The 115,343-nt window shown below is 50.6% G+C and carries 87 protein-coding genes, 1 tRNA gene and 1 pseudogene (2 of these 89 cut by a window edge); 52 read left to right on the top strand and 37 right to left on the bottom strand.

What is annotated here, in order from left to right:
* From BOC67_RS05145 to BOC67_RS05095, 11 genes are all read left to right on the top strand, one after another.
* On the top strand, window positions 1-176 hold the final stretch of the coding sequence (locus tag BOC67_RS05145) for an APC family permease (RefSeq protein ID WP_291908028.1). 1,264 nt of this gene lie to the left of the window's left edge; the window shows 176 of its 1,440 coding nt (coding positions 1,265-1,440); its start codon lies off the left edge, out of view; the stop codon is at window positions 174-176.
* Between the two features lie 17 nt (window positions 177-193).
* Window positions 194-1,483 carry a DcaP family trimeric outer membrane transporter gene (locus BOC67_RS05140; RefSeq protein WP_291908027.1) on the top strand — a complete coding sequence of 430 codons (1,290 nt, stop codon included), beginning with the start codon at window positions 194-196 and terminating at the stop codon, window positions 1,481-1,483.
* 10 nt (window positions 1,484-1,493) lie between these two features.
* Window positions 1,494-2,516 carry a glutaminase A gene (gene glsA / locus BOC67_RS05135; RefSeq protein WP_291908024.1) on the top strand — a complete coding sequence of 341 codons (1,023 nt, stop codon included), beginning with the start codon at window positions 1,494-1,496 and terminating at the stop codon, window positions 2,514-2,516.
* A gap of 100 nt (window positions 2,517-2,616) precedes the next feature.
* Window positions 2,617-3,564: a DnaJ C-terminal domain-containing protein gene (locus BOC67_RS05130; RefSeq protein WP_291908022.1), complete on the top strand. Its 948-nt coding sequence runs from the start codon at window positions 2,617-2,619 to the stop codon at window positions 3,562-3,564.
* Entirely contained in the window at window positions 3,557-3,904 is a 348-nt protein-coding gene (locus BOC67_RS05125) for a hypothetical protein (protein WP_291908020.1), read from the top strand. The genes BOC67_RS05130 and BOC67_RS05125 overlap by 8 nt, the downstream gene beginning before the upstream one ends.
* Entirely contained in the window at window positions 3,901-5,325 is a 1,425-nt protein-coding gene (locus BOC67_RS05120) for a DHA2 family efflux MFS transporter permease subunit (RefSeq protein WP_291908019.1), read from the top strand. Before BOC67_RS05125 ends, BOC67_RS05120 begins: the two co-directional genes overlap by 4 nt.
* A gap of 42 nt (window positions 5,326-5,367) precedes the next feature.
* Window positions 5,368-6,810, top strand: coding sequence for a hybrid sensor histidine kinase/response regulator (locus BOC67_RS05115; protein WP_291908017.1), 1,443 nt, complete (start codon window positions 5,368-5,370; stop codon window positions 6,808-6,810).
* Window positions 6,811-7,137: 327 nt separating this feature from the next.
* Window positions 7,138-12,792 (top strand): cadherin domain-containing protein, encoded by a 5,655-nt coding sequence (locus BOC67_RS05110; RefSeq protein WP_291908015.1) that lies wholly within the window; start codon window positions 7,138-7,140, stop codon window positions 12,790-12,792.
* Between the two features lie 13 nt (window positions 12,793-12,805).
* Entirely contained in the window at window positions 12,806-13,720 is a 915-nt protein-coding gene (locus BOC67_RS05105) for a PorP/SprF family type IX secretion system membrane protein (RefSeq protein ID WP_291908014.1), read from the top strand.
* 256 nt (window positions 13,721-13,976) lie between these two features.
* The gene (locus tag BOC67_RS05100; protein WP_291908013.1) at window positions 13,977-14,207 is read left to right on the top strand and encodes a helix-turn-helix transcriptional regulator; all 231 of its coding nucleotides are present in this window, start codon (window positions 13,977-13,979) and stop codon (window positions 14,205-14,207) included.
* Between the two features lie 221 nt (window positions 14,208-14,428).
* Window positions 14,429-14,785 carry a helix-turn-helix transcriptional regulator gene (locus tag BOC67_RS05095; protein WP_291908011.1) on the top strand — a complete coding sequence of 119 codons (357 nt, stop codon included), beginning with the start codon at window positions 14,429-14,431 and terminating at the stop codon, window positions 14,783-14,785.
* A 3-nt stretch (window positions 14,786-14,788) separates the two neighbouring features.
* Here BOC67_RS05095 and BOC67_RS05090 read toward each other — a convergent pair whose 3' ends face one another.
* Window positions 14,789-15,019 (bottom strand): hypothetical protein, encoded by a 231-nt coding sequence (locus tag BOC67_RS05090; protein WP_291908010.1) that lies wholly within the window; start codon window positions 15,017-15,019, stop codon window positions 14,789-14,791.
* 99 nt (window positions 15,020-15,118) lie between these two features.
* Here BOC67_RS05090 and BOC67_RS25375 point away from each other — a divergent pair.
* Window positions 15,119-15,328 (top strand): annotated as a pseudogene (locus tag BOC67_RS25375) (helix-turn-helix domain-containing protein); the annotation flags it as partial.
* A gap of 24 nt (window positions 15,329-15,352) precedes the next feature.
* On the opposite strand, the gene BOC67_RS05085 reads toward BOC67_RS25375, so the two are convergent.
* Together BOC67_RS05085 and BOC67_RS05080 are read right to left on the bottom strand one after the other, a co-directional pair.
* A complete protein-coding gene (locus tag BOC67_RS05085; protein WP_291908008.1) occupies window positions 15,353-15,568 on the bottom strand; it encodes a hypothetical protein in 216 nt (71 codons plus the stop codon).
* An 82-nt stretch (window positions 15,569-15,650) separates the two neighbouring features.
* Window positions 15,651-16,481, bottom strand: a complete 831-nt coding sequence (locus BOC67_RS05080) for a S1-like domain-containing RNA-binding protein (RefSeq protein WP_291908006.1) — start codon at window positions 16,479-16,481, stop codon at window positions 15,651-15,653.
* Window positions 16,482-16,623: 142 nt separating this feature from the next.
* On the opposite strand from BOC67_RS05080, the gene BOC67_RS05075 reads away from it, so the two are divergent.
* Both BOC67_RS05075 and BOC67_RS05070 read left to right on the top strand, forming a co-directional pair.
* A complete protein-coding gene (locus BOC67_RS05075; protein ID WP_291908005.1) occupies window positions 16,624-17,460 on the top strand; it encodes a sulfite exporter TauE/SafE family protein in 837 nt (278 codons plus the stop codon).
* Between the two features lie 4 nt (window positions 17,461-17,464).
* Window positions 17,465-17,863, top strand: a complete 399-nt coding sequence (locus tag BOC67_RS05070; protein WP_291908004.1) for a DUF1634 domain-containing protein — start codon at window positions 17,465-17,467, stop codon at window positions 17,861-17,863.
* Between the two features lie 218 nt (window positions 17,864-18,081).
* On the opposite strand, the gene BOC67_RS05065 is transcribed toward BOC67_RS05070, so the two are convergent.
* The 5 genes from BOC67_RS05065 to BOC67_RS05045 all read right to left on the bottom strand — a co-directional run bounded on the left by BOC67_RS05065 (window position 18,082) and on the right by BOC67_RS05045 (window position 27,937).
* The gene (locus BOC67_RS05065) at window positions 18,082-19,797 is read right to left on the bottom strand and encodes a RagB/SusD family nutrient uptake outer membrane protein (protein ID WP_291908003.1); all 1,716 of its coding nucleotides are present in this window, start codon (window positions 19,795-19,797) and stop codon (window positions 18,082-18,084) included.
* Between the two features lie 17 nt (window positions 19,798-19,814).
* Window positions 19,815-22,913 (bottom strand): TonB-dependent receptor, encoded by a 3,099-nt coding sequence (locus tag BOC67_RS05060; RefSeq protein ID WP_291908001.1) that lies wholly within the window; start codon window positions 22,911-22,913, stop codon window positions 19,815-19,817.
* A 123-nt stretch (window positions 22,914-23,036) separates the two neighbouring features.
* Window positions 23,037-24,560, bottom strand: a complete 1,524-nt coding sequence (locus tag BOC67_RS05055) for a glycosyl hydrolase family 28 protein (protein WP_291907999.1) — start codon at window positions 24,558-24,560, stop codon at window positions 23,037-23,039.
* 203 nt (window positions 24,561-24,763) lie between these two features.
* Complete coding sequence (locus BOC67_RS05050) at window positions 24,764-26,158, bottom strand: alpha-L-fucosidase (RefSeq protein WP_291907998.1); 1,395 nt, start codon at window positions 26,156-26,158, stop codon at window positions 24,764-24,766.
* Between the two features lie 264 nt (window positions 26,159-26,422).
* Window positions 26,423-27,937: a malate:quinone oxidoreductase gene (locus BOC67_RS05045; protein ID WP_291907996.1), complete on the bottom strand. Its 1,515-nt coding sequence runs from the start codon at window positions 27,935-27,937 to the stop codon at window positions 26,423-26,425.
* Window positions 27,938-28,268: 331 nt separating this feature from the next.
* Between BOC67_RS05045 and BOC67_RS05040 the strand changes: the two genes are divergently transcribed.
* Window positions 28,269-29,099 carry a metallophosphoesterase gene (locus BOC67_RS05040; RefSeq protein ID WP_291907994.1) on the top strand — a complete coding sequence of 277 codons (831 nt, stop codon included), beginning with the start codon at window positions 28,269-28,271 and terminating at the stop codon, window positions 29,097-29,099.
* A gap of 53 nt (window positions 29,100-29,152) precedes the next feature.
* On the top strand, window positions 29,153-29,806 hold the full coding sequence (locus BOC67_RS05035; RefSeq protein WP_291907992.1) for an SMI1/KNR4 family protein: 654 nt from the start codon (window positions 29,153-29,155) through the stop codon (window positions 29,804-29,806).
* A gap of 81 nt (window positions 29,807-29,887) precedes the next feature.
* Here BOC67_RS05035 and BOC67_RS05030 read toward each other — a convergent pair whose 3' ends face one another.
* The gene (locus BOC67_RS05030) at window positions 29,888-30,274 is read right to left on the bottom strand and encodes an SRPBCC domain-containing protein (protein WP_291907991.1); all 387 of its coding nucleotides are present in this window, start codon (window positions 30,272-30,274) and stop codon (window positions 29,888-29,890) included.
* A 101-nt stretch (window positions 30,275-30,375) separates the two neighbouring features.
* Here BOC67_RS05030 and BOC67_RS05025 point away from each other — a divergent pair, with 101 nt between their 5' ends.
* From BOC67_RS05025 to BOC67_RS05005, 5 genes are all read left to right on the top strand, one after another.
* Window positions 30,376-31,521 (top strand): FAD-dependent monooxygenase, encoded by a 1,146-nt coding sequence (locus tag BOC67_RS05025; protein ID WP_291907989.1) that lies wholly within the window; start codon window positions 30,376-30,378, stop codon window positions 31,519-31,521.
* Between the two features lie 84 nt (window positions 31,522-31,605).
* Complete coding sequence (locus tag BOC67_RS05020) at window positions 31,606-34,077, top strand: glycoside hydrolase family 9 protein (RefSeq protein ID WP_291907987.1); 2,472 nt, start codon at window positions 31,606-31,608, stop codon at window positions 34,075-34,077.
* 45 nt (window positions 34,078-34,122) lie between these two features.
* Window positions 34,123-34,908, top strand: a complete 786-nt coding sequence (locus BOC67_RS05015; RefSeq protein WP_367115522.1) for a DeoR/GlpR family DNA-binding transcription regulator — start codon at window positions 34,123-34,125, stop codon at window positions 34,906-34,908.
* A gap of 101 nt (window positions 34,909-35,009) precedes the next feature.
* Complete coding sequence (locus BOC67_RS05010) at window positions 35,010-38,123, top strand: SusC/RagA family TonB-linked outer membrane protein (protein ID WP_291907985.1); 3,114 nt, start codon at window positions 35,010-35,012, stop codon at window positions 38,121-38,123.
* A gap of 20 nt (window positions 38,124-38,143) precedes the next feature.
* The gene (locus BOC67_RS05005) at window positions 38,144-39,451 is read left to right on the top strand and encodes a RagB/SusD family nutrient uptake outer membrane protein (protein WP_291907983.1); all 1,308 of its coding nucleotides are present in this window, start codon (window positions 38,144-38,146) and stop codon (window positions 39,449-39,451) included.
* A gap of 322 nt (window positions 39,452-39,773) precedes the next feature.
* Here BOC67_RS05005 and BOC67_RS05000 read toward each other — a convergent pair whose 3' ends face one another.
* The 4 genes from BOC67_RS05000 to BOC67_RS04985 all read right to left on the bottom strand — a co-directional run bounded on the left by BOC67_RS05000 (window position 39,774) and on the right by BOC67_RS04985 (window position 44,201).
* On the bottom strand, window positions 39,774-40,370 hold the full coding sequence (locus tag BOC67_RS05000) for a hypothetical protein (protein ID WP_291907981.1): 597 nt from the start codon (window positions 40,368-40,370) through the stop codon (window positions 39,774-39,776).
* Window positions 40,360-40,881 (bottom strand): sigma-70 family RNA polymerase sigma factor, encoded by a 522-nt coding sequence (locus BOC67_RS04995; protein WP_291907979.1) that lies wholly within the window; start codon window positions 40,879-40,881, stop codon window positions 40,360-40,362. Before BOC67_RS04995 ends, BOC67_RS05000 begins: the two co-directional genes overlap by 11 nt.
* On the bottom strand, window positions 40,832-41,677 hold the full coding sequence (locus BOC67_RS04990) for an alpha/beta hydrolase (protein ID WP_291907977.1): 846 nt from the start codon (window positions 41,675-41,677) through the stop codon (window positions 40,832-40,834). The genes BOC67_RS04995 and BOC67_RS04990 overlap by 50 nt, the downstream gene beginning before the upstream one ends.
* Before the next feature lie 100 nt (window positions 41,678-41,777).
* The gene (locus BOC67_RS04985) at window positions 41,778-44,201 is read right to left on the bottom strand and encodes an ABC transporter permease (RefSeq protein WP_291907959.1); all 2,424 of its coding nucleotides are present in this window, start codon (window positions 44,199-44,201) and stop codon (window positions 41,778-41,780) included.
* Window positions 44,202-44,374: 173 nt separating this feature from the next.
* Here BOC67_RS04985 and BOC67_RS04980 point away from each other — a divergent pair, with 173 nt between their 5' ends.
* A complete protein-coding gene (locus tag BOC67_RS04980) occupies window positions 44,375-44,794 on the top strand; it encodes a secondary thiamine-phosphate synthase enzyme YjbQ (protein ID WP_367115525.1) in 420 nt (139 codons plus the stop codon).
* Window positions 44,795-44,798: 4 nt separating this feature from the next.
* On the opposite strand, the gene BOC67_RS04975 is transcribed toward BOC67_RS04980, so the two are convergent.
* Window positions 44,799-45,419: a sigma-70 family RNA polymerase sigma factor gene (locus BOC67_RS04975; RefSeq protein WP_291907955.1), complete on the bottom strand. Its 621-nt coding sequence runs from the start codon at window positions 45,417-45,419 to the stop codon at window positions 44,799-44,801.
* Window positions 45,420-45,680: 261 nt separating this feature from the next.
* On the opposite strand from BOC67_RS04975, the gene BOC67_RS04970 reads away from it, so the two are divergent.
* The 5 genes from BOC67_RS04970 to BOC67_RS04950 all read left to right on the top strand — a co-directional run bounded on the left by BOC67_RS04970 (window position 45,681) and on the right by BOC67_RS04950 (window position 54,149).
* The gene (locus BOC67_RS04970; protein ID WP_291907953.1) at window positions 45,681-46,700 is read left to right on the top strand and encodes a FecR family protein; all 1,020 of its coding nucleotides are present in this window, start codon (window positions 45,681-45,683) and stop codon (window positions 46,698-46,700) included.
* Window positions 46,701-46,764: 64 nt separating this feature from the next.
* Window positions 46,765-50,301 (top strand): SusC/RagA family TonB-linked outer membrane protein, encoded by a 3,537-nt coding sequence (locus tag BOC67_RS04965; protein WP_291907951.1) that lies wholly within the window; start codon window positions 46,765-46,767, stop codon window positions 50,299-50,301.
* 5 nt (window positions 50,302-50,306) lie between these two features.
* Window positions 50,307-51,704 carry a RagB/SusD family nutrient uptake outer membrane protein gene (locus BOC67_RS04960; protein ID WP_291907949.1) on the top strand — a complete coding sequence of 466 codons (1,398 nt, stop codon included), beginning with the start codon at window positions 50,307-50,309 and terminating at the stop codon, window positions 51,702-51,704.
* A 161-nt stretch (window positions 51,705-51,865) separates the two neighbouring features.
* A complete protein-coding gene (locus BOC67_RS04955) occupies window positions 51,866-52,411 on the top strand; it encodes an RNA polymerase sigma factor (RefSeq protein ID WP_291907948.1) in 546 nt (181 codons plus the stop codon).
* 868 nt (window positions 52,412-53,279) lie between these two features.
* The gene (locus BOC67_RS04950) at window positions 53,280-54,149 is read left to right on the top strand and encodes a DUF808 family protein (protein WP_291907947.1); all 870 of its coding nucleotides are present in this window, start codon (window positions 53,280-53,282) and stop codon (window positions 54,147-54,149) included.
* A gap of 53 nt (window positions 54,150-54,202) precedes the next feature.
* Here BOC67_RS04950 and BOC67_RS04945 read toward each other — a convergent pair whose 3' ends face one another.
* Window positions 54,203-54,982 carry a hypothetical protein gene (locus BOC67_RS04945; RefSeq protein WP_291907944.1) on the bottom strand — a complete coding sequence of 260 codons (780 nt, stop codon included), beginning with the start codon at window positions 54,980-54,982 and terminating at the stop codon, window positions 54,203-54,205.
* Window positions 54,983-55,630: 648 nt separating this feature from the next.
* Between BOC67_RS04945 and BOC67_RS04940 the strand changes: the two genes are divergently transcribed.
* Entirely contained in the window at window positions 55,631-56,209 is a 579-nt protein-coding gene (locus tag BOC67_RS04940) for a hypothetical protein (RefSeq protein ID WP_291907942.1), read from the top strand.
* Between the two features lie 352 nt (window positions 56,210-56,561).
* Here the strand turns inward: BOC67_RS04940 and BOC67_RS04935 are convergent.
* Window positions 56,562-56,634 (bottom strand) — tRNA-Lys (locus tag BOC67_RS04935).
* 120 nt (window positions 56,635-56,754) lie between these two features.
* Here BOC67_RS04935 and BOC67_RS04930 point away from each other — a divergent pair.
* From BOC67_RS04930 to BOC67_RS04900, 7 genes are all read left to right on the top strand, one after another.
* A complete protein-coding gene (locus BOC67_RS04930; protein WP_291907940.1) occupies window positions 56,755-57,933 on the top strand; it encodes an acetyl-CoA C-acyltransferase in 1,179 nt (392 codons plus the stop codon).
* Window positions 57,934-58,142: 209 nt separating this feature from the next.
* A complete protein-coding gene (locus BOC67_RS04925; RefSeq protein ID WP_291907939.1) occupies window positions 58,143-59,768 on the top strand; it encodes a DUF1800 domain-containing protein in 1,626 nt (541 codons plus the stop codon).
* 17 nt (window positions 59,769-59,785) lie between these two features.
* Window positions 59,786-61,369, top strand: a complete 1,584-nt coding sequence (locus tag BOC67_RS04920; protein ID WP_291907938.1) for a DUF1501 domain-containing protein — start codon at window positions 59,786-59,788, stop codon at window positions 61,367-61,369.
* A gap of 136 nt (window positions 61,370-61,505) precedes the next feature.
* A complete protein-coding gene (locus BOC67_RS04915; RefSeq protein WP_291907937.1) occupies window positions 61,506-61,802 on the top strand; it encodes a hypothetical protein in 297 nt (98 codons plus the stop codon).
* A 110-nt stretch (window positions 61,803-61,912) separates the two neighbouring features.
* Window positions 61,913-64,372: a TonB-dependent receptor gene (locus tag BOC67_RS04910; protein WP_291907935.1), complete on the top strand. Its 2,460-nt coding sequence runs from the start codon at window positions 61,913-61,915 to the stop codon at window positions 64,370-64,372.
* Window positions 64,373-64,943: 571 nt separating this feature from the next.
* Complete coding sequence (locus tag BOC67_RS04905; protein WP_291907934.1) at window positions 64,944-68,021, top strand: SusC/RagA family TonB-linked outer membrane protein; 3,078 nt, start codon at window positions 64,944-64,946, stop codon at window positions 68,019-68,021.
* Between the two features lie 39 nt (window positions 68,022-68,060).
* Window positions 68,061-69,503: a RagB/SusD family nutrient uptake outer membrane protein gene (locus BOC67_RS04900; RefSeq protein WP_291907933.1), complete on the top strand. Its 1,443-nt coding sequence runs from the start codon at window positions 68,061-68,063 to the stop codon at window positions 69,501-69,503.
* Between the two features lie 49 nt (window positions 69,504-69,552).
* Here the strand turns inward: BOC67_RS04900 and BOC67_RS04895 are convergent, their stop codons facing one another.
* From BOC67_RS04895 to BOC67_RS04885, 3 genes are all read right to left on the bottom strand, one after another.
* Window positions 69,553-70,017, bottom strand: coding sequence for a hypothetical protein (locus BOC67_RS04895; RefSeq protein WP_291907931.1), 465 nt, complete (start codon window positions 70,015-70,017; stop codon window positions 69,553-69,555).
* Between the two features lie 283 nt (window positions 70,018-70,300).
* On the bottom strand, window positions 70,301-70,741 hold the full coding sequence (locus BOC67_RS04890) for a DUF983 domain-containing protein (RefSeq protein ID WP_291907930.1): 441 nt from the start codon (window positions 70,739-70,741) through the stop codon (window positions 70,301-70,303).
* Window positions 70,742-70,750: 9 nt separating this feature from the next.
* Entirely contained in the window at window positions 70,751-72,538 is a 1,788-nt protein-coding gene (locus BOC67_RS04885; RefSeq protein ID WP_291907929.1) for an ABC transporter ATP-binding protein, read from the bottom strand.
* 140 nt (window positions 72,539-72,678) lie between these two features.
* Here BOC67_RS04885 and BOC67_RS04880 point away from each other — a divergent pair, with 140 nt between their 5' ends.
* Complete coding sequence (locus BOC67_RS04880; RefSeq protein WP_291907928.1) at window positions 72,679-74,808, top strand: translation factor GTPase family protein; 2,130 nt, start codon at window positions 72,679-72,681, stop codon at window positions 74,806-74,808.
* Window positions 74,809-74,847: 39 nt separating this feature from the next.
* Here the strand turns inward: BOC67_RS04880 and BOC67_RS04875 are convergent, their stop codons facing one another.
* The 5 genes from BOC67_RS04875 to ubiE form a co-directional block, all read right to left on the bottom strand.
* The gene (locus BOC67_RS04875; protein ID WP_291907927.1) at window positions 74,848-76,386 is read right to left on the bottom strand and encodes a YifB family Mg chelatase-like AAA ATPase; all 1,539 of its coding nucleotides are present in this window, start codon (window positions 76,384-76,386) and stop codon (window positions 74,848-74,850) included.
* Between the two features lie 84 nt (window positions 76,387-76,470).
* Window positions 76,471-77,799 carry a DNA mismatch repair protein MutS gene (locus BOC67_RS04870; protein WP_291907926.1) on the bottom strand — a complete coding sequence of 443 codons (1,329 nt, stop codon included), beginning with the start codon at window positions 77,797-77,799 and terminating at the stop codon, window positions 76,471-76,473.
* A 156-nt stretch (window positions 77,800-77,955) separates the two neighbouring features.
* Window positions 77,956-79,299 carry a dihydroorotase gene (locus tag BOC67_RS04865; protein ID WP_291907925.1) on the bottom strand — a complete coding sequence of 448 codons (1,344 nt, stop codon included), beginning with the start codon at window positions 79,297-79,299 and terminating at the stop codon, window positions 77,956-77,958.
* 17 nt (window positions 79,300-79,316) lie between these two features.
* Complete coding sequence (locus tag BOC67_RS04860) at window positions 79,317-80,018, bottom strand: porin family protein (protein ID WP_291907924.1); 702 nt, start codon at window positions 80,016-80,018, stop codon at window positions 79,317-79,319.
* Window positions 79,991-80,737, bottom strand: a complete 747-nt coding sequence (ubiE, locus tag BOC67_RS04855; RefSeq protein WP_291907922.1) for a bifunctional demethylmenaquinone methyltransferase/2-methoxy-6-polyprenyl-1,4-benzoquinol methylase UbiE — start codon at window positions 80,735-80,737, stop codon at window positions 79,991-79,993. Before ubiE ends, BOC67_RS04860 begins: the two co-directional genes overlap by 28 nt.
* A gap of 56 nt (window positions 80,738-80,793) precedes the next feature.
* Between ubiE and yihA the strand changes: the two genes are divergently transcribed.
* Window positions 80,794-81,402 (top strand): ribosome biogenesis GTP-binding protein YihA/YsxC, encoded by a 609-nt coding sequence (gene yihA, locus BOC67_RS04850; RefSeq protein ID WP_291907920.1) that lies wholly within the window; start codon window positions 80,794-80,796, stop codon window positions 81,400-81,402.
* Window positions 81,403-81,572: 170 nt separating this feature from the next.
* On the opposite strand, the gene BOC67_RS04845 is transcribed toward yihA, so the two are convergent.
* The 8 genes from BOC67_RS04845 to BOC67_RS04810 form a co-directional block, all read right to left on the bottom strand.
* Window positions 81,573-82,046 carry a ribonuclease H-like YkuK family protein gene (locus tag BOC67_RS04845; protein ID WP_291907918.1) on the bottom strand — a complete coding sequence of 158 codons (474 nt, stop codon included), beginning with the start codon at window positions 82,044-82,046 and terminating at the stop codon, window positions 81,573-81,575.
* 164 nt (window positions 82,047-82,210) lie between these two features.
* Window positions 82,211-82,585: a CoA-binding protein gene (locus tag BOC67_RS04840; RefSeq protein WP_291907916.1), complete on the bottom strand. Its 375-nt coding sequence runs from the start codon at window positions 82,583-82,585 to the stop codon at window positions 82,211-82,213.
* Window positions 82,586-82,603: 18 nt separating this feature from the next.
* Window positions 82,604-83,548: a TIGR01777 family oxidoreductase gene (locus BOC67_RS04835; protein WP_291907915.1), complete on the bottom strand. Its 945-nt coding sequence runs from the start codon at window positions 83,546-83,548 to the stop codon at window positions 82,604-82,606.
* 57 nt (window positions 83,549-83,605) lie between these two features.
* A complete protein-coding gene (locus BOC67_RS04830) occupies window positions 83,606-84,112 on the bottom strand; it encodes a GbsR/MarR family transcriptional regulator (RefSeq protein WP_367115521.1) in 507 nt (168 codons plus the stop codon).
* Window positions 84,113-84,445: 333 nt separating this feature from the next.
* Window positions 84,446-86,080 carry a pyruvate dehydrogenase complex dihydrolipoamide acetyltransferase gene (locus tag BOC67_RS04825; RefSeq protein ID WP_291907911.1) on the bottom strand — a complete coding sequence of 545 codons (1,635 nt, stop codon included), beginning with the start codon at window positions 86,078-86,080 and terminating at the stop codon, window positions 84,446-84,448.
* A 114-nt stretch (window positions 86,081-86,194) separates the two neighbouring features.
* Window positions 86,195-88,156: a DNA polymerase III subunit gamma/tau gene (locus BOC67_RS04820; protein ID WP_291907910.1), complete on the bottom strand. Its 1,962-nt coding sequence runs from the start codon at window positions 88,154-88,156 to the stop codon at window positions 86,195-86,197.
* 117 nt (window positions 88,157-88,273) lie between these two features.
* On the bottom strand, window positions 88,274-90,397 hold the full coding sequence (locus BOC67_RS04815) for a hypothetical protein (protein WP_291907908.1): 2,124 nt from the start codon (window positions 90,395-90,397) through the stop codon (window positions 88,274-88,276).
* Window positions 90,398-90,663: 266 nt separating this feature from the next.
* Window positions 90,664-91,827 carry a hypothetical protein gene (locus BOC67_RS04810; protein WP_291907907.1) on the bottom strand — a complete coding sequence of 388 codons (1,164 nt, stop codon included), beginning with the start codon at window positions 91,825-91,827 and terminating at the stop codon, window positions 90,664-90,666.
* An 83-nt stretch (window positions 91,828-91,910) separates the two neighbouring features.
* Here BOC67_RS04810 and BOC67_RS04805 point away from each other — a divergent pair, with 83 nt between their 5' ends.
* Complete coding sequence (locus tag BOC67_RS04805; RefSeq protein WP_291907906.1) at window positions 91,911-92,531, top strand: hypothetical protein; 621 nt, start codon at window positions 91,911-91,913, stop codon at window positions 92,529-92,531.
* A gap of 63 nt (window positions 92,532-92,594) precedes the next feature.
* The gene (locus tag BOC67_RS04800) at window positions 92,595-93,104 is read left to right on the top strand and encodes a GNAT family N-acetyltransferase (protein ID WP_291907903.1); all 510 of its coding nucleotides are present in this window, start codon (window positions 92,595-92,597) and stop codon (window positions 93,102-93,104) included.
* A 56-nt stretch (window positions 93,105-93,160) separates the two neighbouring features.
* Here the strand turns inward: BOC67_RS04800 and BOC67_RS04795 are convergent, their stop codons facing one another.
* Window positions 93,161-94,723, bottom strand: a complete 1,563-nt coding sequence (locus BOC67_RS04795; protein WP_291907901.1) for a DUF6600 domain-containing protein — start codon at window positions 94,721-94,723, stop codon at window positions 93,161-93,163.
* Between the two features lie 329 nt (window positions 94,724-95,052).
* Between BOC67_RS04795 and pnuC the strand changes: the two genes are divergently transcribed.
* Window positions 95,053-95,694 carry a nicotinamide riboside transporter PnuC gene (pnuC, locus tag BOC67_RS04790; protein WP_291907900.1) on the top strand — a complete coding sequence of 214 codons (642 nt, stop codon included), beginning with the start codon at window positions 95,053-95,055 and terminating at the stop codon, window positions 95,692-95,694.
* Window positions 95,695-95,753: 59 nt separating this feature from the next.
* Here the strand turns inward: pnuC and BOC67_RS04785 are convergent, their stop codons facing one another.
* Window positions 95,754-96,971 (bottom strand): metallophosphoesterase family protein, encoded by a 1,218-nt coding sequence (locus tag BOC67_RS04785; protein ID WP_291907899.1) that lies wholly within the window; start codon window positions 96,969-96,971, stop codon window positions 95,754-95,756.
* Between the two features lie 340 nt (window positions 96,972-97,311).
* On the opposite strand from BOC67_RS04785, the gene atpD reads away from it, so the two are divergent.
* Both atpD and atpC read left to right on the top strand, forming a co-directional pair.
* Window positions 97,312-98,814 carry a F0F1 ATP synthase subunit beta gene (gene atpD / locus BOC67_RS04780; RefSeq protein ID WP_291907897.1) on the top strand — a complete coding sequence of 501 codons (1,503 nt, stop codon included), beginning with the start codon at window positions 97,312-97,314 and terminating at the stop codon, window positions 98,812-98,814.
* Window positions 98,815-98,879: 65 nt separating this feature from the next.
* A complete protein-coding gene (atpC, locus tag BOC67_RS04775) occupies window positions 98,880-99,140 on the top strand; it encodes an ATP synthase F1 subunit epsilon (RefSeq protein ID WP_291907896.1) in 261 nt (86 codons plus the stop codon).
* 531 nt (window positions 99,141-99,671) lie between these two features.
* Here the strand turns inward: atpC and BOC67_RS04770 are convergent.
* Entirely contained in the window at window positions 99,672-100,223 is a 552-nt protein-coding gene (locus BOC67_RS04770; protein ID WP_291907894.1) for a YqgE/AlgH family protein, read from the bottom strand.
* A gap of 522 nt (window positions 100,224-100,745) precedes the next feature.
* Here BOC67_RS04770 and BOC67_RS04765 point away from each other — a divergent pair.
* Both BOC67_RS04765 and BOC67_RS04760 read left to right on the top strand, forming a co-directional pair.
* Window positions 100,746-102,092 (top strand): HAMP domain-containing sensor histidine kinase, encoded by a 1,347-nt coding sequence (locus BOC67_RS04765; protein WP_291907892.1) that lies wholly within the window; start codon window positions 100,746-100,748, stop codon window positions 102,090-102,092.
* A gap of 15 nt (window positions 102,093-102,107) precedes the next feature.
* Window positions 102,108-102,920: a ThiF family adenylyltransferase gene (locus tag BOC67_RS04760; RefSeq protein WP_291907891.1), complete on the top strand. Its 813-nt coding sequence runs from the start codon at window positions 102,108-102,110 to the stop codon at window positions 102,918-102,920.
* 50 nt (window positions 102,921-102,970) lie between these two features.
* Here BOC67_RS04760 and BOC67_RS04755 read toward each other — a convergent pair whose 3' ends face one another.
* Window positions 102,971-103,885 carry an LD-carboxypeptidase gene (locus BOC67_RS04755; protein ID WP_291907890.1) on the bottom strand — a complete coding sequence of 305 codons (915 nt, stop codon included), beginning with the start codon at window positions 103,883-103,885 and terminating at the stop codon, window positions 102,971-102,973.
* Window positions 103,886-104,006: 121 nt separating this feature from the next.
* On the opposite strand from BOC67_RS04755, the gene metG reads away from it, so the two are divergent.
* The 7 genes from metG to lpxB all read left to right on the top strand — a co-directional run bounded on the left by metG (window position 104,007) and on the right by lpxB (window position 112,778).
* Window positions 104,007-106,139: a methionine--tRNA ligase gene (gene metG / locus BOC67_RS04750; protein ID WP_291907888.1), complete on the top strand. Its 2,133-nt coding sequence runs from the start codon at window positions 104,007-104,009 to the stop codon at window positions 106,137-106,139.
* Between the two features lie 233 nt (window positions 106,140-106,372).
* Window positions 106,373-108,772, top strand: coding sequence for a 3-hydroxyacyl-CoA dehydrogenase/enoyl-CoA hydratase family protein (locus BOC67_RS04745; protein WP_291907886.1), 2,400 nt, complete (start codon window positions 106,373-106,375; stop codon window positions 108,770-108,772).
* Window positions 108,773-108,779: 7 nt separating this feature from the next.
* Complete coding sequence (locus tag BOC67_RS04740; protein WP_291907884.1) at window positions 108,780-109,676, top strand: ABC transporter ATP-binding protein; 897 nt, start codon at window positions 108,780-108,782, stop codon at window positions 109,674-109,676.
* Window positions 109,673-110,449 (top strand): ABC transporter permease, encoded by a 777-nt coding sequence (locus BOC67_RS04735; RefSeq protein ID WP_291907882.1) that lies wholly within the window; start codon window positions 109,673-109,675, stop codon window positions 110,447-110,449. Before BOC67_RS04740 ends, BOC67_RS04735 begins: the two co-directional genes overlap by 4 nt.
* Before the next feature lie 83 nt (window positions 110,450-110,532).
* Window positions 110,533-111,312, top strand: a complete 780-nt coding sequence (gene surE / locus BOC67_RS04730; RefSeq protein ID WP_291907880.1) for a 5'/3'-nucleotidase SurE — start codon at window positions 110,533-110,535, stop codon at window positions 111,310-111,312.
* Between the two features lie 43 nt (window positions 111,313-111,355).
* The gene (locus BOC67_RS04725; protein WP_291907879.1) at window positions 111,356-111,655 is read left to right on the top strand and encodes a hypothetical protein; all 300 of its coding nucleotides are present in this window, start codon (window positions 111,356-111,358) and stop codon (window positions 111,653-111,655) included.
* Window positions 111,656-111,674: 19 nt separating this feature from the next.
* Window positions 111,675-112,778 (top strand): lipid-A-disaccharide synthase, encoded by a 1,104-nt coding sequence (gene lpxB, locus BOC67_RS04720; RefSeq protein WP_291907877.1) that lies wholly within the window; start codon window positions 111,675-111,677, stop codon window positions 112,776-112,778.
* Window positions 112,779-112,900: 122 nt separating this feature from the next.
* Here lpxB and BOC67_RS04715 read toward each other — a convergent pair whose 3' ends face one another.
* Complete coding sequence (locus tag BOC67_RS04715) at window positions 112,901-113,071, bottom strand: DUF6728 family protein (protein WP_291907875.1); 171 nt, start codon at window positions 113,069-113,071, stop codon at window positions 112,901-112,903.
* A gap of 79 nt (window positions 113,072-113,150) precedes the next feature.
* Here BOC67_RS04715 and BOC67_RS04710 point away from each other — a divergent pair, with 79 nt between their 5' ends.
* A protein-coding gene (locus tag BOC67_RS04710; protein ID WP_291907874.1) for a glycoside hydrolase family 2 protein crosses the window boundary here: on the top strand, window positions 113,151-115,343 show its 5' portion. It continues 399 nt past the right edge of the window; the window shows 2,193 of its 2,592 coding nt (coding positions 1-2,193); its start codon is at window positions 113,151-113,153; its stop codon lies beyond the right edge, outside the window.

Below are 115,343 nucleotides of genomic sequence, written 5' to 3'. Positions count from 1 at the left end.
TCTTTGCGGGAATAGGTTTCGTCGCAACGCTGTTTTCTTTTGTCGTGGCATTTTTCCCCCCAACCCAATTGCCGGTGGGTAGCCCGGCCTCGTATGTGGCGATGGTGGCAGGAGGCACCGTGATATTTGTCGCGATTCCGCTGCTCATAGCCAAAACGCCTCACACTCATCTCTAAAAAAATAAAACAGCATTATGGGTAAATACCTTCGGTTAACGGGGAGTATTTTTTTCCTCAGCATAATCGGGTTGCTGGCGGCCGGCCCCCTGTGGGCGCAGGTAGATACGGACAGCCTCCTGCGCAGGATAGACAGCCTGGAAGCCAAAGTGGACCGGATACAAAACAGGAACATCCGCCTGCTGCCGCAGAACCGCTCCCAGACGAGAAGCGCGCTGGAATCCGGCAGGTACGGCGGTTTTGTGGTGGCGGACCTGAATAACACCAAACTCACGATCGGCGGTTTTATACAAGCTGATTTTATTTACGATTTCAAACAGCCGGGGAATACCCAGGCATTTGTACCCGCCAGCATCCCCGTCAACAACGCCGCCAGGGGCAACACCGCCTTTTCGCCCAGGCAAACCAGGCTCACCATCGGTTCGGAATCGGATACTAAGCTGGGCAAGCTGAAAACGATCCTGGAATTCGACCTCTTTAACCCCGATGGTACTTCCGTACCACGGCTCCGCCACGCCTGGGGAGAGGTGGGCAGATGGGGCGCAGGCCAGTACTGGTCCGGCTTTATGGATATCGACGTGTTCCCCAATACGCTGGACTACGAAGGCCCCAACGCCATGGTGTTTGTAAGGCAAATACAGGTCAGGTACACACAGCCGCTCTCCCGCAAATCCTCCCTGGCGTTTTCCCTGGAAAACCCCGGCAGCGATGTGAAATACCCGGTGGACTCCGGCCTGTCATCCCGCACCCTGTACCCCGATTTCGTTACGCAGTTCCGCTGCAATTTCACCGAAGGCAGTCATATCCAGTTGGCAGGGCTGCTGCATCCCATCTCCAGCCAGACGGCCGCAGACGTTACTTCCACTGAGATCGGCTGGGGCGTAAACCTCACAGGTACGGTGGAGGTGAGCAAACGCAGCAAGGATAATTTCGTTTACCAGGCCACGTATGGCGAAGGCATTGCCCGCTACTTCAACGACCTCGGCGGCGGTGGTTACGATGCGGTCGTTAAAAGTAAAACGGCGCTCCAAACCATTCCGGTAATGGCGGTGATGGGCTTTTACGACCACTGGTGGAGCGATAAGCTCAGCACGTCCCTGGGGTATGGTTACCTGAAGCTGGATAACCGGCCATGGCAGCCGGTTACCGACTTTAAATCCTCTCAGTATGGCGTGGTGAACCTCCTGTATTACCCTTCCTCGTTTGTGAAATTCGGCCTGGAATATCTCTATGGCAAACATATCACGATCGATAACCAGAGCGGCGATAACAGCCGGCTCCAGCTATCAATGATGTACAAATTTTAAAACACTCCTTATGAAAAGCATGTACACCCTCGCCTGCGCATGGATATGTTTACTGCTGCACACCGGCAGTTTGATGGCGCAGAAAGATAAGCCCGGACTAACGGAAGCGAATATCCGTGCAGCCATGAACGAGGCTTATGAAAAATTCAAAAATGCTCCCGGCGGCGCCAACGCCAACTACATACCCTTCCTCGCGGATGTGGACCCCAACCTGTACGGCATCGCCGTATGCACGGCCGACGGGAAAATTTACGAAGTGGGAGATACGAAGTATGAGTTTGGTATTGAATCTATTTCAAAAGTTTTCGTACTGGCGCTGGCCATGCAGGACAACGGCCAGCAAGCCATTGAGGACAGCATTGGCGTTAATGCTACCGGCATGCCTTTCAACTCCGTACTGGCGGTAGAGTTAGAGCCCGCCCGCGCCGTAAACCCGCTCGTCAACGCCGGCGCCATGGCTACCAACAGCTTTGTAAAAGCGCCGGATAAGGCTGCAAAATGGGCAAAAATTGATGCGATTTTTGCCAAATTTGCAGGCCGCCGACTACCTGTCATAGAAAAGCTCTATCAGTCGGAAACCGCTACCAACCAGCATAACCGGGCAATCGCCTGGTTGTTGTATTCATATGGCAGGTTTTATGATGATGTAGATATGTCCGTGGACCTTTACACGAAAGCATGTTCCTATGGCACCAGCGCCAAAGACCTGGCCGTGATGGCAGGCACCCTTGCCAACAACGGCGTCAACCCGGTAACAAAGGAAAAAGTCATCCACCCCGATTTCTGTCCGAAAATACTGGCCAATATGATTACGGAGGGTTTGTATGACGCTACCGGCGACTGGGTGTACCATACCGGCGTGCCCGGTAAAAGCGGCGTTGGCGGCGGCTTAATCGCCGTTGTTCCCGGTAAGCTCGCAATAGCCGTATTTGCCCCGCCGCTGGACAAAGCAGGCAACAGCGTGAAAGGTCAACTCACGGTGAAATATATGGTTGATAAATTAGGTCTGAACTTGTTGGATGGAAGGAATTGAGATTTTATGACCGTGTGTACAGCACTGCCGGGTAAAACATCCCGCCATAAAAATCCGTAATTTCATAGAACAAGTTCATACCATAACAAGTTTTATAATTATGGATGTAAAAGACTACTATAAAATCCTGGGCGTAGACAAAAATGCAACAGCAGACCAGATCAAGAAAGCCTACAGAAAACTGGCGGTGAAATATCACCCCGATAAGAATCCCGACAACAAAGCCGCTGAGGATAAGTTTAAAGAAATCAATGAAGCCTATGAAGTGTTGAGCGATAGTGAAAAGCGCAAAAAGTATGACCAGTTCGGTGAAAACTACAAGTATTATGAACAGCACGGCGGCCGTCCGGAAGACTTTGACTGGTCCCAGTTTGGCGGTGGCGGCGGAGGTGGTCATACCTACACTTACCAGGGCAATATGGACGATATGTTTGGCGGCGGAAGCGGACAGTTTTCCGACTTCTTCGAACAGTTGTTCGGTAGCCGCTTTTCCGGCGGTGGCCGCCGGCAGCAGCAACGCACAAGCCGCGGCCGGGATGTACAGGCCACTATGGAGGTGAGCCTCGCCGATGCCTACAACGGCGCTACCCGCCAGGTGGAAGTAAATGGCAGCAGATTGAATATAAAGCTCAAACCGGGCCTTTATGAAGGCCAGGTGATACGGTTGAAGGGGAAAGGCTCCCCGGGCCGCCAGGGAGGCGAAAACGGGGATTTGCTGATCACCATACAGCTGGCACCTCATCCGGGATATGAACTGAAAGGACAGGACCTGTATGCCGACGTGGCCATCCCCCTCTACACCGCCGTGCTGGGCGGCAAAATTACCGTGCCTACACCGGGGACTGCCTTAAGCATGAATATCCCGGCCGGTACGGATAGTGGCAAGGTTTTTCGGCTGAAAGGAAAAGGGATGCCGGCATACGACAACAAAGGCAACGCCGGCGATCTCTACATTAAAGCGGTGGTACATATCCCCACCAACCTGTCGCAAAAAGAAAAAGAACTGTTTCAGCAACTTTCACAACTAAATGAGAATGGTAATGCTTAAACTATTTGATTATCTCGAAGATATTGCCGCTACGGAAAGGATTTCGCAACTGCGGAATCCGCCGTTGCTGTACACCGCCAGCGAAATCCTCAAAGAGCTGGGCTATGAAGAGCCGGCCATGGCGCAGGAACCGCTGGACCGCGCCATGCACGCCTGCGCAGCGCTGAACATACCGGTAAACTTCAACTTCCGGAAAATATACTGCTTTAAAGACGGGGAGATGGTCACCGACTGGCAACTCTCCGAGCTGGCATCGTATCTGTTTATGATCAACTGCAATCCACTGAACCCGGTGGTTGCAAAAGCGCAACTGATTTTCATGATGAAAGATAAAGTATGAGAGATGTAAACCGGACGGGAATATTGATTGTGATCATTATGGGAACTATCATGGCCGGGATAGATTCCAGTATTGTCAATATATCCCTTCCCGTTATGAGCCGGCAGTTCAACTGTACGCTCGATGAAATCGAATGGGTCATCACCGTGTACATGCTCAGCTTCTCCGTACTGATGCCGCTCACCAACTGGCTCAAAAACCGGATCGGCTTCTTTAACCTCTACCTCGGCGCCATTTCCCTGTTTACCATAGGCTCGCTGTTCTGCGCGCTCTCCAACGACCTGCCCAGTTTATTGGTCGCCCGTGTGGTGCAGGCCCTCGGCGGCGGCGCCATGGCGCCTACCAGCATGGCCATTATTTCCTACGTGTTTCCCGCCCGGGTACGCGGTACCATATTGGGCTGGTGGGGGCTCGGCAACCTCGTAGGCCCGGCCATAGGCCCAACGCTGGGTGGTATCCTCACAGAACATTTCGGCTGGCCTTCCATTTTTTATATCAATCTGCCCATCGGCGTACTCACCGTGGTGATGGCGTTTAAATACCTCGGCATCTTGAAGAAGCAGGCTAAAATCAAACTGCCCTTCGATCTCGCGGGATTTACCACGCTGACCATCTTCCTCGTGGGTTTGCAGTATGGTATCGCCAAAGCCGAAAGAGTGGGCTTATCATCTCCCCAAATCATCATTACCCTCGTAATCGCTTTCATTTCCCTTATCGCGTTCATCATTATAGACCGCCGGGTGAAAGCGCCCATTATAGATTTGAAGCTGTTAAAAAATTACGCATTCGTCAGTTGCATCCTGGTCACCATCTCCCGCGCAGCGGCCTTGTTTGGAGGCTTGTTCCTGATGCCGTTTTTACTGCAGGAGCAAATGGGATTTTCCGAAGGCATGTCCGGCCTGCTCATACTGCCCAACTCTGTGTTTATGGCGGCGCTGATGCCTTTTGCCGGCAAGTGGTCCGACAGGCATGGCAGCCGGGAAATTTCCATGGCCGGCCTGGTGCTGCTGGCCGCCTCCATGTTCCTCTTTGCCCGCCTCGATGCCGGCAGCTCAGTGCGGAGCGTAATCATCACCATGACGATCCGCGGCCTCGGGATGGGGTTGCTCCTCGCGCCCCTGAACTCCGCCACCATCAGCGCCGTACGCCCGCCGGAAGTAACCATGGCATCCAGTATCAGCACCCTGATGCAGCAGGTAGGCGGCGCCCTCGGCATCGCCATGCTGGCCATTATTACGCAGGGCGCTTATAACGGCCATGTACTCAACGGCGTATCCAATATGCAGGCCCACCACCTCGCCTTAAAACAAGGCTTCCATATTTCCATGATCATCCTGCTCGTAACCCTGGTACCTGCCTGGTTCATGCCCCGCAGAAACATCGTCCGTAAGGACGATGAGGCAGCGCACATCGATACTTAGGAACAATATTTGACTGCATGTCAGAAAAAACTACCTTTAAGAATGGCCAACACAGGAATGAAGCGCATTTTAATGATCGATGATGACGAAGATGATTTCTTTCTCGTAAATGCACTGCTGCAGGATATTTCGCCTGACCAGTACCTGTTGGAATGGGCATCCTCCTACCAAAAAGGCATTATCGCCATTGAATCCATGCAGCATGATTTATACCTGGTTGACTACCGCCTGGGTGGTTACACCGGTATCGATGTGTTGAAGCATTTTCGCCAATTGGGGATTAATGCCCCCGTTATTTTGTTTACCGGCAAAGGAGATTACCGTATAGATAAAGAGGCCATGGAAGCCGGCGCCTCCGACTATCTCGTGAAGTCGGAAATCAACGCCGCCCTGTTGGAAAGAGCCATCCGGTACACGCTTGATAAGTATGCGCACCTCAGCGCCATCGCCAACAGTGAAAAACGTTACTTCAGTATTTTCGAAAAATCCAATGACCTGATCGTGCTGGTGGATAAAGACCAGCGCATCATCGCTGCTAATCCCGCCGCATTGCGGCTGCTCGGCTACGATGATGTTGACCTCTACAGCTTTCACCTCAAAGACCTGTTTGCGGACGAAAATGAAGGCCGCAATTTTGCAGCGCAGCCCCTGTCCGAATTCAACACCCAGCATAAGGAATACCTTTTCCGCAGCAGGCAAAACCAGCTGCTGGAAGTAACCATGAGCGTATCCCTCCTCGATGAAAAGAAGGACTTATACCTCTGCCTGATACAGGATGTGACCGCGCAAAAACAAAAAGCCAGGGAAAAACAACAACATGAAAAGTTTGCGATCACAGGCCGCATCGCGCGGGTAGTAGCCCACGAAGTACGGAACCCGCTGACAAATATCCTGCTGGCTACCAGCCAGTTGAAGATGGAACCGGTAGCCGAAACGGAAGAAGCGCAGCTGTACCTGGATATCATGGAGCGCAACTGCACGCGCATCAACCAGCTCGTAACGGAGCTGCTGCAATCCACTAAAATGGTGGAACTGAATATGCAGGAGCAAAACCTCCATAGCATGATAGACAAAGCGGTGCAGATGGCTGCGGATAGAATGCAGTTGCACAACGTGCGCCTGGTGTATAAGCCGGGAGCTGTATCGCCGCTGATCCTGGCGGACGAAGAGAAGTTACTCATCGCACTGCTGAATATTATCATCAACGGTATCGAAGCCATGGAGCCGGGCAAAGGCGTCCTGGAAATAGAAACATCCTCGGATAACAATAAAGTCGTACTTCGTATAACCGACAACGGTAGTGGTATTTCTGCCGAAAACCTGGGTAAATTATTCGAACCATTTTTCACCAGCAAAACGAAAGGCACCGGCTTGGGCCTTACCGCCACCCAAAATATTATCCTGAACCACAAGGGGACAATTAACGTGGAATCCACGCCAGGAGAGGGAACCAGCTTCTTTGTAACCTTCCCTTTGCGATCCTGACCCGAAAAAAAAATTAAATTTGCGAAAATAAACTGCTATCTTTCCGCCCGGATTATACCTACTTCATTTTAGCCACCCTACCGAAAAGCTGCGAATCGCATTGCCTGCAGCAGATAATCGATCGCTTTACTACATCAAAATCAATTATTTAAGTACTACCAATACATACAGCTTATCCCTGTATCTATATTGGCTATTCATCCGACTATGCACCACTTTAACGTACATCGTCAGAGAAACAGCTTTTTGATTTCTCTTGTTTTACTCCTACTAACCTTTTTTGCAGCATCGGCCAACGCGCGTACTGCGCCCCTCAAAGCGGCTTCAGTGCCGGTTATTAGCAGTGTGCAGGTACCTGCATCCGGCTCTTACAAAAAAAATGATAAGCTCACCTTTACGGTGACGTTTAACAGCGTCGTGCGCATCACGGCCGTGTCGCGCATTGCGCTGACGATCAACGGGCAAACGCATTACGCCGTCAACGAATCCGCCGCAGATGCCGCCGTACAGAAATTCAGCTATGTAATCAGCAATGGAGATGACCTCAGCAACGGTACCATCTATTTTGATAACAAGCTGGAAATCGCATCCGGCCTGATACGCGACGTAGCCTCGGGCGATTACCTGGACCAGGGATTTGTACCCCTGCCCGCCGGTACGCCTGCCAGCGCTGCCAATATGAATGTGGACGGAACGCCGCCCGTGCCGGACGTTTTCCGGCTCACCGGCCCTAAGGACGTTGCGGTAAGCGTGCCTTCCCTGTCGTTCACCATCCGCTTCTCTGAAAAGGTAACCAACGTTACCAAAGCGGGATGGGTAGCTACCGGCACCACGAAAGTGACCTACAGCGATTATAATGTAGTTATGAATCCTGACCAGCAAACAGGATTGATCACTTTTCTGAATGTTACCAACCTGGATCACCGCGATTCCGGGATGCTTGGCGTAACGCTGCTCCCCGGCCCCAGCGGCATTAAGGACCTGGCCGGCAACCCGCTGGAAGTAAGCGGGGTAAGCGATTCCTATTATATGGAGAAGGCTACGCTCACCGCGCCTGTTCCCACTATTGCGGTAGTTGGCGGCAAAACCAGGGTGAATGGGCCTTTTACGGTGAATGTAGTGTTTGATAAAACAGTGCTGCCGGCCACATTCGATCCGTCTAAACTGGCGGTGACCAATGCTACTGCAGTGTTCACCGGTAATCCGTCCGTGGGCGTATATAAATACGAAATTACGCCTGCCGCTACGCCCGCATCCGGCGCGATTTCCGTACAGCTGCTGGCGGGTGCAATAAAAGGTGAAACGAACCTGGATAACCTTGCATCGAATGAGCTGATCGTAAGCTATGACCTGATCCGGCCCACCGTGTTGAGTATTGCGCCGTCTGCCAATAGCACGCTGCAACAGTTTGAAGCGGTGGTGACTTTCAGCGAACCCGTGTCCGGACTGAGTCCTACAGGCCTCCTGGGTACCAATGGCACGGTCAGCATTACCGAACTGGCGCCTAATAATGGTACGGTATATAAAATTTCTTTTGTTCCTGTGGGGCCTACGGCCGAGATTAACCTCAGCGTTATGGAAAATGCCGCGTTCGATGAATACGGAAACGGTAACATTGGTCGATCCGCCCCGCCGTTCCTTTATGATGTCGAAGCTCCTAAACCCATTGCCCTGGCGCCGCTGACCACTTCGCCGACCAACCTGAATACAGGCGCGTTCCTGCTGACTTTCAGCGAGGAAGTAACCGCGCCGGCGCCAACAGATTTTGCGACTTACGTAACCGGTACAGTAAACAGTGCAACGGTTTCAAATATAGTACGGCTTTCTCCTTCCTCCTTCCGCCTGGAGTTGAATGGTATCACCGGCGATGGCAACTTGTCCCTCGCCCTGCTGTCCACTGCTGATGTACGCGACAATGCCGGTAACAAAATCAGCATGGGCATCAGCAGTACCGCCATCACCTATGATCATACGCCGCCGGTGCTTACATTGCCCGCCGGTGGCGGGGCATATGGCGCGCCGTTTACCATCACTTATACGTTCAATGAGGCAGTAGTCCCTGGCGACCCTGCCGCGTTCAGCTTTACGAACGCTTCACAGGGCGCGCTCGCCAAAGTGGATGATCAGCATTATACAGCGCTGGTGACGCCCGGCGCAACCGGTAACTTCAGTGTAACGGTGAACCCCGCTGCGTTTTATGACAAGGCCGGAAATCCGCTCTCCGCCGCGGCTACATTCACCGCGGTATTCAACAATGAAGTGCCGCAACCGGAGCTGACGAAAGTGGACGGGTACACATCGCCGTTTACAATCAACATACACTTCTCCACACCAATATACGGCGCCATTTCAGCAGCGAGCTTTGTTACCACCAATGTACAGGGCATTACATTGACGCAATTGAGTAACCAGGATTACCAGTTGAAGGTGAACCCTGCCACGCCCGGCGTGGTGAGCGTGTACCTTAAAGGAAATATAGTACAGAGCATCACCGGCATCCCCAATGCCGTTTCCAATACAGTTACCTGGACCTATGATCCGGCGCCTTTTAATATCGTGCTCTCCGGACCGTCCGTTGCATTGAACAGCTTTGATGTGGACGTAGTAGGCAGTAAAGCCATGGACCCTGTAACAGCTGGTATATTCACCGTTTCAAACGGCACGGTAACCGGCGTGCAGAAATTATCCGATACGCATTATAAGCTCACCATAGCTCCTGCTGCCAGTGGCTCCGTAACGGTTCAATTACCCGCCGGACAATTATCCGATGCGGTAGGCCGCCCTAACAGCGCCAGTAACGTGCTGACGGTAATGGCTACTATCAACAGCGCTCCGACCGATATTACGCTGACCCCTTCCGCCGTGGATGAAAATGCCCCGGCAGGTACCGTGGTAGGCGTACTGGGCGCTACTGACCCGGACGCTGGTAATACCTTTACTTTTGAAATCACCGGCGGGCCGGATATGGGCAGCTTTGAAATCAACACGGCAGGGCAGCTGCTCACCAAAGCGGTGTTTGATTATGAAACCAAAAATCAATATCGTATAACCGTTAAGGTTACTGATAATAACGGCGCTACCTTTAGCAGGGACCTTGTTATCAACGTAAATAACGTAAATGAAGCGCCAACGGACATCCTGCTGAATAATACCAGCATTGATGAAAACAAGCCCACAGGTACGCCTGTGGCCAATGTAACGGGAGCGGACCCTGACAATGATGTACTCAGCTTTTCATTGGTAAATACCCTTGATGCAGCCAGCTTTACACTCGGAACGGACAACATCCTGAGAACAGCGGCCGTATTCGACTACGAATCAAAACAGACGTACACGATCCGTATCCGCGCACAGGATGCCCATGGCCTTTACATAGAGAAGGACTTTACCATCCACGTGCAAAACGTGAATGAAAGTCCGGCTGATATCTCCCTGGATAATAATACCGTAGATGAAAATAAACCTGCCGGTACCCTGGTAGGAACATTTACCGTACAGGATCCGGACAATTTCACGTTTGTCCTGCAACTCGTACCCGGCGCGGATGCCAGCCTGTTTACCATTGACGGGTACCAGCTGAAGACCGCAGCCGCTTTTGACTACGAAACAAAAAATACCTACACGATCCGTGTCCGCGCAGTGGATGGCGAAGGACTTGATGTGGAGAAAGATTTCACCATCCACGTGAAGAACGTCAACGAGGCGCCATCCGATCTCTCCCTATCCAATAACACTATTGGGGAAAACGCGGCGGTAAACACAGTCGTAGGCACGTTATCCACCACGGATGTGGACGGGGGCGATACCTTTACCTATACGCTGGCCGCCGGCGGCGATAACGATGCCTTCCAGGTAACAGGCAACCAGCTGGTAACAAAACAGACATTTGACAGAACGGTAAAATCCACCTACACGATCAGTGTAACAACAACAGATGCCGGTGGATTGAGCTTTACCAAACAACTGACGATACAGGTGGTACATGTGCCGCTTGCCCCAACAGATGTGGCATTGTCCGCCAACAGCATAGAGGAGAACAAGCCGGTGAATACGCTGATCGGCGCCTTTAGCGCTACAGATGCCAATGCAAATGAAACCTTTACCTATACGCTGCTGCCTGGCCTGGATGCGGACAGCTTCCTGATCGTGAACGATAAGCTGTACAATAAAGTAGTGTTCGATTACGAAAAAGGACATACCTACTCCATTAAGGTACAGGTGAAGGATGCGGACGGACTGACAAATGAGAAAGTATTTACCATCACGGTAACAAATGTTAATGAAGCGCCGGTAGACGTTGCCCTGAGTAATAACAAGGTGGCGGAAAACGAAGCGGTTGGTACAACGGTAGGCGCCTTATCCGGAGCAGACCCGGATGCAGGCGATGTGCTGACCTTCAGTTTTGGCGGTGGCGCAGATGATGCTGCTTTTGATATCAACGGTACTACGCTGGTTACCAAAGCTGTATTTGACTACGAAACCAAACAGCAATACCACATTAAAATTAAAGTGACCGATGCCGCAGGCCTGAGTTATACCAAGGACTTCGTGATCCAGGTGACCAATGTAAACGAGGCGCCGGTGGACTTTTCGCTGGACAATACCAGCATCGCTGAAATGAAACCTGTAGGCACAGTAGTAGGCAACCTGACGGCAACGGATCCGGATGCAAATGACAGCTTTACCTGGACCATTACAGGCGGGGCCGACCAGGCGAAATTCAGCATCTCCGGTAACCAGGTGTTGGTAAATGCGCAACTGGATTATACGCAACAGCAAAATTACACGATTCGTGTACGCGTCACCGATGCCGGCGGCTTATGGATAGAGAAAGAGGTGACTATCACCGTTACCGCTGTCAATGCAGCGCCTACTAACATCTCCCTGGATAAAAATACTATCCTGGAAAATGCGCCCGCAGGCACGGTAATAGGTACCCTGAGCGCTACTGACCCGGATGCGGGAGATGTATTGACTTTCGCTTTTGCAGGCGGAGCGGACGACGCTAAGTTCAGGATCAATGCAGCTAACCAGCTCCTGTCCGATGCGGTATTTGATTATGAACAGAAAAACAGTTATACCGTTCGTGTACGCGTCACCGATAAACGCGGATTAACGTTGGAGAAAGACCTGACGGTTTCCGTGGTGGATGTAAACGAGGCGCCTACCATTGATGCGGTGACCAAACAAATAGTGTGCGATGGCCATCAGGCGCAGGAAATACGTATTACAGGCCTGAGCGCGGGGCCGGAAAAAGGACAGGCGATTACCATTGTGGCTACCAGCTCGCAAGACTTCTTTACCGACCTGACAACCCGCGATAATAAGGATGGTACCGGCGCAGTACGATTTACCTTAAAGGATAAAACCAAAGGCAGCACCACCATTACAGTATTGGTGCGGGATGATGGCGGCGTAGCTAACGGCGGTGTGGACCAGGTGGCTATTACGTTTGAGCTGCTGGTAAATGAATTGCCGGATGTGCAGGTGGTGAGCGACAAACCCAACCCGGTACCCGCGGGCAGTGTGGTGAAGCTGACCGCAAGCGGCGGCGTGAGCTACGAATGGGGCGACGGCGCATACATCATCGACGGCAGGAACACCCCGGTGCTGACGCTGAAGCCGGAGGCCACCAGTGTGTACCTCGTTACGGTTACTAACGCTAACGGCTGTACGGTAACTACCGATTACAAAGTAGAAGTGCGCGGCGAGGTGCAGGTGGAAGCAGCCAACCTGCTGACGCCAAACGGGGACGGCATTAACGACCGCTGGGTGGTGAAAAACATTGGCAGGTACCTGAATAATGAGGTGAAAATCTTTGACCGTGCCGGCAGAATGGTGTACGCCCGTAAAGGATACAATAACGAGTGGGATGGTAAGGTGAACGGGCAGCGGCTGGCGGAAGGAACCTACTATTATATCCTTGACCTGGGCAACGGCAGCCGCCTGAAAGGCTTTATTACCATTATTCACGAACACTAAACAGATTGATCAGATGTTACATAAATTTCTCAGCGTTGTTGCAATCCTGGTATTGTTAGCCTATGCGCCGCTGGTGCAGGGGCAGGGATGGTCCAAAGGAACGGCGCCGCTGCAACCCCTGGGCAGCCAGTATTTTCAGAACCAATACCTCGCCAATCCTGCGATGGCAGGTATTGATACAGGGCTGCATGTAAATCTTTCCTACAGGGGCCAGTGGAACGATGTACCCGGCTCCCCGGTAACGAAAGCCGGCACGGCGGATTATTATGTAGGCAACAGGGTGGGCGCAGGTTTAAATATTTTCAACGACAAAGCGGGGTTAATCAACCGTACTAAAATCGCGATGACCTATGCCTACCACCTGCCTTTAAACGCAACGGGGAAAGACCAGCTGCACTTCGGTTTATCCCTCGGGATCAACAGCGAGCGGCTGGATAAATCAGCCATTGTAGGGGAAGTGACAGATCCGGGCATCGGTGCATTTAACCGCCGCGACAATTACTTCGAGGTGGATTACGGTATGGCTTACACCAATGGGAGCCTTACCCTGCAGGCGGCTATGCCTAACATCATGAATAACCTCCGCAAACAGGAAGATCAAACGATTGACGCCACCACCTTTTTTGCCGCTGCTGCCTATAGGATACGGCTGAGCGATGCAGTGCCTTATGTAGAGCCAAAAGTATGCTACAGGGGCGTCCGCGGCTATGACGACCTGGTGGACATCGGGGCAAACCTGGTGCTGGCGAATGAGTACCTGAATGTATTCGGAATGTATCATACGAGCAGGAACTGTACCATCGGCGCAGGATTTAATTATCGTTCCATTGCGGGATTCCAGGTAATGTACACGACACAAACGTCAGGACTGAAAAACTATTCCAGCGGAGTGCTGGAAGTAGGCCTGGTCCTACATGTTTTAAAATAACTCTATTTGTGAAAACCCACTATTTTCAGGCAGTCGCGCCCTCCGCGACTGCCTCTTTTTTTTATCATGATTCCATACTATTTTGCTAACTTCGAATCTCGAAATGTTACCCAACTTTAGATTTTGAGAATATTTCTTGCATATTAATTCTCCCATGTAGCTTACTGAGATATAACCATTTACGCATATAGTTTTAACGAACTAGTGCTGTTGTGCCCGTCTAATCGTGCGTATTCAAGGTATATTTCGAGTTTTAATGCCGGAGAAGAACCCACATATCATCAAAGCTTTTGGCGCCAACCTCAAAAAACTGAGATTGGCGCGCAAACTCACGCAGGTAGAAGTGGCTTTTGAAGCGGATATGGAACCCAGTTATATGACCCGCCTGGAAAATGGCAAAACGGATCCCAGTTTAAGTACCGTGTACGCCCTGGCGGATGCATTACGCGTATCGCCGAAGGAGCTGTTGCCGGACCTGCCGGAGTAGTAGTTGTTTTTGGATGGACATCCATTGTTGTAGTTACAATCAGGATTGCATTTTGATCATGCATGGTTAACCGTGAAAAATTTTTTCTAATCCTTGCAATTTAAATTTTCCATTTTTTCATATTATAAATCGATGTTAATTAATGAATTATATATATAGTACGATAGTGCTAGCAATATAGTACATGAACTACAAAACAACACGGCTTTATATTGCCGGCCATGTCAAAATACCAGGAAGAACTACTCAATTTCGCTTATAATGTGGAAGCAGCCCGCAATAAAATGGGCTGGACGCAGGCAGATCTTGCCGGTGAAATGGAGGCAGTGGAGTCGTATTTGAACAAAATCCTGAATGCCCGCCGTTACCCCGGGTTTAACATGATACACCGGATTGCAGAGGCATTGAAGATGCCCGCCAGCGATTTATTAAAACGTGTCGCCAGCGAAGAAGAATTGCGCCTTTTCAGGGAGCAACTGGAGGAAAAACACCGCAGGAACCTGGAAAGGAAAAAGCAGGAAAAGGCTGCTGCCCGCCGTGAGAAGCCTGCACCTCCAAGAAATAAAAAACAATTGTAGTTATTACTGTTCGTAGCACGTAACGTAGTACGGCATTGGTTGCGTACCTTGTTGCTCGTGAATGGATTTAATGGTTCCGTCTATTTCCAACTGTTGCCTGTAACCGGTTTTAGGGAAGTATTCGGGTTTAACTGTGAGTGTCACGGTGACAAGGGATATCGCATTTTGATCCAATGCTGCTAATTCTGAGAGGAATTTTCCAATTATTACATTTAACATCTCGTCTTTTTCCATGCTTTTTTGATATGAATATAAGCTTTTTACATATAAAGTACAAAAGTGCTAGTACTATTGTGCTTGAACTATAATCCAGTGCGGGTCTATCTTGCCTGCATGTTTAAATACACAGAGGAACTGATAATCTTTGCATATAATGCTGACGCCGCGCGAATAGCCAAGGGGTGGACGCAGGCCGTATTTGCATATGAGGTGGGAGTAGAACCTGCGTATCTGAACAAAATTCTCAATGCACGCCGGCAACCGGGGTTTGATATGATCCACCGCATTGCGGAAGCGCTGGGAGTACGGGCAGGAGATTTGTTGAATGACGTCCCGCCCGAAAAAGATTTACTCCATTTCAAGGAGCTTCTGTCGGAGAAGCATCTGCGAAACCAGGAACGAAGAAACAAGGAAGTAGGCACTGGCAAGCATCATCAGCCCAAGTCCGCCAAGACCAAGCCTAAAGAAGGTCTTAATGCCAATAAGTGAGTTTGTACTGGCTACAAATGCGCTCAGCGCGATGAGGATGCCGAGGGCTGCGGCAACGATAGCGATTTTTTTCATAAATCTATGGTTAGGATAGTAATACGCTAATATAACACATATGTGTTATCGATGCAAGCGCAGCCTCATAATATTTTAACCGTTATTCCTCCACCGACTTAATTCCGGTTTGCGTAAATACAATTTTTTGCTGCTTGTAAAGGTTGCCGGTTGTCATCTTAAACGTTTTTTTGCTCATCCCGAAAAAAGCCTGGATCTCTTCCGGGGTGGACTTATCATGATACGGCAGGTAACCGTTATTTTCCTGCAGGAGGCGTAAAATTTTCGCGCCTTCATCTTCCACTTTCTTAAAGCCGGGTTGGCCCAACGCCACGTCGATTTTGTTATCCTTTACCTGGCGCACGAAACCTTTCAGCTTTTCCCCAATGTCTACCGGCCTGAAAATATCGCTGTGGTGCAGCATGCCCAGGTGCGTGTTATTCACTATCACCACGTACCCGATCTGGGTCCTGCGGTAAATAATAATATCTACAGGGTCTTTTTCAGCGAGCGCTATATTTTCGTTGCTGAGCGTACTTTCGATCCGCTCGGTAGCAGCCACACGGCCCGTTAGCTCATCCAAATAGATTTTTACCAGGTACTCCTGCCCGGGGACCATCTTCGAAAGTTGCTGCGAAGTGGGTACAAAAATATCTTTCATCAGGCCCCAGTCCAGAAACGCGCCCTGGTGGGTAGTGCTTACGGCTTTGAGGCTGACAATATCCCCCACTACGCCGTAAGGCTTTTGCGTGGTGGCAATTAACCGGTTTTCTGAATCGTGGTAAACAAAGACTTTCAATTCATCGCCCACCTTTGTACCGGCTGGTACAAAGCGTGTAGGCAGCAGTATTTCCTGGTCCACGCCTTCGAGATATACCCCAAATTCAGCCTTCTTTTTCACCCGCAGGTAGTTGTATTCACCAACTCGTATCATAATAATCAGTTAATTAACAGCCTGCAAGTTACTTATAGATTGTGGGATTGCCAGAATCATATTCTGCTTACTTTTGCAACAATCATATAAATCCCGGGGTTTTTATACCCGGGATTGCATCAAAACACCAACCAACCATCTTATGACGATTTTAGCTTTCACGCTGATCCTGCTGCTGGGCGCATTCACGGCCGGCATGCTGGGGTCCCTCACCGGCCTGGGAGGCGGTGTGGTCATTATTCCCTTACTCACCCTCGTTTTTCATGTAGACATCCGCTATGCCATCGGTACCGCACTCATCGCTTCCATCGCCACTTCCTCCGGCTCGGCCGCTGCCTATGTGAAAGAAGGCATCACCAACATCCGGATCGGCATGTTCCTGGAAATAGCCACCACTACCGGCGCCGTAATTGGCGCGCTGGTAGCGGTTTTCATGCCTACCAATATCGTTGCCATCATTTTCGGCTGCGTTCTTATTTTTTCCGCCATCCTGTCGTTCAAGCCCAAAGCCAATACGGTAGTGAATAACGATACCAGTGAACTCGCAAGAAAACTGCATTTAAACGGCAGCTATCCCACCCCTGACGGGAAAGTGACCTACACCGTGCACCGCGTAGCCGGCGGCTATTTTATGATGATGTTTGCCGGCATCATGTCCGGCTTGCTCGGTATTGGCAGCGGCGCGCTGAAAGTGCTCGCCATGGATAATATCATGCGCATCCCGTTTAAGGTATCCACGACCACCAGCAACTTCATGATCGGCGTAACGGCAGCCGCCAGCGCAGTGGTGTACCTGCAGCGAGGCTACATCTCCCCCGGCCTCTGCCTGCCCGTAGTGCTGGGTGTACTCGCCGGCGCACTGGGCGGCTCCAAACTACTGGTGCGCGCCAACGTTACAAAACTGCGTATAGTCTTTAGCGTTGTTATCGCCTTCCTCGCCATCCAGATGATTTACAATGGTTACACCGGAAAACTCTAAGATCATGAAACACTTTTTTTCGAAAGGATATTGGGCAGATAAAGATATACAGCAACTCATCGGTAAACAGCTGCGACTGGGCGTGATCACCGCCAGCGTATTGGTATTCACCGGAGGGATAATTTACCTCTACCGCCATGGGACGGAACTGCCCGGCTACCGGGAATTTACCGGCGTGCGTGCCGGACTGGACAGCATTTCCGGGATCATCCACGGCGTACGGGGGATTCACGGCATGGAGATAATCCAGCTGGGCGTGGTATGCCTGATTGCTACGCCGATTATTCGGGTAGCGTTGTCCGCTTTTGCATTTTTGCTGGAACGGGATTTCCTGTATGTGTTTATCACGCTGATTGTGCTGGGCGTGATATGTTTCAGCATGGTGGGGGAATTGGCGGGATAGGCGCGGGTAATTTCTCGCAAAGATACATAAGGGGCAAAGCACGCAAAGGGGCCTGCGGGCTGGGGCGGCTTTTTGCTGCAATTCAGGAGAGGGCAAAGCACGCAAAGAATTCCAGTTGGTAAAACAATTGCAACCCGCGCCTTAAAAAAAACAAACCTGCCTTGCGTGCTTTGCTCCTTATGCATCTTTGCGAGAAAAAAAACTCCACAGGAAACCAACTACAACCAATCCTTATTCTGACCGTAGGCCGGGCCCGTGGTCACCGCATTGATCTGATCCAGCGGGATGGGCCGCAGCAGGTGTTTCGGGCTTTGGAAGTTAGCCCTGCACTCCGTGTTATGCTTCTTAATACGGGCTTCCAGCTGCCCGGTACGCGCCAGGTCCAGCCAGCGCACATTTTCGCCCGCCAGCTCACGGGAACGTTCGTCCAAAATGAAATCCAGGTTCAAATCCGCCGCGGTAATATCCATAGCGGCCTTGTTGCCCGTAGGGTACGCTGCGCGCTCCCGCACTGCATTGATATACGGTACGGCATCAGCTGTACGCCCTGCCATCATCAGCGCTTCCGCGGCAATCAGGTAGGTTTCCGCCAGCCGGTAGGCAATCACCGGACGGATGGAGGGCGCGTTCATGTCGCTGCGCTTGGTATCGATATACTTCATCAAAGCAGGACTCATGCGGGAATTATACTGGTCGGACGGGATCATCGTGTACGGCGCCGCTGCAATCTGCTGCGCAGTTTTAGGCCCCATCGGCAGGTATATGGCCGTATCTCCCAGTTTGAATTTAGGACCGCCCGCTACTGCGCCGGCAGGAGCGCCCGAAGGCAAAGGAGTAGGCCATTTAGGGATGCTGTTCGCATTGTTGCAATACCAAACCGTCTGGAAGGTTTTAGCAAAGCGGGTATCGTTCTTCCTTTCTGCAAACACCGTGTCCGTCAGCCAGCGGGAAGGCACCGTACGAATGTAAGGCCGCCCGCCGAGGATATCCCTTTGCATTCCATCCACCTTTTCGTACTGGGGCACAAACAAATGCACGAGCATATTATCCGGCGTACGGTTATCCTGGTTGGGAGAACCGTTGTAAGCCAGGCTGCTGGTGTGTTGTACCGCCCACAATACTTCCCCGCTGTTTTCATTGCCTTCCGCAAATACATTGGCGAAATCAGGCAATAAGGCTACGCCCAATGCGCCTGCATTATTGATGATATCTATCGCATTCGTATAGGCGTTCTGGTAATCATCCGGCTGTTTGGCGCTGCTGCCCGCACGGGTCAGGTACACCTTCGCCAGCACATGCTGGGCGGCTACCAGGGTAGCCCTGCCAGGGTCCACGCCTTTCGTGGAGGGACTTTTTGGCAATACGGCCATTGCGTCTTTGAGGTCCTGGATAATATTTGCATACACCGCCGCCATGGGATCCCGCTTAGCGGAAGTAAGCGGTTCCGTGTTAAATTTCGTTGAAAGGGTTACATCTCCCCACAACTGCACCAAAACAAAATAATAATTCGCACGGAGAAACTTGGCTTCCGCTACCATCCTGGCTTTCAGGTCGTCTTTAATGCCGGTAACATTAGGCGCGTTTTCAATAACGGCGTTGCAGGAATTGATGTAGGTATAACAGTTGTTCCATAGGGCGGTTACCTTACCGTCGGTGGACTGGTAGGCGGTGGACAGCAGGAAGAGGTCCTTGTTGCCGTCGTTGCCACGCAGCCATTCGTCCGTGGCGGGCGTCGTGAGCGAAAAGTAATCCTCGTTGCCCCAGATGGTGCGGGTGCCGGCGTAAGCGGCATCCAGTCCGGCTTTCAGGCCCTGGCTTGTTTTATAGAATTCAGGTGTCAGTACCCCATGCGGTTTTTCTACCAGCATTTTTTTACATCCGCCTATCAGCAGGGCAGCGGTGGCGATGCAGCCTATATAAAGTATCTTTTTCATTACGGAATGCTTTAACGTTATAAAGTCAGGTTAATCCCAAAAATCATAGACCAGGTGCCGGGCGTATCCGCGTTGATGTTGCCGGCGGATTCAGGGTCTACCCCGTGGTATTTGTTGCGGTATTCTGAAAACAGGATGAACGGATCCTGGGCGGTGGCATATACCCGCAGGGACCGGGCTTTCAGCCGCTGCACGAAGGACTGTGGCAGGTTGTAGCCCAGGCTCAGGCTCCTGATTTTCAGGAAGCTGCCATCCAGGTAACCAAGCGTGGTATTGTATTGCGTTTGGGTAGATGAATTGTTGGGTTTGGGGTAATAGGTTTCGCCATTGGTGGGCGTCCAGTAATGCACGTTCAGGTTGTTATAATTTCCCTGGAAGGTATTGGCAAAACCGCCCCCGTACAGCTTACTGTTCAGCATGCCGCCAATACGCGCAAAAACCACGATGGTAAAGTCCAGGCCCTTGTAGCTGAAGCGGTTCGTCATACCACCCTCCCACTTAGGTTGCGGGCTGCCGATGAGGGTTTTGTCCGCAGCGCTGAAAGTACTGTCTTTATTCACATCTACAACACGGATGTTCCCGATGACGGAGGTAGGCCCGCTCACGCTTTGCTTATATGCTTTGGCCGTGAGGGAATCCGCTTTGGTATTCTGCCAGAGGTCGATGCGCTGGTAATCGTAATATTCCCCGATGGGGTAACCTACAAACCAGTTGTTGGCGAGGTCTTGCTGGATGTTGTTGTACAGCTGCGTGATCTTGCCGCGGTTGAGGTACCAGTTCAGGTCCGTCGTCCAGTTGAAGCCATTAGCCTTATTGGACTGGATGTTGACGGTGGCGAGGTGTACTTCCACGCCCTTGTTTTCCGTTTTACCCACGTTTACCAGTACGTTGCCGGGAATACCGGTGGTACCGGGCAGCTTTTGCGGCAGCAGGAGGTTGCTGGTCTGCTGCGTATAGGCTTCCACGTTACCACTGATGCGGTTGTTGAACAGGGCAAAATCTATCCCGAAGTTAGCGGAGGTAGTGTACTCCCACTGCAGGTTCATGTTGGGCGCTGCGTTGAGATAGGCGCCGGTAACATTGGTGCTGCCGTAGTTGTAGTTCAGCGCATTGAGTGCGCCTTTAGTCTGGTAGGGATCGATGGCGGTATTGCCTACCCGGCCGTAACTGGCGCGGAGCTTCATGTTGGAGATGACTTTTGAATCGCGTGCCCACTTTTCGTTGCTGAGGTTCCAGCTGAGCACCGCGGATGGAAATCCTTTGAACTGGTTGCCTGGCGCGAGCCTGGAGCTGCCGTCGGAGCGCATGACGAGCGTAAGGAGGTAACGGTCGTCATAGCTGTAGAAAAGGCGGCCCATGTAGGAAATAATGTCCCATTTAGGGTCGGAGCCGCTGCCGGCCAGGTTGGAAGCATACTGCGGGTTGGCGTATTCCAGGTTGTCGGACAGGAGGGTGTTGTTGGTATATTTCGTAGTCCGGCTGTCGGACTCCTGGATACTGTATAAGCCCGTAAAGCTGAACCGGTGCTTGCGGATGGACTTGTCGTAATACAACAGGTTTTCCACCGTGAAGCTGGTGTTTTGCCCGTAGTTGGTTTCGCTGGTATTCAGGTTGCCGAGGTTGTTCGTGGTTTTGCTGGCGTAGAAGTTACCGTAGTTATCGCTTTTGATTTCCGCGCCTGCGTTCAGGCGATACCGTAGTCCCGGCAGGATGTTCACATCCAGGTAGCCCGTGGTGAAGGTACCGGTGCGTTTACGCCTTTCTATCACGGCGCCCGGCAGGAAGTTGGCCAGCGGGTTCCATATCTGCGCGGCGCTGCCGGCTACATAGTCGTTCAGCACATTGCCCGCGCTGTCAAACGCCGGGGCCATAGGGCTGGCGCGCAGCACCTGCCCCATGGGGTTTGCGCTTTCCCCGATGGTGGTGGAGTAGTTGTTCAGGGAGCTGATACCTAATTTAAACGTTTTGTTGATCTGGTGATCCACGCCAATTTTTACGCTGAAGCGTTCAAATGATTGGCCGGGGTACACGCCGGTTTCCTTGTAATAGCCGCCGCTGATATTGTATTGCGTTTTTTCCGTACCGCCGGAAACGCCTACCTGGTGGTTGGTTTGCAGGCCGGTGCGGTACACGAGGTCCTGCCAGTCGGTATTGCGCCCTTTGGCCAGCCCGTCGCGCTCTACTGCATCAAAAGCATCCAGCATGATTTTGGGATCTTCCGGGCTGCTGTATTTCACCGGGTCAGCGTTGTAGAAGGCCCATTTTTTCAAGCCTGCATATTGTTCGGAATTCATGAGATCGTACCGGCCGGAAGGCTTTACGAAACCGGCATATCCGCTGTAGGTGACTACGGTGCCGCCGGCAATGCCGCGTTTGGTGGTGACGAGTATGACGCCGTTAGCGCCGCGGGAGCCATAGATGGCCGTGGCGGAAGCGTCTTTCAGGACCTGTATGGAGCTGATGTCATCCGGGTTGATATCGTTGATATCGCCGTTGAAGGGGATACCGTCCACTACAAACAGGGGGGAGTTCGTGGCTTTCAGGGAGCGGCTGCCGCGGATGAGGATCGTTGGCTTTGCCCCGGGTTTACTGTTACCGCCGCTCTTTTGCACATCGATGCCGGCGCCCTGGCCTTTCAGGGCCTGGCTGAGGTTGGCGGAAGGCACATCCCGCAGGGCCTGGGAGCTGATGCTGGTGATGGAGCCGGTAAGGTCCGACCGTTTTTGGGTACCATACCCTACCACGACTACTTCGTTCAGTTCTCCTTTATTAACGTTTAGCTGGATGTTGAGGTGCGGCATGTCGCTGTTGCCAAGCGTAATTTCCTTCGGGAGGAAACCAGTGTAGGTAATTCGCAGGACCGCGCCGGCGGGAGCGCTGAGGCTAAAGCTGCCGTCTACGCCGGTGGCGGCGCCTTTGGTAGTGCCTTTTACCTGTACATTGGCGCCAGGGAGGGGTTCCCCGCTTTGCGAAGTAACGGCGCCGTGGATCTGGATGTTTTGTTGCGCGTATAACGCGGACGAATATACGCAGAGAAGGAGCGCCAGGAATATTTTCCATGAAAGGAAATTACCTGGCGGAAGGGCGATTGATTTACAACCGTACGTGTTTTTCATAACGTTGTTTTTTGGATGAGTAAAGGGTGTAGATTGCCAGGCCGGCAACAGCGTTGGCTGCCGGCAATAGGGCGCCGGAACCGCTTTTGGCAGTCCGCGCGGAATTGATGTTTTAGATAGTTGTTACTTCTGTTTTACGGTATTATCCGCCACGTCTTTGTCGAGCGTAACCTTCAGTTTTTTAGCTACGGTAATAGCGGCGTTATTGGCGCCGCTAACATGCAGGAAGGTGAGGTGGGCGGGAGCCGTAATGTTGGTAAAGTCGATGTTTTTTGCGTCAGAAATTTTTGCCAGTGGTTCTTGCCCGCTGTTAGCAGGGATTTTCCATTTGCTGATAGTAATGTTTGCCAGGTCGTACCCAATAATTGCCTGTCTAGCGTCTGTATTGTCAGATGTGATGGTGACGTTGTTGAAGCGGATGTTGGCTGCATGCCGGATGTAGAGGGCGGATGCAGGAATTTTTTTGCCGAACATTTTGATTTCGGGGTAGTCTGCCGGCCTTTCTTCCAGGGCTATTTGCGCATCTTCCGCCGTGCCTGTTCCGGGAATGTTGATGCGGATATTTTCCAGGCTTACGTTTTGGATCTTATGCTCCGGGATGCCGCTGATGAGCATGCCCGTCCAGGTGCCATGCTTTACGGTGACGTTGCGGATATCGATGTTGCTGATGGCGCCGGGAGGTTGCTTAGCATCCACTTCCCGGAAGGTCTTGAGCCTTGCGCCTAGCCGCATGATGATGGGCAGGTGTACGGTATCCATGTCCACATCGGAGATACGGATATTACGGATATGCGAGCCATCCACGGAGAATATTTTAATGCCGCCTTCCCTTGCAAAGTCTACTTTAATATGCTTTACGGTGATGTCTTCAAAATTACCGGCGGATTCCGTGCCGAATTTGATAGCGCCCTCGCCGGTGTTGATACGTATATTCGATACCGTTACATTGCGGCAGGGGTAGGGGCTGGTGGTTTTGAAGCAGATGGCATCGTCGCCGCTGTTGATGTTGCAGTCGCTGATCTGTACGTTTTCGCAGCAGTCGATGTCGATACCGTCGTTGTTACCGAGGCCGCGGCTGAAGATCGTTACATTTTTTGCGATGATATCCCGGCAGTGGAAGAAGTGCATGGTCCATGCCGTGGGGCCGGTGAGGTGGACGTCTGTTACGCGGATGTTGCCCGACCTTACAAAGCGTACGAGGAAGGGCCGGCGTTGATGGCCGCCGGAGGCGTACACCAGTTTACCCTGCCCGTTGATGGTTCCTTTGCCGGTGATGGCGGTGTTGTGTACCTCTACGGCGCCGATGAGCGCATAGCCCATTTGCTGGCCCAGGCCATCTTTAAAGCCATCTACCACCTGGTAGTCTTTAATATCAGGGCTGCCGAGCAGGGTGGCATTTTCGTCTACCTGGAGGGTAACGTCATTTTTCAGCAGCAGGGTGCCGGTGAGCCAGTTGCCTGGCGGAATGCGGACGATGCCGCCACCGGAGCGGGAGCAGCTGTCGATAGCGGATTGAATATAGGCGGTATTTAACGTTTTGCCGTCTCCGTTAGCTCCAAACGCAACAATGTCGAACAAGGCTTTTTGTGCCTGTGATTTCACTGCAAACAGGACCAGTAAAACAGAGAGCAAATAATTCTGTTTCATAGACCAGTTGATGAAAGTAATTCGTTTTGGTTGATCTGCCGCCGGTTCCGCGGGGCGGCCTTTTACGCAAAGCAGCAAGGTTTAAGCAGCATGAAATTATTTGTCGGTCATCATTTCATCCATTAGCTAAGGCTGCCGGCCGTTACTGCTTTGTATAAAATAAGCAATTCCAACCGCGCGTTGCACGGTTGGAGGATGCTTCATTATAAGGTGGTTTCTACTTTAATCACGGAGGCGATGTTATCCGGCGCCTGCGCAGGCAGGGATACCACCAGCGCGTCTGCTTCGGCGGTAGTTTTCAGCTTGCTGCCGTTGGCGAGTAAAGTAGTTTTGATGACTTTATTTTTCAGTCCGGGTACTACCAGTTTACCATCTGCAGGCCAGTTGAAAACGTGCAGGTAGTAAGTGGTTTTGTTGCCGGTAGTTTTTTGCGTGCAGCGGCCCCATGGCAGGGTAGGCAGCTGGCTGCCGTTGGTGGCGTAGATGGATTCGCCGTTTACCTTCATCCATTTACCGATGCCGGCCAGGCCTTCAATACTTTGCTGCGGGAAGACGCCTTCCGCGGTAGGGCCTACGTTGAGCAGGTAGTTACCGTTTTTGGAAGCGATGTCGATCAGGTTGCGGATCAGCGTTTCGGTGCTTTTCCATTTGTTATCCCATTCCTTGTACCCCCAGGTGCCGTTCATGGTCATACAGGTTTCCCAATCTCTTCCATCCAGTTCTTCTTTGGTAGGGATTTTTTGTTCCGGCGTTTTATAGTCGCCGGGGAAGTTAGGGCGTTTCAGCCTGTCGTTCGTAATGATAGCCGGTTGGAGGGCCAGTACCTGCTGGAGTTTTTGCGCGTATTCATCAGTCATATTCGTAGGCGTATCCCACCAGAGTACGGCCACTTCTCCATAATTGGTTAATAACTCTTTCACCTGCGGTACTGCTACTTTATCGATGTAGTCGGACATGGAGGCAGTTGTCTGCAGCGGGTCCCAGTGGCCGGAGTGCGCCGCCGTATAGGCGTCGATCTGTGCGCTGTCAGGGTTAGGCCAGCCTTCGGAGGCTACCTTGCGGGCAGCAGCGCCGCCTGGGTTGTTCCAGTCCTGCGCCTGGGAGTAGTAGAAGCCTAATTTAATACCATGTTTTTTACAGGCAGCCGCCAGGTCCTTCAGCACATCCTTGCCGTAGGGCGTAGCGTCTACGATATTGAATTTGCTGGCGTTGGATTTAAACATGGCAAAGCCGTCGTGGTGTTTGGCGGTGATCACGATGTATTTCATACCTGCGTCCTTGGCCATTTTCACCCATGCGTCCGCATCATATTTAACGGGGTTGAATTTTTTCGCATATTCCTGGTATTCCTTTACGCCGATCTTAGCGCGGTTCATGATCCATTCGCCGCCCCGTTGTACCTGGTGCCCTTTGTACCAGCCGGCAGGCACGGCATAGTCGCCCCAGTGTATGAACATGCCGAATCTGGCTTCTCTCCACCATTTCATGCGTTGGTCACGGGATAGTTCGGTAGTAACAGCGGCTGTCGTTTTTGTTTGAGCCGGCAGGCATTGACTAATGGCCAGCAATGCCACGAGGCAGCAGGTCAGTTTTTTCATAATGGAATCTTTTTAATGTTCTTATGCAAACGATTGCAATTTTACCTCAAAAAATAAGCGCGTTTGCGCCTTAGTTTGTTGATTATCAACATAGAATGAGTGTCGTTGGTACGCTTGCAAATGCTAATACTAAAATCTGGAAAAAACTGATACGATTATGATTTCATTTTGTCTATTGCAGGTATTTTTTTCTCCAAAAAAGAAAAACCGCCGCAGCGATAAGCCGGGCGGTTTTATAAGTATCAAAATTATGACAGACCTATATTATGCGGTTTCCATCTGTTGGAGTTCCAGCACCTCGGTAGTCCATTTCCGCAGTTTGGCGGTTAATTCAGGATTGTTGAGGAGGGATTGGCCGTAGGACGGAATCATTTGTTTGAGTTTCTGTTGCCATGCTTCGGTGTCAACATCTTCCTTGAAGCAGCGTTTGAGCAGGTTAAGCATGATGGACACTGCGGTGGAAGCGCCCGGGGAAGCGCCCAGCAGCGCGGCGATGGAACCGTCGGCAGCGCTAACTACTTCCGTACCGAATTCCAGGATACCGCCGTGTTCAGGATCTTTTTTAATTACCTGTACGCGTTGGCCGGCAATTTCCAGTTCCCAGTCTTTCATTTCTGCATCCGGGAAGTATTCGCGCAGCGCTTCGAGCCTGTCTTCCGGCTTCTGGCGTACCTGTGCGATGAGGTATTTGGTCAGCGGGATGTTATCCAGGCCGGCAGATACCATCGGGTAGATGTTATTGGCTTTGATAGAGAGGGGCAGGTCCAGGTAGGAGCCATTTTTCAGGAACTTGGTAGAGAACCCGGCATATGGTCCGAAGAGGAGGGCTTTTTTACCGTCGATCATGCGGGTATCCAGGTGCGGAACGGACATAGGAGGCGCGCCTACAGAGGCTTTCCCATATACTTTCGCCTGGTGTTTGGCAATGATTTCCGGGTTATTGCAACGCAGCCACTGGCCGCTTACAGGGAAACCGCCGAAGCCTTTACCTTCAGGGATGCCTGATTTTTCCAGCAACGGTAAGGAACCGCCGCCGGCGCCAATGAATACGAATTTAGCGTGGAGTTGATTTTTTTCGCGGGTTTCGCGGTTTTTCACTTTTACCAGCCAGCCGCCGTCATCCGCTCTTTTGAGGTCGCGTACGTCGTGGTTGAAGTGCATGGTTACGCCATCTAGTTGCTCCAGGTAGCGGAACAGCTGGCGGGTAAGTGCGCCAAAGTTCACGTCAGTACCCATTTCGGTGTAGGTGGCGGCCACTTTTTGCGCGGGGTCACGGTGCTGCATCACCAGCGGCATCCATTCGCGGAGCTGCGCGTGATCTTCAGAGTACACCATGCTGTCGAACAGGTGGCATTGTTGCAGGGCTTTGTAACGCTTTCGCAGGTAATCCACATTCTCTTCACCCCAAACAAAGCTCATATGAGGAATACTTTGTATAAATTCCTGGGGATGGGAAATGATGTTCTTTTCTACCAGATAGGACCAGAATTGGCGGGAAACTTCAAACTGCTCTGCAATGTTCACAGCTTTCTTAATGTCCACGGAACCGTCCGGTTTCTGCGGTGTGTAGTTCAACTCGCAGAAAGCAGAGTGCCCCGTACCGGCGTTGTTCCATGCATCGGAACTTTCCGCGGCGGCAACATCCAATCTTTCGTAAATGGCGATGGTAAGTTCCGGTTGCAACTCCTTCAGGAGCATTCCAAGGGTGGCGCTCATAATACCGGCGCCTATTAAAACCACATCCGGACCTGTTTCAGACGTACTCTTGCTTCTAAACATAACCCCTATTTAATTCGAGGTGCAAAGTTACAATACAATCAGTTAAGCAGGGTGAATTAAATGCGGCTTTTGGAGCAAATTAACAAACTGATTACAATTCTTTCTGAATAAATTGAAAGTTTAATATCAATCGTACCGGACAATCCGTTATATTAAATAAAATCAAATGTGGGCAAAAAATTCTTAGAAAATATTTTTTAATAAACTTATCTAGTTAGTTTTTATTCAATTCCGGTGGTTTTTTACCCCCATGGGGCCGCTTTGTTTTATATTTATGTTAACCCTGTCTGAACGCAGTTTTCCGACGTTTAAATCGCTCTACTTTTATCGTATGAACAGAAGAGAATTCCTGGGCGGCCTCTCTGCCGCCGTCATCATTTCCGCCTGCGGCGCCGTTGCCCGGGCAGCTACTGCCGAACACTTTGCCCGCAAAACCCGCCTGCGGTTTGCCATCGGGTCCGACTGGCATTATGGGGAGCCCAACACGCCCTACGAGCAGTATTTCAATGACCTGAAGGCAGCCTTCAGCAAAGTGCAGGCGCAAACGCCCTGCGAGTTCTTTGTGCTGAACGGGGATGTGATCCACAACGATCCCGCCTTCCTGCAGCCGGCGGCGCAGCTGTTTCAAACCATCCACCCTAAAGTATTTGCCACCAGGGGCAATCACGACCGCGTAACGCCGGAAGCCTGGCAACAGGCCTGGGGCAATCCCCTGCAACATGAGCAGGTGATCAACGGTACCGTGCTGCTCTTTGGGGATACCTCCAATATTAAAGGGGACTTCCTGGCGCCGGACCTGCAATGGTTTGAGGAGCGGCTGGAAGCGAATAAAAAAGCGAAAGCCATTTTTATATTTATACACATCACCCCGGTGAAATGGACGGAATTTGCGGCGGACTCCCCTGCGTTTGCGGCACTGCTGCGTAAATATCCGAATGTAAAAGCGGTGTTTAACGGGCACGACCACGACCAGGACAACGTAAAGCTGCTGGACAATAAACTGCCATTCCTGTTCGACAGCCACATCGGCGGCAGCTGGGGAACAAAGTACCACGGCTTCCGCATCGTGGAGTTAAAAGATGACGGTTCGCTGCTTACATATATGATGAATCCGGATACAAGGATCAATGAGTTCGACAGTAAAAAAAGTCTGGCCGGATAATCCCTTTTCCACGTGAAAGTGAGTATCTTGCCAGCACCTGAAAAACCGTTGAATTGCCTGATACTATGCAGCTGGAAGAAATAGAAAACTTATACAACTTTAGATACCCTGCGCTTTACAAACAATTATATGCAGACGGTATGCTCAACTGGGGCGCCTTTGGTCCGGATTGGCACCAGCGCGTGTTCCCGCAGTTGCAGGAAAACCCGCCTTTCCTGTTGTATGCAAACGACCTGGAAGTGATCAACACCGCATCCGTGGCCGATTACCTGGAAGAAGGCATTTTGTTTGCCGATCCCGTACACCGTTTTGTACCGATTGCCACCACGGGAGCGGGCGACTGGTTTGCGTTCTATTACAATTTACAGGATGGGGAAGATGTGCCGGTAGTACTGGTATGGCACGATTCAAATGAGGCCTGTATATTGGCCAAAAACCTGCAGGATTTTATTTTCCTTCAGATGCTGGAAGCGGTAACGGATATAGATCCGCATTATCCGGGTTTGTTGTCAGTGGGAGATATGAAAGCCAACTGTAAACGATGGCTCGAAACGCACAAGCCTTACCTGACAGCCAGCCAGATTACCATATTGGAGCAGGTATATGAAAAAGGCAGCCTGACGAATGCAGCACTGAAAGATATCCTCGATAAAGAAATCAACTTCGAGTGGATGGATAGCAGCTTTCCTTACCAGGAAGCGTTTTAGCGTAAAATATTACACCAGGGGCAAAGGGTTTTGTTGGATGACAAAACCTTTTGCCTTTTTTATAAGTTCCCCGGATAACGCTTAATCCTCGTAAAACTCGATGATAGCGCCGAAGTACTGGGTAGTCCAGCCCTCTGTGATATCTTCAAACGCCTCGTCCGGAATGTTGGTATGCCGCAGCTCCACGTCCGTTCCCTTTTTGGAAGGGTGCAATATGATCGTGACGATAGACGGCGCTTCCGCTTCCTCCTCCCCGAAATACCATTCCTGCACAATCTTACGGCCTGCTTCGAATTCGAGATTACGGCCCACAATACTGTCTTCCCAGAGCGAAAATTCAGAACCGGGCTCGGTGCTCATCACGGCCTTTTCGCCGCTCCAAAGCTGAATGGTTGCCGGGTTGGTAAGCGCTGCATATACCTCTTCCGGCTCAGCGCGTACAATGAAATGCTTTTTGAAATCTTTCATGCGCCAAAGCTATGGATTTGTTAAAAATAAAAATAAATTAGGTCAAATGTACTAATTTGAAAACCGGGGCTTACCTTTGCGGCGGAATAATGCACCCACCCATGAAAGCGATCATCATCGGCGCCGGTATCGGCGGACTCACTACCGCCATTGCGCTGCAACAGCAGGGAATTGATTACGATATTTATGAGGCGGCCCCGGAATGCCGGGCCGTAGGCGCCGGCATCATGCTGGGAGGCAACGCCATGACGGTATATGAGCGGCTGGGAGTAGGCGAAGCCATCCGCCGGGTGTCCATCTTCCCGGAAAATATTTTCGTAAGCAATTACAAAGGGAAAGTACTGCAACAAGTAAGCAATGCGTATATCCGTCAGCGTTATGGGCAGGGCGCGCACCTGCTGCACCGGGCAACCCTGCAGCAAGAACTCCTGCAGGCAGCGCAGCAGCCCGTACGCTGGGGCAAAAGGTTTGAGCGGCTGGAACATCATCCGCATGGCGTAGTGGCCTATTTTGAAGATGGCAGCACCGCCACGGCGGACCTTCTCATCGGTGCGGACGGCATCCGCTCCACCGTGCGGGAAAAATACGTGGCGCCGGCCACTTACCGCTACTCCGGCCAAACCTGCTGGCGCGCTATCATTCCCATGACGTTAACCCCGGAAGAACAAAAGAACGCCACCGAAGTATGGGGCAACGGCAACGGGCTCCGCGCCTCTTACATGCAGGTGGACGGAGATCGCGTGTATTTCTGGTTTACCAAAAAAATGCCGGCAGGGCAGGCGTTTACCGGCGAGGCCGCCATCGCTTTCATGAAAAAGGAATTAGCTCACTTCAGCGAGCGGACGCAGGAGGTAGTAGCGGCCATCACGCCGGATATGCTGCTGCATGCGGATTTGTACGATTTTAAACCCATTGACGCCTGGTATAAAGATAAAGTGGTGCTGCTCGGCGACGCCTGCCACGCTACCACCCCCAACCTGGGCCAGGGCGCCAGCCAGGCCATAGAGGACGCGCTGATGCTGGCCCGCTGCCTGAAGCAGGAGAAAACCATTACGGACGCATTTAAAAAATACCAGGATAGTCGCATGGCGCGCGTGCATAAAGTAGTAGGCATGTCCTGGCGGCTGGCGCAGGTCACCAACTGGAAAGGCGCGCTGGCAACAGGCCTGCGGGATATGATCGTGCGCATGATCCCCCACCGCATAACCCAGCAACAAATGGAATTCCTCTACCACCTGAAGTGGTAAAGGCTGCCAGCCGTGTAATTCGTTTTGTGCAAAGTGCAAGTGAATAAGTTTTTATAGCTTTATTCACCCAACCCACGCACGCTTATGAAGAAACTATTAATTACATGGATAGGTGTATGGCTGTCTTATTTTGTTACAGCACAGGCTCCGGCTACGCAATGGATACGCATCAACCAGCTGGGGTATTTACCCGGCGGTATCAAAGTAGCGGTATTTGGCACGAAGGAGCACATGCTGCCAGGGGTTTTCCAGTTGATTGACTCCCTATCAGGGAAGGCGGTGTTTACGGCACATGCCGGGAAAGATTATGGCGCTTACGGGCCATTTACTCATACCGCGCGACTAAATTTTTCTCCCTATAAAAAAAACGGCACTTACCGACTCAAAGCAGGGAACGCCTACTCGCCCTATTTTCGTATAGCCGACGACGTTTATAACGGCGCGGCCGATTTTTGTTTGCGTTATATGCGCCAGCAGCGGAGCTGGTTTAACCCGGTGCTGCGGGACAGCTGCCATACCCATGACGGCTATACGATGTACGGCCCCATGCCGGACAGTACCCGCATTGATGTTGCCGGCGGCTGGCACGATGCTACCGATTACCTGCAATACGTCACTACATCCGCCAATGCAACCTGGCATCTGCTGGTGGCCTGGCGCGACTTCCCGCAGGTTTTTTCCGACCATTACGCCGCCAACGGCCTGCCCGGCGCCAACCAGGTGAGCGACGTGCTGGACGAAGCCCGCTGGGGCCTGCAATGGCTGCTGAAAATGCATCCGGCGGAGAATATCATGTTTAACCAGATTGCGGACGACCGCGACCACAAAGGGTTACGGCTGCCTAAGGAAGACCCTTTCTACGGGAAAGGTTTTGAACGGCCCGTGTACTTCTGCACCGGCGAGCCGCAGGGACTGGGAAAGTATAAGAACAAGTCCACCGGCGTGGCCTCTACGGCCGGTAAATTTTCCAGCGCATTTTCCCTCGCTGCCGGCATTTATAAAGATACCGACCCCGCTTTTGCCGCACTGCTGCGGGAGCGGGCCTTATCCAGCTACCGGATGGGCGTGCGGCAACCGGGCGTATGCCAAACGGCCTCCGTTTTATCCCCCTACATCTATGCGGAAGACAACTGGACGGACGATATGGAGCTGGCAGCCGCCGGCCTGTACCGCCAAACCCGGGAGCAGCAATACCTGCAGGCCGCATTGCAATATAGCAGCCAGGAAAAGGTGACGCCCTGGCTGGGAAAAGATACAGCCAACCATTACCAGTGGTACCCGTTTATTAACCTCGGGCATTACGAACTGGCGAAGTCGTTGCCGGCGGCGGAACGCAAGACCGTGACCGGCTATTACCGGGAAGGTATTGACCGCGTGTGGAAAAAGGCCGCCGGCAATGCGTTTTACCGCGCCATCCCTTTCATCTGGTGCAGCAACAACCTGACGGTTTCCTTTGCGATGCAATGCTACTGGTACCGGCAGCTGACAAACGACCAGGCTTTCCGCGAACTGGAACAGGCGAATGTGGACTGGCTGTTTGGCTGCAACCCCTGGGGCACGAGCATGGTGTACGGTTTGCCGGGCAATGGCGATTATCCGGCGGACCCGCATGCGGCCTTCAGTTTCGTAGGGAAGTTACCGGTAGACGGCGGATTGGTGGACGGGCCGGTGTACACGGCGATTTATCAAAACCTGATCGGCATTAAATTATCGGAGCCGGATGAATATGCCGCATTCCAGAGCGGCCTGGCCGTGTATCATGACGATGTGGGCGATTACAGCACCAATGAACCCACGATGGACGGAACGGCCTCCCTGGTGTACCTGCTGGCAGCCATGGCCGGGGAAGCGCCGCAGGAGCGCACCGTGAGTGCCGGCGCAGTTATCCGGGGGAACAGCGGGGAGAAAAAACTGGCCCTGGTGTTTACCGGCGATGAGTTTGCGGACGGCGCTGCCGCTATCATAAAAAGCCTTAAAGCAGCCGGCGTGCATGCTTCCTTTTTCCTGACGGGAAATTTTTACCGCCAATTTCCGCAGGTGATTCAACAATTAAAGCGGGATGGGCATTATTTAGGTACGCACTCCGATAAGCATTTGCTGTATTGCGACTGGGCAAACCGGGATAGCATGCTGGTAACCCGGGATTCGTTCGGGGTGGATCTGCAAAACGCTTACCGGGAGCTGGAAAAGGCGGGCATCTCCCGGGCGCAGGCGCCGTATTTCCTGCCTCCGTATGAGTGGTACAACCAGCGCGTGGCCGATTGGGCGAAGGCCGAAGGGCTGCAGCTCGTGTCGTTCACCCCGGGTACCCGTTCCAATGCGGATTATACCTATCCGGGTTTAAAAAATTATATCGGCAGCGGGGAGATATTCAATTCCGTGCTGGCATATGAAAACGGACAGGAACAAGGGCTCAACGGCTTTATGCTCTTATTACATATTGGTACGGATCCGCGGCGTACGGATAAGTTTTACCCCAAAATTCCTGCATTAATCGGCAGGTTAAAAGCAAAAGGTTACCGTTTTGTGCGGGTAGACGAATTGCTGCAACCCTAATTCCGGCACGAACCCGCAAAAATTTGCGGTTTTATATTTGGATTCATGCATTTTTTTGCCGAATTTGACGGAAGATTCGTATCCATGTTAAAAGAAGAACGCCAGGCCATCATACTCCATCAGGTAAACCTGCATAACAAGGTTTTATCCTCCCATCTGAGCGAGCAGCTGCAGGTATCGGAGGACACTATCCGCAGGGATCTTACCGAACTGGCCCGGGAAGGAAAAATTCTGAAAGTACATGGTGGGGCATTATCGAAGTCGTACCGCGATGGCATCGCCTCCCACGACGTATATGCGGCCGCAGAAAAACGCATCATCGCGATGAAAGCCGTGCAGCTGATACAGGACGGGATGTTTGTACTGACCACCGGAGGCACTACCATCATGGAAATGGCGAGAATGTTGCCGGAAGACTTGCGCGCTACGTTTATAACGGTGAGTTTGCCGGCGGCCTTTGAATATGCCAACCATCCAAACATTGAAGTAATTGTAATAGGAGATAAGCTGGCAAAGGACAGTAAGATCACCGTGGGCGGGGAAGCCATCACCAAAATCATGAATATCCGTGCGGACCTCTGTTTCCTCGGGGTGAATGCGATAGATGCGGAAGCGGGGCTGACGGATAACGACTGGGAGGTAGTGCAGGTAAAGAAGGCGATGATTGCCACCTCCAGGAAAGTGGTAGCCCTCTCCATTTCAGAAAAGGTAGATACAGCAGACAGGCTGAAGGTCTGTGATATTGATGCAATAGATATTATCATAACGGAATTACAGCCAAAGGCAAAGAAATTAATACCGTACGGCAAGAAGGGAGTAAAAATTCTATAATGGAAGCCACCTGTAATTGCCCAACTATTCGAATGTGACCAGAAGCTTTGCCTGGAACGGGTTATAGGATACCCATTTATCAACAAGTCTAAACAACAATTATGAAATTGCTCCGACTCAAATGGGCAGCGTGTCCGCGCACCATGTTGCTCTTTCTGCTATGCTGCTTTATGTCCCTGGCAGCATCCGCGCAATTCGTTATTTCGGGAAAGGTTTCTGATGAAAAAGGAAACCCATTGCCCGGTATTACCGTTGCAGTAAGAAACACCAACCAGGGTGCGCAAACGGATGCAGACGGTAAATACAGCATCCGGCTGACACAGCCCGCAGGCGCTTATACACTGGTGTTTTCCGGGATCGGTTTCAAGCAACAGCAAAGGCAGGTGAACGTTACGGCCAGCGGCAGCGCTACGGCAGACGCCAGGCTGACGGAAGACGTATCCAAACTGGATGAGGTCATCGTTACCGGTACCTCCGCCGGTACTACCAGGCGGCAGCTGGGTAGCTATATCAGTTCCGTAAAGGCGGACGCACTGGATAAAGGCGCTACCAGCAACGTGCTGACGGCGCTGCAGGGTAAAACAGCCGGTGCGCAGATCATCCAGAACTCCGGCGATCCGTCCGGAGCTATGTCCGTTAGGCTGCGTGGTATCAGTACAATCAGCGGTTCCTCCGAACCTTTGTATATCATTGACGGCGTGATCATCGATAACAGCACCACCCGCGTTACCAATACGGACCCTAACTACACCGGCGGTACCACCGTAGGTACGATTGGCCAGAACCGTATGGCGGATATCAACCCTGCGGATATAGAACGCATCGAGGTGTTGAACGGCGCAGCGGCCGCAGCCATCTATGGCTCCCGCGCAAATGCCGGCGTAGTGCAGATTTTCACCAAACGCGGCGCAGAGGGTAAACCGGTAGTTAATTTCTCCACCAGTTTTAATATCAACGAAATCCGTAAGAAGCTGGAAGTGAATAGGGCGCCGTTGAAATTTGGGGGCGATCCGAACGAATCCACCCAGAACCTGATCGGTACGCCGCCACTGGCTACCAACACCACGCCGGTGAACCGTTACGACTTCCAGGATTATATTTTCCGTACCGGGGTGGGCACTGATAACAACGTGTCCGTAGCCGGCGGAAAAGACAAAACGAAGTACTTTGCTTCCGCCAGTTATATGTACAACCAGGGTATCATCCGGAACACCGATTTCAATCGCTACAGCTTCCGCCTCAACCTGGACCAGGAGATTACCAAATGGCTCAGCTTTAACGGTTCCATGAACTATGTGTATAGCAAATCCAACGAAAAGCCCGATGGTAATACCTTCTATTCACCGATGAACTCCGTTACCATCATTGGTAACTATTACGATATCCACAAAAGGGATGCTATCGGCAACCTGATGAAAGTGGGCAACCTGGGGCGCGTAAACCCGGTGTCTATTATTGAAGACTTCCAGCAGGGGCAAAGGGTGGGCCGTGTGATTGCCGGCGCAGGTTTGTCTATCAAACCGATCAAGAACCTGAGCATCGATTACAAAATGGGTATCGATAACTATACCCAGAACGGTACAACCTACATCCCGCCGTTTGCTTATAACGTAAGCACCGGCTTCTATGGCGGCGGCGCCACGCTGAACCCTACACTGAACGGGTATGCGAGTGCGGCCAGCAACGTGTCGTTCATGATCAACCATGATGTAAACGCGACTTACAATGCACAGATCAGCAAAGACTTCTCCTCTGTAACGCAGGTAGGTTATTCCGTACAATACCAGCGCATGCATTATACCCTGATCCAGGGTAGAGGGCTGCCGCCATTTGTGCAGAGCGCCAGCAAAGCGGCTACCATTATTCCCGGTGAAGATCAGCGTACAGAGCTGAGCATTGCCGGCGAATTCATTCAGCAGAACTTTAAATATAAGGACCAGTTGTTTATCACCGGCGCGCTGCGCGTGGATGGTTCTTCCGTATTCGGAAAGGATGCGCGCAACCAGGTGTACAGTAAGCTGAGCGGCAGCTACGTGCTGTCTGGCGCGGACTTCTGGAAGAATGCCAACATTGCCAAATGGTGGACCTTCCTGAAGCTCAGGGCAGCTTATGGCGAATCCGGCAACCTCACCGGTATTCCGGCTTATGCAAGGTTCAATACCTATGCGGCATCCCCATTCATCGGCGCATCTGCCTTCCAGTCGCCCCTGACGCTGACCGACCCGAACGTGAAACCGGAAAGGCAGCAGGAGCTGGAATTTGGTACAGACATGGCTTTCCTGGGTGATCGTATAGGCTTAAGCGTTAACTACTACCGCAAGAAGGTAAAAGACCTGTTGATTGCCAGGGCGATCGCGCCTACGGATGGTTTCACCTCCTACCAGGCAAACATCGGTACCCTGGAGAACAATGGTATTGAAATAGTATTCAATGCCACGCCGGTAAAAACCAAATCCTTCAGGTGGGATTTCACCGGCATCTTCAACAGGAACCGGAATAAAGCGACTGATATCGGCGGTGGGCTGATCCTGTATAACAACATTGGCGGCGCCAGTGTAAGTATTGCGCAGAACGAGCCTATCGGCTTCTTCTACGGCGCTTTCTATGCGAGGGATAACAATGGCAACATCATCAAGGATGCCAATGGCATTCCGTTGACAGAAAGAGGCGTGCAGAATAGCTCGCTGACCTATACGCCGGGCCGCGATGCCAACGGCCTGCCAACAGGCGCGGTGCTGAACAAAAAGATCGGCGATCCCAACCCGGATTATACCTCTACCATCACGAACGATTTCACCTGGAAGAACCTCAGCCTGCATACCCAGCTGGATATCGTACAGGGCGTGGATGTGTTTAACGCCGATTACAGGACCCGCCAGGGCGTGGATAACGGTAAAGTGGCGGAAGCAGAGGACCTGGGCCAGCTGCCGCGCGGTTACATCAATGGCGTGTACCAGATACAGGAATTCAGGATCGACGATGGTTCCTTCGTAAAACTGCGTGAAGTTTCACTCTCCTATAATTTCGGAAAGATCAAAGGATTCAGCGACCTGACGGTGATGGCCAGCGGCCGTAACCTGGTATCATGGGATAACTACAAGGGATATGATCCGGAAGTGAATGCCGCCGGGCAAAGTACCCTGCTGCGTGGTATCGACTTCGGTACTGTTCCGATTCCAAGAACCTACAGCATTGGCGTGCGTGCAAAATTCTAAATCCTTAAAAGTGAAAGTTTATGAACCATTATATTAAATACTGTCTGATAGGAGCAATGGCATTGGCGGCTGCCTGTTCCAAAAATTTTGCCGACCCCAGCGGGCCTTCCTTTGACCAGGTGTACAGTTCCCCTGCGGCAATTGCAGATGCCGTGGTGGGCCTGCAGGCTACCTTCGTAAAGGATCGCACCGGTTTGCTCTACAATTCTGTAACTGCCGGCAGCATCCTCACGGGCGAAACATTTGTGACCAACACGGGCAACGTGGATGAGGCGCAGCTGCAAACCGGCGGCGTGGCTGTATTGAACACCAATTCAGTGATCAACCAGTTATGGGGCACCAGCAACAGGATCATTGCGGAATCCAACAGGATCCTGGCCGCAGCGCCAAAAGTGATTACGGACGAAGGCTTTGCCAGCGGCGTAATTGCCTATGCCTCCCTGTATAAAGCGTGGGCAATAGGTGTGCAGGCGATGTTTTTTGAGCAGGTGCCTGATACCACCGGCTTTCCCGGCCCTGGTACGGCTCCGGTAACCTTTATTTCCGGCCAGGCTGGTTACCGTAAGGCGGTGGGCGTGCTGGATAACGCGATCACCAGGTTGTCCGCAACGCCGATCGGCAGTACCTTTACGCCTTATGTGCCGGCGGGTGTTAATATACTCAACTCGCTGTATGCCTTGAAAGCGCGCTATGCGTTGTTTGCCGGCGATTATGACGTAGCGATGGCTGCGGCTGATAGAGCGAGCCTTACTGCGCAATCCACGCTTAATTTCAACGACCAGGTAAACAACCCGATCTACTTCCTGGTAGCGGCTACCAACAACATCTTCCAGGCTACCGATTCCACCATGGGCTTACCGAATGGTTTCAAACCTGATCCGGCTGATAAGCGGCTGGCATTTTACCTGTTAAGAAACCCGTCTGCGAGTCTGAAATGGGGCATCAAAGGCTTCTGGACCAGCACCACGCAGCCTATCCCGGTTTATTTGCCGGGCGAGATGACCCTGATCAAAGCGGAATGTTATGCGCGTAAAGGCGATGTGGTGAACGGGTTACTGGAACTGAACAAGATTGTTACCAAACAGCCATCCGGAGATGTTTACGGAGTTGGCGCCGGCCTTACTGCGATCAGCAGTGTGGCTTCCCCTGCGGCTTTATTAGATTCCATATATAAGCATAGGAGAATAGAATTATACCTCGGCGGACAAGAACTGGAGGATAGTCGCCGCTTCGGCAGACCTGCGTCTGAACGCAAGCGCACTTTCTTCCCTTATCCGCTAGTTGAACGGAACGACAATCCAAACACACCGGCTGATCCTGCGCAGTAGCGGGCGGCCGGAGATGGTTTTTACCATGCATGTGATTAAAAAAGCCAGGGGTCTGAATGTCCCTGGCTTTTTTTGTGTAATTCGTATTGTGAATGCTTTAGATGTTGGCGGCTGTGGATTTTTGTGTAATTCGTATTGTGAATGACTTTAGATGTTAACGCCTTGCTTTTTTTGTGTAATTCTTATTGTGAATGACTTTAAATGTTGGCGCCATGTTTTTTTTATGTAATTGACTTTAGATATTCCCAGCCGTTGTTTTCAGTCTTGCTATTTGTAATTACACCTATTCGTCCTGAAGATTGCTTGAACTCCTGCTGCCCAATCACCCCTCCGTATCCGCTATCACCGATTCCAGCTTTCCAATAACCGCTCCAAATGCCGCTTCCTGCTTTGCAATTGCCTTCTTCCGGAAATAAAACCAATTGATCAGCCCCCAAACCGCTACAGCGCCATAAATCACCAGCGTGGTACCAGCGGGTAAATAACGGGTGTACTCTATCATGTACAACGCCAGGCCGGAGAACAGCAGGATAAAGTAAGCGTTTAAAATTCCCCTTTGCAGCCGCCGCTGTTTTTCCCTTATCTGCAGCATGTTTTGCAGGTATTGCTGTACCGGCGCCACCTCCTGGCCTTTGCTGTAAAGCTGCTTTATAAGTCCAACGGAACTGGCGATATAGAGGAGGATAGCCAGGATGGCCAGCGCTACGCCTATCCAGGTGGTGACCATCTTAGGGTGAGAGCGCGCCACTATCCAGCAAGCCCACACGATCGTCGCCGTCAGCAGCGCATATGTCAATATGAGTTTGCGTTTTACGGCCCGTTTTACCGAGGCTGCCTTTTCCAGTAAGGCCTTGATGTCTGGCGCCGGCGCTGCTTTTTTACTGCGCCACAACTGTTGAAATTTATCGTCAGCGTTCATATGCCTTAAATTTTTCCGTCAGTTTTTCTTTAATGCGATGTACTCTAACCCGCACGTTTGATTCGCTCATACCGAGGATGGCGGCTATCTCCGCCTGTTTTACTTCCTCAAGTTCCATGGAAATGATCAACCTGTCCGTTTCATTGAGCGTGGCAATGCACTGGTACAGGAAGTTCACTTCATCTTCATTCACCACGGGGCCTTCATCGGCTTTATCCACTTCCTTTCTCACAAATTTGCTGCTTCTTTCCAGCTGGCGCAGGCAGTTGTTACAGGCAATCCGGAATATCCATGTGCCTACGGATGCCTCGTTACGGAAGTTCGGGAGTTGTTGCCAAACGGTGATAAAGGTGTCCTGTGCAATGTCTTTGGCCCAGTCGTCATCATTTACGTAACCCATGCAGAGGCGGAAAACTTTGTCCCAGTAACCGGCATACAGCTCGTCGAACGCCCGCTGCTGGCTAATTGAGGAATTGGGTGATTTGGTTAAGATACCATTCTGTATCGTCATACATGATAAAATGTAATCCCTTGCTGGCGTATTTCAGGGTAGCTGTTGTCAGATTTTTATACTGTTCTTCTATCGCCGGTTTAAAGTTAATAAAAGAAGATTCTAATAAAACCAGGGTAGGGATTTTTATGGCGGAAATTGTCGCCCGCTGATCCAGGTTGGAAAACTGGCAGTAGGTATCCACGTAGGTTTTACGGTCAGTTTTTACGCCCCAGCGGATAATTTGCTCCCGGTGAATGGTATCGATGGTGAGGCGCGGGATAGTCAGCTGCTGCATTTTATACATCGCGGAATCGCTCAGTGTCATAAACCTGTTGGCAAAGGCGGTGCAGTCAGGGTTTTCCACCTGTTTGAAGTCAGGGTTCATGAGCGCGCCGAGGCACGGTAACGCATCTACGATAATAGCCTTGCTGAACAGATCAGGATAACGGGCAGCCAGCGTCATTACCATACCGCCGCCGAGGCTATGCCCGATGAGTACCGGGTGATCCAGTTTGTTTTTACGTACAAAGGCCGCTACTTCATTGGCCCAGTTGTCAATATTGGGCGCCGCTTCAGCAGGAGCGCCGGCATAACCAGGCATAGTTAATATGTAGCTGGTGTATTGATTGCCGAGAGCGGCGGCTGTGCCGTCAAATACATCGCCGCTGCAGGTAAAGCCAGGGATGAGTATTACCGCCTGTTTACCTTTTCCAACAGTTTTTACCTGGAAGCCAGGTTGTGCGGTTTGTGCAAATACATTCAGGCAAAGTGCAGCGAGTGCGAATATCAGGAAGAGAACGAATAATTTTTTCATGGGTGTTTGTTTTAAAATTTCCTTTTAGATACGCGACGTTTCAAAATGTTACACTGTATCGGAAGAAATTTTAAAATTTTTTTAAGACCCTGAAAATCAATTACTCACTCCTCAAACTATTGATCGGGTTCGCCAGTGCCGCCTTTACCGCCTGCAAACTCACCGTTAATAAAGTAATTACAATAGCCCCGAACGCCGTCGCTGCAAATATCCACCAGTGTATATCCACCCGGTAGGCAAAGCCTTGCAGCCATTGCCGCATCAGGTACCAGGCCACAGGGATGGATAAAAGGAAGGCCAGCAGCACCAGCTTCAGGAAGTCGGTAGAAAGCAGCGTGATAATACCGGATACGCTTGCGCCCATTACCTTGCGCACGCTTATCTCTTTGGCGCGCTTGCGGGCAGTATAGGTAGCCAGGCCAAACACGCCCATACAGGCTACGAAGATGGTTAGCCCGGCAAAGATGGCGAGCATGCGGCCGGTGTTGGTTTCCGATTGATAGGTATCAGCATAGTGCTGATCCAGGAAGGAGTAATTGAAGCTGATTTCTGTATGGAGCGACTTCCAACGGTTTTCCAAACTCGCCACCAGTTCCTTCGTATGGGAAGGATCATGTTTAATAATGAATATAGAACCCCATCCGGTGAGTTCCATCACCAAAGGAGAAATCGGCGTATGCAGGGATTTAAAATGGAAGTCCTTCACCACGCCTATCACCTGGTAAGTCTTATCGGCCGACCGGATGTCCATATGCCGGAAAGTTTTGCCAACGGCATGATCCCCCCAGCCCATAGCCTTCGCCGTCGCTTCATTGATCACCGCGGCAGCCGTATCTCCCCCAAACTCCGCAGAAAAGTTGCGGCCGGCAATCAGTTCCATACCCATTACTTTCAGATAGTTCTCATCCACATCATAACAAAGGGTCTTAATCTGCGCATCGGCGCTTTTTTCATAGATGAAGTAGTTATTGAAAAAGCTGGGGCCGGAGGGCAGGTAAGCGGATAAGCTCACGCCCGTAACGCGGGAGTCCTGCTGTAGCTGATGGCGTATGGCTTCGCGCTGGGAGTCCGTCAGCCGGTCCACCTGGTGCAGCAGCAATACGTTTTCCTTATCATAGCCCAGCTTCTTGTGCTGTATATACGACAACTGGTTATACACAATCGCCGTACTGATGATCAGCGTAATGGATATAAAAAACTGGAACACCACCAGCCCGCTCCTGATACGCGTCCCTTGTTTGCCGCCGGGCGTGAAGCTGCGTTTGAGCGCCGCCTCCGGCTTAAAGGACGCCAGGAAGAACGCGGGATAGCTCCCTGCGATAATACCCGTAACGATGGCAAACAAAATGATAGCCGGCGCCAGCCAGGGCGTGCTGAGCCAGTGCAGCTCTATCTTACGGCCTGCCAGGTTGTTGAAGGTCGGCAACAGGAGGAAGGCAAGCGTCACGGCAATGACAGTGGCAATCAGCGTCAGCGCAATGGATTCCAGCATAAACTGGATCACCAACCGGTTCCTCGCTGCGCCCAGTACCTTCCGCATGGCCACTTCCTTCACCCGGCCTACCGCGTTGGCCGTGCTCAGGTTCATGAAATTGATACAGGCAATGAGGAGCATAAAGATTACAATAGCCCCGAAAATGTAGATATAGCGGATGTCCCCCGCGGGAGAGAGGTCAAAGTTATAGTCGGAGTGCAGGTGGATGTCCGTCAGCTTTTGCAGCTTGAGGTCGAATTTATTACCCGCCGCTTTGAATTCGCTGAGTGTCATATGCATGTGCTGCTGCATCTGCGGGCCTACAAATTTATCCACCAGCGGCGGGAGCTTTGCTTCCAGTTTATGGTAGTCATATCCTTCCGGCAGCAACAGGTAAGTATAATACCCGGATGTCAGCCAGCTCTCAGAGCGGGCGTCCGCAACGGAACTCATGGATGCAAACAAATCAAACCGCATGTGCGTGTTGGAAGGTTGCTCCTTGTACACGCCCGTTACACGATAGTACTGGTTCTCGTCTTTAAAGAACAGCATTTTGCCTACCGGGTCCTCCTTGCCGAAATATTTTTGCGCGGTCCTGTCGGAAAGTATAACGGTAAAGGGTTCCGTCAGCGCCTGTTGTTTGTTGCCTGCCAGCAGCTGGAAGTCAAATATATTGAACAGGGATGGGTCGGCATATCCCATCATATACTCCTCAAACGTCCGGTTATTATAGCTGACGCGGGGTACGCCGGCAGTGCGGATACGTACCACGTCCTGTATTTCCGGGAAGGTACTTTTCAAAATGCCTGCCAGTGGGGGAAACACGTTGGCTTCCCGCATGGGCTCTCCTTTTACCTGCCCGCGCAGCACTACTCTTACAATACGGTCTGATTTTTCATTGAAGCGGTCGTAGCTGAGCTCATAACTGATGTACAGGGAAATAACCAGGCAGGTGGCTATTCCTATAGCCAACCCCGTTATATTGATCGCGGAAAACGCCTTGTTTTTCCAGAGGTTGCGGAGCGCTATTTTCAGGTAATTACGTATCATGGTTGTGCTGGGCTCAAAGCAGATGCCGCATAACAGCGTTATTGATTTTCAGGGAGATGTAAATGCGTCATCTGCCTTAAGTGTCCGTTTTTGGAACATGATCGTCCGAAAGCAGACGTTCCGTATAAAGATAGGGATGTATTAATTTTGCAACAAACAGCAAATGCATGAAGATATACCAGCAGGGCGTAAGGTTGAGGCCAAGAAGCAGGGGATTCCATTTGATCACCGGCGAGGTGTTGCAGGCCATCCCGCAGCTGTCCCGCATTAAAACGGGGATGTTACAGGTTTTTATACAGCATACTTCAGCGGGGCTTACCATCAATGAAAATGCGGATCCTACGGTGCGTGCCGACTTTGAAATGTGGTTTAACAAGGCAGTTCCGGAAAATGATCCTGACTACGAGCATGATTACGAAGGGCCGGATGATATGCCTGCGCACATCAAAGCTTCGTTGCTGGGCGCTTCCGTAATGATACCGGTACACAATGGCAGGCTGGCACTGGGTACCTGGCAGGGTATATATTTATGTGAACACAGGAACGATGGCGGTTCCCGGAGTTTAGTCCTCACCGTATGGGGCGAGGAGTAGTTGGTTAATTCCCCGCCTGTTGAAGACTGGCCTTGTAAGCCTGCAGCAGGATGATCAATCCCGGGGCGGACAGCTGCATGATATCCCTCAGGCTCTTCAGGGCTCTTGCGGAGAGCTTGTAGGCGCCTTTTACGGAGATGCCCATGATTTCCCCGATCTGGTCATAATCCAGTTCCTCGAAATAGCGGAGGTAAATAATTTCTTTCTGCCGGCTGTTGAGCTGGTTGAGCGCGGCTATAATCTGTTTGTGCTGCTGTTGCTGGCTTTCCTTGTTAATATAGGTTTGCTCGTAGGAGAAGTTCGCAAGGAAATCGTGTTCTTCCTGGTCGAATGCCACGAGCGTCACGTTGCGCCGGGGCCGGAGCCGATTGTACAACGTACTGCGGAGCGCCACAAAGAGGTAAGGGCGCAGGTCCACCTTATTGCTGAGATTATGCCGGTTGGTCCAGAGTTTAATAAACAGTTCCTGGATGGTATCTTTCACGAGTTCTTCGTGCTGGTGCAGGCGCATGGCATACTCGTATAACCGGTTGAAATACCGGTCGTAGATTGCTGCAAAAGCCAATTCGTTGTTATGCTGTAGTGCTTCCCAGAGCGCCGTATCAGATGCTGATGAAAGATCCATGTCCCAACTTCTCGCCTTAAAAATACAAAAAATAGTGTAGCCGTTGGTGAAGGCTGTTAGTAACCGTCCGTGGAGGATCAGATATAAGGATATTAATACGGATGTAAAAGTATAAAAACAATTGGGTTAAAAATTCATTTAAGAAAAATTAAAAAATTTAAAAAAAAGTGGGGTGTTTTGCAAAATCCTTGTGTTCTGTTTAAGGCAAGGGGTTACTTCCTCCATGCGACCTGAAATTGTGGTACTAACGATTGTTGGGAATTGAAAAGCAGAGATTACCATTTATATACCAAAGAAGACTTCCTGGAAGACGCGTTCTTCGTGGAGTGGGTGCGTTATGCCCGGCCGGAAGCTACGGCGTTTTGGGAAGCCTGGGAGGCCGCAGGGCATGGGAATGTAGCGGACATGCGGTATGCCAGGCAGGTGCTGGAGGGTATTTATGGGTTGGAAAGATTTAAGCCCGCGGATGCAGTAAAGGCCGCGGTCTGGGAAAATATTCACGCTGCCGTGTTCCATGGCTCCGTGGCCGCCCGTAGGCCATCCCTTCGATGGTTACGGTACGCAGCGGCGGCTGTAATACTGCCGGCAGCCCTCATAGGTGGATATTATTTGTTTGGTAACAGGGAGAAGAAATATACCACCGGAAACGGGGAACACCTGGTGGTGACCTTGCCGGATTCCTCCATCGTTACCATGAATGCCAATACGACGATCACCTACCGCAGGTGGAGTCAGCAAAAAAGAGAGGTCTGGCTGAGCGGGGAAGCGATATTTGAAGTAAAGCCCGCTGTTAAATACCTGGCAGCGCCGTTTACCGTGCATGCCGGCGAGATAGATGTAGAAGTATTAGGAACAGTTTTTAATATAAAGTACAGGAGAAACAAGGCAGAAGTATTTCTGCAAAGTGGTAAGGTAAGAGTCACCGAGCTGCAAAAACATACAGCTGTAGTATTGAGTCCTGATCAAAAAGCCAACTATGAGTCGGACAGGCTGCAGGTGGTTACCGTTCCTGCCAATAGCGCCCAAACAATGGCCTGGCGGGAAAATAAAATGGAGCTTACCATGACTTCTGTAAAAGAGATAATTGAAACATTGCAGGATCAATTTGGCTATACCATCGTACTGCAGGACTCATCCATTGCCAACAAAACCATCGAAGGAACTTTAAGGTTACAAAACATCAACAGTGTCATGTTTGAATTGTCGGCCATCCTGAATGTTACCATCGAAAAGCATAACGATACGCTGACGTTTAAGAACAACGGTCCGCGGGGCTATTAAACTTACTATTTTTTAAAAACCAAGATCAATGGGGATTTGTACCAGACAAAGCCTGAGGGGCTGCTTGTACCTATGCGTACTTTTACTCACCTTCAACTATGCCGGCGCGCAGCGCAGGGACGGCAGCATCGCCGTTAAAGAGGCATTGGCGGAGGTAACGAAAATTTACGGAACTACCTTCATGTACGAAGGGGCGCTCGTGAATGGTAAAACTACTACGGTAGATGTTAAAGCACAGCGCAGTAAGCCGGTGGAAGAAGTGTTGAAAAGCATCCTGTATCCGAATAACCTGTTGTTTTTGTATGTGGACAAGAATCACTATACAATCGTAGCAAAGCAGAGCAGGGAAGGTATTGCGGCGCAGCAGGCCGCTGCCGCACAGGCCCGGCAAGCGTTGCAGCAGCTTCCTGCCAACAGGGTATATGGAACAGTAATCGATGATTCCAACAATCCTATCCCTGGCGCTATTGTAATGGCAGCCGGCAGTAAGTTCTACACCGGCACCAATGGAGATGGGAAGTTCGCCTTCTCACTGCCCGACAGTATTCAATCCGTCACCGTTACCTTTCCCGGTATGGATAAGGCCACGGTACCGGTGGTGGTGGGGCAGGCCATGACGATCATGCTTAAAACGAAAGTCCTGAACGAGGTAGTGGTGACCGGTTATCAGACCATCAGCCGGGAGCGCGCTACCGGTTCATTTGCCACCGTTAAGGCGGCAGACCTGGACAAACGCCGTATCTCCTCCCTGAACCAGGTGCTGGAAGGCAACCTGCCGGGCGTAATGGTGTATAAGGATAAGATTCAGGTGCGTGGTCAGTCCACTTTTGAAACCAGGGGCGCCAACCCGCTATACGTGATAGACGGTTTCCCCGTTGAAAATAGTTATATCGACGCTAATGGCTGGGTGGTAGACCAAACGCCGAATATCAACCCGGAGGATATTGAAAGCATCACTGTATTGAAAGATGCGGCCGCAGCCTCTATTTACGGGGCCCGCGCAGCAAACGGGGTAATCGTCATCACCACCAAAAAAGCGAAGAAGGGTAAAACCAATGTCAACTTCAGCGCTGATTATGCCGTAACGCCCAAGTGGGACCTGAGTTACCGCAAGCGTGCCAGCTCAGCAGAGTTGGTTGATCTGACAACCTATTACTTTGATCATAACCCGCTCTTTGTTTCCAATCCAATTGGTACAGCCGCTACAATCAGGGAAGCCGCCGGTTACAATAACCCTGCTATGGAATTGTTGCTGCAGGTGGCGGAAGGCAAGATAACACGGGCTGAAGCGGATGCCCGGCTGGAAGTATTGAAAGGCGTGAACCAGTATAACCAGCAGATTTTGGACAAGCTGGTTCGCCCAAAACAAAACCAGCAATTCAATATTTCCATCGGTAAAGCAAGCGAATCCAATATCTTCAATTTATCCGCTACTTTCCGGAATGACCAGGCATACAACATCAAAGAGAATAACAAGTATTTCGGCATCAACATGCGGAACTCCACGCAGATATCCAAATGGTTGACAGCAGATGTTGGCATGTACCTGAACTTCTCCGATGGCGTTTCTCCTGATAACAGTACAGGGTTTAATTCCACCGCTTCCAGTTGGTTTGATTATCTCATGCCATATGAATCCGCACTGGATGCAAATGGCAACCTGACTGTGCTGCGCAATAAGGAATCAAAAGCTACACAGGATATTATTAAAAATAACGGCCTGTTCGACCTCAGTGTGAACCCTGCGGATGAAGTAGGGTACAACCTGCAAAAGAATAAAGGCGTCGATCTGCGTACCAACATCCGCCTGAATGCCAAAATTACGAAGTGGCTGAACTACGATGTAATGTTCCAGTATGAGCGCAATAGCGACAAAACGGAGCAGTTCATGGATCAGAACTCCCGCTACATGCGTGGCTTCCTCAATTCATTCTCCTATAAAGACGCTGCCGGCAACCTGAAATTCAAAGTGCCGGCCGGCAACAGCCTCCGTAGCGCGACGGGCACTACCCGCGCCTACACCTTCCGGCAACAGCTGAATTTCAACCATACCTTCCACCGTAAACATGAGTTGGTAGGTTTGCTGGGTTCTGAGGTACGTGAATCAAAAATCAACCGGGATTATTTTGCCCTCTTTGGATACGACTGGCAAACCATGTCGTCCATGCCTGTAAACGTGGATGATGTTAAGAATGGTTTCATCGGCTTGAACGGTGTAAGGGGCCAGCTGAGCGCTTCTGATTTGGGTAGGGTGAGGGAAGTGATCAACCGCTTTGTATCCCTCTACGGAAACGCAGCATATACCTACAATGAGAAATACATGATCTCGGGTAGCGCCCGTATGGATTTATCCAATCTCTTCGGAACCAATCCAAGGTACCAGTATCGTCCTTTATGGTCGGCCGGTGCCGGCTGGATCATGTCCCGCGAGGAATTTATGTCAGGCCTTTCCTGGCTGGATATGCTGAAGCTCCGCGCCTCCTATGGAGTGAACGGGAACGTATCCAAAGAGGCGAGTCCTTACATGGTGGCCAATTACAGCGCCAGCAACCAAACCGGTAACCTGACAGGCAGCATTGGCGCGCCGCCAAATCCTAACCTCCGCTGGGAAAAAACGGCTACCACCAATGTCGGTTTCGACTTTGCCACATTGAGTAACCGCCTTTCCGGTACCATGGATTTCTATATCAGGAACAGTACGGACCTCCTGGCCGGCGTCACCCTGGACCCTGCGCTCGGATTCTCCAGTTCCAAAGTGAATAATGGCGGTATGCGGAACAGCGGTGTGGAATTATCCGTCCGTGGCAACGTCCTGCGCCGCAGGGGCTTCAGCTGGGATATTACGGTAAACAGCGCTTATAACAAGAATAAGGTAACGAAGGTAGACTACAGTCCTAAACTGGTTTCCGAGCTGATTCCGAATGCGGCTAACTACTACCTGCAGGGCGATCCGTTCTACAGTATCTACAGCTACCGTTATGCCGGCGTGAATGAAAAAGGAAATGCAATGATTTACGGCCTGGATGGTAAGCCGACGGATGGGTTGATAACGGACCCCCGGGTGCTGACCTACAGCGGTACTTATCTGCCGCGCTATACCGGAGCAATTATCAATAACCTGAGTTATAAACAATTCCAGTTCTCCTTCATGCTGGTGTACAATGCCGGTCATATCATGCGCTTTGAGTTGCCTACCATGAACGGAGGTTATCCTTCCGGCGTGTACATGGAAGGTATTATGAATGCCTGGAAACAGCCGGGCGACGAGCTGGTGACAGATATTCCGAAGCTCTCCTTTGATTACGATAAAACAGTATTGTCCCAAAGCAGGAGCTATTACATGTACTCGGAAAAATCTATCGCCAACGCCAGCTTTATCAAGGCCAGAAACCTCTCCCTGAGCTATAACCTGCCGCAGGATTGGCTGAAGCGCCTGAAGGTAGCCAACGCGCGTGTACGCTTCCAGGCGGATAACCTGTTCTACATCGGCTTTAACGGCCAGGGAATTGATCCGGAGGCGGCGTCTATCTCCAATGGCTCCATCTCCAGGGGATTACCGATCATGCCTACTTATAACTTTGGTATCAACCTTTCAATTTAGTACTGATGAAAAAATTAATAACTATCATATTTTGTGGTGCAACGCTGATAGGTGCTTCCAGTTGTAATAAATACCTGGAGATTGTGCCGAGAGGGGATAAGGTTCCTCAAACCCTGGCGGATTACCGGGGATTGATTGAGCATAGCGATGCCCATGTGATCGACTACTCCGTACATGCAACACTCGTCAACGATTGGAGGCTGTTACCTGCTTCCCAAACAGCGGTGAACCTCACCACGGTGAATTATAACTGGCAGGAAAACGTGGACAGGACGCAGTTTATACAAACGGATGCGGGATATTCATCTGCCTATAAAAATATCTTTATCACCAATGTGGTGATCAATAATGTGCCTGGCGCCACCACCGGTACGGATGCGGAAAAGGCGGCGCTGATTGCGCAAGCCAAAGTGGCCCGGGCGATCAACTATTTCTACCTCATCACTACCTACGCCAAAACGTATGATGCTAAAACAGCAGCCACGGATCCGGGCGTCATCATCAATGTGGCGGAAGAAATGGAGCAAAAACTCTCCCAGTCCACCGTACAGCAGGTCTATGATTTCATGATCAAAGATTTGACGGAAGCAATACCGGCCTTGCCAGATATGGGCGCCAACCCGATGATGGCAGGCAAGGGCGCCGCATACGCTATGCTCATGCGCATCTACCTCTTCCAGCAGAAGTACCGGGAAGCGGAAGAGATGGCGGACAAAGCGCTGGCCATGAACAACAGGCTGTTTGATTACGTGAAGTATTACAACGATAACAAAACGGCGGCAGATGGTACCTCCCCTTCGCTGGGCCTCGCCAAGTATGAGTTCAACAACCCGGAGAACTATTACTTTAATTACGGCGGCAGCATCGTCAAGAACCAGGGCTTCTATGCCTCCCTGCTGCTGCCTTCCGACAGTGCTGATTACGAGCCGGGAGATGCCCGCTTTAAGATCAACTTCGTAGGTCGTGTACTCTCCAATATGCGGGTGTTTACACAGCGCCGCATGGATGATGTGAACAGCGGCGGTATCCGCACCCCGGAAGTTTACTACGCTAAAGCGGAATGCCTGGCGAGAGCGGGTAAGTATGCCGAGGCCATGGAAACGCTGAACACCGTGCGCCGCAAACGCATCATTACCTCCTTCTATAAAGACCTGACAGCAGCCACGGAAGCGGAGGCGATTGCCCTGATCCGCCGGGAGTCCCGTGCAGAGTACCGCGGATACGGTAACAACTACCTGGACATCCGTCGATTCAACAATGATCCGGTGTATAAAGCTACGATTACAAAGGTGGAGGGAACGGCTACGTATTCGATCGGTCCGGATTCGCACCTGTGGATATTACCATTCTCCCAGACTTCTATTGCTTATGGTGAGGGAAGGCTGGTGCAGAATAGTCATTAAGAGTTTGTCTTAACAAATGCCAACTATTGAGAAGCAGAGAGGGGAGCCGGGAGGCTCCCCTTTATTTGTTGAATACAGTTCTAATCACCAGCACAGGACGTTTTAAATAATACAGCTCTTTTGGGTGATAAACTCCGTAAATTGGTATATATTATAAAATCATGCCCAAAATCCCGGAAAAAGACTTATTAATCCTGCTCAAACAAGGCAACAGTAAAGCCTATACGTACTTATATGACCAGTGCTTTCCTGCTATCTCCCGTTATATCCGCCAGAATAGCGGAAACATGCAGGATGCCGGGGATATATTCCAGGAGGCGGTATTAATACTGTTGGAAAAGCTGCGCTCATCGGATTTTGTACTCACCGCTTCCATGAGCACCTACCTGTTTGCCATTGCGAGGAACCTTTGGCTAAAACAACTCCGGGAAAATAAGTACCGGCTGGCCTCAGCGGAGCTCCCCGAGTTGCCGGAGGAGCAGGAACAGGAAAGTCCGTACCTCCATCATCTCCCTGGCTGGCTGGGGAAAATTACCAGCTATTGCCAGCAGTTACTAACAGCGATATTCTTTAAGAACACCCCTATCAATACGCTCATGCACAAGATGGGTTGGAAAAATAAGCATACCGCAGCGCAGCAGCGTTATAAGTGCCTCATGCAGATTAAAAATATCTCAGCAAAAGAAAGTTTGAAATGGGGTGATTAGAGAGATGCTTTTGGTATCAATGGATAAACCAAAGGCTATGAAAGAAAATCACTGTGCCGTATCACCGGCAGCGCAAGGCAGCAAACCAGGGAAGGCAAATAGTCTGCTGAAATTCGGCGGATGCCCTTTATGTATCATGGCAGCTATCTGCCAGCGGTTAGGGAAGCTTTGCAGCATATGTCTGGTAAAATGCGGATTGCGTAAACAACGCTGAATCAATGTCACAGGGGCTGGCCCTGTGACATTGCAGGAACGCTTATCAAACGCAGTCAATAGTCAGCTTGCAGCCAGGGCAGGTAGTTTGGTCAGCAGAAGTTAAACAGATTTTGTTTTGCTGTTTGGGTGCAGTTAGGTTAGCAACTTTAATTTTGGTTAACTGCAACTTTTTGGGATTGGTGTGCTGTTTCATGTGAATAGCATTTTTATTTTGTCCTCTCCTGTCTTTAGCCGGGGGCAATGCCATGGAGTGGTTGTTCAGCATATGGGGGTGTAATTACAGGCCTTGGGTTAAATGCATGAAATTAAGGCAGCGGGGTGTGGCAGGATTGCAGTGGTGATTTAAGGCATTTGCAGCCTGGCAGTACGCCTGCTCCGTAACTGGCTTGCCAAAGCCGGGGTTCGATCGCCTTTGTTGCTTAGGGCTCCCTCCCCGTTGCCCGGCGATCATGGAAAGTTTATATTTGTTCGGCCGGCCGCGCCAACTGTAAAGTGGGGAAGTTTGTGGTTCAGCGCCAGGCCTGGCGCCTTTTTGTTGCAGATGTGAAAAAAAACCAGCAGCTTTGCCCCTTATTCGGAGAAGGGCTAACCGGAACAACGGTACGCTAATTGCTGAATACGAACCTATATTGAACTAAAAACAACCAACACAATGGCCTCGGGCATATTTGCAGTCCTTGATGATATTACTGCATTACTGGATGACGTTTCTGTAACAGCTAAAGTAGCTACGCGCAAAACAGCGGGCATTCTCGGCGATGACCTCGCTGTAAATGCCGAAAAGGCTACCGGCTTCCTTTCCTCACGTGAGCTGCCGGTTCTATGGGCAATTACAAAAGGGTCTTTTCTTAACAAACTGATCATTATCCCCATTGCATTACTCCTCAACGTATTTTTTCCGCTGGCAATCAAAATCGCGCTGATATTGGGCGGGCTTTACCTGGCCTACGAAGGCGTGGAAAAAATCATTGAGTACCTGTTTCACCGCGGGGAGGAAAAAACGCATGAAAAAGCCGCTGAAGTACAGGAAAATGACCCGGCTGCTGAAAAAACTAAAGTGAAATCAGCGATTACAACGGACTTTATCCTGTCGATAGAAATCGTAATTATCGCGCTGGGATCCGTGCTGGATAAGCCATTGCCTACACAAATACTCACCGTATCGATCGTGGCCGTGCTGGCGACCATCGGCGTTTATGGCATCGTGGCCCTGATTGTAAGGATGGATGATGCCGGCTATAAGCTGATCCGCCGCTATGGTAATAAAGGATTTCTTGCCACCATCGGCATTATGCTGGTGAAGGCCCTCCCGCTCATTATCAGATTGCTGGCTGTGGTAGGCACATTTGCGCTCATTCTTGTATCAGGTGGGATATTCCTGCATAATATAGATTACTTCCATCATTTTCTGCCGAATGTGGCAGGTTTCCTGAAAGAGTTCGGATTGGGGCTGGCAGCAGGCTTGGCAATGGTGGTATTGATGACGCTGGGGAAGTGGGTGGTAAAGTTATTTAAGAAGTAAAAAAGAATCCCTGCCGGAAATTTACCTGGCAGGGATTTATGCTTTTAGCTGCACTAAGCTAAACCTAAACGGATCGCCTGTTCAACAGGTGGATATACAGCCTTAGTATCCAATACTTCCAATTCACCTTTTAACAGCAAAGGCGGTTGAGCCATGAATTTAGGATTACTCCCGTTATGTGCCTGACCGGAATGCACCAGGAACGGATGGCACAAATAAATCGTCCCCGCTTTACCAGTCGCATATACTTCTTTCCTTTCCGGCAGGCCGCCCAGTCTGCCTGCGAGCTCTATAAATGAAAGACCTGCATCGCCCTCTTTGGATAAAACCTTTGCAACATCAATATGAGAGCCCTCATAAATTACCGTAGGCGCATCATTTTCACTAACGTCCGAATACAATACGAGCATTAACAACGCCCGGCCCCTTGATTTAATATTGACCCGCCACTCAAAGTAATTACCATGTTCATCTCCCGGGAAGCTTGCATCTACGTGTTTGCCTGTATCATCAGGCTGCCTGGCAGCCGGGAACCTGACAGGAAACGTTCCTACATTCCGGCAGGGTATCCATCTGTCTTTACCAATCAACTGGTCAAAAATTAAGTGCAGTTTGTTGCTGTTCAGGGAGTCAACAAAAGGTTGCTGAGCATACATCCCCAATCGTACGACAGGTTCCGTCCAGCTGGTGGGATCAAACCTGTCAAAAGGCAGGTCATTCCAGAGAATATCTACAGCTGCATCCGCAATTGCTTTCGGGAATGCATTTTCAATGCGAACAAAACCACTATGAATGAACTGCTGAATTTCCTTTTTACTTAATATTTCTGACATATATTTTCAGATTAAAAACTACTACATGCAGCAACAGTTGCCTGTTGGCCGTTTAGTTTGGGTTATAAGATTTGAAGAATACAAAAACACGCCATGAGGGAAGGCCACAGCGTATAGCTTAAGAACTAAGCCAGGAAAAGGATTTATAACATTACAGTCATTCTCATAGGGTAAATGTAAAAAAAATCGTCAATTTTTTGCTCCCTCCAATGCTCACCTTCTTCTCTTTCTTGGGGAATTGCCATCCGATTGATCAGAGAAATGACTTCTCATGCGACCAACGAGAGCGGGGAGAGCGCGTTTTGCGGAGCAAAAACACCGCTCGCTAACGGAGCGAAGCCCGTTCCGATTCCGCGGCCGGGTGGCCGGCCACCCGGTCAATCTTCGCGGCCCGGTAGCTGGCTGCCGGACCTATCTTTACGTACAGGTGGCAAGGCCACCTGTACGATCTCCGCGGGCAAGGTGTTCCGGCACCTTGCCCGATCTTCGCAGCAGATAGCCAGTTGTAAGGGCATTTGATGATGAGATTGACGATGTCCTTCAATCGGCCAGATGTACGGTTGTAATACAACCGCTACCAGACTGCCCCCTCCAAAGTCGGGTGGCTGTGCGTGAATGGAGTGCTGGTGAAAGGAAAAAATATTAAAAGTGTGGAAACAAGCCCGCCGCAGGCGAAACCTGGGTTATACGTCTACCACTCTTGCCCCAATTCCGGCCCATTTCCGAACAACCGTTGCCGCAATGTCCGTATGTTGTTGTCATGATCAACGTATCCTGGAAAAACCCTTGAAAGACATTGACAAGTTTTACATTGCTTGGCATTTATTTAAACAAAGCGCAATTTTTTATGTTACAGCTGGTGTCCTGGAAGTCGCTGGAGCAATACTATTAATAATAAACAGGACTGCATTGCTTGGTGCCTTGTTCCTTCTGCCGGTCTTGGGGCAGATATTTTTGGTTGACCTTGCATTTACTACTAACCAATTTGGTTCCGCTTTGGTCGTAAGGCTTTTGAGAATGCTGCTCGCCGACCTGACGATTATTGTCTACTATAGAGAAGTTATCATCAAAATTTGGCATCTGTTATATCAACAGGTAGCAACAACTTTCAGGTACAAGTATTGGATTTACATTCTGCTGCCATTAATAGGATTTGCCACAGATTTTCTCCTGGCTATAGTCCTTTACCCGCTTAGGCTTATAGTTGACCTGATAATAAGAAAATAGGAGAGTTATAGATACCAGGCTTGCCATTTTTACAACGCCGGCGGTTAAGCCAGAAAAGGATAGAGAAACTTTGATGCCCTTTCTCCATAAAAACACATTTTTTGTTAACCAATCTTGTTTCAACTTCACTTGTCTTGACACCTCCAGGGGATTGGTCAAACTCAATCCAGATCAGCACTTCGGGTCGATTCGGTTAGCAAATATACAACGCACATCTGCTAACCGTATTGCTCACCTTTTTATTTGAATCTTTCTGCATCTAATTGCATCAAAAAAAATAAAGAAGCCCGTGTAAACACTGGATTTACGCGGGCTTCTTTACTTTCTTCGTTCTTATCTGAACTTTCAATTGTGACCCTGTAGGGACTCGAACCCTAGACCCGCTGATTAAGAGTCAGCTGCTCTACCAACTGAGCTACAGAGTCTTGTCATCTGTTAAATTCCGGATTCCAAATTTAACGGTTTCTCTGACAATATTAATCCTTAAATTAATTAAATTTGAAAGGATAGTTAATATCGTTAACTCAAGATAAAATTGTAGTCCAATGCAAGAAGCGTATATAGTTGCCGGTTACCGCACCGCGGTAGGCAAATCCAAGAGAGGAGGTTTCCGCTTTTACAGGCCCGATGATCTGGCAGTTGATGTGATTACAGGCTTACTCAAGTCTGTTCCCCAACTCGATCCCAAACAGGTCGATGACCTGATCGTTGGTAATGCCGTACCGGAAGCAGAACAGGGGTTGCAGATAGGACGGATGATATCTGTGAGAGCCCTCGGGATCGAAGTACCGGGCATGACGGTTAACCGCTATTGCGCATCAGGACTGGAAACCATCGCCATCGCCACCGCAAAGATCCAATCCGGCATGGCCGACTGCATCATCGCCGGCGGTACCGAAAGTATGAGCCTGGTGCCCGTAGCAGGATGGAAAACCGTGCCCAACTACACCGTAGCCAAATCCAACCCGGATTATTATATAGGCATGGGTCTTACCGCCGAAGCCGTTGCAAAGGAATTTAAGGTGAGCCGGGAAGATCAGGACCTGTTCTCCTACAACTCCCACCAAAAAGCCTTAAACGCCATTAAAAACGGCTATTTCAAGGAAGGTATCCTCCCCATAGAAGTAAATGAGGTATATGTTGACGCCAAAGGCAAAAAAGCCAGCCGCTCCTATACAGTAGATACGGACGAAGGTCCGCGTGCTGATACCAGCCTCGACGCCCTCGCCAAACTCAAACCGGTATTCGCCGCAGGCGGCTCCGTTACCGCCGGCAACTCCTCCCAAACGTCCGATGGCGCCGCCTTCGTGATCGTCATGAGTGAGAAAATGGTGAATAAACTGAACCTCAAGCCCATCGGCCGCCTCGTATCCTGCGTTTCCGCAGGGGTACACCCCCGTATCATGGGCATAGGCCCCGTGGCCGCCGTGCCTAAAGCACTGGAAAAAGCAGGCAAGTCGCTCAACGATATCGACCTCGTCGAACTCAATGAAGCATTCGCCTCCCAGTCCCTCGCCGTTATCCGCGAACTGGGCATAAACCCGGATATCGTTAATATCAACGGCGGCGCCATCGCCCTAGGCCACCCGCTGGGCTGCACCGGCGCTAAACTCACCGTGCAGATCCTCGGAGATATGAAACGCCTCAATAAGAAATATGGTATCGTGACCGCCTGCGTAGGAGGTGGACAAGGTATCGCCGGCGTCATTGAAAATCTCCACTAAAAAAATAAAAATATTTATAGTAACGGGCCCGCAACAACTGCGGGCTCGTTTTTTATTGTCTATTATCACTCAATATCTTAGAGTTTTTTCTATATAGTATAGGAATGCATATGATAGATTAATTCGTAATATTTTAATCTACTTGAATTAAACTTTTTACTAATTTACCGTCCGATTAAGCACAATTGCTATCAACCATATCGTTTATTATGGATCGCAGACAATTCCTTACCCTATCGCCTGCACGTAGTGCCATTGCCCCAAAAGCAGCCCGTACTACTACCGGCATAGCTCCTTATTCCGGCCCATGGGGCAAACAACAAATTCTCCACCTCCTGAAACGGACCATGTTCGGCGTTTCGCCGGCAGACCTGGCAGCATTCAGCAGCATGAATATGCAACAGGCCGTGGATACCCTGCTCACCGTACAGCCGGACCCACAGCCGCCCGTGAATAATTATGGAACCGACTCCACCGGCGTCCCCATCGGCGCCACCTGGGTAAGAGCCCCCAAAGGCGATGTCGATACCGAAAACGATAGAATTACCTCTTATAAATCCTGGTGGATCGGGCAACTGATCAACCAACCCAGAAGCATACACGATAAAATGGTAGTCTTCTGGCACAACCACTTCGTTACGGAAACCATTACTGTGCAGGATAGCCGGTACCTCTACCAAAACTACCTGACCATGCACCGGCACGCGCTGGGGAACTTCAAAGCGCTTACCAAAGCCATCACCCTCGACCCGGCCATGCTCGTGTACCTCAATGGTTACCTCAACTCCAAAGGCGCCGCAGACGAAAACTATGCGCGCGAGCTGCACGAACTCTTTACCGTCGGAAAAGGACCGGACTCCAAATACACGGAAGACGACGTGAAAGCCACCGCCCGCGTACTCACCGGCTTCCGTATCGATGACGCCAACATTACCAGCACTTTCAATACCACCCAGCACGATATCGAGAACAAACAGTTCTCCGCGTTCTATTCCAATAAAGTCATCTCCGGCAAAACCGGCCCCGCCGGCGCTACCGAGCTGGACGACCTCCTCAACATTATTTTCGCGCAGCCGGAAGTGGCTAAGTTCATCTGCCGCAAACTCTACCGGTTCTTCGTTTACTACGAAATAGACGCCGCTACGGAACAAAACGTGATCGCGCCCCTGGCGGATATCTTCCGCTCCAGTGGCTACGACATCAAAACCACGCTCAACGCACTGTTTACAAGCGAACATTTCTTCGACCCGCTGAACTATGCCTGCCTGATCAAATCGCCGGTAGACTTCTGCGTGGGCGTATTCCGTGAGTTCAACGTGCAGTTCCCGGCCGACTATACCACCCGCTACGAATGCTGGAAAGTGATCCACAGCACGGCCGCCTATATGCTGCAAAACCTCGGCGATCCGCCGCTGGTAGCCGGCTGGGACGCCTACTACCAGGAACCGTCCTTCCATGAACTTTGGATCAATACCGATACGCTGCCCAAAAGGAATATGCTTACCGATGCCCTCATTAGCGACCGCGGCTTCAACTTCAATATGTTCATCGACCCGATGGCATTTGCCGCCCAGCTGCCCAATCCCGGCAACCCGGTAGCGCTCATCTCTGATTCACTGGATATATTATATCGTATAGGCGTGTCCGATAACCTGAAGACATTCCTGAAAGATACCATCCTGCTGACCGGCCAAACCCAGGATTACTACTGGACCAACGCCTGGCAGCTGTATGTATCCAATCCGAACGACATGCAGGCCCGGAGTGATGTTCATATCCGCCTCCAGGCGCTTTATAAATACATCATGGACCTGTCTGAATACCAATTATCCTGATCAGTTGATTTACCCTTATGAAAAGAAGAGATTTTCTTAAATATACCGCCCCCGCTACGGTGCTGCCTACACTGCTCGGTGGATTCTCCGTTAAAGCATTCGGCTCCACGCCCCTGCTGCAGGCACTCAGCGCCGCCGCCGATAATGACCACGTACTGGTCATGATCCAGCTCACCGGCGGTAACGATGGTCTCAACATGGTCATCCCGCTGGATAAATACGCCGCCTACCAGTCCGCACGTACCAACATCGCCATCCAGGAAGGAAAGGTCTTGCGACTCGAAGGCTATACCAAAGCGGGCTTACACCCCTCCATGACAGGTATCCAGAAATTATACAACGATGGTAAGGTAAGCATCATCCAAAGCGTGGGATACCCTTCTCCCAACTTCTCGCACTTCCGCGCTACGGATATATGGCTCACCGGCTCCGACTCCAACCAGGTGCTGACCACCGGCTGGGCCGGCCGCTACCTGGAAACGCAACACCCCGGCTTCCCGAACGGCTATCCCAACGCGGATAACCCTGATCCGCTGGCTGTACAGATAGGCTCTATCGTATCGCCGGCCTTCCAGGGTACGGACGCCAGTATGGGCATCGCCATCACCAGCGCCACCGACTTCTACAACCTGATAGACGGCGTGCTGGATCCGGTGCCTAACACCAAAGCCGGTAAGGAACTGGAATATATCCGCCTGATCGCCAAACAAACCAACAGTTACGAACAGGCCATTAAGAAAGCGGCCGCCAAGGTTACTTCCCAGGGCGATTACCCGGCTAATAACTACCTCGCGGCACAGCTGAAAATTGTAGCGCGACTGGTAGCCGGTGGCCTCAAAACAAGATTGTACATGGTGAGCACCGGCGGCTTTGACACCCATGCCAGCCAGGCCGAAGCCGGGGATACCTCCAAAGGCGCGCACGCCAAATTGCTGGGAGGCGTATCCGAAGCTATCAGCGCATTTATGGCCGATCTGCGTGGACTCAAAGCGAGCCGCCGCGTAGTAGGTATGACCTTCTCCGAATTCGGCCGCAGGATCAAATCCAACGGCAGTATGGGTACGGACCATGGCGCCGCCGCTCCGATGATCGTATTTGGCGATTACGTGATGCAGGGCGTACTGGGTAACACCCCTTCCATCCCGGATGCCAGCTCCGTAAACGATAACATCCCTATGCAGTACGATTTCAGGTCAGTCTACGCCTCCCTGCTGCAACAATGGTTCTGCGTAAAGCCGGATGAACTGCAGATGGTACTGCAGAAAGATTACCAGCAGCTGCCCCTTATCAGCGGCGTGGCCTGCGGCGTGATCACCGGCATCCCTGATATTACCCCGGATGAGGATAAACACCTTATTATCAACAGTCCCAATCCTTTTACGGACCGTACTACCATCACCTATATCACCGGTGCAGGCAACACCATGGTGCAGATTTTTGATACCATGGGTAGGTTGGTAAGCGTGCCTGTCAACAAAGTACACGCACCGGGTACCTATACCTTTACCTTCGATGCCAGCTATCTGCCTACCGGTATTTACTATGCCCGTTTCCAGAATGGCGCGGTACAGCAGGTAAGACCAATGCTTAAAGTGAGGTAAATCAATTACTTGGTTTAAATTTCGATTAATTTTTGTGCAACGTTGTTGCAAATAGGGGCGCTTTGCCTATCTTTGCCCCGTGTACAAAAAGTCGTGGCATCGGTTTCTTGCTATAATGCTGTTGGGAGTATTCACCTTGAATTCGCTCCCACGGGAATTTATACACGAATTTTCCCGCCATCACGATACGCACGATACCATTCACCCGGTAGGAGAGGTCACCATTTCCTCCCATCACCAGCATTGTGATTTCCTGCAAATAGGTATCGAACCCTATGAGGTATTTGTTACTTCATATATAGCGCCGGTTCAAACGGTGATTTGGGTATTTCAGGACCCCGCCTGCCCGGCGCCTGCGCATGCCGTTCACCGCAATCTCCCTCCCAGGGCTCCCCCGGTAATGCCTGTACTGTCAGCACCTGCCATTTCCTGATTCAACCTGTCAACAGACAGTAACTGCAGCACGGGCTTCGCCATGCTGCCTGCCGAGAAAACTGATCCCGCCCGGCGTGGATTTTCCTAACTGATTTATCATTTATTGATATGCAATACCTGCGTGTATTTATGACCCGCTTTTCGGTGATAACGCTGACCATGCTCGCGTTATACGCCTTTGCTTATGCCGATACGAAAGATGAACTGACGAATAACTCGCTCAGTGGAAAAATTACAGACAAAAATACCCATACCGCTTTGCCCGGCGCTACCATCTACCTGCCGGACCTGAAAGTAGGCGCCTCTGCGGATGCCAGCGGACAATACAGCATTAAGAATCTTCCCAAAGGAAAATTTTTGGTAGAGCTCCATTACATAGGCTATGCGGCCTATACGGAGGTGCTGACGATCGACGGGCCCACCAGCCACGATTTTGAACTCTCCGAAACGCTGATTGAAAAAAATGAAGTGGTAGTAACCGGGGTAAACCTGGCCACCTCCGCGAAAAGCAACCCGGTGCCTGTCAGCATCATCCGTAAGGATGACCTGGACCAGCATATTTCCACCAATATCATTGACGCGATCTCCAAAGTGCCCGGCGTAAGCCAGTTATCCACCGGACCTGCCATCAGCAAGCCTTTTATCCGTGGCCTCGGTTATAACCGCGTAGTGGTGGTAAGCGATGGCGTACGCCAGGAAGGCCAGCAATGGGGGGATGAACACGGGATCGAAATTGATGATTATAACGTCAGCAGGATTGAAGTCCTCAAAGGCCCCGCATCCCTGATGTACGGCTCGGATGCCCTCGCCGGTGTGGTAAATATTATTACCCCATCTCCTTTGCCTGTGGGGAGAATTAAAGGCAACGTGGAGGCCAACTATATGTCTAACAACGGTACCATGGCGTATCATGCTGATGTTGCCGGGAATCAGAACGGGCTAAGTTGGAGCGCTTACATTACTCAAAAACAAGCCCACGATTACAAAAATAAGTACGACGACTACGTATTCAACTCCCGCTATAACAACACGAACTACGGCGCCAGCATCGGTATCAATAAAAAATGGGGCTACTCTCACCTGACCTTCACTTCCTTCAATCAAAACCTCGGATTGGTGGAAGGCGAAAGAGATAGCGCAGGTGGTTTCATTAAATTGATCAATAACAATGGCGTGGCCGAAGAAACTTCGGCAACGGGCAGTGACAATAAGTCGTACAGTATGAACGTGCCGAAGCAAAAGATCTCCCACCAGAAAATTGTTTGGGACAATAGCCTGTACCTGGCCAACGGCGGCCGTCTGGCACTCACCCTGGGCTACCAGCTGAACCAGCGTAAAGAGTATGGGGACGTACTGGCGCCAAACGATCCGGAGTTATTCCTGGACCTGAAGACCTTCAACTACGGCTTCCGTTATTTCCTGCCTGAAATGAACGGATGGCAAACCACGGTCGGCGTAAACGGTATGCAGCAAACCAATGCCAATAAAGGAGAGGAATACCTGATCCCCGCATACGACCTGTTTGATATCGGTGGTTTTGCAGTAACCCGTAAATCCTTTGGTAAGCTGACCCTCTCCGGAGGCGCGCGCTTCGATAACCGCTCCCTTAATTCCAAAGCCCTCTTCCTGGATGAAGACGGCAAGCCGGCAGCCAGCGGCGATGCGCGTTTTACCGCGTTCAACAAAAACTTCAATAACGTTTCTGCCAGCGTAGGCCTTAGCTATGCCGCCAGCGACCGCGTGACGCTGAAAGCCAATGCGGCCAGGGGCTTCCGTGCGCCTAACATTGCAGAACTTTCTGCCAACGGCGTACACGAAGGCACCATTAAATACGAATACGGTAATACGGACCTGAAACCGGAAGTAAGTACACAGGCGGATATTGGGGTGGACTTTAATACCGAACATGTGAGCCTGACAGCGAACATTTTCTATAACCATATTAATAACTTCATCTATTCCCGCAAGCTGTTCAACCTCGCCGGTACGGATTCCATCCCGGCAACCAATAACGAAGAAGGATTTGCAGCCTTTAAATACCAGCAAACCACTGCTAACCTCTACGGAGGTGAGTTGATGCTGGATATCCATCCGCATCCGATTGACTGGCTGCATTTTGAAAATACGGTTTCTTACGTAAGGGGAGTGGCCGCTAACGGTACTGACTCTACGAAGTATTTGCCTAATATCCCTGCCGGGAGATGGTTATCTGAACTTAAAGGTAAGTTCAGGAAAATCGGCAGTGGCGTATTGCAAAATGCCTATGTGGGCGTGCAGATGGATATGAACTTTGCCCAGAACAATATCTTCAGCGCATACGAAACGGAAACCCCGACGGATGGTTTCACACTGCTTAATGCCGGCTTTGGCAGCGACTTCGTGAACAAAAAGAACCGGACATTATTTTCCCTGCATTTTGCGGTGAATAATATTACAGATGTGGCTTACCAGAGTAACCTGAGCAGGTTGAAATATGCCGATGTAAACCCGGTCACCGGGCGGGCCGGCGTGTTTAACATGGGACGAAACTTCAGTGTAAAACTGGCTATTCCAATCGACTTTAAATAAGGTTGTTCTCCCAAAAAATTCGCAAGCGGTTGCACCTTCTTTTTATAAGGTGCAACCGCTTGTTAAGTTTACTGAAAGAGAATATAATATATAATAAATATAAATATTTGTAAATCGGATTGTTAATTTGCGAGATAAGTAGTTATCTTTATTTCCGATTACAAGCTTAGAGAATATGAAATAAATGCTCATCCCTATTGAGTGAATGGAAAATGTAATCAAACCAAGATCTGTACGAACGATAGTATAATTTTTCACAACCAAAAAACTAGTTACAGCAATTCCAAGGAACAATGCCAAAATCAGCGTTAATCGTTACTTGCGTGCTTGTGTGAAATAAACTTTTGCTTGAATTTATTCACCCTTCGCCACTGTTTATCGTATATCGGTAAACTGTAACTACGCACTTTTTTTTATTTATCGCTTATGAATTGACGTATAACGTCAACGGATATACTTTTTTGCTTTTTGGAACCTGATCATAGGACAGGTCAGGGACTCCTATACCTTTTATTCAACCAATCTAAATTAAGCGCAAAGGAGAAAAATTCTATTCGCATGGGTCGCGTGTATGCTATTTGCAGTGTCGCTTTATGCCCAGAGAACAATCTCCGGGAGAGTGGTAGATACCGATGGGGCAATACTCCCCGGGGTTTCTGTCCAGATCAAAGGCACACAGCGCGGTAGTATCACGAATGTTAAAGGACAGTACACCGTTACCGTACCAGAGAACGCTAAAACCTTAATCTTCGCATCCATTGGTTTTGCAACACAGGAAATTCCTATCGGTAACGAATCAGTGATTGACGTGCGTATGAAAATGTCTGCACAGTCGCTCAGTGAAGTAGAAGTGAAAACCGGTTACTCTACCATTAAACGTAACCAATACGTGGGCGCCGCTACGGTACTCAGTAACAAACCAATGGACGCCACACCGGTGGGATCCTTGGATCAGGCCCTGCAGGGCCGCGTGCCAGGTTTACAGGCCACTTCAGGTTCCGGTCAGCCAGGCGCCAGCTCCAACGTTATTATGCGTGGGGTACAATCCATTGCCGGCGCTGGCGTACAACCACTGTACATACTGGACGGAGTGCCCATTTCTTCCGGCGATCTCGCTACCATCAACCCAAATGACCTGGAATCTATCACCGTATTGAAAGACGCGTCCGCTGCTGCCATGTATGGCGCGCGCGGCGGTGTAGGCGTGATCGTTATGACTTCCAGACGCGGTAAAGCAGGGGATAACCAATTCACTTTCCGCACGCAACTGGGTACCACAGCGCCTGCCAGCTGGAAGAACCTGAACCTGATGAATTCAGCAGAAATGCTGCAATACGAAGAAAGGAGCCAGTTCGCCAATACGCCGGGATGGAATTACTCCCCTAAAAATCCGGCTAACGCTAACCTTTCCGATGCGCAGAAAGCCAGGAACGCAGCTATTCTCGACAGTATCCGTAACATCGATATGAACTACGCGGATATCTTCTACCGCAAAGGATTTTCCCAAACCTACGAACTCAATGCCTCCGGCGGTACTGATAAATCAAGATACTTCTGGTCCGGCCAGGTGTTTGACCAAAAAGGTACCATCGAGGATTCCCGCCTAAGAAGATATGTTTCCCGCTTCAACATGGATCAGAATTTTGGGAAGCTGACCATGCGCCTGAATTCTACCATAGGTTATACCGTTGCTGATTATGCAGATGGCGAATACCTGGGTAACAACGCAAGAAACCCATTCCAGATCGTATGGAGGGCCAAAACATATGAAAACCCGTACAAGCCGGATGGTTCGCTGAACTTCGGTACCTCTACCACCATGGCGCCTAAGGCAATCGCGAATGCGTTGGAAGCAATTGATGCTACCACCTATCGCGAAAAGCAAATCAAGATCAACACGGGTTTAAACCTGGCATATAAAATCCTCCCATATCTGACAGCTGCCAACCAGATTGGCCTGGACGCTTCTTCCAACTTTGCACAGCGTTATATCAACGCCAACTCTTTCTATGGTTCTACCATGGTACAGCAGAAAGGTATGGATATAGAGTCCAACAGGAATATCGCCAACCTCATTAATACTTCCAGCCTCGTTTTTGCTAACAGCTACGGCAAACACGATATTGAAGCCGGCGCATATTTTGAAATCGTAAGAAACTGGCAGCAGGGTAACGGCTTTTACCTGTATGCACTGGATCCCCGTTTAACCATGACCGGCCAGGGCGCGGGTACGGTGGTGACCGGCGGCGCGGCGGCCATTGCACAGCAGGCTTCCAGCGCGAAAACCGGCTATGGTATCAGGTCTTACTTCGCCAACTTACGTTACACCTTTAACGATAAATACACCGTAAACGGTTTGATCAGAAGAGATGGTACTTCCAGGATTCTGAACCCGGATAACAAACAAATTACCACCTGGTCAGTAGGTGCTTCCTGGAATGCGATAAAAGAAGACTTCCTTGCCGGCAGTTCCGTCCTGAGCGATCTCCGTTTGAGAGCTTCCTATGGCCTGGTGCCTAATATCGGTAGTATCCAAACGACCAGCTTTACCATGTTTACGGTATCCCCATCCACCGGCCTGCTGCCTGTTACCAACTACATGGGAACCCAGTATGCTGGTTTCAACAGTCTCAGCACGCCATTCCTCGGTTCTCCTATTTCCGGTATCAGACCTACAGAGCCTGGAAATCCTGATCTGAAGATCGAGTTTATCAAAAAATTAAACGTAGGCTTTGACCTCGGATTGATTGATAACCGCATCAGGTTGAGTGCAGACTACTACCGTAACCTCACCGTGGATATGTTTGTAAGGCAGCCACTGTCCTACACTACAGGATTTTCGCAACTGGATATCAACGCAGGTAAAATGAGTAATCGTGGTTTGGAAATCGCCCTTTCCGGCGATGTGCTGAGAGACAGGGACTATACGCTGACTCTCGGATGGACGCACGCCATCAACGTGAATAACATTGAAGACCTCGGCCTCGTAGACGAGTACGTACTCGGTACTTACCTGATCAAAAAAGGCCTGCCATTCGGTTCCCATTACAGCCAGCACTACCTGGGCGCTGACCCAGCAACCGGTAAACCTACCTACGAAGGCGCGGATGGCAAACCTGTAACAGATGCCGGTAAAGCGCCGCAAATGGCGATTTTCGGTACCTATATGCCAAAACATGTAGGCGGCTTCACCCTGGATGCCCGTTACAAAGATTTCACCCTGAGCGCTTTATTCTCTTACCAGTTTGATGTGGTAAGAAGTAACAATACCTATAACTGGATTTCCAGAGGTACAGTAGGATACCAGTCCTCTGTAAACGGTGTGAAAGAACTGCTGACCGATACCTGGGAAAAACCCGGCGACCAGAAGAGATTCCAGTCCCCGCAATACGACAGGGGCTTTACTTCTTCTGACCTGATGGATGCCAAGTTCCTCCGCTTCAGATCGCTCCAGGTTGCTTACAATGTTCCTTCCATTAAATTCAAAGGCAACAAATTGATCAAAGGCGCGAAAATATATGCCCAAGGCTTTAACCTGGCTGTATGGAGCCCATGGATTGGACAAGATCCGGAAGATAACAACAACATCAGCCTGAACGAATATCCGAACCCGAAAATGTGGACCGCCGGCGTTGATATTACCTTCTAATCAAAAGGAATGCAGTCTTTCCATTAAAACCGATTTAAAATGAAATTGAGAAATATATTTTGCCTGTCACTGGTCATTGCTACTACCTTCAGTTGCAAGAAGGTGATTGACATTACAGAAACAGATATCGTAGGTGGCGACATCGCATATAAAACGGTAGATAACTGCGAATCCGGCGTAATAGGCGCCTACTCCGCACTTTCTACCAATATGGACATCCTGCTGAACGCAGTCATGTCCGACGAGGTGAAAACCGCAGAGTTTTACAACGCCGCCACCGTACATGAATGGCAGTTCAGCACCTCTGACGTAGTAATCAGGGATAACTTTACCGCTATTACCGGGAACGGTGTTATTGCCGACAGGGTGAACCGCGTACTGGCGGCATTACCGAAGGCGGATTCCACAAAACCTACCGACGGACCATTGCGCTTAAAGCTGCAGGGAGAGTGCCTCTTCTTACGTGCATGGGCGCACTTTGAGCTGTTCAGGTATTATTGCGATAACTATGGTACCGGCAAACCGGCCATGCCTTACATGGAAAAGCCTTCCCTGGCTCCACAGGCACGCATCGGCATGGAAGAGTATTTTAAAAAGCTGAATGCTGACCTGGCCGCCGCCAAATCTCTGGTGCCTAATAACCTGGACGACAGGAACCGCATCAACAGAGCAACCGTGAGCGGTATGCAGGCAAGGGTTGCCCTGTATATGAAAGACTGGGCTAACGCGGAAGCATATGCGACAGAATACATCAACCAGCTGCCGCTTGCTACCAGGGCGGAATTCCCGGGTATCTGGACGGATGCCAACACGGCGGAAGTATCCTACAGAATTGTACGTACTACCGCGTTGGATCGCCTGGGCAGCCTTTGGCGTAATATCTCCACCACCAGCGGTGGGGTGATTAACATAGGCCAGATTTCCTGGACTGCTTCCAATAAGCTCTTCAGCGCTTACGATAAAGTCAACGATGTACGCTTTAATGCTTACTTAATTGACGAACCTTTGCTGATTGCCGCCAATCGACCTTCCAAGCTGATTAAAAAGTATGCCGGCAGCGGCTATGCTACCGGTAACGAAAACGTGAATAATGCGAAAGTATTCCGTACCGGCGAAATGTACCTGATCCGTGCGGAAGCCCGTGCGGAACAAGGCAAGGTTTCCGGCGCCAACAGTGCCGAAAGCGATCTGAACGCACTGCGCGCAGCCCGTATTAACGGCTACATTAACGTTACGCTCGCCAGTAAAGATCAGGCCATCGCCGCCATCATCGATGAGCGCTTTAAAGAGCTGGCTTATGAAGGCCACCGTTTCTGGGACCTGAAAAGAAGAGGCCTCGGCGTAGACAGGAATCCGGAAGATGCGCCAAGCGCCAACGGCGCCAAACTGCCTGCCGGCAACTTCCGCTTCGTACTGCCTATCCCGCAGACGGAAATCAACGCGAACCGCTTGATGGAACAAAACGACGGTTACACGAAGTAGTAGCGACTATACGAAATAAAAAGTCCGGAGCAACTGCTCCGGACTTTTTTTATTTATGATGAATGAATTCCGGTACCGAATCCCGGTACTCCAATTCCGGTAGTTCCTTTGTAAAAAAGTGATCCAGCAATACCGCCTTATTATTACGTATGCGGTATGCCGTGAATTTTGTCCCGGACAGCAATGCCAGGATGGTATCACCCGCATGGGTGTACAGGTAGCAGGAGGGTAGGCTGTCTATTTTCCGGATGTAATTGATCAGCCTTTTTTGCGCCCTGCTTATCGTGATCGTTTGCATGGAGTCCTCCCCATTTGCGACCTTGATAAATATATTGCCGGCAGTATATACCGTATTTGAATCGTCCGGGTTACCGGACTGTAACTTGAATTGTTGTGGATGAACCGTCTTCCTGCCCCTTTCGACCGTTTTTGCGTCATGCGCCTGTTCAGGGCTGCTATTACAGGCCCAGCTGCAAAATAGGATGATCGCCAGTTGAAAACATATCCTTTTCATTAATATTCTTATTTAAAACGAACGCTGCAAATTTAGTTTTGACCGTAAAAATGAAACTACCGCCACTGATACATTTATTTGTTTAAATAAACGTGGATTTCGTAGTTTAGCACCGCATTTTCATGGTAGGTACATCAGAGGAAACAAACCTGCCGCACTTTATACCTACATTTCCCTAAGACACACTTGAAGTTATTGCCTCTATAAATTCTTCTGACCACCATTGGTTCAGATTTTGGTTGAAAAAGATAGGGGCTGTTTTCACAGCCCCAAATATCTTCAACTAATCTTTATGACGGTGGAATTTTTCCAGCTTCGCCGTATTTTCATCATAATAAACAAAGAAATAAAGGTAAATCGCACGTGATAACCGCATCAGCCACGGCTGTAACAACAGCAGCAATGCCCCGTTGACGCCCAGCCAGATAAAAATACTGTTATCCCGCCAGCTGATACCAAAAAACACCGCATACCAGATCAGGTTAAACACACTGAATGCCACCGAGAGCGCATAGCTCACATAGCCCGTTCCAAACCAGAAACCCGTTTCCAATTCATACTGCTGACCGCATACGGGGCAGTTTTCATACATGTTGAATATCTTCGAGAACTTCACATGGAAAGGGTTCTGATCCTTGAACATCGGTCCTTTTCTACACCTGGGGCATTTCATGGTAATCATGCTCCATAGGTAGTTCGGACGCTGCGGCTTATTTGTACTCATGGCGCAAATTTAACTAATTACTTCAGTTTCAAACTTCCTTTCTCCGATCTGCTGACGCCACATGGCATAATACAGTCCTTTTTCCTCCAACAACTCAGCATGGCGTCCGGTTTCAACAATGCGCCCTTTTTCCAGTACAAATATCCTGTCGGCATGCATGATAGTGGATAAACGGTGCGCGATCATCACCGTTATATGCTGGCGACTCGCGGTAATATCCCGGACAGTTCTCGTGATCTCTTCTTCAGTAATAGAGTCCAACGCCGAAGTGGCTTCGTCAAACACCATCAAACGTGGCTTGCGCAGCAGCGCTCTGGCAATGGAAAGCCTTTGCTTCTCCCCACCTGATATTTTTATACCTCCTTCCCCGATAACTGTTTCCAGCCCTTTGTCGGCCCGGGCCAGCAGGGAATAGCAGGACGCTTTGTCCAGCGCATCCATCACCTGCTCATCAGTCGCCCCGGGATTCACAAACAGCAGGTTTTCCTTGATCGTACCGGCAAACAGTTGCGTATCCTGCGTCACAAACCCCACCTGGTGGCGAAGCGCCTCCATGTCTACCTCATCCGACTCAACGCCGTTATACAGGATATGCCCCTCCATCGGCTTGTATAAGCCCACCAGCAGCTTCACCAGCGTGGTTTTACCGGACCCTGACGGACCTACGAACGCGATCGTTTCGCCCAGCTTCGCGCTGAAGCTCACGTTGTCCAGCGCCTTCGTCTGCGCAGTGAGGTGTTTAAAGCCTACTTCACGGAACTGCAGCTCGTCAATATGCGTAATATTCACCGGGTTGGCCGGCAATTCCTCCACCGGCGTGTCCAGTATTTGCTGGAAATTCTGGAGCGATACCTGGGCTTCCCTGTAATTCAGGATGATATTACCCAGTTCCTGCAAGGGGCCAAAGATGAAGAAGGAGTACAGCTGAAGGGACATCAGCTGGCCGATACTTACAATGTCCCTGTAGATGTAAAACAACAGCAGGAAAAGGATGGCAGAACGCATCAGGTTCACAAACGTACCCTGCACAAAGCTGATACTGCGGATGCTTCTAACCTTTTTCAGTTCCAGCATGAGAATTTTCAGCGTGGTGCTGTTTAAGCGCCTTACCTCCTGGTTGGTCAACCCAAGGCTTTTCACCAACTCGATGTTACGGAGCGATTCCGTGGTACTCCCGGCGAGGGCGGTCGTTTCCTTCACAATAGTGCGTTGGATGACCTTGATCTTCTTACTCAAAATATTCATCAGGATACCCAGTAACAAACTGCCGACCAGGTACACAAAGGGTAAAGTCCAATGTACATAAGCGGCATAGATGATCACGAAGATGACGCCAATGAGGGAAACGAACAACACGTTTACAAAAGAGGTAATAAACTTCTCACAGTCTGTTCTTACCTTCTGCAGGATAGCCAGCGTTTCCCCGCTGCGCTGGTCCTCAAACTGTTGATAAGGCAGGCGCAGGGAATGTTTCAGCCCATCCGTGTACACCTGCGCGCCGAATTTTTGAACAATCACATTTACAAAATAATCCTGAAATGCTTTCGCAATCCTGGATACCATGGCCACGCCAATAGACGCCAGCAGTAATAATATCACACCGCCTACATACGTGCTCTCGCTGCGGAATATACTGCCATCAGCTGTCGTACTTTTAGGATGGGAGGCAAACCTGTCGATAATACGACCAAAGATGTACGGATCCAGCAGGGAAAACAGCTGGTTGACAGTTGCCAGTAACATTGCAAAGAAACAAAGCCATTTGTATTTTTTCAGATATTGTAGTAGTAGTTTCATAATCCTGTTTTCTGTATCATTTATTGAGGAAACTTTCAAAGGTTCAAAGGTACTACATGTTATAACATTGTACTCCCGGCATTGCCCAAAAATGACTAACTTAATATAGAAGTTCTTTATAAGCTCATAAATCTCCACATATGAAAACGTATGATGAAAAACACGTCAAAAACATCGTACTGTTGGGCGCTGCCAAGAGTGGAAAAACCACCCTTTCCGAAACAATGCTGTTCGAAGCCGGCATTATCAGCAAACGCGGTACGGTAGAGGAAAAGAATACGGTTTCTGATTACCACGAAATCGAATACGAACGTGGTAACTCCGTTTACGCCACCTCCATGCACACGGAATGGCGGGATTATAAGATCAACGTGATCGATACCCCCGGCCTGGAAGACTTTATCGGAGAAGTCATAGCCTCCATACGCGTTTGCGATACTGCGGTATTATTGCTCAACGCCCAGTACGGAGTGGAAATAGGCACCGAACTCATATGGGACTATGTGGATAAATACCGAAAACCCACCATATTGGCAGTCAATCAGTTAGATACTGAGCAAGCCAATTTCACCAAAACCCTGGAGGAGGCCAGGGAAACCCTGGGAAACGCAGTCACCATCATGCAATACCCGGTGAACCAGGGCCCCGGATTCAACGCCATCATCGATCTCCTCAAAATGACCATGTACCGTTTCCCCCCAAACGGTGGAAAACCCGAAAAGCTCCCCATCCCCGACAGCGAACTCGAACAAGCCAACAAACTCCATAACGAACTCGTTGAAAAAGCCGCCGAAAACGATGACTCCCTCATGGAACAATACTTTGAAAAAGGCAGCCTCGACGAAGATGAACTCCGCGAAGGACTCAAAATAGGCATGCTCAAACACCAGGTATTCCCCGTTTTCTGCCTCTCCGCCAAAAATGATATGGGCAGCGGGCGACTCATGGGCTTCATCGATAATGTAGCCCCTTCCGCCATCGATATGCCGCCGGAAACAACGGAAGATGGCGCTGCCGTGCCCTGCGACCCCGCCGGCCCCGCATGCCTGTTCGTGTTCAAAACCCTGCAGGAGCCGCATGTAGGCCGGCTCACCTTCTTCAAAGTCATGTCCGGTGAAGTAAAGCCCGGCATGGAGCTGATCAACGAAAAAGGGAATACTACGGAAAGGATCAGCCAGCTTTTCATCGCGGACGGTAAAAACCGCAATAACGTGGATAAACTCCGCGCCGGCGACATCGGCTGCACCCTGAAACTGAAAAATACCCTGACTAACCATACCCTTTGCGACAGGAACTTCTCCGGTCAAATTGCACCTATCGACTTCCCGCCGCCCAAAGTGCGTGTAGCCATTGAAGCGAAAAACAAGGCGGACGATGAAAAGCTCAGCGAAGTGCTGGCGGAAATTCACATGGAAGACCCCACCCTCGAAGTAGAGTTCAACCGCGAACTGAAACAGGTGATCCTCCATGGCCAGGGCGACCTCCACCTCCTGGTAACCAAATGGCGGCTGGAAAACATTTATAAAATGCCGGTCGATTTCCTGCCGGCCAAAATCCCTTACCGGGAAACCATCCAGAAACCGGCAATGGCGTCTTACCGGCATAAAAAACAATCCGGCGGCGCAGGCCAGTTCGGAGAGGTTTATATGAAAATAGAACCCTGGTACGAAGGCATGCCCCCGCTGAAAGACTTCCCCGTGCGCGAAACGGAAGAAATCCCGCTCTCCTGGGGAGGCAAACTGGTATTCAACAACTGCATCGTAGGCGGCGCTATTGACGCGCGCTTCCTGCCCTCCATCCTCAAAGGCATTATGGAAAAAATGCAGGAAGGCCCCCTCACGGGCTCGTATGTACGGGATATACGGGTAAGTATATACGATGGCAAAATGCACCCGGTAGACAGTAATGATATCTCCTTCAAAATAGCCGGCATGATGGCATTCAGAGAAGCTTTCCACCAGGCGGCGCCACAGCTGCTGGAACCCGTGTTCGACCTGGAAGCCACCGCGCCTGATTTCATGATGGGCGACGTGATGAGCGAACTCCAAAGCCGCCGCAGTATCATAACAGGTATGGATACGCTCAACGGCTACCAGGTGATCAAAGCCCGCACGCCACAGGCCGAGCTGGACAAACTGTTCGCCGCCCTGCGCAATGTTACCCAGGGAAAGGCCAAGCTGCGTTCCACCTTCGCGGAATATGCGCCCGTGCCGCCCGAAGTGCAGAAAAAGCTGAGCGAGGAATACAGGAAGACGGAGTCCGTCGCCTGACAGGCATGGACAACCGGGAGGAAACGCTCACCCGGCGGCCTAACCGCCCCACGTCTGCCGGTCCAGGCTCCTGTACTGGATCGCCTCCGCCATATGCCGCGCATTAATCTGCGCGCTGCTATCCAGATCCGCAATCGTACGGCTCACTTTCATGATCCGGTCATATGCCCGCGCGGATAATTGCAACCGCTTCATGGCGCTGCGCAGCAACTGCTGGCTTTCCGCATCCGTCTGGCAATGCCGGTGCATCATCTTCGCCGTCATCCGGGCATTGCAGTTGATATACGCATCGCCGAACCGCTCTTTTTGTATCGCCCTGGCTGCGATAACCCGTTGCCGTATCATTTGGCTGCTTTCCGCTACGGTTTGATCGCTCAGGGCCGAATACGTTACCGGCGTCACTTCCACGTGCAGGTCTATGCGGTCCATCAACGGCCCGGATATCTTATTCAAATATTTGTACACCATGCCCGGCGCGCAGCTGCATTTCTTTTCCGGATGGTTAAAGTACCCGCAAGGGCATGGATTCATCGACGCCAGCAGCATGAAGTTAGCAGGGAAGGTGACGGCCTGCCGCGCCCTGGCAATGGTCACGCTGCCCTCTTCCATCGGCTGCCGCAATACTTCCAGCACAGAGCGCCTGAATTCAGGCAGTTCATCGAGGAATAATACGCCGTTATGCGCCAGGGAAATCTCCCCCGGCTGAATCGTACTGCCGCCGCCCACCAGCGCTACGTCGCTGATCCCGTGATGCGGCGCGCGGAACGGCCGTTGTACAATCAGGGCGGTTTTTTCCGCCGTCTTCCCCGCTACGGAATAAATCATCGTAGTTTCCAGCGCTTCGTCCAGCAGGAGGGGAGGCAGTATAGACGGGAACCGCTTCGCCAGCATGGTTTTTCCCGCGCCCGGCGGGCCGATCAATATCGCATTGTGCCCGCCCGCCGCCGCTATTTCCAACGCCCGCTTGATATGCCGCTGCCCCTTCACTTCGCTGAAATCAAAATCATAAGCGGCCGGCTGCTGCAACATATTCACGCCGGTTCCGGAAGTAGCTGCCGGCAAAGGTTCCACGCCTTCCAGGTGCCGGATAACCGCATTGATATCCGTAGCGCCGTAAACGGCAATATCCTCTACCAGCGCCGCTTCCGGCGCATTCTTCCAGGGCAGTATGATGGCCCTGAAGCCTTCCGCGCGCGCTTTGATAGCCATGGACAACGCGCCGCGTACCGGCAGCAAAGTCCCGTCCAGCGAAAGCTCGCCCATCATCACATGCGAAGCGAAAGCCTCCGTCGGTATTTCGGCGCTGGCCCCTAAAATGCCGATGGCAATAGGTAGGTCGTAAGCCGCGCCCGCTTTTCGTATAGCCGCCGGCGCGAGGTTCACGACAGTACGGGTACGGGGCATCTTCCTGCCGATATGCTGCAAGGTGGAAATGATGCGTTGTTCGCTTTCTTTGACGGCATTATCCGGTAAACCAACGATGTAGAATTTAGCGCCCCGTGGCGAAACGTTTACCTCAATGGTAATAGTAATGGCCTGCACGCCCTGGATGGCGCTGCCATAGGTTTTAACAATCATATGGATGCAATGGAGGTTAACAAAAAAGCCGCCACTCACGCTGCTTGCAGCAGGAAATGAGTGGCGGCCGTATCTTTTGTAAATCTACTTAATCTGATCAAGTAAATCCAAAACTTTTTCTCTTCTTAAAATAAGGTATCCTATCTTTTCTTTGGCGATACCATCCCGCAGTAAATAAGTGAAATGCAAATCGTCTTCAATCACCTGCGACTCAAAATATTTGAACTGGATTTTGGATTCATTCTTTAACTCCTCCGCCACTTCATACAGGTGGGTGGACAGGATAAACAGGCAGTTGCTGCTCTTCAGCAGCCCGCGGATTACGGCCAGCGAACAGTTGCGCGCATCTTCCACGTTAGTGCCCTTAAACATTTCATCAATCAGTACCAGCCAGTTTTTGCCGTTATTGATCTGTATGATGGTGTTTTTGATTCGTTGTACTTCATTGTAGAAATAACTTTCGCCCTTGAAAATATTATCCTGCACCTGGATGTTGCTGAAAATACCGTGGAAAAAGCTCAGTTCCATATGCTGCGCCGGCACGCCCATCCCGATGTGCGCCAGGAATACGGCGATACCAACGGCACGGATAAACGTAGTTTTACCCGCCATGTTGGCCCCCGTGAGGAACATGAAGTTGGTCGCCTGGTTCAGCTCCATATCATAGGCCACCGGCTTATCGAGGATCACATGGTAGAGCTGCTTCGCCTTGATCACCGGGTAGGAATGATCCAGCAGTTCAGGGAAATGCAGGTGGTGGTGGTTGACGGCCTTCGCCATCGCATAAAAGGCATCCAGCTGGTGATAGAGGCTGATCAGCTCCTGCAGTATCTTGCGGTTGCGCCGGCGCATATAGCTGTCAAACCGGAGGATGTTGGCGGCATTGATCTTGCCTTCCTCATCCGCGCGCAGAATAGTAGCAAAGTCCGGCTGGTTAAGGAGGCGCTCTGCCCGGTCCAGCAACACTTTCAGCACCTGCGGCGCTTTGTCAGAATTAAAAACCCGCACAAATTCGTTAAACCCCCTGATCAGGTTCAGCACTTCCGTAAATGCAAATTTGATATGCTTGTAATCCGGCGCGTACACGGTTTTATGCAGCGCGGTCTGTAAATATAAGCCCAGCCCTTCCGTGTTGGTGATCGGTTCTATCTGCGCTTCCAGGTAGTTTTCCACCACCACGATGGTGCCGTTGGTGATCACGGAAGGCCATTGCCCCTGTAGGCTGATAATGTATTTAAGCGCTTCCTGGCGTTGTTGAATAGATTTGATATCCTGCAGCGGTTTGGTAAACAGTTGACGCAGGTATTCCCTTCCGCCGGCGGTAATGGTGAAATCCAGCCGCCCGAAAAGGGAATATTCTTCATCCCGGTTGAAAATACTAAGGTCGTAATAGGAAGTTTTGTCCAGTTGCATGCAGCCCTTTTTTTAGTGAATATACATATACCCCTGTTAGGATGCAAAGATGACGATATTCCATAAGATAGCCCGGCATCTCCCCGGTACAAAAAAGAAAAAGGCTGGCGGGAATAGATCTTCCCCCAGCCCTGAAATCGTTGTCAATACGCCTTTTTAGCGGTTAAACAGCAGGCGCTGACCTTTTACGGATTCGTCAAACTTACCGTTTTCATAAGCGAGGTGCCCGCTTACGAAGGTATGGGTCACGGCTGCCGGGAAGGTATGGCCTTCAAACGGGCTCCAGCCGCATTTGTAATAGATGTTCTCTTTGGTAACCTGGCTGCCGGCGTTCATATCCACAATTACGCAGTCGGCAAAGTAACCTTCGCGGAGGTAGCCCCTGTCTTTAATCTGGAAGCATACCGCCGGCGCATGGCTCATTTTTTCCACCACTTTTTCGATGGAAATCTTACCCTGCTTTACATATTCCAGCATCAGGAGCAGGCTGTGTTGTACCAGCGGCACGCCGGAAGGAGCCTGCAGGTATGGCTGCTGCTTCTCTGCCCAGGTATGGGGCGCATGGTCGGTGGCAATGATGTCCAGCCGGTCGTCCAGCAGGGCTTCCCACAGGCCGTCCCTGTTCTCCGGGGATTTGATGGCCGGGTTGCATTTGATCAGGTTGCCGTATTGGGCATAATCGTCCGCAGTGAAGTGGAGGTGATGCACGCAAACCTCAGCGGTGATGCGCTTTTCAGCCAGCGGCAGCATGTTGCCGAAGAGTTGCAGCTCCTTCGCTGTGGAGATATGCAGGATGTGCAGGCGGGCGTTATGCTTCTGCGCAAACTGGATGGCCACCAGGGAGGATTCAAAGCAGGCTTCCACATTGCGGATCAGCGGATGGTCCGCCGCGGTGAGCGCATCGCCTTTTTCCTGTTTGAAAACTTCCATATTGTGGCGGATGATTTTCTCATCTTCACAGTGGGTGGCGATCAGGAGTTCGCTGTTGGAAAATACGGTGTCGAGGGTGAGGTAGTTATCCACCAGCATGTTGCCGGTAGAGGAACCCATGAATATTTTTACGCCGCAAACGCGGTCTTTCTTTTCGTTCGTGCGGAGGATCTCTTCCACGTTGTCGTTGGCTGCTCCCATGAAGAAGGAGTAGTTGGCCAGGGAAGTCTGGCGGCCGATTTCATACTTTTCTTCCAGCAGCTCCTGGGTGAGGGCGGCCGGTTTGGTGTTCGGCATTTCCATGAAGGTAGTGGTACCACCGGCTACAGCGGCCCGCGCTTCGGTATAAATGGTCGCTTTTTCCGTGAGCCCCGGCTCGCGGAAGTGTACCTGGTCGTCAATCACGCCGGGCAGCAGGTGTTTGCCTTCTCCGTTAATTTCCTTGTAATTACCGCTGATAGTGATGTTAGGCGCAATTTTTTCAATGCGGTTATCCTTGATCCATACATCCTGTACCGTGGTGCGCCCTTCATTTACCACGGCTATATTCCTGATGAGGTAGTTTTGCATTTTGCAAATATAGCTAATTAACCTTCCAGGTGGATGGAGAATACGATCATATGGGATTGCAGCTTGTCGATCACATTGGAATAACGCAGGTTCGGATCTTTAACATGTACGTTTCCTATACCGTTGCTTACTTTAAATTCTGGGGAGAAAATAAAACTTTCGAAATAAAACTCGAATCCTGCACCAACCTCATACCCATAATCGCTCTTCCGGATTTTGATAAGGTTTTCCGCTTTCTTCGCGCGCGCATTAGACGCGAGGTCATAGTCAAACTTCATTCCACCGATTGCGTACACGCGCATGTTCCCGATACGGTCGGATTTAAACTTCAGTTGAAGTGGGAAGCTCAGCAGGATGGATTCGATCTTCTTATCGGTATCTGTAGGTTTGGGATAAGCCTCCCGGTAGTAAAGGTTTTTGGAGGCAAATACCAGCTGCGGGTTAAGGCGCAGGTCAAAATGTTCCGCCAGGCGGGCGTTTGCCAGCAGCCCCAGGTTGAAACCCATTGTTTTCAAGGGTTCCACCACGGAGATGGAATCATTTTGCAGGAAAGCCTGGGAATGTAATAAACGGAAATTCGACTGGTTGGTAGCCAGCGTAATACCAAAGTAATAGGGTTTTGCATCGTGTTCCAGCATGTTCAGGTTTTGCTGCGCCTTGGCCGGCAGCAGGGCAAGCCCGAACAGTAGCGTCAGTACGAGGCTACGTAGATGGAACATATGCCGAATGTGAGCGTTTTGCATGTAACGGCCTGGAATCCTGTGTTTTTTAATATGTTGCACATTTCTTCGCCCTGGGGAAACGCTTTCACGGATTCTGGCAGATAGCTATAGGCAGCCTGGCTTTTAGCGATCCATTTCCCGAACAGGGGCGTTATATAACGAAAATACAGATTATAAAATTGCTTAATAGGGAAAACTGTGGGGTTGGAAAACTCCAGAATAACCAATTTTCCGCCAGGCTTAAGCACGCGATTCATTTCTGTCAGGCCTTTGTGCAGGTTTTCAAAGTTGCGTACGCCAAAGGCTACTGTTATGGCATCAAACGTTTTATCCGGGAAACTTATTGTTTCGCTATCGCCCAGCTGCAGGCTGATCTTGTCGGCTAAGCCGGCTTTCCCGATCTTTTCGCGCCCGTGGGATAACATGCCCTCGGAGATATCAATGCCGGTAATATGGTCAGGCTGGAGGCGTTTGGCCGCCATGATCGCAAAGTCGCCGGTGCCGGTAGCCACGTCCAGCATCTGTTTAGGCTGCAGGGACTTGAGATAGCCCAGCGCTTTTTTGCGCCAGATAATATCAATTCCGAGCGACATAAAATGATTCAAAAAGTCGTACCGATGAGCAATATCATCGAACATCGTGGCTATCTGCTCCTTCTTGCTTAATTTTGACTCCGTATAAGGAACGATCTTCTCAACATTTAATTTACCTGACATAGGTCGCAAAGTTACAGAATTTGTGATCATTAGTCGGAACGAACAAAGCAATTATTATGGTGATCAAAACAGCAGAATATCTTATTAGTAGTCCGGATTGGCAGAAATGCCCCAAGCCCACCTGGCCTGAGTATGCATTTATAGGCAGGTCCAATGTGGGTAAATCCTCCCTGATCAACCTGCTGACCAACAACGAGAAGCTGGCCAAAACTTCCGGTACCCCCGGTAAAACCACGCTGATTAACCACTTTATCATAAATCAGTCCTGGTACCTGGTGGATTTGCCCGGCTATGGCTTCGCCAAAAGAAGCATGTCCCAACGCCGCCAGTGGGAAAAAATGATTGAAGACTACCTGCGCAAACGCGAGAACCTGGTAAATGTATTCGTACTGATCGATAGTCGCCACACCCCGCAGAAGATAGATATTGATTTCATCAATCAGCTGGGAGAATGGCAGATACCCTTCAGCCTCGTTTTCACGAAAGCGGACAAAAGTACCCAGGCGGAAGTAAGCCGGAATGTAAAAGCGTTCCTGAACAAGATGCGGGAAACCTGGCAGTTCCTGCCGCCTCACTTCGTCACTTCCGTAGTGAAGAAGACGGGCCGTGATGCCATCCTCGGGTATATCGACGAGTTAAACGCGCAATTCAGGGCAATTGCGTAAGCATACAGGCTAAGAGGTATTGTGTTGTTTTATTTGCTGCGCATGTAAGGCAACACAATTTTTTTTGCGGTAATTGCAGGGGGAGCGGCTAATCTAAAGGGGGAGGAAAGCCCCGCCGGTGCAGGGAGCCCGCATCGGCCTTATTGTGAAGAGGTACAAACACTTACAGCTTAATTCACCACCTTATTGGCGCAGCTGCTGCTGGCGAAGGCTTCCGGCTTGGCTTTGAAGGCAAAGCCCATCCCGAGGATATAGCCCATGGCCTCCCGCAACGCAAGGTTGCTTTTAAACTGTGGATTGGTATTGATGTCCGCATGCACTTCCATATCCACGTCATACTCGGTGAACAGGTCGCACAACTCATACGCGATTTCAATACTCTTGGCTACTTCTACCAGCATACGTTCCTTAATGCTGTAGCAGTCCTTCGTTTTTTCGTTGTGGATAAACATAAATCCGCCATGGCCTTCCCGCAGAAATACGATCACGGTGGCGAATTCCGTGTCCAGGCCTTTCACCTGCGAATCAGTACCAATGCATACTTTCAGGCGGTAGCCATTGGCTGTTTCACGGATGATGGCCCTTCGTACTTCCTCCTTGACGGGAAGCTGGATGAGTTCTCCATTAAATCTTCTCCATTGCATAACATATATATTAGAGGGTGAACAAGCGGTATTAACAATTACATCTTGTAGTAAATCCAGTCGTGTCGATATATGTCCGGGCGATGGGTTAACGTACCGAATATACGAAATGGACGGCGTTTTAAAACCGCAGAAAGAAGATTTAAAGAAAATTTTCAGGCAGTTTAAAACTGCCCGGTGCTTAAAAGTACCAGGGTACAAGCTTCCTGCGGCAGGATGCCGTTTTGCGCCGCCAGCGCTTCCAGCGCGGGGTTTTCGGTGCCGGGGTTAAAGATGATCCGCCGTGGCTTCAGTTGCAGGATATAATCGTAATACTGCTCCTGTAGCTTCGGATTCATATATAACGTGACCGTATCTACATTTTCCAGCGCCGGGTGATCGGTAATAATGGGAATATCTCCGATGGCGGCTTCCCGGTTGCCGATGGCCACCACGGGATGCCCGTGGGCTTTCAGCCTCGTGGCTGCCAGGTAGCTGTATCTTTCCGGGTTGGGTGAAGCGCCTATCACTACCGTCAATTTCTTGTCTGTATTTTCCATGAGTCCAGTTTTTTATTTTTAGAAGAGGTGGTATTGCCGCCGGGGCATGCGTTGCAGTATATCGGCAATGGCTGCGTCCAGCTTTGGATACTTAAATGCGTACCCTTCCTGTAATGCCCTGGTTGGGACTACCCACCTGCTTTTCAATAACAGTTCAGTTTCCGTGCCAATCAGCAAAGCGCCTGGTTTAAGCAGCCAGGCCGGCGCAGGCAGCCCGACAAAATGACCGGCCTGTTTTCGGAGCGTACCCATAAACGTTTTGTTGAGCACCGGGAACGGGGATGTACAGTTAAAAACACCCTGCAACGCCGGATGTTCGCTGAGCCAGGTGATCATACCGGCAACATCCGCAATATGCACCCAGGTAAACCGCTGTAACCCGCTGCCCTGGCGGCCGCCCAGTCCAAATTTCACCAGGTTGCAAAAGGGCTGCATGACGCCGCCTTTCTCCCAGCCGAGGGTAATGCCTATACGAAGAATAGCTTTTCGTGTATGCGGCAGGGTTATTTCGTTAAATGCCTGCTCCCACTGTTTGCATACCTGTACGGAAAAATCGTTCGCTATTTCGCCGGTGAATTCATCCATGGGGCGGTCTTCCGCGTGGCGGTAGATAGTGGCGGAGCCGGCGTTGATCCAGAGTTTTGGCGGGTGGGTGCAGGCCAGCACCGCCTTGCCCAGCGTTTGGGTGGGCGTGATGCGGCTGCGGAAGATTTCGGCTTTATTGGCTTCGTTGTAGCGGCAGTTCACACTTTTGCCGCTGAGGTTGAGGAGGATGTCCGCCTCTTCCAGCGCGGCGGCCCAGCTGCCGGTATGGAGGCCGTCCCACTGTACCCAGGCAGCATGGGGGCATTGGGGATCATGGCGGGAGAGGATGGTAACCTGGTGGTCGTTCCCCCATATTCCGGCCAGGCTGCGGCCTATAAACCCGCTACCGCCTGCAATGACTATTTTTTTATTTTTCATAACCTCTATTTTGTTTCAGAACTTTCAGTAAATATTGAAATATTGGCGCAAAAAAAATTACTTGATGAGTTTCAGCAGGCTGCTGTAGAACCAGGATTCTTCTGATTTAATGAAGGCGGAGATGGTTTTATCCGTTTGTTGGGCAAACTTGTTAATGTTGGAAATGGACTCCTTGAAGGCTTTCATTTCCTTGTCTTTAGGGTCGCCTTCTGCCTGCTGCAGTTGTTGCAGTACTTTCATGATGGGATCCAGCTCACGCTTCTTGCGCTCGCGTGCGATATAGGTGGCTACTTTCCAGATATCTTTTTCGGCTACAAAAAATTCTTTTCTTTCCCCGGGGATGAGCACGCGTTCCACGAGGCCCCAGTTAATGAGTTCCCGGACGTTCATGTTGGTATTCCCGCGGGAAATGTTCAGTTCCTCCATGATGTCGTCGGCGCTCAGCGGATCCGGCATTACCAGCAACAACGCGTGAATCTGAGCCATAGTACGGTTAATACCCCATTGTGCACCCAGTGATCCCCATGTTTGTATAAACTGCGCTTTTGCTTCTTCCAGAGTCATTGCAGGTCCTTTTTATTTATAGCGTTTTGAGATGTCGTTACGGGCAAATGTAAACCAAGTTTTTGAACTTTCAAAAGTTTATGAAATAAACTCCGGGAGAGAGAGGGCATTAGCGTACAAATGGACAAATACGGCATATACATGGAAAATAATGGTAAACGGACGATACCACGGCCCGAAAAGCCTTAAAATTTCCCCCAAACCCCCCAAAAACAGGCATTTTCATGGATGACTGCGCCTTATCAGCCGGGGGGATGCACAAAAAAAGTCCCGGGTTGTATGACCCGGGACTCGTATATGATGCTTTTAAGCTCAGCAATTCACAACAGTGGCTTATACCAGCATTGTCACCGGGTTTTCCAGGTAACCTTTCAGGGTGGCCAGGAAGCGTGCGCCTACGGCTCCGTCCACGCTTCTGTGGTCGCAGCTGAGGGTGAGCTTCATGATGTTGGCGATTTTCACCTGGCCTTTTTCCACAACAGCGGTTTCCTTGATGTTACCTACTGCGAGGATGGCGGAATCCGGCGGATTGATGATGGCGGTGAACTCGTCTATACCCAGCATACCGAGGTTGGAGATGGTAAAGGTATTACCACTGAAATCCTGCGGTTGCAGTTTTTTATTTTTCGCTTTGTCGTACAGGCCTTTCGCTTCGCCGGCAATCTGGCTCAGTGTTTTCTGGTCTGCGAAACGGATCACCGGCACGATGAGGCCATCTTCGATAGCCACGGCGGAACCGATGTGTACGTGATGGTTATGACGGATGAAATCGCCCATCCAGCTTGCATTTACATCCGGGTGCTGTTTCAGCGCCAGGGCAGCAGCTTTGATAACCATGTCGTTGAAGGAGATCTTAACAGGAGATACTTCGTTGATAGCTTTGCGGGCTTCCATCGCTTTATCCATGTTAACATCGATCTTCAGGTAGAAGTGAGGCGCAGTGAATTTGCTTTCGCTCAGGCGTTTTGCAATCACTTTACGCATTTGTGTCAGCGGTGTATCGGTATAACCTTCCTGACCCGCCGGAACGAATGCAGGAGCGCCGGCAGCCGGAGCGGCAGTAGTTGCGGCAGGCGCTGCGCTTGGTTTATAGTTGTCGATATCGGCTTTGATCACGCGGCCACCGTCGCCGGAACCAGGCACTTTACTGATGTCGATGCCTTTTTCCTGTGCAATCTTTTTAGCCAGCGGGGAGGCTTTCACACGGCCGTCTGCGGAAGTTGCAGCAGCAGGCGCTTCAGCCGGAGCGGCTGCTGGGGCGGCGGCAGTAGCAGGAGCAGATGCAGCAGGGGCCGCAGGAGCTGCGGACGCGCCTTTTTCAGCAGCCAGGATAGCATCTACGTTTGTTCCCGGTTTACCCACGATGGCAATGATGCCGTTTACTTTGGCAGCACTGCCTTCCGGAGTACCAATATATAATAATGTACCTTCGGCATAGCCTACCACTTCCATAGTCGCCTTATCGGTTTCTACTTCAGCCAGTACATCATCGCTTTTTACAGTATCGCCTACTTTCTTATTCCACGCTACGATCTTACCTTCTGTCATGGTATCGCTCAGCAGCGGCATACGGATAACGGTAGCATTTTTCAGCGCTTCTTTAGCCGCAGCGTCATCAGCAGCAGAAACAGCAGGTGCGGCAGCTGGCGCAGGAGCCGGTGCAGCAGCCTCTTTCGCAGGAGCGGCAGTTCCGTTATTACCTCCATCCAGTAAGCTCTTATAATCTTCGCCCGGTTTACCTACAATGGCAATGATTTCATTAACCTTAGCTGCTTTCCCCTTCTCCACACCGATGTATAAAATGGTTCCTTCTACGTAACCCATTACTTCCATCGTTGCTTTGTCCGTTTCCACTTCAGCAATAACATCGTCTGCTTTTACGGTATCGCCCACCTTTTTATGCCATTCCGCAATCACCCCTTCAGTCATAGTATCACTCAAAAGGGGCATTCTGATAACTTCTGCCATAGTGTTTATTCAAAATTTTGTTCAAACCTACATGTTTTTGCGCAAAAACGCAAAGAAGGAATTTTAAACTGTTTAAAAATATCTAATGAATAGGGATATAATATTATTAATACGCTAAAAATCCAGCTCCATATTTAACCGATCCTTCAGCTCCTTGACCAAAGGATACTTTTCCACCAGCTGCTGGAATTGCTCCCTGCTGCTCAGCGGAGCGGGCCCGATGTCCTGCGCCTGCTGGGTTTCATCCAGCTGAAGGGTCAGGATCAGCCCTGCATTGTTAAATTTCTGTTTGAAGAACTCGGAGATGACCAGCTTTTCTTCTTCCATGAACCGGAACTGTACAATGTTCCTGCTCACAATGCCGATCTCATCGGGGTTCAGGATTTTCAGCACGGCCAACGCCAGGTTACTTACCACGGTCATTTTGTTGGCCTGGCGGTAGCGGTCAATGAACTCCTCCCAGTAAACTTCCAGTGCGCCGGCGGTCAGCGGCTTGGCTTCCGCCACTACGGTAGACTGTTGTTTGGCGGCCATGGCCTCTTTCATGGCGGCGAGGCCGGTGAGCTTGGCGCCTGCTGCGGGTGTAGCGGTTGCCGTTGTTTGCCCCGGCGTCATCGCGGCGGATGCCGGAGGTACGGTTGCCGCAGGCTTCACTGCCGGTGTTGGCGTTGGTTTTACCACCTGCGATCCGGCGGTATTTCCGGCGGCCGGCGCTGTGTGTACCTGCGCGGAAAATTGAGGTTGCGCAGCCGGCGCCGCTGGTTTGGGCGCTTCCACCGGTTTTGCCACGGGCGTTTCCTGTACGGTTAAGGTGGGGCCTTCGGCCGACTGGATGCTGGCGGCGGTGGCTGGCCTTTCCGTTATATTTTTAGCCGTTACCGGCTGGGCTACCGGCGCGCGCAGCTTCTGCGGGGCGCTGCCGTCAGCTACTAATTTTTTTTTTGCTACCTCGCCGGTATGATCATCACTCACCAAAGTAACCGCCTGTTGCAGGAAGCAGAGCTTTATCAGCGCCATTTCCACGTGCAGGCGTTTGTTGCGGGCCATGCGGTAGTTGATCTCCGTTTCGTTGAGCAGGTTCAGCGCGGTGATCAGGTAAGCAGGACTCACCTTGCCGGCCAGTTGTTTATAACGCTCTTTCAGGTTACCGGAAACTTCCACGAGGTGCACCGCCTTCTCTTCCTTACTCAGCAAGAGGTTGCGGAGGAACTCGGCCCATCCGCCCAGGAAGTTATCGCCCTCGAACCCTTTCTGCAGGATCTCATCAAATAATAAAAGCGATGAGGCTACATCCTGGTTCAATACCATGTCCATGACCTTGAAATAATAATCATAGTCGAGGATATTGAGGTGTTCCAGCGTGTTCTGATAGGTCAGGTGGCCGGCAGTGAAGCTTACAATCTTATCCAGGGTACTCAGGGAGTCGCGCATGCAACCATCCGTCTTCTGCGCCACCAGGTGTAAGGCATCGGATTCGGCCTGGATGTTTTCCTTGTTACAGATGTCCTGCAGGTGATCTACCGTGTCCTGGATGGTGATGCGTTTAAAATCAAAGATCTGGCACCGGCTCAGGATGGTAGGTAATATCTTGTGTTTTTCTGTAGTCGCTAATATGAATATGGCATAGGAGGGCGGCTCTTCCAGGGTTTTGAGGAAGGCGTTGAATGCGGAGGAACTCAGCATGTGCACCTCGTCTATGATATAGATCTTGTATTTACCGGCTTGCGGTGCAAAGCGTACCTGCTCCACCAGGGTGCGGATATCGTCTACCGAGTTGTTGGACGCCGCATCCAGCTCGTGGATGTTGAAGGAACTGCCTTCGTTGAAGGATTTACAGGAATGGCATTCATTACATGCCTCTCCATCCGGCTGCAGGTTCTCACAGTTTATCGTCTTTGCAAGGATACGGGCGCAGGTGGTTTTACCAACCCCTCTGGGTCCACAGAAAAGGAACGCGTGTGCCAGCTGATGATTGCGGATGGCATTCTTTAACGTGGTGGTAATATGCGATTGCCCTACTACTGTTGAAAAGTTTTGCGGACGGTACTTACGGGCTGAAACGATAAAATTCTCCATATAACTGCTACGCTTTCGGCGAGCGCCGAAATTACGAATAACATTCCGAGTTTTAGTTTTCTAAGCCATTTCTTATCAAAAAATATTGATAATTAATTTTTTATATATAGATGTAAATTAGTCGGTTACGGCGTGCCTCGCGTCTATTTCCAATATTAACTCCAGGTAGTTTTTCTTCATGAGGATGATGCAGTTATTTAAATGTTCCATCAGGGAGCTGCTGATATCGTGCAATTCCTTTATGGCCACATAGTCGGGGATACCGTCGTGCAGGAATTCGCAGTCGTGCAGCCTGAAATGTTCAATACTGGCGTTAATTTCCGGGGGGAGATTGGCGGCTACCGCAGGGCAGGTGGTCGCGTGCAGGAGCAATTTCCGGAACTCGGCGGCATCGGCGGACAAGGCTTCGAAAAAGGGCAAAGCGGCATCCATGGTGTAGCTGCCGGGGCTGAAGATAATGCTGATGCTGTGTATGACGCGGATCACGAGGTCGCTCAGTCGCACGGCATCCCGCTGGTAGTCGAGTATCTGCTGGTATTGCTGTACCATGTCTTCCGCCAGGTTGCCGCCCAGCTGCAAGGCCTGGGTGTAGTGATAACGGCAGGCGAGTATATCGTTGGCGGCCAGCCATTGCTGTTCCAGCTCCACATGAGCTGCCAGCCTGGTGGCGATGCGCTGGGCTTTGCAGGCCCGGTAGCGCTTCCCGTCAAATTCGAAATGAGGGGTTTGCAACTGCTGCAGGGCGATCGCCTGCAGGGTTTCTGAATCCTGGTAATCCCGGTAATAGGTGCGCATCCGCAGCACCACCTCCGGATGATACAGGCCTGCAAAGCTGATGCGGTTCATTTCCTCGGGGTTCAGCGGTTGCAGTAATCGTATATCCGTATGGGTGAAGGCGCGGTTGTCGTAATAGTCGTTAAAGGCCTTCGGGAATTCGTATATCCGGTGCCGTTGTTCCAGTTCTGTTACATAGCGCTGGGGGCACATCCAGTCAAAATCCGTGCTTTCCAGCGTGAGTACTTCGTACACCCGGTTGGTCACCTGCTCCTGGAGGGCCTGGGGGGTGGAGAAGAGCCGCAAGGCGCTGTCGGTAATTACTTCCTTGTCGATGTCCGCTTCCAGGTACCTGTCCACCCGGGATTCCGTGTTGGGCTGCATGGCCCAGTCGTGCCGCAGCTGCACCCTGCTTTTGAGGTGTACTTTATTACACGGCCCGGACACCACGGGCAATCCTTCCTTATCCAGCGCTGCATAGCTTTGCAGGGTATAATACCGGATCAGCTGGCGCTGGACCTGGAAAATATTTTGAAACCGTTGTTTATGGTCAAAGAGTTCCGGCATTTTGTGCAGGCAGTGGTCCATGCAGTAGCTGCCGATATCCGCGCGGCGGATGGCGCTGAGCGCGGCGGTGGTGCCGGCGGCATGGACGGCAATATCGTCCGCCTGCAGTTCGAGGTCCCGGCTGACCTGCTGGTATTCCCGGTTGATCAGTTGGTACGACCGGCGCAGTAGCAACTGAATGGAGGTGATCACCCAACAGGTGATATGAATGAAAAAGCCGGCGATGCTGCCGCTGTGGCGGTAGCGCGCGAGTTCATTCCACCCGTCGTTTTCGTACAGCATATTGTGCAACAGCTTATTCAGCCCATAAACATAACTGCTTAACCGGAGGCTGCCTCCTGAAAAATGCCCGAATTCCCTTGCTGCCAGCATGCGGAATTCGCTGATATTTACGCTGTTTACCAGCCCGAGGCCAATTTCCAGGTTTTTACGCAGGGGCCAGAAGAGGTGGAAAAAGCTGGAATGATAAAAGAGGGTAATGCTTACATCCGGCACCAGGAAGACCTTGCGGGGAAACCTGCTCCGGGTTTCCTCCACCAGCTGCTGTAAAAATATCGTGAGTTTCGGATGTTCCTTCAGGTCCAGTGGTAAGCGGTAAGGGTTCACCGGTTGGCTACGGTGAAATAAGAATCGCCCCAGGAAAAATAAAATGTTGCAGCCCAGTATAATTCCTGCAATTCCCGGAATAACAGAGAGTAAGCCATAATAGCGCATAAGGGCTATGCCGCCTGCAATACAGCCTATTGCAAGCGCTATCGCGGTGAATACTAATGCCACGTACAACAAAAAAAACAAAATGATATAGCCGAGTACTTTTATCAGTTGTTGTCTTGATGAAAACGTGGCGGCAGAGATCACGCGGGCAGTATCCGCCCTGGGATCCGGGTTTAAGTTGGTCATAACATATCCTATGATTTAAATACGATGGTTACTTGTTTAGGGATTTATATTAGACACATTAACCCGGAAAAATGTTGAAGGGAAAGCCTACCGGATGAAGATATGGTACCCTTGAAATTGCTGATATTTAACTGCTTAGGCTGTTAAATAGTTAGATATTTTTTTATTATATGTATTTATTTTATAGGATTTGGGGCAAAATAAAAAGCAGCGGATACGGTGTTTTAAACACATATCCGCTGCTTTAATATGTTAACACGATAAGATTAGTTGAGGATCGGATGCCTTTCGAATGGGGCATTCCGGTCGAACAGGTAACGGTAAGTGGTGAGCGTACGCGTAGGCGTGGCGCCGAGGCTCTCCGCCACGTTGATCATTTTTGGATTGAAATCCCCGATCCATTGCATTTCGTAGGCCTGATACGGGGTCTGGTTCTGGATCACCTTTGCTCCTTCAATGATGAGGTAAGCGTCAGCGCCTTTGCCCTGGAACTCGGGCACGATGCCGAAGAGAATGCCGACGAACTTCTTATTTGCCTGTGTGGCTTTCATCCAAAGGAACTTGAGCTTCTGCAACAGGCCGAACTTACCATCGAAGTGTTTGATGTATTGGTTCAGGTCCGGGAGGTTGAGCCATGCGCCGATTGGTTCGTCATTGTAGTAGATAAACCAGGCGAGGCGCTCGTCTATCAATGGTTTCATTTGCTTGAACAGCAGTTTGGCCTGCTGTTCCGTCATATCTTTACCGCCGGCATGTTTTGCCCAGGCTTTGTTGTACACGATGGAGAAGTCCCTTGCATAGCGGGCCAGGTCGCTTTTTTTCAGCTGTTCGGACCTGAAGCCGGGATCTTGCGCCAGTGCCGCATGGCGTTGGTAAAACTTATCCTGCAGCTGGTCGTGCACTTTCATGCCGTAGCACACCTGGTTGAAGAACAGGCGGAAACCGTAATTTTCCATCAGCTGTTTATAGTAAGGCGGATTGAAGTTCATGCCGTACAGCGGTTCATGAAAGCCTTCTGTGAGCAGGCCCCACCAGTTGTTACGTTCCCCGAAGTTGATCGGGCCGTCCATAGCGCCCATCCCTCTGTCGGCCAGCCATTTTTTCGCCGTGTCAAACAGCAGGTTGGCGGCTGCCTGGTCGTCGATGCAGTCAAAAAAGCCTACGCCGCCTACGCTGCAGGTATCGCCTTTATTTTTATATTTTTTATTGACAAAGGCTGCGAGCCTGCCTATCAGCTTTCCCTGATCGTCCTTCAAAATCCAGCGGATGCATTCCCCATGCCTGAAAGCCTTGTTATGCTCCGGGTCAAAAACCTGGTTGATATCTTTATCCAAAGGCCTTATCCAGCCGGGAACATCTTTGTTCAGCTGTATATGTACATCCAGAAATTGCCTTGCTTTTGTTTCGTTATCAACAATTATCAAATCCATAGGGACTATTTGTGCAAATGTATAAAAATCCTTTTTGATACAATGATTCGGCTGCTGGCATCATTTTTTCATGTGCTGCTCGTATGAAACAACAATACATTATCCCCTCGGTACTGGTACTGCTATTGGCGATCCTGGGCCTGGGCTACTGCCGCCAGCAAAAGGATGTACGTAAAATATTGGCTGAAAATGAGCGCCTGCACAATGAAAACCGTGATCTGAGAAGGAGCCTTGATCAATCCGGACGGGTTGCCCAGCAGATTTCAGACCGCAAAGATATACAGCAACGGGTGAATGCCCAATTTGTAGACCGGCGGTTGTACTTCCGGCAAAACTGGCAACAGTTCATCACCGTATCGCTAAACGATTACCGCACCGGGTTCCTGGGCGGTATCAAGGATTTGAGCATTATTGTGCGAAATCAAACGGATTACCCGTTGGAGAATGTAGTGGTGACGCTGCAGTATTTGCGCAATAATGACGAGGTGTTTAAGACGGAGCAATATGCCATTAAGAATATTCCCGCCCAGGGCCAGCAAACGCTGGCTGCATCCAACAGCAGGAAAGGCACTAAGGCGAGGGTAAAACTGGTGAGTATTACCAGCCAGGCGATGAATTTCTGCTGGTCGGCGGATAAGAAGGCGGCGCCGGGGACGCCGGATCCGTATGCATGTGTGCCGGCGGCGCCGGCGATGCAGCAATGATTTTCAGTTTTTAGCGCATCACCCGCCTGTCGCGCTAATATCCGGGAATCAGTAACTTTACGCATGATCACTTTACACCCGCTACACCAACCCACTGCTGCTATCCGGGACTTATACGAAACCGCCTTCCCCCTCGCGGAACGCCGCCCCTGGCCGGCCCAGCTGAAATTACTGGCAGCCGGCAAACTACGTTTATTCGAAATTCAAAGCCAGGAGCAATACGCCGGGTTTATCTTTTACTGGGCGCTGCCCCGTTTTGCCTTCGTAGAGCATTTCGCCATTGAGCCGGCCGCAAGAGGCGGCGGCGCCGGCACTGCCGTGATGCGGCAAATGGAAGCGGCATTAAAAACGATCGTGCTGGAAGTAGAGCCGCCGGATACGGAGCAGGCTATACGCCGTATTAATTTTTACGAGCGGCTGGGGTACCGGACCTTTCCTGATTATTACGAGCAACCGCCTTATCACCCGGGTTACCCGCCGTTGCAGCTGCGGTTGATGTACCTGAACCTGCCGCCCGGCATGGACTTCATAGCCATCAAACAAACCCTTTACAGCGAAATTTACCAGTTATAAAAAAAGCTCCGCAACCATGATGGCTGCGGAGCTTTTAATTTTATAACACCAGTAATTTATCTGTCGCCACGTCTTGGCCTTTCTCCACCGCCTCCGTTATTAGTCCTGGAAGGTTGAGCGGCAGGCTGGTAACGTTCCACGCGTTGCTGCGCCTGTTGTTGTACTTGTCTGGCCTGTTGTTCCTGTTGCTGGCGCTGGATGCGTTGCTGTTCCTGCTGCTGTTGCCTCATTACCCTTTGCTGTTGTTCCTGTTGCATACGCTGCTGCTGCATTTGTTGCTGCTGCTGTTCTCTCATAATCCTTTGCTGTTGTTCCTGTTGCATACGCTGCTGCTGCATTTGTTGCTGCTGCTGATCTCTCATGATCCTTTGCTGTTGTTCCTGCTGGATGCGCTGCTGGTCCTGTATCCGTTGCTGTTGTTCCTGTTGCTGGCGTTGCTGCTGTAACTGGATCTGTTGTTCCTGTTGCACTCGCTGTATCCGTTGCTGTTGATCTCTCTGTTGCTGTTCCTGTTGAATCCGTTGCAGATCCTGCTGCAGGTTATTGTTATTGGTGTTTACCCTGGATGGTCGGCCGTTGTTATTGTTGTTAACCGGAGCCGGGAAGTTGTTGTTCCCGTTGTTATTGCCCGGGTTCACCCTGGACGGCCTGTTGTTGTTATTGCCATTGTTGTTGCCAGGGAAGTTATTGTTGTTATCCTGTACCCTGGACGGTCTGCCGTTGTTATTATTGTTGCCAGGGAAGTTGTTGTTATTATCCTGCACCCTGGATGGTCTGCCATTGTTGTTGTTGGCAGGGAGCGTGCTGTTACGGTTGTCATTACCCTGGTTTACCCTGCTGCCACCGTTGTAACGGTTGTTGTCCTGTTCTCTGCCGCGGCGGATGGCTTGTGCATCCGGGCGGTACATTTGCAGCTGGTTGTTGTTAATCCGGCTGGCGCCCGGCCTGGTGGCATCGGTGAGTCGTACCGGCCTTACGTTGGCAGGTGCGGCAGGACCACGGTTAATACGGCTGTTGTTGTAAACAGTGGTATTATTGATGATGGTGGTGTTGTTGATGTAGTAGTTATTCCGGCCACGATCCATGTAATAGTTATTGATCCTGGAACTACCGATATACTGTCTGTTTACGAAAGTCCAGAAATTGATATTGATGGACACACCGGAAGGACCCAACGGCGCCCAGCCCCAGTAATCGCCGCCTGTACGCCAGTCGACCCATGCCGGACCCCATTCATAACCCGGTATCCACATCCAACCGTAACGGTTGTCAAACATCCAGCGACCGTAGTGAAACGGCGCCCATCCCCATGAATAATCGGAAGCCCACGTCCATCCATAGTCAGTATAAACCCAGTGACCACCGGTGGAATAAGGCTGCCAGTTGGAGCCCATATTAGGAATCCAAACCTGGTCGTAACCGGGGTAATTTATCCAGCGGCCGTAAGGACTCAACGCATCATAAAAAGATACGCCGCCACTTACCTGAAGGCCGGATCCGTATCCATTGTTATAACCGCTGTTGTAATCGCCGGAGGCGTAGTAGGTGCTGGCGCAGCTTGTCAGGAACATGGAGACGGCAAGAAATGGGATAAGAGATTTTTTTATCAACATTTTCATACTCCTGTTTTTAATGATTGGCTCCTGGTATTTAGACTGTCTGAGGATTGATAATGAAGCTCACATATAAGGATTCTTTCCGGTACGGTCTAAAAGGCAGTTGTCTAATCGCTTTTTAGTAAAAATTGTTAACGCTTTGCTAAAGAAAATTTCGTTGTTTTAGCATCGCTGAAACATAGTATGCAAAAAGGATTCCAAATTTTTTGAGTGCTTCATAAACGTTGAAATGTAAAACGTTACAGCCCTTTTTAATTACATATATTTGTTCCTTTTTTTATTAAAGGAAAAAACATTTTCTGTCAGATTTGCCTATTGATTAATATTGCCGCATGAACGAGTTTTTCAGCATACAGCACACCTTTTTTACCGCGCTTGGATATCCTGTTAGTTTTATTGAATTCATCGGCACTTTCACGGGCTTGTTATGCGTGTGGCTGGCTGCGCGGGATCATATCCTTACCTGGCCGGTAGGGTTGATCAACGTGTCTTGTTTTTTTGTGCTGTTCTGGCAACTGCAGCTGTATGCGGATATGTTTTTGCAGATATATTTCTTTGCAACCGGCGTCTATGGCTGGATTTTCTGGTACAGCAAGAAGCCGGAGCATGAATCGATTTATGCGTTAACGAACCGTAACCGGTGGTTACTGGCGGTAGCGGTAGTGGTGCTGACCATTGCCATGGGCTATGTAATCAGTCGCCTGCATCTGTGGTTTCCTGCGGTGTTTGAGCATCCGGCGGCATGGCCTTATACGGATTCGCTGGTGGCGGTGCTCAGTGTTTTTGCGAATATTTTGCTCGCTAAAAGGATCTGGGAAAACTGGCTGTTATGGGTTACAGTTGACGTGGTCGCTACTGTTATTTATTTTCAGAAAGATGTGAGATTCCTGGGGCTGGAATATTTCATTTTATTGATCATTGCTTCCATGGGGTTGATACGATGGGTAAAGGAATACCGTAAGCAAACTGCGTGAGGATTTGATTTGAATAAACAGGCGGATGCCGCTCTACGCCGCATCCGCCTGCGCAGGTTTTATACTTTATATTCTCCCACTACTTTTCCATCGTCGCCAAGCATGGTCAGCACCAGTTGCTTCTGGTCCGCCTTGATCTTGATCAGCGTGCGTTTGCCATCCTTAGGGCCGCCGCCGATGATCAGCGGATAGTTATGTTTGCCGGCTTCGGGCGGATGCACGCCATAGGTATGCGTATGTCCGCAGATCAGGATGTCGATCTTATGCTTGTTGAACAAGTCCCCGAACATAGCGCGGCAATGGGACGCTCCATGCCAGTCGCCCCCGTGGTAATGCGGGATATGCATCATCACCACTTTATGTTTTGCTTTTTTATAAGCGGGGGATTGCAGCTGTTTTTCCAGCCAGGCGGCCTGTTCCTGCCGGTAGGCGTCAAAGTCCACGATGCCGGCATATACCGGGTGCGTATCTTCCTTATCTTCTCCCGTGTCCAGCACGATGGCAAACACCGGCCCCCAGGTAAAGCTGAAGTAGTTGTTTTTACCGGGGTTTTCGAAGTACTGGTGCCATTCCCGGGCATACTTACCCCTTGTTTCATGGTTCCCTCTTACATACATAAAAGGGATTTGCGGGGAAAAGGTATCGCCGCAGGGCGTCAGCATATGATCGATGATCTGCTGCTCATCGTTTTGATAATCGAAAATATCCCCGTTAAAAAATAGGAAGTCGTACGGATCATTCCCGTTCAGCTGCAGCAGGTGCGGAATAGATGCCGGCCGGTCATGAATATCGTTGAGGATCAGCCAGGATACCTCTTTGGCCTGGGTGTCAGGGGCAGTGAAGGTATAGGCATCGCTGGCAATGGTTTCCCCGTAGGTTAGTTTATACGGCTGGAAATCAGTAATTTCCTTTGAAAATACCTTGTAGGTGTATTTCTTTCCGGGTTCCAGGTGAGAGAGGGCGATGCGGTGGAGGCGGTTGTTCGCATCCACGAGGCCATGGCTTACGCTATGCGCTTTTTGCGTAGGTTGCCCTTCCGGCCCAAATTCCACCCAGCTGTAGCAGGGTTTGGCAGTCAGCCACATGACGGTGATGGTGTCCGGCGCCGGGTATTGGAGGTAGGGTTTGCAGAGAAACCGGTGTTCGCCGGCAGCGGGCGCTTTGTCTGTTTTGGCGGCGGCGCTTGCCAGCGAGGGCAGCCCTGTTAGTCCCAGCAGCCCGGCTTTGGAAATGTTGCCGATGAAACTGCGTCGGGATTGTTCACTGTGTTTTTTCATATGAGGCAATTTAATAAAGTCAATCGCCAAAATAAGTCACCCGCACCATACACAAGGTTATTTTTTTATGAATGGAACGGGTTACGGAGAAATTTTCTTAAAGGATTTTATAGATTAACAATTTATATAATATTATAGTTGCTGCGGGCAGGTTCAGGGAAGGAATGGAAGGATAACTGCTAAACCTTGCAAAAAAGGGGTCTGAAACCTTTATTTTTCCGGGGTCGTGTTTTGATTTTCATCCATTAACACTTACCTTTGCGGCAAATTTTGGAAACTGTGGCAACAGCCCCGGTTTTGAGGAAATAACTTTTACGTATTTTATAAACCTCCTTAAAATATGCCTAACACAGGTAAGATCAAACAAATTATCGGTCCCGTGGTGGACGTGCATTTTGAAGACAAATTGCCCGAAATCTACAACGCATTGGAAATCACCCGCGAAAATGGTCAGAAAGTAGTATTGGAAGTACAGCAGCACCTGGGTGAAGACAGTGTTCGTTGCGTGGCAATGGACTCCACCGACGGTATGGTTCGTGGTATGGCCGTAGTGGATAAAGGCGCGCCTATTAAAATGCCAATTGGCGACCAGGTTAAAGGACGTTTGTTCAATGTGGTAGGTGAAGCGATTGACGGTCTGGGTCAGATCGACACTGAAAACGGTTACTCCATTCACCGTCAGCCTCCTAAATTCGAGGAACTGGCTACTGAAACGGAAGTACTGTTCACCGGTATTAAAGTAATCGACCTGATCGAGCCATATGCAAAAGGTGGTAAGATCGGTTTGTTCGGTGGTGCTGGTGTGGGTAAAACCGTATTGATCCAGGAGCTGATCAACAACATCGCTAAAGGTTACGAAGGTTTGTCCGTATTCGCCGGTGTGGGTGAGCGTACACGTGAGGGTAACGACCTGATGCGTGAAATGATCGAGGCGAACATCGTAAAATACGGTGATAAATTTAAAGAATCAATGGAACACGGTGACTGGGATGTTACCGCTGTAGATAAAGAATTACTGAAGAACTCACAGGCTACCTTCGTGTTCGGCCAGATGAACGAACCTCCAGGCGCCCGCGCCCGCGTGGCCCTGTCCGGTCTGACCCTCGCTGAATATTTCCGTGACGGAGATGGTTCCGCAGGCGGTGGCCGTGATATCCTGTTCTTCGTGGATAACATCTTCCGTTTCACCCAGGCAGGTTCTGAGGTATCCGCGCTGTTAGGCCGTATGCCTTCTGCGGTAGGTTACCAGCCAACCCTGGCCACTGAAATGGGTCTGATGCAGGAGCGTATCACTTCTACCAAAAACGGTTCTATCACCTCCGTACAGGCGGTTTACGTACCTGCGGATGACTTGACCGACCCTGCTCCGGCAACTACCTTCTCCCACCTGGATGCTACCACCGTACTGGATCGTAAGATCTCCGACCTTGGTATCTATCCTGCGGTGAGCCCGCTGGATTCCACTTCCCGTATCCTGACCCCTGCTATCGTGGGTGAAGCGCACTACAACTGCGCTCAGCGTGTGAAAATGATCCTTCAGCGTTATAAAGAACTGCAGGACATCATCGCCATCCTCGGTATGGACGAGCTGTCTGACGAGGATAAACTGACAGTAGCACGCGCCCGTCGCGTACAGCGCTTCCTGTCCCAGCCATTCCACGTAGCAGAGCAGTTCACCGGTCTGAAAGGCGTACTGGTTCCAATCGAGGAAACTATCCGTGGTTTCAACATGATCATGGACGGCGAAGTAGACGAATATCCTGAAGCAGCCTTCAACCTGGTAGGTAGCATCGACGATGCGATCGCAAAAGGTAAGAAATTACTGGAACAGGCTAAGAACTAAGATTGTTGGTCATCCCTGCTCAGTGCAGGGATGACGCTACATATTAACCATTTACCATCATTCACATGCTATTAGAAGTATTAACACCAGAAAGAAAGTTATACGCCGGAGAGGTGTACGGAGTGCAACTCCCGGGTATCGACGGTTCTTTTGAAATACTGGATAAACATGCGCCCTTAATCGCGGCGCTCGGAAATGGTAAGATGAAGGTGCTGAAAGATAAGACCCACAGTGAATTTTTCACCATCAGTGGCGGATTCGTGGAAGTATTGCGCAACAAAGCTACCGTACTGGTAGAAGGCGCCACAGCGCTGGAAAAGAAATAATACCACCAGTTGAACTGATTATAACCAGGCCGGGTAAGATTACCCGGCCTTTCTTTTTGTCCTAACTATTCCAATCTTAGAAGAAACCCGCTGGATAACTAATACCCACGGGGTTTTTAAGACCCCGCCTTCGGCACATACGGCGCCGGCTATACGAATAACCGGCCGCAACATAGTCCCTCCGACAGGGCAGCTTCTGTTTCGAAGCTGGTATTATTACCTAATGAATTCGCTATAATGACTTTGACCAGTATGTAATAATGTCACGGGTAAACTCTCGACGTCTATCGTGGCCAGAGAAGGAGCTAATGATTTTTCAATAGGTTTTCCCTTCATAGGTGTATGCTAATACTCGGTATTCGGTTTTACCAGTGGGTTACAATCCGTTCTTCACGTTTCTTACTTTAGCAAGATATTTAAATTGTTTTAAAAAATCATATAATTCGTGTTCATTTTTACAGGCATAACATACCCATTACTGTAGGATACAGATATTAGGGGGAGATACAAACTGCCCTGCAGGAAAAATGTCTAGTTCAGGGACGGGTCAATCGGAAAGTTTGCCATCATCGCAAAATTGCTACCCATACTCTTCAGGGCCTTCTGCCACAGCTGCTGCTCATCCCGGTCGAATACGAGCGTGGTCGTGGCCGGGGAAATAATCCACGATTTTTCCTCCATTTCCTCACCCAGCTGCCCGCTGCTCCAGCCGCTGTAACCAATGAAGAACTTAATCTTATCTAGATCCACTGACCCATCGTTGATATGCTCCACCACCTTGTCAAAATGGCCGCCCCAGAAAATGCCGGGCCCTATCTGCATACCGCCGGTAATTATATCCGGCTGCTGATGCACAAAATGAATAGTATCCATCTGCACAGGGCCACCCACATACACCGGTACCTTAGCCACCAGTACCTCAGGTATCAGCTCGTCCAGCTGCTGGTCAAACAGCTTGTTCAATACAAAACCAAAGCTGCCCTTGTCCTGGTGCTCACAAAGCAATACTACCGTCCGGGCAAAATTCGGGTCTTTCAGAAAGGGATCTGCAATCAGCAACACGCCGGGAGCCAAGGTTACCATAAGCTTTCATTTTTATTCACTTATATAAATTTAAGTGATTTCACGGAAAAGGAGTATCACGCAAAAATGTGAATGACGGGATTTTATACCAGCTCAGCTGATACCAGGTGGAGAAATAATACGGCTATAAGGAAGAAACCGAAAGTAGAGGAAATAAAAAAAGGAGGCTAGACAACCTCCTTACCATTTTATCAACCAAAATCTAAATCGCTTATGGAACGAATCCACGTCGATGTATGTAGAAAGTTTAATTTCTTGTGCTTTTGTCAAACTTACTAAGCAAATTTAGTACCAGTTTGATAAGACAAAGGTAAGGAAAGATGAAATATAAAAATCAGAACTTCGCCGTTAAAATTACGTTAAAGTAATATTGAATTGTAGCCGCAGCGCCGGCAAACTATCTTAACGTTCTAATTTTGTATCATTGTTGCTATAGCAAGGATCTTATTTAACAAAATAAAACGCCTGCAACGTCCCATTATTCCTTAAATTTAGAGCTTACTCATTACTTGCATGATACCGTTGAAGCGAATTTTTCCTGTCATTGTCGTACTTATCACCTTATCCCTTTTTGGTATTATCTACATCCAGGTAAACTGGATCAAAAGTGCCGTGGTCATCAAAAATGACCAGCTGGATCAACGGGCTGTTGAAGTGGTGAGAGATGTAAACCAGTATTTTATCAGTCACCGTAGCACCTCCGTGCAGCTCCGCCTCAATCCGCCGGCCGATCCCTCCGGAAATTCGCTCAACTTCGATTTCGGCAAAACGCAGGTATTCAAACCTTATGTGACAGACCTCTTCACCCCGCAGGAAATCCAGCGGGTCATCGTCAACAGCCTGAAGGAACACCGCCTGGATACCAACCATTTCGAATTCGCCGTACGCCTGGCCATACCCGGCTTACGCCCCATGTGGCGTATCCAGACCCCCGGCTTCGCACAACAATTCAATATGGTGGTCGACAGCAATCAGCAGAAGATCAAGGATTATAAAATGAAGGTGATCTCCCTGGACGAATCCATCGGGCCGGGCGCGGAACAGCTTTTCCTCATCACGCCCACACAGGATGAGGTAATCCGCCAGCTCACCATCATGATCATAGGAGGGGCCTGCTTTACCCTCATCATCATTACCGCCTTCGCACTCACCATCCGCACGATGCTGAACCAGAAGAAGCTCTCGGAAATCAAGTCTGATTTTATCAACAACATGACCCATGAGCTGAAAACGCCCCTGGCCACCATCTCCCTCGCCATCGACGCCATCGGCAACGAAAAGGTGATGGATAATAAAGACAAAATCCGCTACTTCTCCGGCATCATCAAGGAAGAAAATAAACGCATGAACAAACAGGTGGAAACCATCCTGCAATCCGCCCTCCTGGAAAAGGACGAAATAGGGCTCAAACTGCAGGCCACCGATGTGCATAACGTAATCCAGCATACGGTGGATAACCTGCAATTGCAGCTGGCCGCCAAAAATGGCGTGGTCGACCTGCAGCTCAATGCCGTAAACCCCGTGATTATGGCGGATGACGTGCATTTTTCCAACGTGGTTTTCAACCTGCTGGACAATGCCATCAAATACTCAAAAGAAAACCTGGAAGTTTCCATCAGCACGTATAATACCCGCAAATCCCTCTTCATCGTCATTACCGACAATGGTATCGGTATGAGTCGCGATACTATTTCGCGTATCTTTGAAAAGTTCTACCGCGCGCACACCGGCAACGTCCACAACGTAAAAGGTTTCGGCCTCGGACTCAGCTATGTGAAAGCAATCGTAGACGCTCATCACGGAAAAATTAAAGTGGAAAGCGTAGTGGGTAAAGGCAGTAAATTTACCCTCGAATTTCCACAGGAATAGTAAAGGAAACAGCGCATGATTATTAGTGAAAAGGAAGCCCAGCACTTCAAACACGCTATTGCCGTTCCGGGATTCGGACTGGCAATGCAGGAAAAACTGAAAATGTCCCGCGTGCTTGTTATCGGCGCCGGCGGCCTCGGCAGCCCGGTGATCCAATACCTCGGCGCCAGTGGCGTAGGCATCATCGGTATTGCCGATTACGGCGTCATCAACGATGAAGACATGCCCCGCCAGCCCATCTACCACGTACAGGACGTAAAAAAGCATAAAGCTAAAATGGCCGGCAGCCGCCTCTATGGCGTAAATCCATTTGCCCGCCCCTTCCCGCTGCTGCTTCAGGCCAAGCCGGAAACCATGGCGTTCCTCCTCGATGGATTTGACATCGTGGTGGACTGCACCCAGCACCAGCCTTCCCATCTCCTCATCAACGACGCCTGCATTTTACACGATAAACCGCTCGTAGTAGGAGAAGTGCATAACTGGCTCGCCTGGTACGGCGGGTTCAATATGCCCATGCCGGACGGTACCAGGTCCGCCTCGTACCGCTGCGCACAGGACCTTACGGACGACTACCGGAATTACGACGCCGGCGCGCTGGGCGTAACGCACGGGGCTACGGGTATGCGTATAGCCACCGATGTGATTAAATACCTGATAGACGTGCCCATCGGGCTTACCAACAAGCTATACGGCATTGACTATCTCCACAATACCACCACCGTACACGACCTCACCCCCAACCGGGAAGCGATGGAAGCCGTGAAAGCAAACGGCCTCCTGTCCGCAGATGACTACGGACTCGAGATCGTACCGGATGTGGAAGATTAGTCAGCGGATGTTAAAGCTGCATAGGCTGGTACTGCTGAAGAGCGGGTAACTTAATCCTCCTGCAGCTTTAATACGGTTTTGGCTTCGCCCACCTTCAGGTGGTGCTTCATGCCCAGTTTCACGGCATAGTTCGCCGGCTGATGGCCAATGGGGAAGTTGAAACATACCGGGTAATCGTAATCCTTCACCAGGTTGTGAATGATCTCATATTCCGACTGGCCGAACGGGGTCTGGGTTTCCTTGCCGTCGGTAAAGGCGCCTACAACCAGTCCGGCCAGTTCATCCAGCCATCCGGCCCTTTTGAGGTTGTACATCATCCGGTCCACATTGTACCGGTATTCCCCGATGTCTTCCAGCAGCAGGATTTTACCTTTTGTATCCACCTGGGACCTGGTGCCGGATATATTCGCCAGCATCGACAGGTTGCCGCCTACCAGCAGGCCGCTGGCGCTGCCTTCCCGGTTCAGCTCATGTACCGGCGTTTGATAGCTGTACTTTTTGCCCTTAATCACCTGTTCCAGGCTGTAAACATACTCGTCATTCACCGTTTCAGGGGTAATGCCGCTGCACATCAGGGAATGGATCGTTGGAATGCCATAACGGGTATGGATATGTGAATGCAACACGGTAATATCGCTGTACCCGCACAGCCATTTCGGATGCTTGCGGAACTTTTTGAAGTTTAGTTTGTCGATAATACAAACCAGGCCGTACCCCCCGCGTCCAAAGATGATGGCTTTCATCTCAGGATCGTCCAGCATGTCCTGCAGCTCTTCCAGGCGGAGTTCATCCGGGGCGGAGAAATTATGGAAACTGGTGCCCACTGTAATGCCAAGGTGTACGCGATAGCCCCAGCTGCGGATCACCTCCGCAGCATACTCGGCTGCCGCCAGCTCCATTTTACTGCTGGAGCAGGTGATGCCGATTAAATCGCCTTTTTTCAGATATGGTGGAATTCTTACCATTGTTCTTTTGTTTACCTTTGTAAGATTGGTGTGCCCTCGCGGACACATCGCCCGGACTAAGTTGATGAATTGTATCGGCTATTCCAAAAACAAAATTATTTTTAGTATTCTTTAAGATAGTATGGGAAAATTTAACAGATATCTAATAACTGCGGCGTTACCGTATGCCAATGGCCCTGTTCATATCGGACACCTGGCCGGCTGCTATATCCCCGCAGATATCTACGTGCGATACCTTCGCGCCAAAAAAGCTGATGTAAAATTCGTTTGCGGAACCGATGAACATGGTGTGCCTATCACCATCAAGGCCATGAAGGAAGGCATCACTCCACAGGACGTGGTGGATAAATACCATAAAGTGATTGGGGACAGCTTTGCAGCAATGGGTATCTCTTTCGATATCTTTTCCCGCACCAGCAACAAGATCCACCATGAAACCGCAGCGGAGTTCTTCCTGAAAATGTACAATGACGGCCTTTTCGAGGAAAAAGAATCCGAGCAGTATTACGATCCAAAGGCCAACATGTTCCTGGCCGACAGATATATCATCGGTACCTGCCCGCATTGCGGCAACGATAAAGCGTATGGCGACCAATGCGAAAAATGCGGTAACAGCCTGAGTCCTGATGAACTGATCAACCCGCACTCCGCCCTCAGCAACGCCGTGCCTGTAAAGAAAAAGACCAAACACTGGTACATGCCTTTACAGAACTACGAACCATGGCTGAACGAATGGCTGCTGGAAGGTCATAAAGAGTGGAAAAACAATGTGTACGGACAGTGTAAAAGCTGGCTGGATAGTGGCCTGCACCCACGTGCCATGACCCGCGACAGCAACTGGGGCATCAAGGTGCCGCTGCCGGACGCGGAAGGAAAAGTCCTGTACGTATGGTTTGACGCGCCTATCGGTTACATCTCCGCCACCAAGGAACTGACGGAAAACTGGGCCGATTACTGGTGTAAGGAAGATACCAAGCTGGTTCATTTTATCGGGAAAGATAACATCGTCTTCCACTGTATCATCTTCCCGAGCATGCTGAAAGCGCACGGCGGCTATGTGCTGCCGGATAATGTGCCGGCCAATGAGTTCCTGAACCTGGAAGGCGATAAAATTTCCACCTCCCGTAACTGGGCGGTATGGGTGAACGATTATATCTGCGACTTCCCGGATCAGCAGGATGTACTGCGCTATGTGCTGACCGCCACTGCGCCGGAAACCAAGGATAACGATTTTACCTGGAAGGATTTCCAGGACAGGAATAACAGCGAACTGGTAGCCAACCTGGGCAACTTCGTAAACCGCACCATGGTGCTGATGCACAAATTGTGCGGCGGTAAAGTGCCGCAGCTGCATGCGGACCTGGTTAACGACGAAGACCGCCTCATGATCAGCGAATTCGCCGCCGCTAAAGAAAAAGTGGAAAACGCCCTGGAAGCCTATAAATTCAGGGAAGCGCTGTCTGAAATCATGGCCCTTTCTTCCAAAGGTAACCAGTACATGCAACGCAACGAGCCCTGGATCCTCGCTAAAGCCATCGAAAAACTGAACAAGGGCGAAGCGCATGATAAATACACGGCGGACGACCTGCAAATGCTGCAGAAGCGTATCGACATCTGCCTGCACGTTTGCCTGCAACTGACAGCTAACCTGGCTATCCTCATCAATCCATTCCTGCCGTTCACCGCGAAGAAAATGCTCCACATGATGAAAGTGGTAGAGCGTATGCTGGATTGGGAAAATGCAGGTTCTGCCAAACTGCTGAGCGTTGGCTACAGCCTGCGCGAGCCGGAACTGCTCTTCAAGAAAATTGAAGATGAAACCATCGCCGCCCAGCTGGCAAAACTGGCCGACTCCAAAAAAGCCATCGAAACCGCCGCCGCTGCTGCAGTAGCGCCTAAAGCGGAAGAAAAACCGGCTGCTCCGGCCAAGCCTGAAATACAGTACGATGATTTCGCTAAACTGGACCTCCGGGTTGGTACCATCCTGCAGGCGGAGAAAGTAGAGAAAGCGGATAAACTGCTGAAATTACTGGTGGACATCGGTACAGAGCAACGCACCGTGGTTTCCGGTATCGCCATGCACTTCAAACCGGAAGAGATCATAGGCAAACAGGTTACCCTGGTGGCCAACCTGGCGCCCCGCAAAATGCGCGGTATCGAAAGCCAGGGCATGATCCTCATGGCGGAAGATAACGGTAAACTCGTTTTCGTAAACCCTGCCGAGGCTGTGCAGCCAGGCAGCGGTGTAAGCTGATCCAACTTTTCAAGTGATAAATAAAAAGTCCTGCCTACTGCGGCGGGACTTTTTTTATTCCCTCACCCGGCGCCTGCCGCCACTGCGCCTCCCGGCTGTCTGCAAGCCTGCTGCCCCCTGCCATTATTCAGGAACTTTAACATTCCTCCTGACTTTTAAACCCTAAAAAATCCTAAATTCAGGAATCTAAAAATATTGATTGTATTCACTAACAGATTAAAGCTGGACGTAATATGCAAAGACACATCAATAAAGTAGCCGTACTCGGCTCCGGGGTTATGGGATCAAGAATTGCCTGTCACTTTGCAGGCATTGGAGTTCAGGTACTGCTGCTCGATATTGCACCAAAAGAACTGAACGAGGCGGAAAAGAAGAAGAACCTCACATTGGATAGTCCTGCTGTGAAGAACCGGATAGTGAACGATGCACTCCAGGCTGCTGTTAAGTCTAACCCTTCTCCCGTTTTTACAAAAGATGTAGTAAAACGCATAAAAACAGGCAATTTCACGGACGATATGAAAAAGATCGCCGAGTGCGACTGGATCATAGAAGTGGTGGTGGAAAACCTGGCCGTGAAAAAAACGGTTTTCGAACAGGTGGAACAATACCGTAAACCCGGTACCCTCATCACTTCCAATACCTCCGGGATTCCCATACACCTGATGGCGGAAGGCCGCAGCGAAGATTTTCAGAAACACTTCTGCGGCAGCCACTTCTTTAACCCGCCGCGCTACCTGCGCCTGCTGGAAATCACTCCTACGCCGCATACAGATCCTGCCGTGATTGACTTCCTGATGGAATACGGGGACCTGTACCTGGGTAAAACCACGGTGCTCTGTAAGGATACCCCTGCGTTTATCGCCAACCGGGTAGGGGTGTACTCCATCATGGCCATTTTCCACATTATGCAGGAAATGGGCCTGGGTATCGATGAAATCGATGCGCTGACCGGCCCGGTGATTGGCCGCCCTAAATCCGCCACCTTCCGCACCGCGGACGTGGTAGGTATCGATACGCTGGTGAAAGTGGCGAAAGGCGTGCTGGAAAACTGCCCGGACGACGAAGCTATCGGCATCTTCAAAATACCTGACTTCCTGCAAAAGGTTGTGGATAACAACTGGCTGGGCGACAAGACCGGTCAGGGTTTTTACAAAAAGACAACAGGGGCGAACGGGAAGGAGATCCTTACCCTCAACCTGCAAACCATGGAGTACGGGCCAAAGCAAAAAGCCCGTTTCAGCAGTATCGACGCTGCCAAACCCCTGGAGGACCTGAAGCAGCGCCTTAAAATGTTAGCCGCCGCAACAGATAAGGCAGGCCAGTTCTATCAACAGTTCCATGCGTACCTGTTCTCCTACGTTTCCCACCGCATCCCTGAAATCGCGGATGACCTTTACAAAGTGGACGATGCCATGAAAGCCGGCTTCGGCTGGGAGATCGGGCCATTCGAAAGCTGGGACCTGCTGGGCGTGGAAGCTTACGTAAAACAGGTGGAAGAAAAAGGCCTCACCGTGGCGCAATGGGTGAAGGATATGCTGGCTAAAGGCTTTAAGAGCTTTTACAAAGTGGAGAACGGTAAAAAATTCTACTACGATATTGCATCGCAAAACTATAAAGCATTGCCTGGCGAAGGCGCCTTTATCATCCTGGAAAACTATGCCGGCAATGTAATCTGGAAAAACAGCGCCAGCCGCCTGATCGACATCGGAGACGGTGTAGTGTGCTTCGACTGGCAGACGAAGATGAACACCATCGGCGGGGAAGTGCTGGAAGGATTGAATAAGGCGGTAGACCGCGCGGAGAAAGACTTCCGCGGCCTCGTGGTGGCCAACGACGGCGCTAACTTCTCCGCCGGCGCCAACGTAGGCATGATCTTTATGATGGCAGCAGAGCAGGAATACGATGAACTGGATATGGCGGTAAGGCTGTTCCAGCGTTCCACTATGCGTTTACGTTATTCCAGCATTCCCGTTGTAGTTGCACCGCATGCGCTGACCCTCGGCGGCGGTTGCGAAATGGCGCTGCATGCGGATAAAGTGCAGGCGGCTGCCGAAACCTACATCGGCCTCGTGGAACTCGGCGTAGGCCTGATCCCCGGCGGTGGCGGTACTAAAGAAATGGCATTGCGCGCCAGCAACGAATTCAAGGAAGGCCGTATCGAAGAAGAGCCCCTGAAAGATTACTTCATGACGGTAGCAACGGCGAAGGTAGCCACTTCCGGCTTTGAAGGATTTGACATGGGCGTGCTCCGTAAAGGCCACGATGAAATTACCATGAACCCCAGCCGTTTGATTGCGGATGCGAAGCGCAGCGTGATCGCCATGGCGGACGAAGGATATACCCGGCCTGTGGAAAGGACAGACGTAAAAGTAATGGGCCGCAGCGCGCTGGGCGCCCTGCTGGCCGGCATCTATGCCATGAAGTTCGGTAACTATATTTCCGAGCATGATGAAAAAGTAGCCCAAAAACTGGCGTACGTCATGTGCGGGGGCGACCTGACCGAGCCAACCCTGGTGAGCGAACAATACCTGCTCGACCTGGAACGCGAGGCCTTCCTCAGCTTATGCGGCGAACGCAAAACCCTGGAAAGATTACAGAGCGTGATCAAAACAGGCAAACCTATCAGGAATTAATTAGCCAATGTCAATACTATCCTTACAAGGCATCTCCAAAAGGTATGGTGCCGTGCAGGCGCTGTCAGGTGTTTCATTCGACGTTCCTCCTGGCAGCGTCTTTGGTATTTTAGGCCCTAATGGCAGCGGGAAGACCACGCTGCTGGGCATTGTTACGGACGTGCTGAAAGCCGACAGCGGCACGTTCCAGCTTTTCGGCAAGCCCGCCGGCGCATCGGAGCGCCGCAGCATCGGAACGCTGCTGGAAACGCCCAACTTCTACCACTACCTCAGCGGATGGAAGAACCTGGAAATCTCCGCCAGTATCAAGCAAAGAGGCGCGGACGATATCGAACGGGTACTGAAGGTGTGCGGCCTGTATGCCCGCAAGGATGCGGCTTTCAAGACTTATTCCCTCGGGATGAAACAACGCCTTGCCCTCGCATCCGTACTCCTGGGCGACCCCGATGTACTCATCCTAGACGAACCTACCAACGGGCTGGATCCTTCCGGGATCGCAGAGGTGCGCAGTATCATCCATGACCTGGCCGGGTCGGGGAAAACGATCATCCTCGCCAGCCACCTGCTGGATGAGGTGGAGAAAGTATGTACGCATGTGGCTATCCTCCAGCGCGGACAGCTGCTCCTCTCCGGCGCCGTTTCCGAGGTGATACAACGCAACGACTTCGTAGAGCTGGCCGCAGCGGATAACCAGGCGCTGGTAGCGCTGATCCTGCGGTTTCCCGGCTGTAACAGCGCGGTGGTCAGCGGCAGCAGCGTGATCGCCACGTTCGACTCCCCGCCCGATACAGCAGCCATCAACGGATGGTGCGCCAACAACGGCATCTGGCTGAGCCAACTGCAGCTGCGTAAAAAGAGTCTTGAAAAAGCATTCCTGGAACTGACCCATACCTCTAACTCATGAAAAATATTATTCGGACCGAATGGCTCAAAGTGCGCACCTATCGCACCTTCTGGGTAATGCTGATCCTGGCCGCTATTATCCCTGTCATCTCCAACTTTTTTATGGCCAACCTCTTCAGCAACGGGGACCTGAAAAAGGCTACCCAGCTGATGGGCCAGCCATTCAGCTTTCCGGCCGTATGGCTGAGCGTTGCCAGCATCAGCTCCTATACTTCCGGGCTGTTCGCCATTTTACTGATCATCCTCACCACCAATGAGTACACCTTCCGTACCAACCGGCAGAATATCATCGACGGCTGGGACAGGCGGGATTTCGTATATGCGAAACTGTTCTGGCTCGTGGCCTTGTCGCTCATAGCGCTGGCTATAACTACGCTGACGGGTATCATCATCGGTTTGAGTTACGGGGATACCTCCCTCTCCTTTGAAGATTACCGCTATGTGATCTATTATTTCCTGCAGGTGGTGGTCGCCCTGTCAATCGCCCTGCTGATCGCCGTGCTGCTCAAAAGGGCGGGGATCGCCATCGTCATCTTTTTTGCCTACAGCATGATGCTGGATAACATTTTATCAGCTATTCTGAAAAGGTATGTGGGCCAGGTAGGTGGCTTGTTGCCGCTGCAGGCGGGGGATCAGCTGTTGCCCGTTCCCCTGTTCGGCAAACTGATTTCCGAAGAAATGTATGACGCCTACGTGTATGTGATCGCTATACTGGTCTACATCAGTATTGCCGTATATATCGTTTTCAGGAAGATGATGAAGTCAGATTTATAGAAAGATTATATATTTCACATTCTTTTAAAGCGAAATGTGTAGGAGAGAGCTTAAATTTGTTGGAGAAAGAAAAAATCCGAACTATGGCAGTAAAGGAAAAGTTGATTTTGGTTACGAATGATGATGGTATTACTTCGCCGGGTATTCGCGCATTGATAGAGGCGGTGAGGCCGTTGGGCAGGGTAGTGGTGGTAGCGCCGGACAGTCCGCAATCGGGCATGGGGCACGCCATTACGATCGGCGTTCCCTTACGGTTAAACCAGGTGGATATCTTCGAAGGTATTGAAGCCTGGCAGTGTTCCGGTACGCCGGTGGACTGCGTAAAGCTGGCCAGGGACAAGATACTGGGCGGCAAACCGGACCTGTGCGTAAGTGGTATCAATCATGGCGCTAACCATTCCATCAACGTGATTTACTCCGGCACTATGTCGGCCGCCATGGAAGCAGCGATCGAAGGCATTCCTTCAGCAGGATTTTCTTACCTGGAATATGACTACGCGGCAGATTTCTCTCTCCCGGCCAAAGTAGCGCGGGAAGTGGCAGAACGGATGCTGGCATCCGAATTACCGGGAGGTGCGCTGTTCAATGTGAACATCCCGATAGTGGAAGAAAAAAAATTCAGGGGAATTAAGATCTGCCGGCAGGCAGATGCCAAATGGGTAGAGGAATTTGACGAAAGAAGGGACCCGCACGGAAAGAAATATTACTGGCTGACAGGCGAATTTAAAAACCGCGATACAGGCGATGACACGGACGTTTGGGCATTGGAAAACGGCTATGCCTCTTTGGTGCCGGTGCAGTTTGACCTGACCAACTATCAGCTGAAAAAGAAGCTGGCAGAGGAATGGAAAGACATGCAGTAACAATGCGGACAGTTGCGCAACGTATCGCCATCACAATCAAGTTATGTTAAAAAAAGACAATTTACCTCTGGGAATTTTGCTGGGATTCATCACACCTATCCTGGCGTTCTTCCTGTACTATCTGGTGGCCGTACGACCTTCCAATATAGAGTTCACCCAGTTCCTGGGGCAGCTGAAAGGAAATTACCGCCTGATCCCTAAATTAACCAGTATCTGCCTGTTATTAAACGGCCTGGTGTTTTATCTTTACACCCGCAACAGGCGGGATGTAACGGCAAAGGGAATTTTCCTCGTCACCATGCTGTATGCCATCGCCATACTGCTCATGAAAATTATCAGATAATTATTAACAGCAACGGAATTTGAAATATTACATTATTGCGGGAGAGGCATCAGGTGACCTGCACGGCAGCAACCTGGTAAAACAGTTGAAGCAGCAGGACCCGTCGGCGGATATACGCGGCTGGGGGGGCGACCTGATGGAGGCCGCAGGCGTGCACGTCGTAAAGCATTACAAAGAGCTGGCCTTCATGGGATTCGTGGAAGTGCTGATGAACCTCCGTACCATTCTTCGCAATATAGATACCTGTAAGAAAGATATCAGCGCTTTTAAGCCGGACGTACTGATCCTGGTGGATTATCCCGGCTTCAATATGCGCATTGCTGACTGGGCCAAAGCGGAAGGCTACAAGGTGGTGTACTACATCTCCCCGCAGGTATGGGCCTGGAAAGAGAACCGGGTTAAAAAGATCAAACGTACTGTAGATAAAATGCTTTGCATCCTGCCGTTTGAGCAGGATTTTTACCATAAATGGAATTACGCGGTAGAATACGTAGGCCATCCGCTGGTAGAGGTGATTAAGGCGGAAAAAGCAAAACCCGCTGATGCGCCTATTGCCGGCAAGCCGATCATTGCCGTGCTGCCGGGCAGCCGTAAGCAGGAGGTAAGCGTGAAGCTGCCTATCATGCTCACTATGGCTAAACATTTTCCGGACTACCAGTTCGTGGTAGCGCAGGCTCCCAGCCTGGACGACGAGTTTCTCGAAAGCCTCATTGGCCAGCATCCCAACGTATCCAAGGTAAAGGGTAAAACCTATCCGCTGCTGCGGCAGGCCACTGCGGCCCTGGTTACCTCCGGTACCGCCACCCTGGAAACAGCGCTGTTTGGCGTGCCTGAAATCGTTTGCTATAAAGGAAACCCGGTGTCGTACCTCCTCGCTAAAAACCTCATCAAGGTGAAATATATTTCCCTGGTAAACCTCGTAATGGATAAGCTGGTAGTGAAGGAGTTGATCCAGAACGACCTGACGGAAGCCAACCTGCTCAAGGAATTATCCGCACTGCTCAAAGATGAGAACCGCCGTAAGGAACTGGCTGCGGACTATGCAGCGCTCTGGCATAAGCTGGGGGAAAAAGATGCCAGCAGGCGCGCGGCAGAGGTGATATACGAATTTGCCCGTCAATAATATTTAACTGCAAAAAGGCCCTGGCGGGTCTTTTTGCAGGATCATGCTTACTCCTGCAAGGCGCTCCTGCCATTCAACATTCCCGCTGCCAGGGGTAAATACCCGCGAATGAAGGCGCCTCCTCAATGCCTCCTGATCAACCGGTAAATCACAATAATCACCGCAATAAAAAATACAATGATGCTGATACGGTTCATCCCGTGCATCATAGCCACATAGCGGGTTTTAGGCGCATTCGGGTCCTTCTTCCCGATGTAGAAATAACGCAATATTTGCTGCCAGATACTTTTCATACCGTAAAGATCGTAAAACTATTATTCTCATTTCCCCTGAGATTGTTATTTTTGAAGCTACTCAAATCATCATCTGGTTATGAATATCAAGCTGACGGGTCGCTTTTTGCTGGTGATCTTTTTTTTATCCTTTTTTACTAAATCGATTTACTCACAGGTAGACACGCTGAAGAGTGGATGGGAATTTGGTCGCCCGGATGAAAGGATCTGGCGGAGCGCTACCGTTCCGGGAACGGTACATACCGACCTGCTGGCGCATCACCTCATCCCCGACCCGTTCAAAGGCATGAACGAAAAAGCCGTGCAATGGGTAGATAAAAAGGATTGGTGGTACCGCTGCACCTTCAACGTTACGGAAGCGCAACTGAAGCAGGACGTAGTGGAACTGGAGTTCCTCGGCCTCGATACCTACGCGGAAGTATCCGTCAATAACCGGGATGTGCTGGTAACCAACAACATGTTCCGCGCATGGTCCGCCGATGTGAAGCGGCACCTGAAACCAGGAAAAAACACCCTGCTGATCAAGTTTGAAAGTCCGATTAAGCACGATATGCCACGCTTCCTCCGGGATAGCGTGATTTACCCTGCCGGCAACGATGCCAGCGATATCCCCCTCAGCGTGTACGCCCGCAAAGCGCCCTACCACTATGGCTGGGACTGGGGCCCGCGCCTCGTTACCAGCGGCGTATGGCGCCCGGTGATCCTCAAAGCATGGAGCGCCGCTACCATCCGGAACGTAAGCTATACCACCGCCCTCGAAGGCAAAAAAGCGCGGGTAAATGTGAAAGTGCAACTTACGGTAACCCGCCCGGGCACGTACTTGCTGACTCCTGCGCTGACTCTCGGCAACAGTTCCGCGATAGCGAACCGCCCCGGTAAAGCGTTTACCCTCCCTGAAGGCGATACCACCTGCGAACTGAGCTACGAGGTGAACTCGCCGCAACGCTGGTGGCCCAACGGCATGGGCGCGCAACCGTTATACCAGGCCACCGTGTACCTTACCACAGCAGAGAAAACAACGCTTGCGCAGCTGAGTAAGAAAATCGGATTCCGTACCATCGAAGTGGAAAATAAACCGGATGCACAAGGCGAATCATTTTTCGTGAAAGTTAATGGCCGCCCGGTTTTCATGAAGGGCTCCAATTACATCCCGCAGGATAATTTCCTGCCCCGTGTAACAAAAGAAAAATACCGCCGGCTGTTCGACGATATGCAGGAAAGCCACTTTAACATGGTGCGCGTGTGGGGCGGCGGCATATACGAAAATGATGAGTTCTACGACCTGGCGGATGAAAAGGGTATCCTCGTCTGGCAGGATTTCATGTATGCGTGTACGTTATACCCGGGCGACAGAACCTTCCTCGAAAACGCCCGTATGGAAGCCATCTACAACATCAATCGCTTAAAAGATCACGCCTCCCTGGCACTCTGGTGCGGCAACAACGAAATTGCCGTGGCGATCAAAAACTGGGGCTGGCAAGACGGTTACGCCTATACGAATTTGCAGTATGAAAGCATGCAGCGTGCGTATGATAAACTGTTTAAGGAGATATTACCCAACGCGGTGAAGGACCATGATCCCGGCCGTTTCTATTTCCACTCTTCTCCCATCAGCAACTGGGGAAAGCCGGAAGATTTCACCAGGGGAGATAACCACTACTGGGGCATCTGGCATGGTATGGAATGGTTTGAAGCGTTCAACACGCACATTCCCCGCTTCATGAGTGAATACGGCTTCCAGTCGTTCCCCGGCATGGCAACCATCGATAGCTTTGCCACCAAAGACGACTATCACATTTTCTCCAACGTGATGCAATCCCACCAAAAGAGCCCTGCTAAAGGAAATACGGCGATCAAAATTTACATGGACCACTACTACAACACACCGGTGGATTTTCCTGCGTTCGTGTACCTTAGCCAGGTATTGCAGGCGGAAGGTATGAAAGTGGCCATAGAAGCGCATCGCCGCAATATGCCTTACTGCATGGGCACCCTCTACTGGCAGCTCAATGATTGCTGGCCAGGCCCGTCCTGGTCCGGAAGGGATTACTATGGAAGATGGAAGGCGCTCCAATACTACGCCAAACGGGCGTTCGAACCAGTGATCACGTCGACAGTGGAGGAAAATGGGCAGTTAAAGACTTTCGTGATCACGGCTGAACATGGAAATAACGCTAAGTGGGATTTGGAGCTAAAACTGGTACTGACTGACCTGCAGGGCCAAATTATCTCCCTAAAAAAAATACCCGCACGTAAGTATGCCGATGGGGCC

The organism is Chitinophaga sp. CB10 (genome assembly GCA_001870995.2).
GTDB lineage: Bacteria > Bacteroidota > Bacteroidia > Chitinophagales > Chitinophagaceae > Chitinophaga.
Note: the sequence above shows the minus strand (reverse complement) of the source record. Positions and strands in the feature narration are given on the sequence as shown.

What these genes read in the sequence shown, in the direction of transcription:
- BOC67_RS04900 (WP_291907933.1), top strand. Translation starts at nt 68,061, where the DNA reads ATGAAATTGAGAAATATATTTTGCCTGTCACTGGTCATTGCTACTACC.
- BOC67_RS04995 (WP_291907979.1), bottom strand. Translation starts at nt 40,881, where the DNA reads ATGACGATACAGAATGGTATCTTAACCAAATCACCCAATTCCTCAATT.
- BOC67_RS04785 (WP_291907899.1), bottom strand. Translation starts at nt 96,971, where the DNA reads ATGAAAAAACACAGTGAACAATCCCGACGCAGTTTCATCGGCAACATT.
- BOC67_RS04920 (WP_291907938.1), top strand. Translation starts at nt 59,786, where the DNA reads ATGAAAAGAAGAGATTTTCTTAAATATACCGCCCCCGCTACGGTGCTG.
- ubiE (WP_291907922.1), bottom strand. Translation starts at nt 80,737, where the DNA reads ATGTCAGGTAAATTAAATGTTGAGAAGATCGTTCCTTATACGGAGTCA.
- BOC67_RS05080 (WP_291908006.1), bottom strand. Translation starts at nt 16,481, where the DNA reads ATGATACGAGTTGGTGAATACAACTACCTGCGGGTGAAAAAGAAGGCT.
- BOC67_RS04860 (WP_291907924.1), bottom strand. Translation starts at nt 80,018, where the DNA reads ATGTTCCATCTACGTAGCCTCGTACTGACGCTACTGTTCGGGCTTGCC.
- BOC67_RS05040 (WP_291907994.1), top strand. Translation starts at nt 28,269, where the DNA reads ATGAACAGAAGAGAATTCCTGGGCGGCCTCTCTGCCGCCGTCATCATT.
- BOC67_RS05005 (WP_291907983.1), top strand. Translation starts at nt 38,144, where the DNA reads ATGAACCATTATATTAAATACTGTCTGATAGGAGCAATGGCATTGGCG.
- BOC67_RS04960 (WP_291907949.1), top strand. Translation starts at nt 50,307, where the DNA reads ATGAAAAAATTAATAACTATCATATTTTGTGGTGCAACGCTGATAGGT.
- BOC67_RS04805 (WP_291907906.1), top strand. Translation starts at nt 91,911, where the DNA reads ATGAAACAACAATACATTATCCCCTCGGTACTGGTACTGCTATTGGCG.
- BOC67_RS05045 (WP_291907996.1), bottom strand. Translation starts at nt 27,937, where the DNA reads ATGTTTAGAAGCAAGAGTACGTCTGAAACAGGTCCGGATGTGGTTTTA.
- BOC67_RS04830 (WP_367115521.1), bottom strand. Translation starts at nt 84,112, where the DNA reads ATGACTCTGGAAGAAGCAAAAGCGCAGTTTATACAAACATGGGGATCA.
- BOC67_RS04770 (WP_291907894.1), bottom strand. Translation starts at nt 100,223, where the DNA reads ATGGTAACCTTGGCTCCCGGCGTGTTGCTGATTGCAGATCCCTTTCTG.
- BOC67_RS04840 (WP_291907916.1), bottom strand. Translation starts at nt 82,585, where the DNA reads ATGGAAAATACAGACAAGAAATTGACGGTAGTGATAGGCGCTTCACCC.
- BOC67_RS05075 (WP_291908005.1), top strand. Translation starts at nt 16,624, where the DNA reads ATGACGATTTTAGCTTTCACGCTGATCCTGCTGCTGGGCGCATTCACG.
- BOC67_RS05115 (WP_291908017.1), top strand. Translation starts at nt 5,368, where the DNA reads ATGGCCAACACAGGAATGAAGCGCATTTTAATGATCGATGATGACGAA.
- BOC67_RS04955 (WP_291907948.1), top strand. Translation starts at nt 51,866, where the DNA reads ATGCCCAAAATCCCGGAAAAAGACTTATTAATCCTGCTCAAACAAGGC.
- BOC67_RS04975 (WP_291907955.1), bottom strand. Translation starts at nt 45,419, where the DNA reads ATGGATCTTTCATCAGCATCTGATACGGCGCTCTGGGAAGCACTACAG.
- BOC67_RS04985 (WP_291907959.1), bottom strand. Translation starts at nt 44,201, where the DNA reads ATGATACGTAATTACCTGAAAATAGCGCTCCGCAACCTCTGGAAAAAC.
- yihA (WP_291907920.1), top strand. Translation starts at nt 80,794, where the DNA reads ATGGTGATCAAAACAGCAGAATATCTTATTAGTAGTCCGGATTGGCAG.
- BOC67_RS04795 (WP_291907901.1), bottom strand. Translation starts at nt 94,723, where the DNA reads ATGAAAATGTTGATAAAAAAATCTCTTATCCCATTTCTTGCCGTCTCC.
- BOC67_RS04815 (WP_291907908.1), bottom strand. Translation starts at nt 90,397, where the DNA reads ATGACCAACTTAAACCCGGATCCCAGGGCGGATACTGCCCGCGTGATC.
- BOC67_RS05100 (WP_291908013.1), top strand. Translation starts at nt 13,977, where the DNA reads ATGCCGGAGAAGAACCCACATATCATCAAAGCTTTTGGCGCCAACCTC.
- BOC67_RS04865 (WP_291907925.1), bottom strand. Translation starts at nt 79,299, where the DNA reads ATGCAAAACTACCTCATCAGGAATATAGCCGTGGTAAATGAAGGGCGC.
- BOC67_RS04715 (WP_291907875.1), bottom strand. Translation starts at nt 113,071, where the DNA reads ATGAAAAGTATCTGGCAGCAAATATTGCGTTATTTCTACATCGGGAAG.
- BOC67_RS04760 (WP_291907891.1), top strand. Translation starts at nt 102,108, where the DNA reads ATGATTATTAGTGAAAAGGAAGCCCAGCACTTCAAACACGCTATTGCC.
- BOC67_RS04950 (WP_291907947.1), top strand. Translation starts at nt 53,280, where the DNA reads ATGGCCTCGGGCATATTTGCAGTCCTTGATGATATTACTGCATTACTG.
- BOC67_RS04885 (WP_291907929.1), bottom strand. Translation starts at nt 72,538, where the DNA reads ATGAAACTACTACTACAATATCTGAAAAAATACAAATGGCTTTGTTTC.
- BOC67_RS04740 (WP_291907884.1), top strand. Translation starts at nt 108,780, where the DNA reads ATGTCAATACTATCCTTACAAGGCATCTCCAAAAGGTATGGTGCCGTG.
- BOC67_RS04905 (WP_291907934.1), top strand. Translation starts at nt 64,944, where the DNA reads ATGCTATTTGCAGTGTCGCTTTATGCCCAGAGAACAATCTCCGGGAGA.
- BOC67_RS04735 (WP_291907882.1), top strand. Translation starts at nt 109,673, where the DNA reads ATGAAAAATATTATTCGGACCGAATGGCTCAAAGTGCGCACCTATCGC.
- BOC67_RS04820 (WP_291907910.1), bottom strand. Translation starts at nt 88,156, where the DNA reads ATGGAGAATTTTATCGTTTCAGCCCGTAAGTACCGTCCGCAAAACTTT.
- surE (WP_291907880.1), top strand. Translation starts at nt 110,533, where the DNA reads ATGGCAGTAAAGGAAAAGTTGATTTTGGTTACGAATGATGATGGTATT.
- BOC67_RS04845 (WP_291907918.1), bottom strand. Translation starts at nt 82,046, where the DNA reads ATGCAATGGAGAAGATTTAATGGAGAACTCATCCAGCTTCCCGTCAAG.
- BOC67_RS04880 (WP_291907928.1), top strand. Translation starts at nt 72,679, where the DNA reads ATGAAAACGTATGATGAAAAACACGTCAAAAACATCGTACTGTTGGGC.
- BOC67_RS04725 (WP_291907879.1), top strand. Translation starts at nt 111,356, where the DNA reads ATGTTAAAAAAAGACAATTTACCTCTGGGAATTTTGCTGGGATTCATC.
- metG (WP_291907888.1), top strand. Translation starts at nt 104,007, where the DNA reads ATGGGAAAATTTAACAGATATCTAATAACTGCGGCGTTACCGTATGCC.
- BOC67_RS04990 (WP_291907977.1), bottom strand. Translation starts at nt 41,677, where the DNA reads ATGAAAAAATTATTCGTTCTCTTCCTGATATTCGCACTCGCTGCACTT.
- atpC (WP_291907896.1), top strand. Translation starts at nt 98,880, where the DNA reads ATGCTATTAGAAGTATTAACACCAGAAAGAAAGTTATACGCCGGAGAG.
- BOC67_RS05090 (WP_291908010.1), bottom strand. Translation starts at nt 15,019, where the DNA reads ATGGAAAAAGACGAGATGTTAAATGTAATAATTGGAAAATTCCTCTCA.
- BOC67_RS05030 (WP_291907991.1), bottom strand. Translation starts at nt 30,274, where the DNA reads ATGAAAGATTTCAAAAAGCATTTCATTGTACGCGCTGAGCCGGAAGAG.
- BOC67_RS04925 (WP_291907939.1), top strand. Translation starts at nt 58,143, where the DNA reads ATGGATCGCAGACAATTCCTTACCCTATCGCCTGCACGTAGTGCCATT.
- BOC67_RS05015 (WP_367115522.1), top strand. Translation starts at nt 34,123, where the DNA reads ATGCATTTTTTTGCCGAATTTGACGGAAGATTCGTATCCATGTTAAAA.
- BOC67_RS05025 (WP_291907989.1), top strand. Translation starts at nt 30,376, where the DNA reads ATGAAAGCGATCATCATCGGCGCCGGTATCGGCGGACTCACTACCGCC.
- BOC67_RS04745 (WP_291907886.1), top strand. Translation starts at nt 106,373, where the DNA reads ATGCAAAGACACATCAATAAAGTAGCCGTACTCGGCTCCGGGGTTATG.
- BOC67_RS04870 (WP_291907926.1), bottom strand. Translation starts at nt 77,799, where the DNA reads ATGCAACTGGACAAAACTTCCTATTACGACCTTAGTATTTTCAACCGG.
- BOC67_RS05050 (WP_291907998.1), bottom strand. Translation starts at nt 26,158, where the DNA reads ATGAAAAAACTGACCTGCTGCCTCGTGGCATTGCTGGCCATTAGTCAA.
- BOC67_RS05085 (WP_291908008.1), bottom strand. Translation starts at nt 15,568, where the DNA reads ATGAAAAAAATCGCTATCGTTGCCGCAGCCCTCGGCATCCTCATCGCG.
- BOC67_RS04875 (WP_291907927.1), bottom strand. Translation starts at nt 76,386, where the DNA reads ATGATTGTTAAAACCTATGGCAGCGCCATCCAGGGCGTGCAGGCCATT.
- BOC67_RS05070 (WP_291908004.1), top strand. Translation starts at nt 17,465, where the DNA reads ATGAAACACTTTTTTTCGAAAGGATATTGGGCAGATAAAGATATACAG.
- BOC67_RS05095 (WP_291908011.1), top strand. Translation starts at nt 14,429, where the DNA reads ATGTCAAAATACCAGGAAGAACTACTCAATTTCGCTTATAATGTGGAA.
- BOC67_RS04825 (WP_291907911.1), bottom strand. Translation starts at nt 86,080, where the DNA reads ATGGCAGAAGTTATCAGAATGCCCCTTTTGAGTGATACTATGACTGAA.
- glsA (WP_291908024.1), top strand. Translation starts at nt 1,494, where the DNA reads ATGAAAAGCATGTACACCCTCGCCTGCGCATGGATATGTTTACTGCTG.
- BOC67_RS05120 (WP_291908019.1), top strand. Translation starts at nt 3,901, where the DNA reads ATGAGAGATGTAAACCGGACGGGAATATTGATTGTGATCATTATGGGA.
- BOC67_RS04835 (WP_291907915.1), bottom strand. Translation starts at nt 83,548, where the DNA reads ATGAAAAATAAAAAAATAGTCATTGCAGGCGGTAGCGGGTTTATAGGC.
- BOC67_RS05130 (WP_291908022.1), top strand. Translation starts at nt 2,617, where the DNA reads ATGGATGTAAAAGACTACTATAAAATCCTGGGCGTAGACAAAAATGCA.
- BOC67_RS05000 (WP_291907981.1), bottom strand. Translation starts at nt 40,370, where the DNA reads ATGAACGCTGACGATAAATTTCAACAGTTGTGGCGCAGTAAAAAAGCA.
- atpD (WP_291907897.1), top strand. Translation starts at nt 97,312, where the DNA reads ATGCCTAACACAGGTAAGATCAAACAAATTATCGGTCCCGTGGTGGAC.
- BOC67_RS05020 (WP_291907987.1), top strand. Translation starts at nt 31,606, where the DNA reads ATGAAGAAACTATTAATTACATGGATAGGTGTATGGCTGTCTTATTTT.
- BOC67_RS05105 (WP_291908014.1), top strand. Translation starts at nt 12,806, where the DNA reads ATGTTACATAAATTTCTCAGCGTTGTTGCAATCCTGGTATTGTTAGCC.
- BOC67_RS05125 (WP_291908020.1), top strand. Translation starts at nt 3,557, where the DNA reads ATGCTTAAACTATTTGATTATCTCGAAGATATTGCCGCTACGGAAAGG.
- BOC67_RS04890 (WP_291907930.1), bottom strand. Translation starts at nt 70,741, where the DNA reads ATGAGTACAAATAAGCCGCAGCGTCCGAACTACCTATGGAGCATGATT.
- BOC67_RS04895 (WP_291907931.1), bottom strand. Translation starts at nt 70,017, where the DNA reads ATGAAAAGGATATGTTTTCAACTGGCGATCATCCTATTTTGCAGCTGG.
- BOC67_RS05010 (WP_291907985.1), top strand. Translation starts at nt 35,010, where the DNA reads ATGAAATTGCTCCGACTCAAATGGGCAGCGTGTCCGCGCACCATGTTG.
- BOC67_RS05140 (WP_291908027.1), top strand. Translation starts at nt 194, where the DNA reads ATGGGTAAATACCTTCGGTTAACGGGGAGTATTTTTTTCCTCAGCATA.
- BOC67_RS05055 (WP_291907999.1), bottom strand. Translation starts at nt 24,560, where the DNA reads ATGAAACAGAATTATTTGCTCTCTGTTTTACTGGTCCTGTTTGCAGTG.
- BOC67_RS04945 (WP_291907944.1), bottom strand. Translation starts at nt 54,982, where the DNA reads ATGTCAGAAATATTAAGTAAAAAGGAAATTCAGCAGTTCATTCATAGT.
- BOC67_RS04755 (WP_291907890.1), bottom strand. Translation starts at nt 103,885, where the DNA reads ATGGTAAGAATTCCACCATATCTGAAAAAAGGCGATTTAATCGGCATC.
- BOC67_RS04910 (WP_291907935.1), top strand. Translation starts at nt 61,913, where the DNA reads ATGCAATACCTGCGTGTATTTATGACCCGCTTTTCGGTGATAACGCTG.
- BOC67_RS04810 (WP_291907907.1), bottom strand. Translation starts at nt 91,827, where the DNA reads ATGGATTTGATAATTGTTGATAACGAAACAAAAGCAAGGCAATTTCTG.
- BOC67_RS05065 (WP_291908003.1), bottom strand. Translation starts at nt 19,797, where the DNA reads ATGAAAAAGATACTTTATATAGGCTGCATCGCCACCGCTGCCCTGCTG.
- BOC67_RS05060 (WP_291908001.1), bottom strand. Translation starts at nt 22,913, where the DNA reads ATGAAAAACACGTACGGTTGTAAATCAATCGCCCTTCCGCCAGGTAAT.
- BOC67_RS04930 (WP_291907940.1), top strand. Translation starts at nt 56,755, where the DNA reads ATGCAAGAAGCGTATATAGTTGCCGGTTACCGCACCGCGGTAGGCAAA.
- BOC67_RS04800 (WP_291907903.1), top strand. Translation starts at nt 92,595, where the DNA reads ATGATCACTTTACACCCGCTACACCAACCCACTGCTGCTATCCGGGAC.
- pnuC (WP_291907900.1), top strand. Translation starts at nt 95,053, where the DNA reads ATGAACGAGTTTTTCAGCATACAGCACACCTTTTTTACCGCGCTTGGA.